The sequence below is a fragment of the Meishania litoralis genome (genome assembly GCF_042611095.1).
Taxonomy (GTDB): domain Bacteria; phylum Bacteroidota; class Bacteroidia; order Flavobacteriales; family Flavobacteriaceae; genus Meishania; species Meishania litoralis.
This window is the reverse complement of record NZ_JBHFPV010000002.1, coordinates 630,943-744,919: the sequence shown is the minus strand read 5'-3', so window position 1 is coordinate 744,919 and position 113,977 is coordinate 630,943. Positions and strand designations below refer to the sequence as shown.

General features: G+C 42.9%; 114 protein-coding genes and 1 riboswitch (2 of these 115 running past the window's edge). Of the genes, 60 read left to right on the top strand and 54 right to left on the bottom strand.

The window, feature by feature from the left end; all coding sequences use genetic code 11:
- The 5 genes in view from ACEZ3G_RS12460 to ACEZ3G_RS12440 are tightly spaced (at most 19 nt apart) and all read right to left on the bottom strand, a layout consistent with a single transcriptional unit that may run on beyond the window.
- Window positions 1-742 carry the 5' portion of a metal-dependent hydrolase family protein gene (locus ACEZ3G_RS12460; protein ID WP_432425823.1) on the bottom strand. The gene continues 506 nt to the left of window position 1, outside the view, so only the first 742 of its 1,248 coding nucleotides appear in the window; the start codon lies at window positions 740-742; the stop codon falls past the left edge of the window.
- 4 nt (window positions 743-746) lie between these two features.
- Window positions 747-2,123: an amidohydrolase family protein gene (locus ACEZ3G_RS12455; RefSeq protein WP_432425822.1), complete on the bottom strand. Its 1,377-nt coding sequence runs from the start codon at window positions 2,121-2,123 to the stop codon at window positions 747-749.
- Between the two features lie 17 nt (window positions 2,124-2,140).
- Window positions 2,141-3,400: a hypothetical protein gene (locus ACEZ3G_RS12450; RefSeq protein WP_432425821.1), complete on the bottom strand. Its 1,260-nt coding sequence runs from the start codon at window positions 3,398-3,400 to the stop codon at window positions 2,141-2,143.
- 19 nt (window positions 3,401-3,419) lie between these two features.
- The gene (locus tag ACEZ3G_RS12445; RefSeq protein WP_432425820.1) at window positions 3,420-3,839 is read right to left on the bottom strand and encodes a VOC family protein; all 420 of its coding nucleotides are present in this window, start codon (window positions 3,837-3,839) and stop codon (window positions 3,420-3,422) included.
- The gene (locus ACEZ3G_RS12440; RefSeq protein ID WP_432425819.1) at window positions 3,836-5,263 is read right to left on the bottom strand and encodes an amidohydrolase family protein; all 1,428 of its coding nucleotides are present in this window, start codon (window positions 5,261-5,263) and stop codon (window positions 3,836-3,838) included. The genes ACEZ3G_RS12445 and ACEZ3G_RS12440 overlap by 4 nt, the downstream gene beginning before the upstream one ends.
- Before the next feature lie 112 nt (window positions 5,264-5,375).
- On the opposite strand from ACEZ3G_RS12440, the gene ACEZ3G_RS12435 reads away from it, so the two are divergent.
- Window positions 5,376-6,626: an MFS transporter gene (locus ACEZ3G_RS12435; protein ID WP_432425818.1), complete on the top strand. Its 1,251-nt coding sequence runs from the start codon at window positions 5,376-5,378 to the stop codon at window positions 6,624-6,626.
- Window positions 6,627-6,631: 5 nt separating this feature from the next.
- Here ACEZ3G_RS12435 and ACEZ3G_RS12430 read toward each other — a convergent pair whose 3' ends face one another.
- Window positions 6,632-7,213, bottom strand: coding sequence for a YdeI/OmpD-associated family protein (locus ACEZ3G_RS12430; RefSeq protein ID WP_432425817.1), 582 nt, complete (start codon window positions 7,211-7,213; stop codon window positions 6,632-6,634).
- 4 nt (window positions 7,214-7,217) lie between these two features.
- A complete protein-coding gene (locus ACEZ3G_RS12425) occupies window positions 7,218-8,258 on the bottom strand; it encodes a zinc-dependent alcohol dehydrogenase family protein (protein WP_432425816.1) in 1,041 nt (346 codons plus the stop codon).
- Between the two features lie 141 nt (window positions 8,259-8,399).
- Here ACEZ3G_RS12425 and ACEZ3G_RS12420 point away from each other — a divergent pair, with 141 nt between their 5' ends.
- Window positions 8,400-11,822, top strand: coding sequence for a ThuA domain-containing protein (locus tag ACEZ3G_RS12420; RefSeq protein WP_432425815.1), 3,423 nt, complete (start codon window positions 8,400-8,402; stop codon window positions 11,820-11,822).
- Window positions 11,823-12,218: 396 nt separating this feature from the next.
- On the opposite strand, the gene ACEZ3G_RS12415 is transcribed toward ACEZ3G_RS12420, so the two are convergent.
- From ACEZ3G_RS12415 to ACEZ3G_RS12405, 3 genes are all read right to left on the bottom strand, one after another.
- Window positions 12,219-13,334 (bottom strand): FG-GAP repeat domain-containing protein, encoded by a 1,116-nt coding sequence (locus ACEZ3G_RS12415; RefSeq protein ID WP_432425814.1) that lies wholly within the window; start codon window positions 13,332-13,334, stop codon window positions 12,219-12,221.
- Between the two features lie 234 nt (window positions 13,335-13,568).
- Window positions 13,569-13,997: a DUF3995 domain-containing protein gene (locus tag ACEZ3G_RS12410; RefSeq protein WP_432425813.1), complete on the bottom strand. Its 429-nt coding sequence runs from the start codon at window positions 13,995-13,997 to the stop codon at window positions 13,569-13,571.
- On the bottom strand, window positions 13,994-15,124 hold the full coding sequence (locus ACEZ3G_RS12405; protein ID WP_432425812.1) for an FAD-dependent monooxygenase: 1,131 nt from the start codon (window positions 15,122-15,124) through the stop codon (window positions 13,994-13,996). The genes ACEZ3G_RS12410 and ACEZ3G_RS12405 overlap by 4 nt, the downstream gene beginning before the upstream one ends.
- 86 nt (window positions 15,125-15,210) lie before the next feature.
- Between ACEZ3G_RS12405 and ACEZ3G_RS12400 the strand changes: the two genes are divergently transcribed.
- Window positions 15,211-15,834: a TetR/AcrR family transcriptional regulator gene (locus ACEZ3G_RS12400; protein ID WP_432425811.1), complete on the top strand. Its 624-nt coding sequence runs from the start codon at window positions 15,211-15,213 to the stop codon at window positions 15,832-15,834.
- A gap of 352 nt (window positions 15,835-16,186) precedes the next feature.
- On the opposite strand, the gene ACEZ3G_RS12395 is transcribed toward ACEZ3G_RS12400, so the two are convergent.
- Window positions 16,187-16,750 (bottom strand): DUF2199 domain-containing protein, encoded by a 564-nt coding sequence (locus ACEZ3G_RS12395; protein ID WP_432425810.1) that lies wholly within the window; start codon window positions 16,748-16,750, stop codon window positions 16,187-16,189.
- 121 nt (window positions 16,751-16,871) lie between these two features.
- Window positions 16,872-18,281: an NADP-dependent phosphogluconate dehydrogenase gene (gene gndA / locus ACEZ3G_RS12390; protein ID WP_432425809.1), complete on the bottom strand. Its 1,410-nt coding sequence runs from the start codon at window positions 18,279-18,281 to the stop codon at window positions 16,872-16,874.
- Window positions 18,282-18,372: 91 nt separating this feature from the next.
- On the opposite strand from gndA, the gene ACEZ3G_RS12385 reads away from it, so the two are divergent.
- The 3 genes from ACEZ3G_RS12385 (at window position 18,373) to pgl (ending at window position 21,274) form a co-directional block, all read left to right on the top strand.
- The gene (locus ACEZ3G_RS12385) at window positions 18,373-18,927 is read left to right on the top strand and encodes a hypothetical protein (protein WP_432425808.1); all 555 of its coding nucleotides are present in this window, start codon (window positions 18,373-18,375) and stop codon (window positions 18,925-18,927) included.
- A gap of 8 nt (window positions 18,928-18,935) precedes the next feature.
- Complete coding sequence (gene zwf / locus ACEZ3G_RS12380) at window positions 18,936-20,468, top strand: glucose-6-phosphate dehydrogenase (RefSeq protein ID WP_432425807.1); 1,533 nt, start codon at window positions 18,936-18,938, stop codon at window positions 20,466-20,468.
- An 80-nt stretch (window positions 20,469-20,548) separates the two neighbouring features.
- A complete protein-coding gene (gene pgl, locus ACEZ3G_RS12375) occupies window positions 20,549-21,274 on the top strand; it encodes a 6-phosphogluconolactonase (protein ID WP_432425806.1) in 726 nt (241 codons plus the stop codon).
- A 35-nt stretch (window positions 21,275-21,309) separates the two neighbouring features.
- Here the strand turns inward: pgl and ACEZ3G_RS12370 are convergent, their stop codons facing one another.
- From ACEZ3G_RS12370 to ACEZ3G_RS12350, 5 genes are all read right to left on the bottom strand, one after another.
- Window positions 21,310-21,675 carry a 6-phosphogluconate dehydrogenase gene (locus tag ACEZ3G_RS12370; RefSeq protein ID WP_432425805.1) on the bottom strand — a complete coding sequence of 122 codons (366 nt, stop codon included), beginning with the start codon at window positions 21,673-21,675 and terminating at the stop codon, window positions 21,310-21,312.
- Between the two features lie 3 nt (window positions 21,676-21,678).
- A complete protein-coding gene (rmuC, locus tag ACEZ3G_RS12365; protein ID WP_432425804.1) occupies window positions 21,679-23,028 on the bottom strand; it encodes a DNA recombination protein RmuC in 1,350 nt (449 codons plus the stop codon).
- 71 nt (window positions 23,029-23,099) lie between these two features.
- Window positions 23,100-23,888: an ABC transporter ATP-binding protein gene (locus ACEZ3G_RS12360; protein ID WP_432425803.1), complete on the bottom strand. Its 789-nt coding sequence runs from the start codon at window positions 23,886-23,888 to the stop codon at window positions 23,100-23,102.
- A gap of 2 nt (window positions 23,889-23,890) precedes the next feature.
- Window positions 23,891-24,883, bottom strand: a complete 993-nt coding sequence (locus tag ACEZ3G_RS12355) for a FecCD family ABC transporter permease (RefSeq protein WP_432426068.1) — start codon at window positions 24,881-24,883, stop codon at window positions 23,891-23,893.
- A 38-nt stretch (window positions 24,884-24,921) separates the two neighbouring features.
- Window positions 24,922-26,076, bottom strand: coding sequence for an ABC transporter substrate-binding protein (locus tag ACEZ3G_RS12350; protein ID WP_432425802.1), 1,155 nt, complete (start codon window positions 26,074-26,076; stop codon window positions 24,922-24,924).
- Between the two features lie 149 nt (window positions 26,077-26,225).
- On the opposite strand from ACEZ3G_RS12350, the gene ACEZ3G_RS12345 reads away from it, so the two are divergent.
- Both ACEZ3G_RS12345 and ACEZ3G_RS12340 read left to right on the top strand, forming a co-directional pair.
- The gene (locus ACEZ3G_RS12345) at window positions 26,226-26,348 is read left to right on the top strand and encodes a hypothetical protein (RefSeq protein WP_432425801.1); all 123 of its coding nucleotides are present in this window, start codon (window positions 26,226-26,228) and stop codon (window positions 26,346-26,348) included.
- Between the two features lie 5 nt (window positions 26,349-26,353).
- Window positions 26,354-26,594: riboswitch (cobalamin riboswitch) on the top strand.
- Between the two features lie 90 nt (window positions 26,595-26,684).
- Window positions 26,685-28,553, top strand: coding sequence for a TonB-dependent receptor plug domain-containing protein (locus ACEZ3G_RS12340; protein WP_432425800.1), 1,869 nt, complete (start codon window positions 26,685-26,687; stop codon window positions 28,551-28,553).
- A gap of 43 nt (window positions 28,554-28,596) precedes the next feature.
- Here the strand turns inward: ACEZ3G_RS12340 and ACEZ3G_RS12335 are convergent, their stop codons facing one another.
- Both ACEZ3G_RS12335 and ACEZ3G_RS12330 read right to left on the bottom strand, forming a co-directional pair.
- Window positions 28,597-30,078, bottom strand: a complete 1,482-nt coding sequence (locus ACEZ3G_RS12335) for a S41 family peptidase (protein WP_432425799.1) — start codon at window positions 30,076-30,078, stop codon at window positions 28,597-28,599.
- Window positions 30,079-30,359: 281 nt separating this feature from the next.
- Window positions 30,360-31,919, bottom strand: a complete 1,560-nt coding sequence (locus tag ACEZ3G_RS12330) for a S41 family peptidase (protein WP_432425798.1) — start codon at window positions 31,917-31,919, stop codon at window positions 30,360-30,362.
- Between the two features lie 216 nt (window positions 31,920-32,135).
- Here ACEZ3G_RS12330 and ACEZ3G_RS12325 point away from each other — a divergent pair, with 216 nt between their 5' ends.
- The 6 genes from ACEZ3G_RS12325 to ACEZ3G_RS12300 all read left to right on the top strand — a co-directional run bounded on the left by ACEZ3G_RS12325 (window position 32,136) and on the right by ACEZ3G_RS12300 (window position 35,845).
- A complete protein-coding gene (locus tag ACEZ3G_RS12325; RefSeq protein WP_432425797.1) occupies window positions 32,136-32,645 on the top strand; it encodes an RNA polymerase sigma factor in 510 nt (169 codons plus the stop codon).
- Window positions 32,632-33,066, top strand: a complete 435-nt coding sequence (locus ACEZ3G_RS12320; RefSeq protein WP_432425796.1) for a hypothetical protein — start codon at window positions 32,632-32,634, stop codon at window positions 33,064-33,066. Before ACEZ3G_RS12325 ends, ACEZ3G_RS12320 begins: the two co-directional genes overlap by 14 nt.
- Before the next feature lie 11 nt (window positions 33,067-33,077).
- Window positions 33,078-33,623, top strand: coding sequence for a DUF4252 domain-containing protein (locus ACEZ3G_RS12315; RefSeq protein ID WP_432425795.1), 546 nt, complete (start codon window positions 33,078-33,080; stop codon window positions 33,621-33,623).
- Window positions 33,624-33,719: 96 nt separating this feature from the next.
- Window positions 33,720-34,265, top strand: a complete 546-nt coding sequence (locus ACEZ3G_RS12310; protein WP_432425794.1) for a DUF4252 domain-containing protein — start codon at window positions 33,720-33,722, stop codon at window positions 34,263-34,265.
- Window positions 34,266-34,328: 63 nt separating this feature from the next.
- Window positions 34,329-34,868 (top strand): DUF4252 domain-containing protein, encoded by a 540-nt coding sequence (locus ACEZ3G_RS12305; RefSeq protein ID WP_432425793.1) that lies wholly within the window; start codon window positions 34,329-34,331, stop codon window positions 34,866-34,868.
- Window positions 34,869-35,029: 161 nt separating this feature from the next.
- Complete coding sequence (locus ACEZ3G_RS12300) at window positions 35,030-35,845, top strand: mechanosensitive ion channel family protein (protein WP_432425792.1); 816 nt, start codon at window positions 35,030-35,032, stop codon at window positions 35,843-35,845.
- A gap of 64 nt (window positions 35,846-35,909) precedes the next feature.
- On the opposite strand, the gene purB is transcribed toward ACEZ3G_RS12300, so the two are convergent.
- The 3 genes from purB to ACEZ3G_RS12285 all read right to left on the bottom strand — a co-directional run bounded on the left by purB (window position 35,910) and on the right by ACEZ3G_RS12285 (window position 38,764).
- On the bottom strand, window positions 35,910-37,250 hold the full coding sequence (gene purB, locus ACEZ3G_RS12295; protein ID WP_432425791.1) for an adenylosuccinate lyase: 1,341 nt from the start codon (window positions 37,248-37,250) through the stop codon (window positions 35,910-35,912).
- A 109-nt stretch (window positions 37,251-37,359) separates the two neighbouring features.
- Window positions 37,360-37,920, bottom strand: coding sequence for an adenylosuccinate lyase (locus ACEZ3G_RS12290; protein ID WP_432425790.1), 561 nt, complete (start codon window positions 37,918-37,920; stop codon window positions 37,360-37,362).
- A gap of 148 nt (window positions 37,921-38,068) precedes the next feature.
- Window positions 38,069-38,764 carry an SIR2 family NAD-dependent protein deacylase gene (locus ACEZ3G_RS12285; RefSeq protein ID WP_432425789.1) on the bottom strand — a complete coding sequence of 232 codons (696 nt, stop codon included), beginning with the start codon at window positions 38,762-38,764 and terminating at the stop codon, window positions 38,069-38,071.
- 34 nt (window positions 38,765-38,798) lie between these two features.
- Between ACEZ3G_RS12285 and ACEZ3G_RS12280 the strand changes: the two genes are divergently transcribed.
- From ACEZ3G_RS12280 to ACEZ3G_RS12270, 3 genes are read left to right on the top strand one after another with little or no spacing between them, the layout of a single operon-like run.
- Entirely contained in the window at window positions 38,799-39,455 is a 657-nt protein-coding gene (locus tag ACEZ3G_RS12280) for a TrmH family RNA methyltransferase (protein ID WP_432425788.1), read from the top strand.
- Between the two features lie 42 nt (window positions 39,456-39,497).
- Entirely contained in the window at window positions 39,498-40,028 is a 531-nt protein-coding gene (locus ACEZ3G_RS12275) for an SRPBCC family protein (protein WP_432425787.1), read from the top strand.
- 2 nt (window positions 40,029-40,030) lie between these two features.
- The gene (locus ACEZ3G_RS12270; protein WP_432425786.1) at window positions 40,031-40,408 is read left to right on the top strand and encodes a VOC family protein; all 378 of its coding nucleotides are present in this window, start codon (window positions 40,031-40,033) and stop codon (window positions 40,406-40,408) included.
- 14 nt (window positions 40,409-40,422) lie between these two features.
- Here ACEZ3G_RS12270 and ACEZ3G_RS12265 read toward each other — a convergent pair whose 3' ends face one another.
- The 5 genes from ACEZ3G_RS12265 to ACEZ3G_RS12245 all read right to left on the bottom strand — a co-directional run bounded on the left by ACEZ3G_RS12265 (window position 40,423) and on the right by ACEZ3G_RS12245 (window position 46,235).
- Window positions 40,423-42,114, bottom strand: coding sequence for an alpha-amylase family glycosyl hydrolase (locus tag ACEZ3G_RS12265; protein WP_432425785.1), 1,692 nt, complete (start codon window positions 42,112-42,114; stop codon window positions 40,423-40,425).
- 50 nt (window positions 42,115-42,164) lie between these two features.
- Window positions 42,165-42,941 carry a carboxypeptidase-like regulatory domain-containing protein gene (locus tag ACEZ3G_RS12260; protein ID WP_432425784.1) on the bottom strand — a complete coding sequence of 259 codons (777 nt, stop codon included), beginning with the start codon at window positions 42,939-42,941 and terminating at the stop codon, window positions 42,165-42,167.
- Window positions 42,942-43,044: 103 nt separating this feature from the next.
- Window positions 43,045-44,820 (bottom strand): DEAD/DEAH box helicase, encoded by a 1,776-nt coding sequence (locus ACEZ3G_RS12255; RefSeq protein ID WP_432425783.1) that lies wholly within the window; start codon window positions 44,818-44,820, stop codon window positions 43,045-43,047.
- Window positions 44,821-44,997: 177 nt separating this feature from the next.
- A complete protein-coding gene (locus ACEZ3G_RS12250; RefSeq protein WP_432425782.1) occupies window positions 44,998-45,660 on the bottom strand; it encodes a DUF4337 domain-containing protein in 663 nt (220 codons plus the stop codon).
- Window positions 45,657-46,235 carry a non-canonical purine NTP diphosphatase gene (locus ACEZ3G_RS12245; protein ID WP_432425781.1) on the bottom strand — a complete coding sequence of 193 codons (579 nt, stop codon included), beginning with the start codon at window positions 46,233-46,235 and terminating at the stop codon, window positions 45,657-45,659. Before ACEZ3G_RS12245 ends, ACEZ3G_RS12250 begins: the two co-directional genes overlap by 4 nt.
- Before the next feature lie 52 nt (window positions 46,236-46,287).
- On the opposite strand from ACEZ3G_RS12245, the gene ACEZ3G_RS12240 reads away from it, so the two are divergent.
- The 4 genes from ACEZ3G_RS12240 (at window position 46,288) to ACEZ3G_RS12225 (ending at window position 50,575) form a co-directional block, all read left to right on the top strand.
- Window positions 46,288-46,740 (top strand): methyltransferase family protein, encoded by a 453-nt coding sequence (locus ACEZ3G_RS12240; RefSeq protein WP_432425780.1) that lies wholly within the window; start codon window positions 46,288-46,290, stop codon window positions 46,738-46,740.
- Between the two features lie 36 nt (window positions 46,741-46,776).
- On the top strand, window positions 46,777-47,934 hold the full coding sequence (locus ACEZ3G_RS12235) for a cellulase family glycosylhydrolase (protein WP_432425779.1): 1,158 nt from the start codon (window positions 46,777-46,779) through the stop codon (window positions 47,932-47,934).
- Between the two features lie 109 nt (window positions 47,935-48,043).
- Window positions 48,044-49,936, top strand: a complete 1,893-nt coding sequence (gene serA / locus ACEZ3G_RS12230; protein ID WP_432425778.1) for a phosphoglycerate dehydrogenase — start codon at window positions 48,044-48,046, stop codon at window positions 49,934-49,936.
- Window positions 49,937-49,957: 21 nt separating this feature from the next.
- Window positions 49,958-50,575: a hypothetical protein gene (locus tag ACEZ3G_RS12225; protein WP_432425777.1), complete on the top strand. Its 618-nt coding sequence runs from the start codon at window positions 49,958-49,960 to the stop codon at window positions 50,573-50,575.
- Window positions 50,576-50,689: 114 nt separating this feature from the next.
- On the opposite strand, the gene ACEZ3G_RS12220 is transcribed toward ACEZ3G_RS12225, so the two are convergent.
- Together ACEZ3G_RS12220 and rlmH are read right to left on the bottom strand one after the other, a co-directional pair.
- Window positions 50,690-51,148 (bottom strand): hypothetical protein, encoded by a 459-nt coding sequence (locus tag ACEZ3G_RS12220; protein ID WP_432425776.1) that lies wholly within the window; start codon window positions 51,146-51,148, stop codon window positions 50,690-50,692.
- Window positions 51,145-51,618 (bottom strand): 23S rRNA (pseudouridine(1915)-N(3))-methyltransferase RlmH, encoded by a 474-nt coding sequence (gene rlmH, locus ACEZ3G_RS12215; protein WP_432425775.1) that lies wholly within the window; start codon window positions 51,616-51,618, stop codon window positions 51,145-51,147. Before rlmH ends, ACEZ3G_RS12220 begins: the two co-directional genes overlap by 4 nt.
- A gap of 84 nt (window positions 51,619-51,702) precedes the next feature.
- Between rlmH and nadC the strand changes: the two genes are divergently transcribed.
- The 4 genes from nadC (at window position 51,703) to priA (ending at window position 56,579) form a co-directional block, all read left to right on the top strand.
- On the top strand, window positions 51,703-52,560 hold the full coding sequence (gene nadC / locus ACEZ3G_RS12210) for a carboxylating nicotinate-nucleotide diphosphorylase (RefSeq protein WP_432425774.1): 858 nt from the start codon (window positions 51,703-51,705) through the stop codon (window positions 52,558-52,560).
- Window positions 52,561-53,526 carry a YihY/virulence factor BrkB family protein gene (locus tag ACEZ3G_RS12205; RefSeq protein ID WP_432425773.1) on the top strand — a complete coding sequence of 322 codons (966 nt, stop codon included), beginning with the start codon at window positions 52,561-52,563 and terminating at the stop codon, window positions 53,524-53,526. It abuts the gene before it with no gap.
- A 1-nt stretch (window position 53,527) separates the two neighbouring features.
- A complete protein-coding gene (locus ACEZ3G_RS12200) occupies window positions 53,528-53,959 on the top strand; it encodes a DUF2147 domain-containing protein (RefSeq protein ID WP_432425772.1) in 432 nt (143 codons plus the stop codon).
- A gap of 163 nt (window positions 53,960-54,122) precedes the next feature.
- Window positions 54,123-56,579 (top strand): replication restart helicase PriA, encoded by a 2,457-nt coding sequence (priA, locus tag ACEZ3G_RS12195; RefSeq protein WP_432425771.1) that lies wholly within the window; start codon window positions 54,123-54,125, stop codon window positions 56,577-56,579.
- A gap of 66 nt (window positions 56,580-56,645) precedes the next feature.
- On the opposite strand, the gene ACEZ3G_RS12190 is transcribed toward priA, so the two are convergent.
- Window positions 56,646-57,338 carry a LytR/AlgR family response regulator transcription factor gene (locus ACEZ3G_RS12190; protein WP_432425770.1) on the bottom strand — a complete coding sequence of 231 codons (693 nt, stop codon included), beginning with the start codon at window positions 57,336-57,338 and terminating at the stop codon, window positions 56,646-56,648.
- A 234-nt stretch (window positions 57,339-57,572) separates the two neighbouring features.
- Here ACEZ3G_RS12190 and rpsF point away from each other — a divergent pair, with 234 nt between their 5' ends.
- The 5 genes from rpsF (at window position 57,573) to hisS (ending at window position 60,841) form a co-directional block, all read left to right on the top strand.
- Complete coding sequence (gene rpsF / locus ACEZ3G_RS12185) at window positions 57,573-57,914, top strand: 30S ribosomal protein S6 (RefSeq protein ID WP_432425769.1); 342 nt, start codon at window positions 57,573-57,575, stop codon at window positions 57,912-57,914.
- Between the two features lie 5 nt (window positions 57,915-57,919).
- Window positions 57,920-58,216, top strand: a complete 297-nt coding sequence (rpsR, locus tag ACEZ3G_RS12180) for a 30S ribosomal protein S18 (protein WP_432425768.1) — start codon at window positions 57,920-57,922, stop codon at window positions 58,214-58,216.
- A gap of 12 nt (window positions 58,217-58,228) precedes the next feature.
- Window positions 58,229-58,681, top strand: a complete 453-nt coding sequence (gene rplI, locus ACEZ3G_RS12175; RefSeq protein ID WP_432425767.1) for a 50S ribosomal protein L9 — start codon at window positions 58,229-58,231, stop codon at window positions 58,679-58,681.
- A gap of 173 nt (window positions 58,682-58,854) precedes the next feature.
- Window positions 58,855-59,331, top strand: a complete 477-nt coding sequence (locus tag ACEZ3G_RS12170) for a DUF6495 family protein (protein WP_432425766.1) — start codon at window positions 58,855-58,857, stop codon at window positions 59,329-59,331.
- Window positions 59,332-59,464: 133 nt separating this feature from the next.
- Window positions 59,465-60,841, top strand: a complete 1,377-nt coding sequence (hisS, locus tag ACEZ3G_RS12165) for a histidine--tRNA ligase (protein WP_432425765.1) — start codon at window positions 59,465-59,467, stop codon at window positions 60,839-60,841.
- On the opposite strand, the gene ACEZ3G_RS12160 is transcribed toward hisS, so the two are convergent.
- Window positions 60,836-61,384 (bottom strand): NUDIX hydrolase, encoded by a 549-nt coding sequence (locus ACEZ3G_RS12160; protein WP_432425764.1) that lies wholly within the window; start codon window positions 61,382-61,384, stop codon window positions 60,836-60,838. The genes hisS and ACEZ3G_RS12160 overlap by 6 nt on opposite strands.
- 43 nt (window positions 61,385-61,427) lie before the next feature.
- On the bottom strand, window positions 61,428-62,516 hold the full coding sequence (locus ACEZ3G_RS12155; RefSeq protein ID WP_432425763.1) for a M42 family metallopeptidase: 1,089 nt from the start codon (window positions 62,514-62,516) through the stop codon (window positions 61,428-61,430).
- Between the two features lie 140 nt (window positions 62,517-62,656).
- Between ACEZ3G_RS12155 and ACEZ3G_RS12150 the strand changes: the two genes are divergently transcribed.
- Entirely contained in the window at window positions 62,657-63,307 is a 651-nt protein-coding gene (locus tag ACEZ3G_RS12150; RefSeq protein ID WP_432425762.1) for a DUF4294 domain-containing protein, read from the top strand.
- Between the two features lie 16 nt (window positions 63,308-63,323).
- On the opposite strand, the gene ACEZ3G_RS12145 is transcribed toward ACEZ3G_RS12150, so the two are convergent.
- Window positions 63,324-63,575: a DUF6095 family protein gene (locus ACEZ3G_RS12145; protein ID WP_432425761.1), complete on the bottom strand. Its 252-nt coding sequence runs from the start codon at window positions 63,573-63,575 to the stop codon at window positions 63,324-63,326.
- Window positions 63,576-63,614: 39 nt separating this feature from the next.
- On the opposite strand from ACEZ3G_RS12145, the gene ACEZ3G_RS12140 reads away from it, so the two are divergent.
- A complete protein-coding gene (locus tag ACEZ3G_RS12140) occupies window positions 63,615-64,757 on the top strand; it encodes a glycerate kinase (RefSeq protein WP_432425760.1) in 1,143 nt (380 codons plus the stop codon).
- On the opposite strand, the gene ACEZ3G_RS12135 is transcribed toward ACEZ3G_RS12140, so the two are convergent.
- The 9 genes from ACEZ3G_RS12135 to ACEZ3G_RS12095 form a co-directional block, all read right to left on the bottom strand.
- Window positions 64,754-65,569 (bottom strand): DUF4249 family protein, encoded by an 816-nt coding sequence (locus tag ACEZ3G_RS12135; protein WP_432425759.1) that lies wholly within the window; start codon window positions 65,567-65,569, stop codon window positions 64,754-64,756. The genes ACEZ3G_RS12140 and ACEZ3G_RS12135 overlap by 4 nt on opposite strands.
- Before the next feature lie 3 nt (window positions 65,570-65,572).
- Window positions 65,573-67,948, bottom strand: coding sequence for a TonB-dependent receptor (locus ACEZ3G_RS12130; protein ID WP_432425758.1), 2,376 nt, complete (start codon window positions 67,946-67,948; stop codon window positions 65,573-65,575).
- 127 nt (window positions 67,949-68,075) lie between these two features.
- Window positions 68,076-70,295 carry an NADP-dependent isocitrate dehydrogenase gene (locus ACEZ3G_RS12125; RefSeq protein ID WP_432425757.1) on the bottom strand — a complete coding sequence of 740 codons (2,220 nt, stop codon included), beginning with the start codon at window positions 70,293-70,295 and terminating at the stop codon, window positions 68,076-68,078.
- A 681-nt stretch (window positions 70,296-70,976) separates the two neighbouring features.
- Entirely contained in the window at window positions 70,977-71,327 is a 351-nt protein-coding gene (gene rplS / locus ACEZ3G_RS12120; RefSeq protein ID WP_432425756.1) for a 50S ribosomal protein L19, read from the bottom strand.
- Between the two features lie 142 nt (window positions 71,328-71,469).
- Window positions 71,470-72,144, bottom strand: coding sequence for a tRNA (guanosine(37)-N1)-methyltransferase TrmD (gene trmD, locus ACEZ3G_RS12115; RefSeq protein ID WP_432425755.1), 675 nt, complete (start codon window positions 72,142-72,144; stop codon window positions 71,470-71,472).
- 9 nt (window positions 72,145-72,153) lie between these two features.
- Complete coding sequence (locus ACEZ3G_RS12110; RefSeq protein ID WP_432425754.1) at window positions 72,154-72,606, bottom strand: GNAT family N-acetyltransferase; 453 nt, start codon at window positions 72,604-72,606, stop codon at window positions 72,154-72,156.
- 37 nt (window positions 72,607-72,643) lie between these two features.
- Window positions 72,644-73,264 carry a tRNA (guanine-N1)-methyltransferase gene (locus tag ACEZ3G_RS12105; RefSeq protein WP_432425753.1) on the bottom strand — a complete coding sequence of 207 codons (621 nt, stop codon included), beginning with the start codon at window positions 73,262-73,264 and terminating at the stop codon, window positions 72,644-72,646.
- Window positions 73,265-73,403: 139 nt separating this feature from the next.
- Entirely contained in the window at window positions 73,404-74,852 is a 1,449-nt protein-coding gene (locus ACEZ3G_RS12100) for a glyceraldehyde-3-phosphate dehydrogenase (RefSeq protein ID WP_432425752.1), read from the bottom strand.
- 121 nt (window positions 74,853-74,973) lie between these two features.
- Complete coding sequence (locus tag ACEZ3G_RS12095; RefSeq protein WP_432425751.1) at window positions 74,974-76,374, bottom strand: S1C family serine protease; 1,401 nt, start codon at window positions 76,372-76,374, stop codon at window positions 74,974-74,976.
- Window positions 76,375-76,511: 137 nt separating this feature from the next.
- On the opposite strand from ACEZ3G_RS12095, the gene dapF reads away from it, so the two are divergent.
- The 4 genes from dapF to ACEZ3G_RS12075 all read left to right on the top strand — a co-directional run bounded on the left by dapF (window position 76,512) and on the right by ACEZ3G_RS12075 (window position 79,621).
- Window positions 76,512-77,288: a diaminopimelate epimerase gene (gene dapF, locus ACEZ3G_RS12090; RefSeq protein WP_432425750.1), complete on the top strand. Its 777-nt coding sequence runs from the start codon at window positions 76,512-76,514 to the stop codon at window positions 77,286-77,288.
- A complete protein-coding gene (locus tag ACEZ3G_RS12085) occupies window positions 77,282-77,806 on the top strand; it encodes a GNAT family N-acetyltransferase (RefSeq protein WP_432425749.1) in 525 nt (174 codons plus the stop codon). Before dapF ends, ACEZ3G_RS12085 begins: the two co-directional genes overlap by 7 nt.
- Window positions 77,806-78,849, top strand: coding sequence for an endolytic transglycosylase MltG (gene mltG, locus ACEZ3G_RS12080; protein WP_432425748.1), 1,044 nt, complete (start codon window positions 77,806-77,808; stop codon window positions 78,847-78,849). The genes ACEZ3G_RS12085 and mltG overlap by 1 nt, the downstream gene beginning before the upstream one ends.
- 145 nt (window positions 78,850-78,994) lie before the next feature.
- Window positions 78,995-79,621 (top strand): hypothetical protein, encoded by a 627-nt coding sequence (locus ACEZ3G_RS12075; protein WP_432425747.1) that lies wholly within the window; start codon window positions 78,995-78,997, stop codon window positions 79,619-79,621.
- A gap of 57 nt (window positions 79,622-79,678) precedes the next feature.
- On the opposite strand, the gene ACEZ3G_RS12070 is transcribed toward ACEZ3G_RS12075, so the two are convergent.
- From ACEZ3G_RS12070 to dnaA, 3 genes are read right to left on the bottom strand one after another with little or no spacing between them, the layout of a single operon-like run.
- Window positions 79,679-80,401 carry an SAM-dependent methyltransferase gene (locus ACEZ3G_RS12070; RefSeq protein ID WP_432425746.1) on the bottom strand — a complete coding sequence of 241 codons (723 nt, stop codon included), beginning with the start codon at window positions 80,399-80,401 and terminating at the stop codon, window positions 79,679-79,681.
- Window positions 80,402-80,403: 2 nt separating this feature from the next.
- A complete protein-coding gene (locus ACEZ3G_RS12065; protein WP_432425745.1) occupies window positions 80,404-80,871 on the bottom strand; it encodes a low molecular weight protein-tyrosine-phosphatase in 468 nt (155 codons plus the stop codon).
- 5 nt (window positions 80,872-80,876) lie between these two features.
- Complete coding sequence (dnaA, locus tag ACEZ3G_RS12060; RefSeq protein WP_432425744.1) at window positions 80,877-82,301, bottom strand: chromosomal replication initiator protein DnaA; 1,425 nt, start codon at window positions 82,299-82,301, stop codon at window positions 80,877-80,879.
- Window positions 82,302-82,508: 207 nt separating this feature from the next.
- On the opposite strand from dnaA, the gene ACEZ3G_RS12055 reads away from it, so the two are divergent.
- A complete protein-coding gene (locus ACEZ3G_RS12055) occupies window positions 82,509-82,907 on the top strand; it encodes an acyl-CoA thioesterase (protein ID WP_432425743.1) in 399 nt (132 codons plus the stop codon).
- Here ACEZ3G_RS12055 and ACEZ3G_RS12050 read toward each other — a convergent pair.
- Genes ACEZ3G_RS12050 through ribD form a run of 4 tightly spaced genes read right to left on the bottom strand, consistent with a single transcriptional unit; the run spans window position 82,904 to window position 86,031 of the window.
- Window positions 82,904-83,518, bottom strand: coding sequence for an IMPACT family protein (locus ACEZ3G_RS12050; RefSeq protein ID WP_432425742.1), 615 nt, complete (start codon window positions 83,516-83,518; stop codon window positions 82,904-82,906). The genes ACEZ3G_RS12055 and ACEZ3G_RS12050 overlap by 4 nt on opposite strands.
- Window positions 83,519-84,382 carry an EamA family transporter gene (locus ACEZ3G_RS12045; protein WP_432425741.1) on the bottom strand — a complete coding sequence of 288 codons (864 nt, stop codon included), beginning with the start codon at window positions 84,380-84,382 and terminating at the stop codon, window positions 83,519-83,521.
- Complete coding sequence (locus ACEZ3G_RS12040) at window positions 84,375-84,989, bottom strand: HAD family hydrolase (protein WP_432425740.1); 615 nt, start codon at window positions 84,987-84,989, stop codon at window positions 84,375-84,377. Before ACEZ3G_RS12040 ends, ACEZ3G_RS12045 begins: the two co-directional genes overlap by 8 nt.
- Window positions 84,979-86,031, bottom strand: a complete 1,053-nt coding sequence (gene ribD, locus ACEZ3G_RS12035; protein ID WP_432425739.1) for a bifunctional diaminohydroxyphosphoribosylaminopyrimidine deaminase/5-amino-6-(5-phosphoribosylamino)uracil reductase RibD — start codon at window positions 86,029-86,031, stop codon at window positions 84,979-84,981. Before ribD ends, ACEZ3G_RS12040 begins: the two co-directional genes overlap by 11 nt.
- 48 nt (window positions 86,032-86,079) lie before the next feature.
- Between ribD and prmC the strand changes: the two genes are divergently transcribed.
- From prmC to ACEZ3G_RS12015, 4 genes are all read left to right on the top strand, one after another.
- A complete protein-coding gene (gene prmC, locus ACEZ3G_RS12030) occupies window positions 86,080-86,940 on the top strand; it encodes a peptide chain release factor N(5)-glutamine methyltransferase (protein ID WP_432425738.1) in 861 nt (286 codons plus the stop codon).
- A 49-nt stretch (window positions 86,941-86,989) separates the two neighbouring features.
- Window positions 86,990-87,580 (top strand): LOG family protein, encoded by a 591-nt coding sequence (locus ACEZ3G_RS12025; RefSeq protein ID WP_432425737.1) that lies wholly within the window; start codon window positions 86,990-86,992, stop codon window positions 87,578-87,580.
- A gap of 147 nt (window positions 87,581-87,727) precedes the next feature.
- Window positions 87,728-89,722 carry an NAD-dependent DNA ligase LigA gene (gene ligA, locus ACEZ3G_RS12020; protein WP_432425736.1) on the top strand — a complete coding sequence of 665 codons (1,995 nt, stop codon included), beginning with the start codon at window positions 87,728-87,730 and terminating at the stop codon, window positions 89,720-89,722.
- Between the two features lie 68 nt (window positions 89,723-89,790).
- Window positions 89,791-90,375, top strand: a complete 585-nt coding sequence (locus ACEZ3G_RS12015) for a M23 family metallopeptidase (RefSeq protein ID WP_432425735.1) — start codon at window positions 89,791-89,793, stop codon at window positions 90,373-90,375.
- 101 nt (window positions 90,376-90,476) lie between these two features.
- Here the strand turns inward: ACEZ3G_RS12015 and ACEZ3G_RS12010 are convergent, their stop codons facing one another.
- Together ACEZ3G_RS12010 and ACEZ3G_RS12005 are read right to left on the bottom strand one after the other, a co-directional pair.
- Window positions 90,477-91,565 carry an adenylate/guanylate cyclase domain-containing protein gene (locus ACEZ3G_RS12010; protein WP_432425734.1) on the bottom strand — a complete coding sequence of 363 codons (1,089 nt, stop codon included), beginning with the start codon at window positions 91,563-91,565 and terminating at the stop codon, window positions 90,477-90,479.
- A gap of 32 nt (window positions 91,566-91,597) precedes the next feature.
- On the bottom strand, window positions 91,598-92,365 hold the full coding sequence (locus ACEZ3G_RS12005) for a DUF6090 family protein (RefSeq protein WP_432425733.1): 768 nt from the start codon (window positions 92,363-92,365) through the stop codon (window positions 91,598-91,600).
- 226 nt (window positions 92,366-92,591) lie between these two features.
- On the opposite strand from ACEZ3G_RS12005, the gene eat reads away from it, so the two are divergent.
- From eat to ACEZ3G_RS11970, 7 genes are all read left to right on the top strand, one after another.
- Window positions 92,592-93,905, top strand: coding sequence for an ethanolamine permease (gene eat, locus ACEZ3G_RS12000; protein ID WP_432425732.1), 1,314 nt, complete (start codon window positions 92,592-92,594; stop codon window positions 93,903-93,905).
- An 8-nt stretch (window positions 93,906-93,913) separates the two neighbouring features.
- Window positions 93,914-95,272: a glutamine synthetase family protein gene (locus tag ACEZ3G_RS11995; RefSeq protein WP_432425731.1), complete on the top strand. Its 1,359-nt coding sequence runs from the start codon at window positions 93,914-93,916 to the stop codon at window positions 95,270-95,272.
- A gap of 239 nt (window positions 95,273-95,511) precedes the next feature.
- On the top strand, window positions 95,512-96,660 hold the full coding sequence (locus ACEZ3G_RS11990) for an iron-containing alcohol dehydrogenase (protein ID WP_432425730.1): 1,149 nt from the start codon (window positions 95,512-95,514) through the stop codon (window positions 96,658-96,660).
- Complete coding sequence (locus ACEZ3G_RS11985; RefSeq protein ID WP_432425729.1) at window positions 96,657-97,400, top strand: gamma-glutamyl-gamma-aminobutyrate hydrolase family protein; 744 nt, start codon at window positions 96,657-96,659, stop codon at window positions 97,398-97,400. The genes ACEZ3G_RS11990 and ACEZ3G_RS11985 overlap by 4 nt, the downstream gene beginning before the upstream one ends.
- 183 nt (window positions 97,401-97,583) lie before the next feature.
- Window positions 97,584-97,781: a GIY-YIG nuclease family protein gene (locus tag ACEZ3G_RS11980; protein WP_432425728.1), complete on the top strand. Its 198-nt coding sequence runs from the start codon at window positions 97,584-97,586 to the stop codon at window positions 97,779-97,781.
- Window positions 97,782-98,216: 435 nt separating this feature from the next.
- Window positions 98,217-99,581: an aldehyde dehydrogenase family protein gene (locus ACEZ3G_RS11975; protein WP_432425727.1), complete on the top strand. Its 1,365-nt coding sequence runs from the start codon at window positions 98,217-98,219 to the stop codon at window positions 99,579-99,581.
- 3 nt (window positions 99,582-99,584) lie between these two features.
- Window positions 99,585-99,887, top strand: coding sequence for a hypothetical protein (locus ACEZ3G_RS11970; RefSeq protein WP_432425726.1), 303 nt, complete (start codon window positions 99,585-99,587; stop codon window positions 99,885-99,887).
- On the opposite strand, the gene ACEZ3G_RS11965 is transcribed toward ACEZ3G_RS11970, so the two are convergent.
- The 3 genes from ACEZ3G_RS11965 to ACEZ3G_RS11955 are packed head-to-tail and all read right to left on the bottom strand — an operon-like array spanning window position 99,881 to window position 102,342.
- Window positions 99,881-100,660, bottom strand: a complete 780-nt coding sequence (locus ACEZ3G_RS11965) for an NIPSNAP family protein (RefSeq protein WP_432425725.1) — start codon at window positions 100,658-100,660, stop codon at window positions 99,881-99,883. The genes ACEZ3G_RS11970 and ACEZ3G_RS11965 overlap by 7 nt on opposite strands.
- 14 nt (window positions 100,661-100,674) lie before the next feature.
- Window positions 100,675-101,586: a metallophosphatase gene (locus tag ACEZ3G_RS11960; protein ID WP_432425724.1), complete on the bottom strand. Its 912-nt coding sequence runs from the start codon at window positions 101,584-101,586 to the stop codon at window positions 100,675-100,677.
- On the bottom strand, window positions 101,587-102,342 hold the full coding sequence (locus ACEZ3G_RS11955) for a 5'-nucleotidase C-terminal domain-containing protein (RefSeq protein ID WP_432425723.1): 756 nt from the start codon (window positions 102,340-102,342) through the stop codon (window positions 101,587-101,589).
- A gap of 89 nt (window positions 102,343-102,431) precedes the next feature.
- Here ACEZ3G_RS11955 and ACEZ3G_RS11950 point away from each other — a divergent pair, with 89 nt between their 5' ends.
- The 12 genes from ACEZ3G_RS11950 to ACEZ3G_RS11895 all read left to right on the top strand — a co-directional run.
- On the top strand, window positions 102,432-102,968 hold the full coding sequence (locus tag ACEZ3G_RS11950) for a DUF6913 domain-containing protein (RefSeq protein ID WP_432425722.1): 537 nt from the start codon (window positions 102,432-102,434) through the stop codon (window positions 102,966-102,968).
- A 4-nt stretch (window positions 102,969-102,972) separates the two neighbouring features.
- Window positions 102,973-103,863 carry a 4-hydroxy-tetrahydrodipicolinate synthase gene (gene dapA, locus ACEZ3G_RS11945; RefSeq protein ID WP_432425721.1) on the top strand — a complete coding sequence of 297 codons (891 nt, stop codon included), beginning with the start codon at window positions 102,973-102,975 and terminating at the stop codon, window positions 103,861-103,863.
- 190 nt (window positions 103,864-104,053) lie between these two features.
- On the top strand, window positions 104,054-104,872 hold the full coding sequence (locus ACEZ3G_RS11940) for an outer membrane protein assembly factor BamD (RefSeq protein WP_432425720.1): 819 nt from the start codon (window positions 104,054-104,056) through the stop codon (window positions 104,870-104,872).
- 17 nt (window positions 104,873-104,889) lie between these two features.
- Window positions 104,890-105,216 (top strand): DNA-directed RNA polymerase subunit omega, encoded by a 327-nt coding sequence (locus ACEZ3G_RS11935; protein ID WP_432425719.1) that lies wholly within the window; start codon window positions 104,890-104,892, stop codon window positions 105,214-105,216.
- Between the two features lie 5 nt (window positions 105,217-105,221).
- Entirely contained in the window at window positions 105,222-106,427 is a 1,206-nt protein-coding gene (gene coaBC, locus ACEZ3G_RS11930) for a bifunctional phosphopantothenoylcysteine decarboxylase/phosphopantothenate--cysteine ligase CoaBC (RefSeq protein ID WP_432425718.1), read from the top strand.
- Complete coding sequence (gene porD, locus ACEZ3G_RS11925) at window positions 106,420-107,313, top strand: type IX secretion system protein PorD (protein WP_432426067.1); 894 nt, start codon at window positions 106,420-106,422, stop codon at window positions 107,311-107,313. The genes coaBC and porD overlap by 8 nt, the downstream gene beginning before the upstream one ends.
- A 47-nt stretch (window positions 107,314-107,360) precedes the next feature.
- Window positions 107,361-109,013, top strand: a complete 1,653-nt coding sequence (gene recN, locus ACEZ3G_RS11920; RefSeq protein WP_432425717.1) for a DNA repair protein RecN — start codon at window positions 107,361-107,363, stop codon at window positions 109,011-109,013.
- A gap of 118 nt (window positions 109,014-109,131) precedes the next feature.
- A complete protein-coding gene (locus ACEZ3G_RS11915) occupies window positions 109,132-109,944 on the top strand; it encodes an enoyl-ACP reductase FabI (protein WP_432425716.1) in 813 nt (270 codons plus the stop codon).
- Window positions 109,945-110,020: 76 nt separating this feature from the next.
- Entirely contained in the window at window positions 110,021-111,019 is a 999-nt protein-coding gene (locus ACEZ3G_RS11910; protein WP_432425715.1) for a glycosyltransferase, read from the top strand.
- Between the two features lie 118 nt (window positions 111,020-111,137).
- Window positions 111,138-111,992: a CdaR family protein gene (locus ACEZ3G_RS11905; RefSeq protein WP_432425714.1), complete on the top strand. Its 855-nt coding sequence runs from the start codon at window positions 111,138-111,140 to the stop codon at window positions 111,990-111,992.
- Entirely contained in the window at window positions 111,989-112,570 is a 582-nt protein-coding gene (gene coaE / locus ACEZ3G_RS11900; RefSeq protein WP_432425713.1) for a dephospho-CoA kinase, read from the top strand. Before ACEZ3G_RS11905 ends, coaE begins: the two co-directional genes overlap by 4 nt.
- Before the next feature lie 82 nt (window positions 112,571-112,652).
- On the top strand, window positions 112,653-113,977 hold the 5' portion of the coding sequence (locus tag ACEZ3G_RS11895) for a sensor histidine kinase (protein ID WP_432425712.1). It continues 256 nt past the right edge of the window; the window shows 1,325 of its 1,581 coding nt (coding positions 1-1,325); it begins with the start codon at window positions 112,653-112,655; its stop codon lies beyond the right edge, outside the window.

The window sequence follows — 113,977 nt, the reverse complement described above, 5'->3', positions numbered from 1 at the left end:
CCGGCGTACTCGCATGGGCCACGACGTACTTGCCGGCCGTCGTTGCAGCGGCGACCATGGCATCGATTTCTTCCTGTAAAAAGGTCGGTTGGCTGGGTGCCCCTTTTTTCCACCGATAGTCTGCATAGATTTTGATGAGATCGGCCCCGTTGCCCATTTGTCGGCGTACAGTTTTTACCGCTTCGTCAATACCGCTAACAGGTTCGGCCCCTAAAGGAACGGTGACCCCGTCATGGAATCCTTTTGGCCCATAGGCTCCGGTTGCCACGATTGCCGGGCCCGCCACCAACAATCTCGGCCCGGGAACAATACCTTCTTCGATGGTCTTTTTGAGATACACATCAGTATAACCTGCACCTTCGGCACCAAGGTCGCGCATAGTGGTAACGCCGGCCATCAATGATTTTTTGGCATGAACGCTTCCGCGGATGGCCCGTTCGACAGGGGATTCCTTCAATACCTGATCGTTCCATTCCGTTTCATTATAGGGATGTAGCAATAAGTGTGAGTGCCCTTCGATGATGCCCGGCATCAGCGTGGTTCCCTTTAAATCAATTGTCTTCGTGTTTTTGGGGAGTTTTACTTCTGAAATGTTACCTGCATAAACGATGGTATTCCCTTCGACGAGAACGCCCCAATTCTCATGGATTTCATGGCCATCGAAAACACGATCGGCCTTTAGGAAGGTTTGCGATTGGAGGCAGGCGTGGCAAATGATGAGTAATAGCAAGAATCTATACATAAGGCTAGTTTTGGGCCGCGTTTTTTGCGATTTCGTTCAGACGTTTTTCGATTTCCGATTTTGATAGCCATTTTCCCTGCCGAAAGACTCCGGCAAGGTCTTGCAAGGCATCCAGATTTTCAAGCGGGTTGCCGTTGACCAAGATCAAATCGGCTTCCAAGCCCGGTTTTACCTCACCGAAAACATCCTCCATGTCAAAATATTTAGCAGGATTTATTGTTCCCGATTGAATAATTTGCAATGGCGACAACCCTGAACCCGACATGCCATCGATTTCATGGTGGATCGAGAAACCGGGAACGTTGAATAGTTGTGGCGCATCAGAGCCCAAAAGCATACCGTGACCGCCTTCCTGCAATTTCTTTAACAACTGTTTTCGGATCGAATCGAATCGTTGCCATTGCATTTCCGAGAATCCTGCTGAGGTAGTCGTGGATTCTTCTTTGCGCCGTTGCCAATTCTCTAGGGTAGTGGTGGGCATGTATTTCATTTCGGGCTGTTGCAACAGTTCGTCGGCCGAAATAGGGGCGAACCAGCGCTCAAAAAGACTTTGGGTCGGTACGATCCAGACGTTGTTTTCTTTTGCCATGGCAACCAATTCATCGATTTTAGTGGTATCGGCCAAAGGTGTAAAATTGTAACCAAAGAAACCATTTTCATCGGGCCTTACATTGGCCGATTCGGGTACAAGACCCTCTAAAAAGCCATCGATATGGTCTATGGACGCGTATTTGCTTTCAAGGGCATGGCGGATACCGACATCGACGGGTACGTGCCCCGCAAAAGGTATTCCGACCTCATTGGCCGTTGCCACCATTTGATCAAAGGCCGCCAACGGCACGCCGGGATGGATCTTTAAAAAGTCGTAGCCATCTTTGGCGTATTGCCTCACCTTGGCCTCTGCTTCTTCGGGGGTGGGAATCGTATTGCCGTTCAATGACGGACTCGAAGTGTAGATTCTTGGACTTATAATTTCTCCGTTCGATGCCTTTTGTCGTAGCCCTAAATGTATCGGGTCGCCCAACATTCCCCGAATCGTGGTGATACCGTTCGACAGGTAAAGAAACAATACTTCTTCAATACGTTTTGCATCGGTCGATGGGGGAGGAATGTGGGCATGCATCTCGGCAAGACCGGGCATAAGGTATTTTCCGGAACCATCGATGGTATTTGCATAGGATTTCGGATTTTCAACCGTCTGTTCGATACGCCTGATTTTGCCGGAATCGATGACCACCTGTCTGTTTTCCAATATACTTCCGGTTCTGACATCGACAACGTTGACGTTCGATACCAACGTGGCCGTCTTACTTGCTTTTTCTTGGGCCTGATTGCAGGAAAAGCACAATAAAATAATCGCAACGAACAATGTTTTTTTCATGATTTAGTCAATTAAGATTATCTATTATAAGGGTATTCGTTTATCCAATGGAAACCACGGTTCATTAAAAGGAAATTTTTCTTGGTAAGAATCCGTGATTCATAATGAAGGGTGTCATTTTCCACGACACCAAAAAAGGTCAGGGTCGAATCGGTTTTTATATAATTGAAAGTAAATACATCAGTCGAATCCCGAAAACTTTTCATCATAAATTTCCCATTGATACTATCGACCTCGAATTCATACCCGTTTCTTTTCATATCTGTTTGTACAACTTGAGCGTATTTATCAGATTCAACGATGAGGTATCTCCATGACCCGGCAAATTTGTTCCGAGGTGTCAGGGTATCTTTGTTTATTACAGAATTTTTGATCTCATAGAGCCCATAAAGCGGGATTTTGACCTTATTTTCTGTTCTTGCGGTATAGGACTTTACGGCCGCGCTCAATGAAGTGAAGAATAACAGAATAATGAATCCCCATTTCAATATTCGACTAAAAGCTACCCATTTTCCGGTATTGAAAAACAATGGCTCCGTTTTCCTTTTTTCCAAACCTTGATCTGCGAGAATTGCTTTGGTAAGCCTACCAATATAAGGGGTAGTCAAAAGCACTGCAATAATCAATAATTGCAGGGAAAATAGCTTAACCGGAATGTCATAGAAAAAATTGATTGCGACCACGTTGATAAGCACACCAATGGCAATCAAACAACCCAGTAGTTTCGTTTTTCGATGAATCAAAAGAATTCCGGAAAAAAATTCCAGCAATCCTGCAAATAAGGCATACCCCTTAGATACACCCATCATAGTCCAATAAATGCCCATAAGTGATCCCTGACCATAAGGTTGCAGCAACTTATAATAGTAAGGTTCAAAAAATTGAACGGGAATAATCTTGAACAAACCATAATGTATCATTTGGTATGCCAAAAAATAGCGAAGAATGATTTCTAGAATGTAATTAAGCCTATCATAAGTACGTGGACCATTACCAACGAAATGCCATAACAAAGTGCCGATCAGAGAGATGATGGCGAAAAGCAACAACAAAAGGTAATCGTAAATCTTGTCTCCACTTCCGGTAGCCGCACTGCTGATCTTTGATTCAATGCCCAATAGATCGTACCCGAACCAGGAAATTAGGTGTTCAAAAATATTGGAATGATGTTCAGTTAATAACGAAAGACCAGGAAGCTTGCTAAAAGGCCAGGGAAAAATGAGTAGACAGAAAAGAATAAATATAAATTTGAAAAGTATTTTGTTCTTGATAAGCATTGCTTCTTTTTTAAGATATTCAAACTTGCCCTAACAAACCTTTATTCTTTTCATTCGGTTGTAACAGGTCCCATAGGTTTCCGTACAGGTCTTTGAATACCGCCACGGTACCATACGCTTCTTCCTTTGGCGAACGTACGAATTCGACATTTCGATTTACCATTTTGTGGTAATCCCTCCAAAAATCATCGGTGTACAAAAATAGAAAAACCCTTCCACCGGCTTGATTGCCGATACTTGCAGCTTGTTCTTTATTGGCCGCCTTTGCCAATAAAAGTGCGCAGTCATTTGCACCCGGAGGCGCGACCAAGACCCAACGCTTGTCTTCGCTCAACTTGGTGTCTTCAATCAATGTAAAATCCAATATTTGGGTGTAGAACGCAATGGCCTCGTCATAATCATCGACTACCAGGGCTATATGCGCTATGTGCTGCCTCATTTGACTATGGTCGAATCCAACAATTCTTGAAGCTTGTTTTTGTCGAATACCGATTTTTCTTTGATTACCATGTATATACTTTCGGTATTCTTGATATTTTCCAAGGGATTTGCATCCAGCAGCACTAGATCCGCAATTTTGCCTGCTTCAATATGGCCATACGCCGCATCTTGCTTAAGGAATTTTGCCCCATTATAGGCCGATGTTCTTAGAGCGTTCAAAGGTGAAATACCGTTCACGACCATTTCTTGAAGCTCTTTGTGCAATGACATCCCGGGATAGGTGTACGAGTTATAGGCCCCACTATCGGAACCGGCCAAAAGGGCTACTCCGGCATCGTTGAGCGACTTCGCCAAGGTGCCGAAAAAGGTATCGAGTTCCTTACGGTCTTGAAGGGTCTTGGACGTAGCATTCTTCACCCTGTTGATTCGGCCTTTATAGGTTTTGATGATACCCTTGCCCATATAATCCAAATAGGGGTCGTTACTATGATCTACTTCATCCAAATAGCTTAGGGTCTTGCCAATATGCAACGTGGGGGTTACGAACACGCCATTGTTCTTAAGGTATTGAAAAGTTTTTGATGCCGTGCTATCCGAATAGCTTTTGCGCAGCAATGGCATGGCGTCCCAAAAACCGATTTCGCCGTCTACAAGTTTTTGGGTAATCTCCCTTTCGTCTGCGGAACAGCCTTTCATAATATAGTAGAGATGTTCGATGCCATCGATTCCCGCCGCGATGGTTTCCTCTAAGGTCACGCTGAAGGGCATGTGTCCGGAAGTAATCAGTCCTCTTTTTTCGGCCTCGGCGATTGTGTTCAGATAATTTTTGCCAGAAATTCGGCTGTCATACAGCTTTACGTAATCAACCGGAATTCTTTGTAATACGTCCAACGCATTATTGATATCGATGTCGTTTTCGACTTCAAGCGAGCCGGCCCAAGTGGCATTGGGGCCATCGATCTTTGGTCCTGAGGTAAAAATCGTAGGCCCGATCAGATGTCCGTTTTCAATTTCAGACTTCCATTGCGTTACAGGCCCTGTCAGATCGCCCCCGGCGTCGCGAACCGTGGTTATTCCGTTGGCGATGAAAAGTTTGAGAAAGTTTTTGTTCGATTTGACCAGTGAATCCCCACCTCGAAAATGAACATGGTTGTCCCAAAAGCCTGGAAGAAGAAATTTTCCCGAGGCGTCGATGGTCTGTTTTGACTCGAATTTTCCTACCGAGTCGGCATTTCCTATTTTTGTGATGCTTCCTTCAAAAATAAAAATATCCTTTTCTTCGACTTTACCACTTTCCAAGTCAATAACCTGTCCGTTTAAGATGGCAATGTCATAGCTTTCCTTTTCTTCCGATTGGCATCCCATTAAAATAAAAAGAACCAAAAGGAAAGTGAAAATTGTAAAAATTCGGGTCGTCATCATTCAGTTTATATCATGCTGAAAGATAGAAAAGAAATACCGATCCCTTAATTTGAAAGACAGAATTGGTACTTGTTTTTCGCAATTTCTTAGTTTCTTGGTACCTTTCTAGCCTATGGGGCAACGATCGGCACCTTGGTACTATCTTGTTTTGTTGATTTTGGCGGGTGAAGCGGTATTCATATTGCCCTTTGTATTGCCAAGGGTGTTCCGCCCTACTGTTTTAGATGTCTTTCAATTGGATAATTTACAATTGGGACTTTGTTTTTCGGTTTACGGAATCATCGCCCTTCTGTCATATCTTGTCGGGGGGCCGTTGGCGGATAAATATCCTCCTCGAAAATTAATGGCCATAGCATTATGGATGACCGCTTTGGGAGGGTTGTTGTTTGCGACTTTCCCAAGTTTTGAGATCCTTCGGGGTTTATACGGTTATTGGGGTTTTACCACAATTTTCTTGTTCTGGGCACCGATGATCAAAGCCGCCAGGGTATGGGGCGGTGACCGGTCACAGGGCAAGGCTTTCGGATTTTTGGACGGGGGCCGTGGTCTTACCGGGGCCTTGTTCGCCTTGATGGGCGTCTTTATATTTTCTTTGTTTGTTTCGGATCAAGTGGATACCGTGCCGCTTGTTGATAGAAGGGAGGCCTTTAGATATGTCATTTACTGTTCGGCCGTGATCATTACCGTAATTGGGATATTGGTATGGGTTTTCATGAAAACCGATATCGAAGATGGGAAAATACAACTGCAACAAATTTCGGGCAAGCAAATCGGACAGGTCTTGAGATTGCCGGCCGTTCAACTGTTGATGGTCATTATATTGTGCGCGTATGTCGGTTATAAAATTACCGATGTACTCTCATTGTATGCCCGTGAGGTAATGCTGTACGATGAGGTGAGATCAGCGCAGATCGGTACTTTTTTACAATTTTTGCGTCCAACCATTGGTATTTTGGTCGGTTTGATCGTCGACCGTTATCGAATTTCGCTTTGGTTGCTGCTGAGTTTTGTCGTCTCCATAATAGGTGGCCTTTTATTCGCCACGGGAATCATAGGCCCTTCTAAAACCATGCTTTTCTTCATCTCCGTGGCAATTGTTGCGGCCGGGGTCTACGCCGCTAGGTCGCTTTATTTTGCCGTTATGGATGAAGGCCGTATTCCTTTGGTATTGACCGGTACCGCTGTTGGACTTATTTCTATCGTTGGCTATACGCCCGATATCTTTGCGGGCCCCGCTTACGGTTATTTTTTGGATACCTATCCCGGGGAAGAGGGCCACCGATATGTCTTTTGGATGTTGACCGCGTTTGCCCTTATAGGCGGAGCGGCAGCTTTGATCTACCACAGACTTTTTCGCAAGTAGGGCTTTCAACGCCCCCCATCGGTGCGTGACTTGATATTTGCTGCACAGAGACGTACGATTTCCGTAATTCTCTTTTGTCTTGTTTCCTCGCGTTTGGCCTGGTTCAACCAATACAGGTAACTTTTTCGTTGTCCTCTGGTAAAGCGCTGATAATTCGTAAAGGCTTTTTGGTTTTTATCAAAAGCTTTTTGCAGATCCTCAGGTATGATTCCATTTTCAACATCGTCGAGTTGCGTCCAAGAACCATTTTTCTTTGCGATTTCAATGGCTTTCAATCCGCTTTTGTGCATCAGTCCATCGGCCTTGAGTTCTTTGATGTGGCCTTTGTTGACCTTGCTCCAGACACTTTTGGGTTTTCTGGGACAAAAGTATTGGCGCCGCTTGCCAGGGCCGATATTTTTGACCGTGCTATCGATCCAACCGTAGCATAGCGCGACGCGCACGGCCTCTTCCCATCGCATACTGTCGTTCTCATGGGCCACGGCATAAAAAATCAGGTAGGCCCCCTCATGGCAATCATGATTTTCGTGCAGCCATTTCCGAAATTCAGAATCGTTCTTGAAATAAAGTTCAGGTCTCTTATGCATGTTTTTAAAAGGAATCGATCAGGGTGACCCCTGCGGTTGTAAAAGTATTCATAGTTGGAAGTGCGGTTGCCGCCTCTTCCAATGATATTGTTTTTGTAATCATTTTTTTGGGATGCAGTTTTCCGTCACTTATCATCTTAAGAAGTTCGGGATATTTGAAAGCTTGCATGCCATGGCTTCCGATTATTTCCAATTCTTCAGCGATTACTTTATCCATCGGGATTTTAGGATGCGCATGGTCTTCCGTCATTAGGCCTACTTGAATATGTTTGCCCCGTTTTCTAAGGTTGGCGATCGAATTGAAGCAGGTTTGTGCGCTTCCGAGCGCATCTAGAGATACATGGGCGCCACCATGGGTAATATCCTTGACTTCATCTATAATATTCTTGGTGCCCGAGGCATTTATTACGGCCATCGCACCAAAAGATTTGGCCAAGGCCAATTGCCCTGGATTGATGTCAACGGCAAGTACTTTTGCGCCAAGGGCACTGGCGATTATTACTGCCGAAAGACCTACGCCGCCACACCCGTGAACAACAACATATTGACCTTCCATTACCTTTGCTTGATGTACAATGGCCCGAAACGAAGTCACGAATCGGCACCCCAAAGTGGCTGCGGTCAAGTCGTCGATTTCTTGAGGAAGGGTCACCAGATTGGTGTCGGCATAATCGAGCGCCACATATTCGGCAAAAGACCCCCAATGCGTAAAACCGGGCTGTGATTGGCGGTCGCAGACCTGATGGTTGCCCGAGGTACATTGCCGGCAAATACCGCAACCACATACAAAAGGTACGGTCACACGGTCACCGATTTTAAATTTCGTGACATTTTTTCCAATGGTTGCGACCGTACCCGCCAATTCATGCCCCGGAACATGGGGCAATAGAATATCGGGGTCATGGCCCATCCATCCGTGCCAATCACTACGGCAAAGTCCGGTAGCGGCTACTTTTACGACCACTCCATCAGGTTTTGGAATCGGATCCGAAACTTCCTGCACTGCAAGCGTCCCCTGAAATTTTTCATAGACCAATGCTCTCATAAACTATATGTGTTGTTTCGCTTAACTACCGAAAAATACCCTTTTCGTTAAAAATAACACTTTCGGCAATATCACTTTGGTATTTCAATTTGGGAATCACTACTTTAGGCAATTGATTGATGCAACAAAACAAATAACAACATGAAAAAAGTAGTTCTATTATTGGCAATGGTATGCGCATTGCTTATCGCTTCTTGTAGTAATAAACGTGAGGGAGACCCCAAGGTACTGGTATTTTCAAAGACCATGGGCTTCAAGCATGCCTCTATTCCGGCGGGGATAGCCGCGATCCAAAAACTGGGTTCCGAAAATGGTTTTGCGGTCGATACGACCAAGAATGCAGAATTGTTCAATGATGATAATCTCAAACAATATTCCACAATCATCTTTTTGAGCACCACCGGAAATGTTTTGGATGCCAAGCAAGAGGCCGCTTTTGAACGGTACATTCAAGCTGGCGGGGGGTATGTCGGAATCCATGCCGCGGCTGATACCGAATACGATTGGGGGTGGTACAACAAATTGGCCGGCGCCCAGTTTTTGAGCCACCCAAGTGGTACGCCCGAAGCAGATTTTATTATCAAGGACAATAGCCATATATCGACCAAAATGTTTGCCGATTCGGTCTGGCATCGTACCGATGAACTGTATAATTATAAAAGGATCAATCCTGATGTCAATGTTTTGATGACGTTGGACGAATCTAGCTACGAAGGAGGCGCCAACGGTGATTTTCACCCCATTGCGTGGTATCACGATTTCGACGGAGGCCGTGCTTTCTACACGGGAGGGGGGCATACCGATGAGAGCTTTTCCGAAGATCTGTTCTTGCAACATCTTTTGGGCGGTATTCAATATGCTATCGGAGATAACGAAAACTTGAATTACAACAAAGCGCTGAGTCAAATACCGCCCGATGTCAATCGTTTTTCAAAAGTACCATTGGTGGGCGGCGATTTTTTCGAACCTACCGAAATGACCATATTGCCGAACAATGATGTGCTGATCGCACAACGTCGCGGCGAGATAATGCTATACAGTGCCGAAAAGGACACCATGACGCAAGTCGCTTTTTTAGATGTTTACCATAAAACCTTGAATACACCCGGAGTAAATGCCGAGGAAGGACTCATGGGACTTCAAAAAGACCCGAACTATGCCACTAATAATTGGATCTATGCCTATTACGCGCCTACTGGGGATGAGTCCGTTAATCGGCTCTCGCGTTTTAAATATAAAGACGGTGTTTTCGATTTGGCTTCGGAACAGAAGATTTTGGATGTCGGTTCTGATCGTGAAATCTGCTGCCATACGGGTGGATCTATTGCCTTTGGCGGAGACGGACTTTTATATCTTTCAACAGGTGATAACTCGACCCCTTTTAACGAAAGAGATCAAAAATATGTCAACAATGGCTTTGCACCATTGAACGATAGCCCAGGGCATGAGCAATACGATGCCCGGCGCTCTTCTGGCAACACGAACGACTTGAGGGGTAAAATTCTGCGCATTAAGGTGAACGATGATGGTAGCTATGATATTCCTGAAGGGAATTTATTCCCTGTCGGCACCGAAAAAACACGACCTGAAATCTATACCATGGGGCATCGAAATCCGTATCGCATTTCCGTGGACCCTAAAAAAGGACATTTATTTTGGGGCGAAGTGGGTCCGGATGCCCGTGCAGATTCTATGGCAACGCGCGGCCCGAGAGGCTATGATGAAATGAATTTGGCCTTGAAAGCGGGCAACTATGGTTGGCCTTTGTTCATCGGCAACAACTATGCCTATAATGCCTATAATTATGAGACGGGTGAATCGGGCGAAGCGTTCGACCCCCTAAAACCCATAAACAATTCTAGGAACAATACCGGTCTGCAAGAATTGCCACCGACCGTTCCCGCATATATCTATTATCCATATGCCGAGACACCTGAATTTCCGCAGGTGGGTACCGGTAGTAGAAATGCGATGGCGGGCCCTACTTATTATTCAGACATGTATCCCGATGGGGGCGGGCTTCCTTCCTATTACGACGGTAAGACCATTATTTACGAATGGATGCGCGGATGGATGATGGCGGTCACCCTGTTTGAAGATGGCACCTTCAATAAAATGGAACCCTTTGCTTCCGATATCAAAGTCCAGAACTTGATCGATATGGAATTGGGTCCCGATGGAAGGGTGTATCTATTGGAATATGGTAGTGGCTGGTTTTCCAAAAATGATGACTCTGGCTTGAGCTATATCGAATACAACGGCGGCAACAGGCCCCCGGTAATCGACCATCTTATTGTTGATGCCGATACGGGAAAAATTCCTTTGACCGTAAATGCAAAAGTACAGGCCGAAGACCTTGAAGGAGATGCAATATCCTATATCTGGGATTTGGGCAACGGTGAGACCAAGGAAACCAGTGAACCCGAATTATCATATACCTACACGACTGCCGGGGAATATAAGTTATCAGTTGAGGCAAAGGATGCGCATGGTGCCGGTGCCAAAAGTGATGCATCGAGTATTGTGGCCGGAAATTCGCGACCTGAGATCGCGATCGACCTCGCGGGCGGTAATTCAACCTTTTTCATTGCGGGTACCCCGATCAATTATAAAGTAATGGTGACCGACCCCGATGGTAACGATGATATCGATTTGGACAACGTTTTTGTCTCTGTGGATTATATGGAGGGAATGGACCAAGCGAACCAATCTTTAGGGCACCAACAAGTATCGGCCGCGGTAACAGGTAAAGCGTTGACCGAGGGTATGGACTGTAAGGCATGTCATAAGGAAGCCGAAAAGTCCATTGGGCCCAGCTATAAGGATATTGCCGAGAAATACAAGAACGATAGACGGGCGACGAGCTATTTGCAAAAGAAGATCGTTGCTGGAGGTTCAGGCGTTTGGGGCGAAGTCGCCATGGCGGCCCACCCCAATATTTCAGAAGATGAAACAAGACAGATCGTATTGTACATTCGGTCATTGGCCGATACGGGGGCTAAACAAAAATCGCTTCCATTGGAAGGAAATATCGTTCCCAAGCCTTCGCCGACCGATAATGTGATGATTTTGACGGCAAGCTATACCGATAAGGGCGTAAACGGCATTCGACCCTTGACGGGCGTAGAATCGGTTGCTTTGCAAGGTAGCACCGTTTCTTTCTCGCCCACCACCAAGGTCGATAATTTTTCACTGGTTTCGTTCGGGGGAATGGATTTGTTGATAGCCCCGGCCGATGAAGGTTGGTTCGCGCTTGAGGAAATCGATTTGAAAGGAGTGAAAAAAGCCACTTTGATAGTAGGTTTTCAAGAGAAACCCGATTTTCCGGTCAATTTTGAATTGAGGCTTGATGCCCCCGATGGCAAGGTAATCGGTAAGGGCGGCCTGCTGCCAGAGACGAGAACCGCACCCGGAGGTTTCATGTCGGGAATGATCCCTATTATTTTCGATGAACCCATGGATGACGTAAAGGCCAAAGCACTCTATTTTGTGCATAAACCCGATACTTCGAAACCTCGTGGAGAGGGAATGGTCGCCGTGACCAATGTAAATTTCGGCAATTGATATTTTTTGATCAGGGCCCGGTTCATGAACCGGGCCTTTCAAATACATGCTAATATTCCCAGTTTTGTATGCCCACTTTTATTTAAGCGGATACAGATACATCGGCAGACTTTCGTCAACTATATCAATGTCTTCAAAAAGACGTAACCCATAAAACTTTTACCGAATTGAATGCCGTCAAGGATAGAATCCGTTGCAATCTTCCAATTCGGCTTTTAGATTTGGAAATCGGTTGTCAAAGGTCGTAAAATTTGTTTCGGGCCAACTTTAGATTTGATACGGTAATACTTCGACTGAAGACTTACCCGTTTCGAAGGCTTCCCTGTTTCTGGCAACCATGTTTCGAAATTGAACTAAAAGAACTTGTTTATTGACCTGGTTCTTTGTTGAAGACGGTTATTTTTTCTGTGTTCTATAAAATAGATTCCACGTTCCAGAATTCGATTCTACAATATCTGGTAAATCATCACCATTCAGATCTCCTATTTCTATATTATAGGTATCGTCCTTTAAATCATCTCTCAACCCCATTTCTTTAAATTCTCCGTTTTTTTGTCCCAAATGAACATAATTTCGTTGTTCTGAGTTACCTTCAATGATGTCTAGATAACCATCCTGATTTAAATCCGATATTTTAATGGATGAAGTGTTGCGTTCTGTTTTAAAATCAAAAATTCGATTAAAAGCCAAATTTGTATCGCCGAAGTAAATACTGTTTTTAGAACCTAAATTACCAGTTGCAATATCCAAGAATCCGTCTTTGTCAACATCGCCAATATCGATTGAACGGGTTTCATCCGCTGTATTGCCAAACGCTATGATTTTTATAAAATTCTGCTTTCCGTCATTAAGATAAATTTTATTTTTTGTTTGCCTTTCTGCCGTAATTAAGTCTAAATGACTGTCTTTGTTTATGTCTACTACCTTAGTTTGTATAGTCTGGTCAGATTCGTTGCCAAAAGTGATAGTGTTTTCAAAATTTCCTTGTCCATCGTTAAGGCAAATTTCGTTTTTAGCTTTTCTATTTGATAGAATTAGGTCAAAGTCTCCGTCATTATCAATATCTGCTATTTCCAGATTTCTTGAAGGCGAAATTGAACCAAAAGTTTTTTCATTGCCAAAGCTCTGGTCTGATGAACCAAAATATATTTTATTGGGAATGTTGTCATTGGCAACAGCAATGTCCATAAATCCATCATTATTGAAGTCGGCACTTTTCATTGCATAGGAGGCATCGAGGAATTTTCCGATAGGTTGGGCCACTTTAAAACCACCTTTTCCGTCATTATAGTAAACATAATTCTGTTCTGCCCAATGTCTTCCATTAGCTACCAGTGCATCCAAATCTCCATCTTCGTCAATATCAAACAAGGTTATTGATGCGGTTCGATTTGATTGCGTTCCGATTGAAAAGAATCCATCTGCGTTGAAAAATGTTATTTCTTGGGCCAATGCGTTTAAGGTTACTGTCAATAGAATTAGAAATGTTAGCTGTACTCGTGTTTTTTTCATAATCATGGAGAAAGGTTCGGCTACGATCTGTGGCAGAATTTCAGCCGAGCGCCTTGCATTTAGGTAAGCCAGTCTTTGACAGGCAAAAAATTCGTTTGGAAAAAAGCGCGACAGCCGGCAGTCGTGTTTTTCGTTTTGTTGTTCGGATTAAAAGTAAGAAATAATCTTCTTCTGAACCATTGGCAGCAACAAACTTTACAAGGCTTGTGGGCAGTATGTTCTTAAATCTGTTCTTTATTTCATAAGTTCTATCAATATCCCTAATGTCCCGATTGTCGAACACAAAGGGGTAAACCATTTTGAATCGGCTATCGCAAATTCAGTACTCTTGATTTTTTTGAAAAATCCGACATATTTAAAATCTCCAATTGCCCTCAAAATAAAAATAGAAGGAATTATCCAATACCCGTATTTAGTCACCAAATTTGGAAGTTGAAGATCCATAAGGCCAGATTTTGGCAGATAAATCATACCGAATAGAAGTAAAACCAAAGCTACTATTAGCGTTGCGAATTTAGGAATTGAAAGCGTACTCTTGTGATTCTCTTTTGTTGGAATTACCTTTTTAAAGCCCCATTTCCCACCGAAAAGCCAGTAAAAATGTATTAAACCTAGTGCGGTGAAAATGGTAAATAAAACAATTGATAATATTGTTGCTATCATATTTCTGCAAGTTGAAAGATTTGTTCGTTCTGTTTTCTATTAACAGAAGAAGGTGTTGATCTCAACATTTGATTACGTAGACCAATTAATATTGGATTTGAGATATGCGCCATTTTGCCAACTAGCCAGCTTGCTTTTACTACTTGATGAGCTTTTGGCAATCTTAATTTTTGATATTGCGAAAATGCCTTGGTAATTTCATATTTGTGCAAGCATTCTGAAAGCACAAAAGCATCTTCGATGGCCTGACAGGCACCTTGTCCCATATTTGGGGTTGTTGCGTGTGCTGAATCTCCAATTAAACATATATTACCTTTAAACCATGTATCTGTTGGTTTTAAATCTGAAATTTCGGCGGTATTTATGTGTTCCCTTTTGGTTGAATTTATGATGTCTTTAATGACTGAATTATAACCGCCGAAATATTGCTGCAAACTATTGATAGAGAATTCATCCTTATTTTTTTTGAATGATTTTAAGGCATACCAATACACTTTGTTTTCTGCGATTTGAACAAAACCAAAACGTTCGGATCCTCCCCAAGCTTCGTTCAATTCATTTCTAAATTTAATCGGCAATATAGATCGAGCAATTCCTCTCCAGCATATTTGATTTGCATTTCTTATGCTATTTTTTGGGAGTATGGTTTGTCGAACAATAGAGTTAAGTCCATCGGCCCCTAAAACCGTTGTAGATTGAACTTGTTTTCCATTTTCAAAGTTCAAATCGTATCCATTTTCGTTTTTAACTATCGAAGCAAGTTTATGGTCGAGATTGATTTCAGTTGATTTTAACTCGTCGATCAATATCTGTTGTAATTTTCCTCTATGAATCGCGATGTTTTTTGTACCGTGTTTCTTCTCAAAATAGGATAAGTCAATTTTGGATAGTGGTGTCAGATTTGGTTTGGTAATATTCATTGAAGAGATTGCATTTCCATTTTCTTCAATTATTTTTCGCAAGCCTAACTTTTCATAAACTTGCATTGCATTGCTGGCTAATATAATTCCTGCGCCAACTGGTTTTATCTGTTCCGCCTGTTCAAAAATTCTTGTTTTAATTCCTTTTTGCCCAAGTGCGATCGCAGTGGTTAATCCTCCTATTCCTGCTCCAATAATATCTATCATATTTTTATGCACTATATTTAGTACAAAGGTACTAAAACAAAAATACAATAGTACAATTGTACTATTGTATTTAATTTTGCCAGTATATGAGTGAGACCAAACAAAAGATATTGTTGCAGTCATTAAAACTTTTTAATGCACGTGGTGTTTCAAAAGTGTCTTTAAGAACTATTTCAGATGCGTTAAATATTAGTGTTGGTAATTTGCAGTATCATTTTAAGAAGCGTGAAGATATAATAGAAGAGCTCTATTTTCAATTGGTAAAAAAAATTGATGATATTCTAGTTGTAAATGAAGGTGATTTATTGAATTCATTCTTTAGCACATCCAAGCAAATGATTTCCATGCTTTATGAGTATCATTTTTTTCTACTAGATTTTGTGACGATTGTAAGGAACAATCAAAAGATAAAACACCACTACGCTAAACTTTCCAAGCAAAGAGAAGAACAGTTTTTAATGCTTGTAGAATTAATGATTAAAAGGAGAGTTTTACGTGAGGAGTTGTTGAAAAATGAATATAAGATGCTATTTAAGAGAATAGAGGTAATTAGTAATTTTTGGTTCTCTTCAGTATATATTCAATCTTCAACTTTATCTGAAAGAGTATTAGAGGATTATTCACTTATTGTTGGTCAAAGTATTTTTCCTTATTTAACAGAAGAAGGAAATAAACAATTTGCTCTTATATTTCCGAATGAGATAGTTTAATTGGCAGGGCCGAGTTGTTTTTAACTGGCGATGTGTTGTAGTTTGGGCTTGATGCCCGTCGATGGCGAGGATTCTTGGAAGGTTGTTATTTGGCAATTTGGTCTGGCCTTTCAGGTGTGTTGCATTTACTTTGATGCATTGCCGGCGACTTTGTTCAACGGAGCTTTAGCGAAGTTGAAAGCTGCGCAGGATAACAATTTGATAAATCAACTTGTTTCCTGAAATTTTAAGGAAAAAGCTTGTTTTTATACGCAGTACCTATGAGTATTTACGTGGTTTAGCACTTAACTTTGCAAGTACACACCAAACTGAAAATCCGCGAGGATTTTCAGAAGTAGGCGATAACGAGCAATTACTTATAGCCATCTTTGTTGTGCAACGTTTTTTTCATTTGTTCTACTCGTTTTTCTGCTTCCGCAATTGTGATTCCATTCTCCCAATCCGAAATCAATTTATGTTCGTTTTGGTGCGGAATAATTTCTGGTCTAATTCCGCCTTTTCTTGTATTTACGTTTACGTGTAATCCCAAAGTACTTTTCTCATAATCTGGAATATCATTACTAATCATTCCGAAATATGTTTTTTCTTCAGCATTATTTTTAAAGTCAGCCTCATATTCATTAAAACTCTTTTCGCTTAAAGACACCCAAACTCCATAATCCAAATTTTCACAAGCATCATTAATTTGAATTGTCAATACAGTTCTTATAAATCTGTCAGTTTGGTCTTCGTGAGTAATTATGCAAAAATCACTTGAAATATCTGCAATTTCTTTTCTGTCCTTTTCATTCAGAGTTTCATAGTAGAATGGCGTTGTAAATCCGAGAGCAGGTAATTCATCGTGTATTTCTCCACAAGTCGAACATCTATATTCACTAGATTTTTGTTTTTTCTTAAAAATGTCAAAAATTCCCATATTTTAATTCAGTTCGATAGTTTTTCAAATGGTGCACAACTCGTTATATCCGTACCAAAATTACCATTTATCATTTCATATTTTCGGATAACAGTACCTTTTGGTTGGGTTTATCCAATACCTACTTTTCCCATTCTGTATGAAAAATACCTTCGCGGTCCAAACGTTCATACGTGTGCGACCCAAAATAATCGCGCTGTGCTTGGATCAGGTTCAAGGGCAGTCGGGTAGCGGTATAGGCATCGAAATAGGTCAATGAATTGGTGATTCCGGGTAGGGGTACTCCATTCGTGGCTGCCAAACTTGCCAATTTACGTGCCGAGCCGACCGTGCCCTGTACTTTTTCTACAAAAGTGGGCGATAACAAGAGATTGGGCAGTGATCGGTCTTTTTGAAAGGCCTCGGTAATATCGGCCAATAGGGCCGCCCGAATGATACAGCCCGCGCGCCAAATTTTTGCGATAATGGCAATATCTAGTTCATAGCCATATTCGTTTGACGCATCGGCCAACTGATGCAGCCCTTGGGCATAGGTGATGATAAACGAGAAATACAAGGCTTCTTCGGCCCATTTTTCAAGCTCGACCTTATCCTGCTTTTTCGTTTCGGGGCGGTCATACAGCATATCGGCCCGAACGCGTTCTGCTTTCAAGGCCGAAATTTCGCGCATGCTCACGGCAATATCGATTGAAGGTACGGGTATGCCCAGATCCATGGCGTTTTGGCTGGTCCATTTTCCGGTGCCTTTTTGTTTGGCTTTGTCAAGGATCTGATCGACCAGATGGCCTTCGGTAAGGTCATCTTTTTGGGTCAATATTTTTGACGTGATCTCCACTAGAAATGATTGCAGCCGCCCTTCGTTCCATTTCGAAAACAGGGCACTCAGTTCCTCGTTCGAGAAATCCCCTGCTTTTTTGAGCAGGTCATAGATTTCAGAGGTCAATTGCATCAATCCGTATTCGATGCCGTTATGCACCATTTTCACGTAGTTTCCGGCGGATTTCGGACCTAGATAGGCCACACAGGGTTCCCCCCTGTATTTGGCGGAAACGGCCTCGAAAATCGGTTTTACGTGCTGATAGGCTTCGCGGTTGCCACCGGGCATGATGCTCGGCCCGAGACGGGCGCCCTTGGCACCGCCCGAGACTCCCGCCCCGAAGAAATGGATGCCTTTTTCCTGCAGATAGGCTTCCCGGAGGTCGGTATCGGTAAAAAAGGAATTTCCCCCATCGATGATGATATCGTCCTTGTCCAAAAGGGGCAACAAGCTTTCAATAACGGCGTCCACGATCTTGCCGGCAGGTACCAACAGCATTATTTTTCGGGGAGCCGAAAGTGCATCGACAAAGACCTTGGCATCCGTCGAGGCGTTGACCTTGTTTGTATCGCCGCCTTCGGCGATAAGGGCGTCGACCTTTTCGGTATCAAGGTCGTTGCCAAAGGCCGTAAACCCGTTATCGGCCACATTGAGTATAAAATTGCGCCCCATAACGCCAAGGCCTACCAGTCCGAAATCGTATTTTCCTTCCATAATTCTTTATGCTGTTTAGTGGGAATGCCCATCAAATCAAAAATAAATGAAAATATCCGGTTTTGGTTCGATACCCCTTGTAAACCCATAAATGATGGTTATATTTAAAATCGCCTATGTTCCGAAAATGAAAAAATCGATTTTCGTATTTCTTATCTTTTTTACAATTGTTTTGGGTGCACAACAAAAATCTTTAAAGCAGACGGAAGCGGTCAAGTCCATCGATGCCATTGTCAACGAAGTATTGCAAATTGTTTCGGGGGAAAAAGGAAAAGCACGCGATTGGGATGCGTATCGGAACCTTTTTTTACCGACCGCTCGCTTTACCATACTGAATCAAGGCGATTCGATTACTACTCCCTACGATTCGTTTTCGTTGGATGAATTTATCGCGTCGTTTCAAGAGAGTTACCGAGACAAGAATTTCCTGGAGTATGAAACCGGAAAGGTAGTGGATGAATACAATGGCCTCGCCCAGGTCTTTCAGAGCTTTCATGCCGAAGATTCCGAGAATCTGAACGTTCGTGGTATTTCAAGCTACCAACTGGTTTTTTACGACGACCGTTGGTGGATCGCCAACATGGTCTGGACATTGGATTCGAATGGGGTAAAAGTGCCTGAAAAGTATTTGGAGAACAAAAATTAGCATGTCACATGAACAAGACCGATAATCAAATGCTCGTCATTTTCGGGGCCTCCGGCGACTTGACGGCGCGCAAATTGGTCCCTGCGCTTTTTAACCTGTACCAAGGCCGTCACCTGCCTGAAAACTTTACGGTATTGGGAGTAAGCCGCAGCGACCTTACCGACGATGATTTTCGAAAAAAGGTCGTCGGACAAAGCAAATATCTCGAAGAAAATATCAAGGAATCAGATGCCGCGTTCATTGACCGCTTTGCCGAAAAACTCTTCTACGAAGACTTGGGGAAGGAGTATGATACCTCGTATGAAAACCTTCGCAAACGTATCTTTGATTTGGACAAGGCGCACGGTACCGGTGGGAATGTCATTTTCTACCTCTCGACACCGCCCAGTCTGTACGAGATCATTGCAAAAAACCTTGCGGACCAAGGACTGAACGAGGAAAAACGAGGTTGGAAGCGTTTGATCGTCGAAAAACCGTTTGGCTATAGTCTGGCTAGTGCGAAAGCGCTGAACGAAGGCCTGCATCGCTATTTCAAGGAATCACAGATTTACCGCATCGACCATTATTTGGGCAAGGAGACCGTTCAGAACCTTTTGGTCACACGTTTTGCCAATAGCATTTTTGAACCGCTTTGGAACCGCAACTATATTCACCACGTTGAGATTACCAACGCCGAGAGTGGTGGGGTGGAGAAGCGTGGGGGGTATTATGACAAGTCGGGCGCGCTGCGCGATATGTTTCAAAATCATCTGTTACAGATCGTTTCGTTGGTCATCATGGAGCCTCCCATAGGGGCAGGGCCCGATGAGATCCGTAACGAAAAGGTCAAGGCCTTGAAATCGTTGCGCATTATGAGAGATGATGAGACCTTGCACAACAATACCATAAAGGCCCAATATATAGCCTCGGTCATCAATGGGGAAAAAATCAAGGGATACCGCGATGAAGAAGGTGTCGACCCCGAATCGAATACCGAAACCTATGCCGCCATCAAGTTTTTTGTCGATAATTGGCGTTGGGCCGATGTACCTTTTTATGTTCGAACCGCCAAGCGTATGCCGACCAAGGTCACCGAAGTGGTCATTCACTTCAAGTCGCCCCACCATCAGATTTTCAAAGATTCGGGCATGAACAATAAGGATAATAAATTGATCATCAGGATCCAGCCCGATGAAGGAATTTTAATCAAGTTCGGCGTAAAAGTTCCCGGGCAGGGATTTAAGGTAGAGCGGGCAAACCTTGATTTTTATTACTCCAGTTTGGTGGAGAACCATGTCATGGAAGCCTATGAACGCCTGTTGTTGGATGCCATGCAGGGCGATGCCACACTTTATGCGCGTGCCGATGAGGTCGAGGCGGCCTGGGAGTTTGTAGATCCCATTTTGGACTATTGGAAAAATAACAAGGATGTCAAAACGTACGGCTATTCCGCGGGAGTTTGGGGGCCGACCAATGCCGATGAATTGATCGAGGGCTTGGGCATGTGGCGCAACCCCAGTGAAAACTTGGCCGATGACCCGGGCTTTTGCGTGATTTGCTAGAAGCTAGAAGCTAGAAGCTGGAAGCTGAATGCAAGAAGCCAATAACCAAAGGCAATATCAATAGGCCGTAAAAGTACAATATGGATTTAAAGATCAACCGTACCAAACAAGAAGTCGCCGATGCGTTCTCAAAATACCTGATCGCTTTCGTTGAGAATCGCAAAGAGGTACACATCGCACTTTCCGGAGGCAGTACCCCCAAAATCGTTTTTGACACCTTGGCCAAGCATTATACCGATCAGACCGATTGGGCCAAAGTTTACCTGTATTGGGGCGATGAACGCTGTGTGACGCCGGAAGATGACGCGAGTAATTTTAAAATGACCAAGGAACATCTCTTGTCGAAATTGAATATCCCGAAAGGGAACATTTATCGGATCAAGGGGGAGAACAGACCCGAATACGAGGCCCGGCGTTATTCGAAGGTCTTGAGCAACGCTCTGCCAAAACGTCGAGAAGTTCCACGTTTCGATTTGGTTATTTTAGGAATGGGTGATGACGGACATACGGCCTCGATATTTCCGTATGAGATCGATCTATGGTATTCCAAAAAATATTGTGAAGTGGCAACGCATCCCGATTCGGGACAAAAACGGATAACGATTACCGGTCAGGTCATCAACAATGCGCAAGAAGTGGCGTTCTTGGTCACTGGTGAAAACAAAGCGGTCAAGCTTGGGGAAATAATCGACAAGAAAGGCAGATTTAAAGACTATCCCGCCAGTTTGGTGAATCCGAGATCAGGAAAATTGATTTGGTTCATGGATCAAGCCGCCGCCGCCAACATTACCTCACCACATTTTTAATACTCTTCACTTGGTTCGGGTTCTGATCGGTTTCATCAGTTGCGAAAATGAGGCGAACGTTCTTTTTCCACTTCGGTGATGAAGTATTTGGTGTCGCCCAACCAGAAAAAAGTGGCGTAACGCTCGGTATAGCTGACTTTTACATATTCGCCCTGATATTCTTTTAGCTTTTCGATGACATCCTGGTCCTTGTCCAGAACCGAGAATGAAAATATCTGGGCCCCGGAGATACCTTGGCTAATTTCACCTTCCCAAGTTTTGGCGATAACGCCCTTACGGCTGATCTTGATCAATTCGCCCGATCGTACCCCTTCACTGTAAGGAACAAAATAGATAAAGGCATAATACAAGGCCAATAGGGCCAAAAGGCCACCGATTACAAGAAATAGTATTTTTTTCATGGTTTAAAGCTTAAGTTTTGGTTCTTCCTCGAAATCGTCTTCCTGGGCGCGTTTTAATAGGGGTTCGGAAATGGATTTTTTAGCCTTGGCCCCCATTTTTTTCAGTCTCTCGATACTCGTTATGATATTGCCCCGGCCTTCTATCAGCTTGTTCATGGCACCCTTGTATTCACTTTTCGCATCGTCCATCTTTTTGCCGACCTTGGTCAGATCACTTACAAAGCCTTCGAACTTGTCATAAAGCGCCCCCGCCTGTCGGGCAATTTCGATGGCGTTGCGCTGCTGTTTTTCGTTGTTCCACATACTGTCTATGGTGCGCAAGGTAGCCAGTAGGGTAGATGGAGTAACGATTACGATATTCTGTTCGAATGCCTTGTTGTACAGCGAGTTGTCATTGTTTATGGCAATCGCAAAAGCAGGTTCGATGGGTACGAACATCAAAACAAAATCCGGACTTTCCATTTCGTAGAGGTCTTCATACTTTTTTGCGGAAAGTTGATCTACGTGCTTGCGGATGGAGGTTATGTGGTCTTTCAGGAATTTGTCTTTTAGGTCATCTTCTTCGGCATTGATGAACCGTTCGTAGTCCGTTAGGGAAACCTTTGAATCCACGATCATCTTTTTTCCGTCGGGCAGGTTGATAATTACATCGGGCAGTACCCTTGTGCCGTCCTCCAACGTAAAACTTTGCTGCACAGTGTATTCCCGGTCTTTTTCAAGCCCTGATTTTTCCAAGACGCGTTCAAGCACCAGTTCGCCCCAATTGCCCTGCATTTTACTATCGCCCTTTAGGGCTTTCGTCAAGTTTTCGGCCTCTTGGGTAATCTTGAGGTTTTGGGTCTGTAAATTCAATAATTGTTCCTTTAGGGCCGAATGGATACTGATATTTTCCTTTTGGCTTTCCTCTACCTTTTTTTCGAACAATTGTATCTTTTCGTTCAACGGGGTTAGGATATCCTTGATATTCTTTTCGTTTCGTTCGGTGAATTTTAGGCTTTTTTCTTCCAAGATTTTGTTGGCGAGGTTTTCGAATTCCTTGGTGAATTTTTCCTGAAGTTTTTCGACTTCCCCCTTTTGTTCTTGGTTCTTGAGTTCGAGGTTTTCCAAATCGGCCTGATAACGAACGATTTGGTTGCCCATCTGCTCTTTTTCGCTTTGTAATTGGGTTTTATATTCCTCGGCGTCCGTTAATTTATGCTCCAAGGAAATGAGATTGGCCTTTAACTGCTGTTCCCGCTCCTGAAGGGCGCTTTGGCTCGATTTTGTTTTAAGTCCGCTTATGTAATTGCCTAAAAAATAGCCGATTGCCAAGCAAATCGCCCCGATTATAACATATGGCAAAAATTCGTTCATTCCCTTTTATGGTGTTTGAAGTAAAGATACATGATCGCCTTTAAAATAGAAGTGTACGCCTGTGCTAACTTTTAAATACGAAAAGATCCTGTGTCGGGATCGAAGGTAATCGTATCTGATGGAAAAATGCGCTCAAATGCCTTTTTTTCAATCAGTTCGTTAGGTTTACCAAAAGGATTGGTATGGCCGTCCAATAACAATATTTCATCACATAACCGAATGGCCATTTCTATTTCATGGGTGGTGAAAATGATGATTTTATCGGTCTCTTTTGCAATGTGTTTTAAAAGTTTCAAGATCCGTACTTTATGGTACAGGTCCAAATGTGTGGTGGGTTCGTCCAATAAAATTACGGGAGTATCCTGCGCCAGGGCGCGGGCTATCATGGCGCGTTGTAACTGGCCGTCACTCAATTCATGGCACTTTTTATGTTGAAGTGAACCCAACTCCATTTGTGTGATGCCTTCTTTTACCTTGGCGAGATCTTGCTCCGATAAGGTACCTAACCAGTTGGTATAGGGCTGTCTTCCCAAGGCCACCAATTCTATGACCGTAAGGTTTTTCGATGCGATGGGCTCAGTAAGCACTACACTGATCTCGGAGGCCAAATCGAACGATTTCATATTATTTAGATCCGTTTCACCGATTTTGATGGTTCCCGCTAATTTGGGCTGTACTTGGGCCAAGGTTCTTAGCAAGGTCGATTTTCCGATACCGTTGATACCGATTATAGCCACCAATTCGCCAAGTTGTGCGTTAAGATCAATGTTCTTGGCAACAAGTATTTCACTGTTCTTTGACGTATATCCGATGGATAGATTTTCTGTCTTTAGTGTAATATGTTGTTCCTTGGAATCCATGGTCAAAAAATCATTTTTCGTTTACGTACCAACAGCCAGATAACGACCGGGGCACCGATTATGCTTGTTATTGCATTGATCGGTAAGACATGGGCCGATGTCGGCAATTGCGCAAGGGTATCGCAAAGCAACATTAAGACCGCGCCATAGATCATTACGGCCGGAAGCAATATTTTGTGATCCATGGCATTGAACAACTGTCGTGTCAAATGGGGTACGGCAAGGCCAATAAAGGCAATCGGTCCGGCAAAAGCCGTAATTCCGCCAGCTAGCAATCCGGTCGCGATGATTATGATATAGCGCGACTTTTTCAAGTCGATTCCAAGGCTACGGGCATAATTTTCGCCCAATAACAGGGCATTCAATGATTTTATCGACAGAACACTGAGCAATACCCCAACAAGGACCAATACCGATAGCAATAACAATTGCGGCCAAGTAAGGTTTCCTATACTGCCGAATGACCAATAAATATAGCGCTGCAATTTTTCGGCATTGGTAAAATAGGAAAGTACGCTGACGATAGCGGCCGTGATACTACCGAACATCAAACCGATGATGAGCAGTGCCATGGTATCTTTGACCCGTGTCGCAACGATTACCACTACTAGAAGTACCATAAAACTTCCCAGACTTGCGGCAATCGCCAGTGAAACGTCATTTACGAACTCAAAGGTCAATAGGCCCGAAATGGCCGTTGAGCCCATAATCAACAGTGCCGCACCGAGACTGGCACCCGAACTTATGCCCAATACGAAAGGGCCGGCCAACGGATTTCTGAACAGGGTCTGCATCAACAATCCGCTTAGCGAAAGTCCGCTACCGACCAATATCGCGGTAAAGGCTTTTGGAATTCGGTAGTTCCAGATGATGTAGTCCCATGATTCGTTCCCAACAGAGTTCCCAAATAGCGAATTCAGCAGTTCATCAAAGGGAATGGATACGGAGCCGAGGCCAATATTGATCGTGAAACTGATCACGAGCATTATCAGCATCGCAATAAAAGGCCAACGATATGTCTTGTTTTTTACAATCAATCCAAAGGTTTAAAAAAGAATAATCGATGTTCGGGCAAGAGTTCGGGATGGAAAATATAAATTAAGTCTTTAAGTACCAGATCCGGCCTTTGAGGGGCCAGTTCATAGTACAACAAACCTCCCGTTTCACCCTTTGTCTTTGAAAAAGTATATACGTTTCTGTTCTTAAAGGCAGTGAAATGCAAATAGTGTTCGTTGGCCTTTTTCATTTCCCCGTATTTTGTGAATTGAGATGGGGAAATCCAGAAATCGGCATTTTGGCCCTTGGTCAGTACACTTTCTAGACCTAGGGAGAGACTCCCCGTCTCTTGGGTATCGGCCCATAAATATTGGGCATTGGCATCTGAAATGAATTGGGCTGCCCAGCTATCGCCACCGGGCAGGTACCATACATCTTTGTAAAGGGCGCCACTTAGAACGGTCGGTCGTTTTTGCGCATTTGCCGCTAATTCTTTGGCCTGTTCATAAGCCTTTTTCGTTTTGTTGAAAATACTGTCGGCAGCTGCTTCCTTTTGAAAGAACGGGGCGAAGAATTTTATCCATTCCGCTTTCCCTAACGGTGTTTTTTCCGTCCAATCGCCATTATAGACAACAGGAATATTGGAACGCTGTAACGTTTCGTATGCCCTGTTCCGGTTATCGATTCCGAAACCGACCACTACATCGGGGTTCAATTCGATGGTCATCTCGGTGTTTATCGACTCATTGTTTCCCAGTTCCTTTATTAGGCCATTATCGATGCGGTTTCTAACACTTTTTGACGAGATATAATCGGTATCGGGAAAGCCGACCAGCTTATTCAATTCGCCCAAAGCCTCCAAAGCGGGAATATGTGTGGTAGAGGTAACCACCAAACGCGATACGGGCACGGCTACAATGGCATCGTATTCATCTTTGTTCAAGGTCATTGAAGCCATTTTATCCTTGTGGACCAGGGCATACTTGAATGCTACCTCGGCATCGGGCCAAGGGGAGGTAATTTTTATGACAGTCAGATTCTCGCCAAATTTTTCAATTGAAAATCCCTTCGCATAATCGATAAGAGTGACTTCGTTCGATTTACCGATATGGCCATTTTGATTTTTATCCGTTTTACATCCCAGAAAAAATAGAAGGCAGAAAAAAAAGAGGATATATTTTGTGGGCTTCAAAGGTGTTCGAAATTTTAGTTTAAAGGGAAAAAAGGATATCAGGGTCTTCTCAGGGATTGTTTATTACCGGTATTCTTTTTCCCTCGCAAGGTAACAAAAGTCACATTTTATTTTGGTGGCAGTCATTAGTTTTGATAAAAATTCACAATATGAGGGGTGATTCGAACACCATTGTCTACATCGTGGCCGGTATCGTACTTCTCCATTTTGTGGTCGGTTTTATCTGGTTGGCCATTAAAATGACAAAGAAGGATAAGATTGACGAAAAATAGTTCTATTTTCGTTTTGAATTTGGTTCCCGACATGTTTTAGGATGTTGGGATTAAAAGGGAATCCGGTGAGAATCCGGAGCTGTTCCCGCAACTGTAAGTTTATGCCAAAAATTTTCTTGGCACCTCTTTAACAGAGGGGGCTATTTTCTTCAAAACCACTGTCGACACTGATTGAAGTCCAGTAAAGATGGGAAGGTAGGATAGCTTTGAACAAGTCAGGAGACCTGCCATTAATTCGGCTGCCGATGGCAGCGAACAATCATTGTTAAACTTTCGGGACAAAAGTTTACGTATGGGTACAGACATACTATGCTCCCGTTTATTGAATTAAACGAAATGAACAAAAAGTTTTTTGGCTTTTGTGCTGCCGCTTTGGTATGCACGAACATGGCCGCCCAGGTCGCCGAGAATGATTCCATTAAAATTCAAAATTTGGATGAAGTGGTGGTAAGTGATTCACGTTTTGCGCTCGAACGACAAAATTCGGGCAAGACGGTGATCAAGATCGGCAACGATGAATTGCAGCGAAATCAAGGTAAATCGGTGGCCGAGATCATTAATGTGAAAAGCGGAATCGAGATTGCCGGTAGCCGGGGTAGGGAAGGGGCGGTTCTCGGTGTTTTCGCACGTGGAGGCCGCGGACGCCAGGTATTGGTGTTGATCGATGGGGTTCGTGTGAGCGATCCCTCCTCATTTTCACAGGAATACGATTTAAGGTTGCTTACCGCCGCGAATATCGAGAACATTGAAATTATAAAGGGGGCGGCAAGTACCTTATATGGCGCAAATGCGGCCACGGCTGTCATCAACATCACCACAAAGAAGGCTTCGCCAAGAAAAATGGAACTGAACGTTCAAACCAGTCGTGGCACCAATCAGACCACTTCTGGTCAAAACTACAACCTTTCAAGCGCTTATAACGGGGTCGACTTGAGCGGTACCTTTGACAAGTTTACCTATAATGTGACATTCTCCAACCGATTTTCAGAAGGACTTTCGGCACTGATTACCCCAGAAAATGAAGAAGATGTTTTTTCTACCTATAGTACCGATGTACGTGTCGGCTACCAATTCTCCGATAAATTCAAAGTGGGTATTTATGGTAACCTTACCGGATTAAAGACCGAGTACGACGAATTTTCGGGCCCAATGGATGCCCCGTACCTTTTTAAAGGGAAGCAAAAACGCATCGGCGCGACTTCTGAATATGCCTATAAAAAAGGATCTTTGCACTTGAACACGGGCTATGCGGATTATGCTTCCGAGAATTTTAGTGCCTATCCGAATTCTTTTAAAGGTGATAATTATGTTCTTGATCTTTATAACAAGCTTAATATCCAAGACAAGCTGTATACCATAATCGGCTTGAACTACGTATTGGATAGAACGGAATTTGAAACCCGAAAAGATTTTACCCTTGTCGACCCCTATATCAATTTGGTATACGTTTCTGAAAACGGATTCAATTTGAATTTGGGCGGTAGGTTGAACAATCATTCAGAATACGGTGGTCACTTGGTTTATAATGTGAATCCGTCTTACGCCCTGAAAACTTCGAAGGGTTATGTTAAATTGCTCGGTTCGTATGCCACTTCCTATATTACTCCTTCCCTGAACCAACTTTTTGGGAATTTTGGGGCGAATCCTGATTTGGGCCCTGAAGAGAATAGAACCCTTGAAGGGGGATTTGAATATGTCGTAAATCAAGATTTACGCTTTTCAAGTGTCTATTTCAATAGGAAGGAAGAAAATGCCGTAGTGTACGATAATCAAACGGGTCTTTTTTCAAATGCCGTGTCAACGATAGATGCCCAAGGTGTTGAATTTGAATTGCATTGGAAACCATTTGTACGTTTTGAATTTTCGGGCAATTACACCTTCACGGAGCGAAAGGGCGATGCCGCCATACGCATACCCAAACATAAAATAAATATTTCTGCCGGATACCGGTTTTCGAATAGAACGTTCGCTTCTCTCGACTATTCGCTAACAGGAAGTCGATTCGATACCGATTTCATGACTTTTGCAAATGTCGAGCTGCCCAGTTATTCCTTGCTCGATTTTTATATTGGGCATGATCTATTGCCGGGAAAGTTGAAAGTTTTTACGGCAATATCCAATCTTTTGAACGAAGAATTCACTGAAATAATAGGGTCGACGACGAGAGGTAGAAATGTAAGGGCCGGTATGAAACTCACGCTGTAAAAGAGAGAGCCCCAACAATCATTGTTTGTTGGGGCTCTTTTTTTTATTGGAATTTAAGGTCCAAAGGTTTGTCCAAGACCATATTGTCTTTTATCGGACCGAACATTTTAGAACTGGTCATTACTTCGGCCGGCACACGTACCGAGAAATCCCTTTTACCAGAGGCTCCCGTTATTTCTTGAATGGCCCTTGCAAGAAAGGGTTCGTTTTGATCGCCCAAGATGCCAAGATCGGCCAAATCTTCCTGTAATTCAATATCAGGTACCAGACCTTCGGTATAATCGGAAAAACCATCGGCATTTTCATTTCTTCCTACCAAGGGCTGAATGGCCCATTGGTTGTTGGAATTTATCTCGTTCTCCCTATCCGGATTGAATATAAAACTGCCTTCGGGGTCGTCTACCATGGTAATCGAAAATTCATTTTTGCCCCGTGTCGCCTCCCCGATATGAACAACATCCATGTAAGGGGTTAGTCCGTTGATGACCAATTCGCTTGCCGAAGCGGTACTGCCTGTTGCCAAAATATAGACTTTATCGAGATTAAGGGTGTTTATGGTCGAGCCATCACCTGTCTTATCACTGAAATAATCTTCCAATTGTTCTTTGTTCAATTGTGACTGCACCTTGGCGTTCCAACGTTGTCTCAAGAAAAGGTTACTGGTATTCGTACCATAGATCATACTGGCCAATAATCTGGCGGTATTTACCGAACCCCCAGGGTTATATCGCAGGTCGAGCACCAAATGGTTTACCCCGGCGGCTTTCAGGTCACCGAACGCATTGTTCAGATCTTCGTCATATTCGTTGGTAAAACCATTGTACACCAGATAGCCGATTTTTTCACCATTGATATCAAAGGACTTTGAAAGAAAAACAGGATTTTCAGCTAGGTTCGGTTGTTTGGTGAGCGTCACCTCCTCGTCATTGGGCGTAACAGTATTATTTGCAATATCGGCCATATTGAGGGTGTAGGTGTCGGCATCACCGAACAATAGATCCGTATAGTTATCAATGTTCAAAGTTTGACCGTTGACCCCCGTAAAAAGATCGCCACGTGCTATATTCTTGGTCGCCGCATCTGAACCGGGTACAATATAGCGAACATAGCCAAAAATGTCATCGCTTCCTTGAAAACGCACCAGACCGAATTCGAGACCATTGCTTTTTGAGATTCCTGAGAGGGCCTGTGTAAGCTCTTTGTAGTCTTCGGAATAAAAACTGAAACGATCCTCATTGAACAACAATTGGTTGTCAAAGAATTCTCCCGGGTCGTTTTCGGTAGCCAAGAATTCCTCATATGAAGAAGCGTTGGTTTTCACCGAGTCGTCCAAATTTTCAACATCGGCCTGCCAAAAGTACCACAGGTTCATCGCCCGCCACATGAAATCTTGTACAGTGAGATTGGCGTTCGGCCCATCGGGAATATTGTCATCATCCTTTTTACATGCGGTAAGTATGATTCCCGAGGCGAGGAACAGAAAGAAAAACTTTCTCAAATTCAAAATCTTTAGATGTTTTTTCATAGCTGTCTTTTAAACTTTCTTTTTTAGGAAACACGTAATCAATTATCATTCCAACGTAAGAAAGATAAAGATTTGGGGTGTCATCATTTAAAATATATAAACGTACTTACGTAAATATTTATTCTATGGTTGTTCAAAATTTACCTTACGTAAAAAAAAGATATTGTTCGAATGCCCGTGTATCTAAGCATTGATTTCGGTCAAATAGTCGTTACGTTATCACAAGACATTACAAATGACAACAAAGAAAGGTCATATGGAGTAACACTAGTCTTTGCCGATTATTCTTTTATTCCCGATTTAATACTTTCTTTTAGGGCTTCAGGAGTCTTGTTGATAACGAGTTTGCTGGCCAAGGGGTTCGAAAGTTTGGAACCCGAAACCAGGTTTACCGGCATAAGTACCTCAAATTCTCTTTTGGTACTTGAACCATTGATTTCGGCCAACGCTCTTGCCAACATAGGTTCATTGGGGTCTCCCAACACGCCAAGGTTCGTTATATCTTCTTGAAATTCTATATCAGGTATTAGTCCGTTGGAGTAATCTGAAAATCCATCGGCATTTTCAGCGGTCACGATAATGGGTTGTATTGCCCATTGGTTATCAGGATTGATTTCACTTTCGCGATCAGGGGAATAAAAATTGCCATTTTCAGGGTCATCGACAAAGGTGTTAGATCCTTGGTTCTTACCTACCGTGGTGGTACCTATATGTACCACATCGATATAGGGTTCTAAACCGACCATGACCAATTCGCTTGCCGATGCGGTATTGTCGGTCGCCAAAACATAAACCTTGTTTAGGTTAAGATTGTTTAGCGGCATGCTTGAATTGCCATGGACGGTTCCGGTTGTCGACAGAAAATAATTCAAGAAATCGTCAGGCTCCAATTGTGCCTCGATCTTGGCGTTGTACTTATCCTTATAGAAAATTTTAGTCTCGTCGGCGTCATAAACGAGACTGGCCAATAATGCGGCGGTATAGCCAGAACCACCTAGATTATAGCGTAAATCCAATATTAAATCAGTGATGTTCTGTGCTTTGAATTCGGCAAAGACGTCGTTGAGTTGCTCACCTGACCCCCCGACAAATTGATTGTACATGACGTAACCTATTTTTTGGGCACCCTGTTCAATGATATTCGTTACCAGTATCGGATTTTCGACCAGCCCTTCTTCTTTGGTCAGGGTAACCTCTTTTCCGTTTGGCACAAGTGTATTATCGACTATATCGACCATATTGAGCGTATAGGTGTCCGAATCGCCGAAAAGTAGGTCGCGATAATTGTTCAAGTTCAAGGAGGTACCGTTCACTCCAACAAAAATGTCACCTCTTTTAATGTCTTTTGTTGAAGCATCGGATCCTTCGACAATGTAGTATACAAAGCCCAGCACGTCCTCTCCAGAGCCATATAAAGAAAGCCCGAACTCGAGTCCGTTGCTTTTGGAAACACCTGCAAGAAAATTGGTCAAATCCTTATAGTTTTCGCTATAACCGCTAAACCTGTCCTCACTGAAAAGTAGTTTGTTCTCAAAAAAGGCGCCGGGATTTGGCTCAGAGGACAAAAACTCCACATAGGCCGCTTCTTCGGCATCTGAAGTCGGAAATACAGAATCTGCCAAATTTGGCACCTCGGCCTGCCATAGGTAGTACAGGTTCATCGTTTGCCACATGAAGTTCTGTACGACCACGTTGACCTCTTCCTGTGGTTCTTCTACCTGTTCTTCTTCTTTCGGAGTTTCAACGGCTTCCCCTTCTTTCGTAGGTACTACGTCATCGTTTTTCTTGCACCCGGTTTGAACAATACCGAGTGCCAGCATTAATAGTATCAACTTTTTCATAATTCATTTTTATTATCGTAGAACGTTACTTGACGAAAAAGCAAAACTTAAAATAAAAGATCACTTTTCCTTGTTATCCATAGCGTTCTCTTTAATTTATGGTCGAACAATTTACTTACATATCTACGATAAAAAAATTTTTTGTAACAAAATTCGTCGTATATCGTCTTCCTTATGTAAACGACCAATAATGGTTTACGAACAACCCGACCAAAAATGAATCAGACTGATTTTTTAAACGTGGTAATGCCTTTTAAGGATAAGCTGTACAGATTGGCCAAACGTCTTTTGGTTTCAACGGAAGAAGCTGAAGATGCCACACAGGAAATTCTGCTCAAACTATGGTCGAAGAACAAGGCGATGGAAGGTTATAATAACGTTGAGGCCTTTGCCATGACCATGACAAAGAATTTTTGCCTCGACAGGTTAAAATCGAAACAGGCAGGAAACCTGACATTGGTGCACAGTAATTATGGTGATGGCAATAGTTCGTTGCAGCAACAGGTAGAGGCAAAGGATAGTATCGGTTGGGTAGAGAAAATAATGGAGGAGTTGCCCGAGCAACAGAAAATGGTACTGCAATTGAGAGATGTCGAGGAATATGATTTTGACGAGATCGGCGCACTTTTAGATATGAAACCTACAGCAATACGTGTCGCACTTTCCCGGGCACGGAAAACAGTACGGGAAAAATTAATGCAAAAACATAGTTATGGAATCGGATAACATTGAAAAATTGTTGGAAAAGTATTTTGAGGCTACCGCAACGGTCGCCGAGGAAGAAACCTTACGGGCTTACTTTGCGCAAGAAAGTGTAGCAACACATCTAGAGCAGTACGCCCCTATGTTTCAGTATTTTTCGAACGCTAAAAAAGAACGGTACACAAAGCAGGTTGCACTAAAACCTAGAAGAAATTATACGAAGTGGCTTTCCGTTGCGGCAGTGGCAGTTCTTATGGTAGGCATTTACTTTGGCAATGATTACCGACAACAACAACTTGAGGAACGAGAAAAGGCTCTTTTGGCCTACAATGAAACTAAAAAGGCATTGAGCCTTTTGGCCGAAAATTTTGAACGAGGCACTGAAAAAGTGGCTTATTTGAACCAATTTGAAGAAACAAAGCAAAAAATTTACAGTAACGATTAAAATCAAAAACAATGAAAAAGATACTTATCATAACAGTAATGGCAATCTTGCCACTGACAGGGTTTTCACAATCTTTATTCGATAAATATGAAGATTTGGACAATGTAAGCGCCGTAGTGGTAAATAAAAGTATGTTCAACCTATTGAGCAAGATCGATGTAGAGGTCGATGACCCCGAGGCCAAAGATTTTATGGATATCGCCCAAAGCCTGAACAACTTAAAGGTATTCATCACAGAAGATAAGGCGATATCGGCCGATATGAAATCTTCGGTCGACAGTTACCTAAGATCGGCCAAGCTTGAAGAACTGATGCGTGTCAAGGACAAAGACACCAATGTGAAGTTCTATATTCGAGAGGGCAAAGATTCTGACCACGTGAGCGAACTCTTGATGTTCGTTACCGGGTTAAAAGATTCAGGTGTCGATGTCGATGTAAACGGCAGAAAATTTGAGACCGTACTGCTCTCTTTGACCGGTAATATCGATTTGAACAAAATAAGCTCGTTGACGAAGAAAATGAACCTTCCCGAAGAGTTGAACAAAGCCGGAAATTAAAATTGAACACACAAATGCTTTCGCAGTAGGTATTCGGTGAAGAAGACCGAATACCTATTGCAACTATCAAAATTCATCAATCAAAAAATGACAATCATGAAAAAATTAGTAGTAATTCTTGCCCTAGTACCGATATTCGGTTTTTCGCAATCTATCTTCGATAAGTTTGCAGACATGAACGATGTTGCCTCGGTGACCATCAATTCGAGCATGATCAGACTGGCCGGTAGTTTGGCCGCTCTTGATGACGATGACCAAGACGCACAAGATTTTAAGGATATTGCCCACAGTTTGAATGGAATCAAAGTTTTCATAACTCAAAATGAGGATGTTTCACAAGATATGGGCGCCACGGTAAAGAAATATCTCAGATCCTCCTCAATGGAAGAATTGATGCGCGTAAAAGACAAAGATGCCAATATCAAATTCTATATCAAGTCGGGTAGCGATGAAGACCATGTCAGCGAGTTGCTGATGTTCGTGTCAGGAATAAAAGACAACGATATTGGTATCAATGGCAGAAAGTTCGAAAGTGTATTGGTATCATTGACCGGTGACATTGATTTGAACAAAATAGGGTCATTGACCAAAAAAATGGATTTACCCCATGAATTGAACCGTGCCGGCAAAAAGGGGGACTAATAAATTGATTAACTTCATGTTCAAAACGGATTTTTCGTTTTGATGGAATTAAAAAAGCGTATCATGAGAACGATTAAATCATTTCTATATGTGGGCATTTTAGTAATGTTCGCAGCCTGTTCATCGACCCAGAGTCTGCAGGAGTACTATATCGATAACACCGAAAATCCGAATTTCTTGATGTTCGATGTGCCAACCAGCGTGTTGAATCTAGAAAATGCCGATTTGACCGAGACGCAAAGAGAAGCGCTCGGATCGTTGAAGAAACTCAACATCTTGGCGTTCAAAAAGACCGCTGATAACGGCGCGGACTATAAAACCGAGAAGGCAAATGTAAAGGCAATACTTTCAGATAACAAGTTTATCGAGTTGATGAAGATGAACACCAGTTACGGCAAAGCCACTATCAAATACTTGGGCAGCGAAGATGCCATTGACGAGGTCATTATTTATGGTGACAGTGATGAAAAAGGTTTTGCATTGATCAGGGTGCTTGGTAACGACATGAATCCTGCGCATATGGTGCAGTTGCTGCAGGCCATTGAAAAATCGGATTATGATGGAGAAGGCCTAAAAAATCTTGGAAAGCTCTTCCAAAGTTAGAATTCAAGTATCAAAAGCTATTCTAGATCCTGCTCCGAATATTACGGAGCAGGATTTTTTTTGTGCAAAAACGGACGTAATATTCCTCTTTAATTTTTGAACAGCAATCATTATATTCGCCCAACTATAAACATTTACACTAAATCAAAAACATGACAATTATGGAAGATGCACAATTATGGATGGACAAGGGAATTGACTTTGTAGCTGAATATGGCCCCAAGGTCTTGGGCGCCATTCTGATTTATATTATCGGTTCTTGGGTTATTGGGAAGATCATCGGTGCGGCAAGAAAAATGATGGCCAAGGGAACCTATGAAGAATCACTTCAAAAGTTTCTGTTGAATCTGGCCTCATGGGCCTTGAAGGTTCTTTTGATAATTATCGTTATTTCTACCTTAGGTGTAGATGTAACGACTTTTGCAGCTGTAATCGCTGCCGCTGGTTTGGCCATTGGCCTAGCCTTGCAAGGCTCACTCGCCAATTTTGCCGGCGGTGTTTTGATTATGATTTTCAAGCCCTACAAAATTGGCGACCTTATAGAGGCGCAAGGTGTTCTGGGTGTCGTTAAGGAAATCGAGATATTTACCACGAAACTGGTTACGCCCGAGAATAAGCTGGCCATTGTGCCGAACGGCGCCATGGGAAATGGTAATATCATCAATTATACGGCGGAAGGAAAAATCAGGGTCGATACGACCATTGGCATCGGTTATGACGAGGATATCAAAAAAGCGAAAGAGGTATTGCTTGAAGTTTTGACTTCGAATCCTCAAGTTTTGAAAGATCCTGCTCCTTCGGTAAATGTTTCCGAACTTGCGGATAGTTCGGTGAATTTTGCCGTTCGACCGTTTTGCAGGCCTGAAGATTACTGGGATGTATATTTTGCGACATACGAAGGGTGCAAACTGGCATTGGATAAGGCCGGAATCGAAATTCCTTACCCACATGCCGTCGAAATTCAAAAGAAAGGATAGTTTACGTTATGTGTACAAACAAAAAAGACCGTTTTTAACGGTCTTTTTTTTGTTGTTTACAAGGTCATATTCCGGTATAATTGGCCGGGGTAATGGTTTTTAGTTCAGTTTTGATCGCTTCTGAAATCTCTAAGGTATCTATGAACTTGGCAATGGATTCTTGATCGATTTTTTCATTGGTACGCGTAAGCCCTTTTAGGGCCTCGTAGGGATTGGGATACCCTTCACGGCGTAAAATTGTCTGGATCGCTTCTGCGACCACGGCCCAATTATTCTCCAAATCCTGCTCGAATTTTGCGGTGTTGATCAAAAGTTTGTTCAATCCTTTCAATGTCGATTGAAAGGCCAAGATGGTATGTGCGAAGGGTACGCCGACATTTCGCAACACTGTACTGTCGGTAAGGTCGCGCTGTAATCTTGAAACGGGCAGTTTGGCCGATAAATGTTCAAAAAGGGCGTTTGCAATACCAAGGTTACCCTCCGAATTTTCAAAATCTATCGGGTTCACTTTGTGGGGCATTGCCGAAGACCCTACCTCGCCCGCCTTGATTTTCTGTTTGAAGTAATCCATCGAAACATAGGTCCAAAAATCCCGGTCCAAATCCAAGATTATGGTATTGATACGTTTCAGGGTATCAAAAAGAGCGGCCATGTGGTCATAATGCTCGATTTGCGTGGTGGGGAACGAGTGGTAAAGACCTAGTTTTTGCACGAAATTTTGGCCGAAGGCTTTCCAATCGATGTCGGGGTACGCGACTTTATGCGCGTTGTAATTTCCTGTGGCGCCTCCGAATTTGGCAGCACTCGGTATGTCGTTCAAAAGATTGAACTGTTCTTTTAGCCGATGCACGAAAACATCGATTTCTTTTCCTAAACGGGTGGGTGATGCCGGCTGTCCGTGCGTTCTTGCCAACATCGAAACGTCTGACCACTCTGTGACCAATGCCTCCAATTTTTCAAGTATCTCAAAATATTGGGGCACATAAACATCGTTCATGGCTTCCTTTATCGAGAGCGGAACGGCCGTATTGTTGATATCTTGTGAAGTCAATCCGAAATGGATAAATTCTTTAAAAGCACTAAGTCCCGTTGCATCGAATTTATCCTTGATAAAATATTCGACAGCCTTGACGTCGTGATTGGTGACCTTTTCGATATCCTTTATTTTTTGGGCATCCTCAGAACTAAAATCAACATATATTTTTCTGAGTGTTTCGAATTTTGAAGCATCGAAACCTTCAAGCTGGGGTAAGGGAATTTCACACAGGGCAATGAAATACTCGATTTCTATGCGAACACGATATTTGATAAGGGCCTCTTCAGAAAAAAAACGGGCCAATGCATCCGTTTTACCTCTGTATCGCCCATCAATCGGAGAAATTGCGCTTAAGGAATTTATAGACATTCGCTTTTGGGTTGATTATTTTTGAAGCTACAAAGATACCTATTAACGCGGTAGATTAAAAGGGAGGTAGGGTATTAGTTTATGAGATTACATTTCGGCCGCCACTACATTACTTAATTTTGGCCAGGGTCATTCTGGCCCTCGCCTTGTAAGCCGCGCTGCCTTCGGCGTAATTTTGTTCAAGGACCATTTTAAGTTCGGGAAGGATCCAATTGAATTTTCGCCCCAAAAGCAAAAGACTGGTCATCGAGTAGGCTTTGGCGGCTACCTTATGGTCTCCGATCAACCAATCAAAACAGGCCGTGGCTATTCGTTCTAGATGTTCTTCGGTCATTTCGATCTGTACATTGGAAGACTTTTTTGAAAAATAAGCTTTCGTCAAGAACTCACAGATCTTGGCTATGGGCCTGACTGATGAGTCCAATTGTATCTTGCCAAGATTGGCTGTAAAATCATCGAGATAGGGTAGTAGATACGATAAATTCTCCTTGGCCGTGAATTCCATCACCCAACAGGCCCGGCTTGAGATTGGGTCATCATCCACAAAGGCGATTTCCAGCAATGGGGCAATGACTTGCGGGTCGTTCAAAACCAACATGGCCATTTGCATTCGTTTTTCACGTGAATGGTCGACGTAGTTGAGCGAATCGTATAGTTCCGTTTTTTTCAAGATACATGGTTTAGACTTGCCTCAAAAATGAATTAATGAAAATAGTAAAAAAAGTAGGGCAAGACTCAGCAAGGTCATTCTCGTACTTAAAGTATACCCTTCGTGCCGAAAAGGGGTTTTTGTAAGGTAATAGCTGGGCCGGGGGAAACTAAAATGTTTTGCCGATTAGGTCTGAGACCAATGATGGCAATCCATTTACCGCAGTTTTTGGTATTATCGTAAGATTCTCAAAATCATATTTCGAAATGCTCGGCCGGGGATCGATAAAATATATCGGAACACCTGAATGTACGTAATTCACAAGACCAGCGGCCGGATAGACCTGCATTGACGTGCCGATAATGATCAGAATGCTTGCCATCGATGTAATTTCGGCCGCTTTTGGCAACAGGGGCACCTGTTCACCGAACCATACAATGTGGGGACGCAATTGATGGCCATGTTCGCTTACATCTCCTAGATAAAGATCTTTCTTCCAATCAATAACCGTATTTTCGTTCTGTGTACACCTGACCTTGAACAGTTCGCCGTGCAAGTGAAGCACCTCAGAGCTTCCCGCGCGTTCGTGAAGGTCATCAACGTTCTGGGTTATTATCGAGACTTTGAATTTTTCCTCAAGTTTGACCAGGGCATGGTGCGCTTCGTTGGGATCGACCTGTAAAAGCTGTTTTCTACGTTGGTTGTAAAAATCCAATACAAGGGCCGGATTGCTTTTGAATCCCGTAGGGGAGGCTACTTCCATTACATTATGGCCTTCCCAGAGTCCGTTGGCATCGCGAAAGGTCTTAAGGCCGCTCTCCGCGCTCATACCGGCCCCGGTCAAAACTACAATTCGTTGTTTCATGTTCTAAAAATAGACTTTTTATTATATTCGATTTATGGACGATCAACGGCTTCTTGCTTATTTGGAGGAATTCATTAGCCCTGCGCGTATCGACAGGTTTTCAGAGGTGCTCAAGGAGAGAACAAAATATATTACCGTGGCCTTGGAAGACGTTTTTCAATTGCACAATACCAGTGCGGTCATACGAAGTTGTGAGGTTTTTGGCATTCAAGAGGCCCATGTAATCGAAGCAAGGTTCGGGAAACGATTGGACAAAAACATCGCAATGGGCGCCCAACAGTGGGTAGACGTACATCGTTATAAGAATACGAAAACATGTATTCAAGAATTAAGGGATAGTGGATATCAAATAATGGCCACTGTGCCTTCAATAAGCGCGACCCCATTGGATGATTTTGAAATCGACAGGAAAACCGCTTTGTTTTTTGGTACGGAAAAGGAGGGATTGAGCGATGAGGTGCTGCGATCATCCGACGGCTTGCTTCGCATACCCATGTTCGGTTTTACGGAAAGCCTGAATATCTCGGTATCAGCGGCGATCTTGTTGCACCAACTGAGTACAAAGCTTCGAAAAACGAATCTTCCGTGGCAGTTAAGCGAAAGCGAAAAACTAAAAATACGTCTCGATTGGACCAAGAAGTCGATCAAAAGCATCGATGACATTTTGAACAGGTACCGGTCTGTGCATTGAATTTTTCAGTATATTTAATTCAACCAACTAATTGATAAACAAATGGCTACACTACTTTATATTCTGTTGGCGGTCGTTGCTTTGGTGGTTTTCTTAGCACTCATCGCACCAAAAACCTATGATGTTTCACGTTCTATCGAAATCGAGAGTCCGAAGAACGAAGTTTTCGATTACCTAAAGTATTTAAAGAATATGGATGAATGGTCGCCTTGGGCCCAAAAAGATCCGAATATGAAAAAGAAGTTCACCGGAACCGATGGCGAAGTCGGGGCCATAAGTTATTGGAACGGCAACAAGGATGTCGGAGAAGGGGAACAGGAAATAACGAAAATAGTCAACGGTGACCGTATCGAATCGGAGCTTCGCTTTTTAAAGCCATGGAAATCGACATCGGATTGTTATACCAAGGTCGAGAATTCAGGTGTTAGCGCTACTAAAGTGACATGGGGTTTTACCGGAAAGAATAAATTTCCGATGAATATTATGGCCCTTTTTATGAGTATGGACAAAATGGTGGGCAAGGATTTTGAAGAAGGTTTGGCCACCTTAAAGGCAACTCTGGAAAAAAAGTAATTATGGATCATAACATGGTGGGTTGGTTCGAAATTCCTGTAACGGATATGGATCGGGCCAAGAAATTCTATGAATCGGTTTTTGAAATAGAAATTGGCATCCATGACCTTGGAGGATTTCAAATGGGATGGTTTCCGAGCAATCATGAAAAATCGGGAGCGAGCGGATCTTTGGTCAAGCACGAGATGTACAAACCCAGTTCTACCGATGGCACTTTGATTTACTTTTCGTGCAAAGACGTTGCCAATCAGCTTGGCAGGGTAGAGGCTGCCGGGGGCGAAATAATGCAACCCAAAAAGGAAATCGGGGGAGGCCATGGTTTTATGGCCTTGATAAAGGATACCGAAGGCAACCGGATTGCCTTGCATTCACAGCAGTAAATGATTCTTGAAAACTATTGTGCCAGTTCGATAAGTGCAATGTCGAAATCGTTTTCCAGGGTCACTTTTCCATTCTTGACCTCTACCTCGGTTCGCGAATAGGTATCGAACAGTTTGGTTCCGTCACCAAAGAAACCTTTTACCCAAAGTGATTTCTTGCCTTTGGGCAAATCAAGCCCCACTACGACCTTATCCCTAAAATCGCCATCGACATATGTTCTACTGAATACATAGGGCTTTTTGCCCAATCTTTTATGTTTTCCCGCACCTATCGCAGGATGGTCGCGCCTGAATTTTCCAAGTTTTTGCCAGTGCTCAAGAATTTGTTGCGTTTCAGCATTGTTCGCGATTTCCTCCCAATTCATAAAAGAACGCAATGTGGCATCGCCCTCTGTTCCCTCAATTATTAAAGGCCTTGCCGATTCGTCGCCATAGTAGATCTGGGAAGCCCCGGGCGTGAGCAACAAAACGTTGCCGGCCCGAATGGAATCTTTGCGCTCGATGTCATAGGGCTGCATGTCGTCATGTGAAGTCAGGTAATTGAGAATACTTTTGTCTTTTAGTTTGGTGCCAAGCAGCGAACTATACTTATTGAAAATCGTTTCATAGTCGTTCAGTGCATCGTCTTTAAGCTCAAAATTGATAAGGCTCTTGAAGCCATGGTCAAAGTAGTCCACTTTTTTGTCCCCGAAATCATATTCCCTTCCCCCTGAAATTCCATATCCATATACCTCTCCGACCATGTAAAACGGATTGTCGTCCAATATCTCTTCGGGATGCTTTTTTTTCCAAGTGTCGAAAGCATGTGAAGCTTCTTTATACAATTCTGACCATGCGTTTTCATCGGCGTGTTTAACGGTATCGACCCGAAACCCGTCGATTCCGAAATCATTGACGTAATCGGTCAACCACTTGATAATATAGAATCGTGGGGCCCTTGGGTATCCTGTACGTTCAAAGAACAATTGGAGTTCATCAAGTTCATTGCTCAACCTGCCTTCTTCTTTCCATTTGGCCAAGAGCTGGTCGGGCAATTCGACCGGTTCGTTCGATTCGGTAAGAATATCAGGCAAATTATCTACCAAGGTACAACTCGTTGTATTCTCATAATTGGTAAATTCACAAGTCGGATCGGTTCGTACCCAATCTTCTGGCCAGACAGGATCTTTCCCGGTCACCGGACCGGTATGGTTCAAGACGACATCCATTAAAATACGGATGCCCTTTTTGTGCGCTGTTTTGACCAAAATCTCAAGATCTTTTTTTGTTCCGAAATTTGGATCTAGTGCCGTCCAATCCTTCGCCCAATAACCATGGTATCCATAGGTGTTTCCAGTACTTTCATCGGTTGAACCATGGATTTGCTCTACAACGGGCGTGAACCAAATAGCGTTTATACCCAGTTCGGAAAAATAGCCTTCGTCTATTTTTTGGGTTATTCCTTCGAGATCACCACCCATAAAGCCTCGTAGAATGCCCGTAGTGTCAGTTCTATCGAAATTGACATCATTTGCAGTATTCCCGTTGTTAAAACGATCGGTAAGTAAGAAGTAGATGTTGGCGCCCTCCCAAACAAACGGAATTTTTTTTTCGGGTGCTGAGATTGGCTCCTGCATCTGTACTGTCGGCTTCACGGGCTCTTTTTTTTCTTCCTTACAGGCAAAAAAAGATAAGGAAATTATAACACCGATCAGCAGTTTTTTCATCTTAAGCTATTTTGGCTAAAGCTATAAAATGCAGTTGGAAATAGAAAATTTTATTTTTCGCGGTTAAGCACTTTGAATTCTTCGTAACAGCTGCTTATCGCATCGAGAATTTGAAGGTCGTTGGCGGTCGTAATAAATGACTTCGAGTAGTTGCAATTGCTTAATATGTCTTCGATATCGACTTTTTCGAGCTGAAGCAATTCGACCAGGGTCTCGCGGTCGAATTTCGAGGCCAAAAGATCTCGAATTTGGTCGTCTTCTTTCATTTTGCGCAATTTTCGCATCTGGTTCGGCTGCCTTCCGAAGAGATTGCGCAACAGATCCGCCGGATTCAAAATCGCCCCCAACACTTTAGTAACCGCACTAGGTGTTTTGTTACCCGCTTCATAACCGACATTCAGACCTGAAATACTGTATTGATACCCATTGTTTACGACCATATTCTTTACATCGATTTCAAGAAATCCGGTCAATTGATAGGGCCTGACGATTACCTCTTCGAGGGCATAGGCGAGTTCGGTCAAGGCTATCTTGGTATCCTCGAACTTGAACATATCGTTCGTGACCCTGATTTTTTGGGGTTTGAAGCCTAGAAAGGTCAGGTAAAGCGTATCGTTGACCGCGGCGGTAATGGCGAACTCGCCTTTTTCATTGGTAATGGTGCCGATAACCTGATTAAGGTTCAAAACATGCACACTTTCCATGGGGTCATCGGTCTGTGCATTGATTACGGTAGCCCTGATTTTTCTATCGATAGTATCACCGTCTTCTTGCGAAAATGCGGTAAAACACAATAAGGTAAGAAATAGCGTAAAATAATTCTTCATTGAACCTTAGTCAGCTTTAAAGGTACTAAACAAAGCAAAAAAAATACGCCGTAGCGTATTTTTAATATAGAATTAACCAAAAAAGTGGTTATGTGCTTACGCGTCAAAAGAAATCGCTTTTTCGTTTACTTCTTCTTTTTCCGGAATAATTCGCGCTGCCTTTTGAAGAATTTTTATCCGTGCGTTTTCCTCGACCCCGATCTTTTCCGCCACGGCCGCGATCCTTTTTTTTGGGACGGCTTCCACGTTTTCCGCCCCCAGAACCGCCGGGAATTGTGGAAACCTCGACATTCACAAACCTTCCATCAACTTTGAAATCCGTAAAATGGGCCAGTACTTTTTCGGTGTCGCTGGCATCGGTGTTGAAGAACGAAAAACTATCCTTGACATCGACTTTGTAAATCGAATCACGGCCGAGGTCCAAAGTGTCTTTGAGAAAATCTTTTAACGACATCCAATCGTACCCATCTTTTTCGCCTACATTGATAAAGTAGCGAACCGAACCATCGGAAGAAGAATTGTCCTTGCGGCCCGATTTCTCACCACGCCCCTGATCTGGAGTGTTCAGATCGTGGGCCTTACTGTAATAATTGTAGAATCGCGTGAACTCGACCGAAACTATTTTTTTGATCAGTTCGTCGCGGTCCATGCCCTGCAGTACATCGTTTATGGCCGGCAGGTAATTTTCTACCTCCTTGTTGATTTTGGTGTCCTTTATCTTGTTGGCCAGATGGTACAGTTGTATTTCGCAAATTTCCATTCCGGTGGGAATCTTTTTTGAAATAAACTGCTGCTTGATCTTGTTTTCGATGGTCTTGATCTTTCGCAACTCGCTTCGCGTAACGATGACCATTGAGATACCTGATTTTCCGGCACGGCCTGTTCTTCCACTACGGTGGGTATAGGTTTCGATTTCATCGGGCAATTGATAATTGATCACATGGGTAATATCGTCAACATCGATTCCCCGAGCGGCTACATCGGTGGCCACAAGCATTTGGATCTGTTTTTTCCGGAAGGCGTTCATGACCAGATCACGCTGGTTTTGACTAAGGTCTCCATGAAGTGCCCCGGCATTATAACCGTCTTCGATCAATTTTTCGGCCACTTTTTGAGTGTCGCGCTTCGTTCTACAGAATACGACCGAAAAAATATCGGGATTCGTATCGGCAAGTCGCTTCAGGGCAGGGTAACGATCTCTTCCCCCGACAACGTAGTATTCATGTTGTACCGTCGATGTTCCTGCATTTTTGGTTCCCACCGTGATTTCTTGTGGGGCGTGCATGAATTTTTTCGCAATTACAGATACCTCTTTTGGCATGGTGGCCGAAAAAAGCCAAGTCGATTTTTCCTGTGGCGTATTCGAAAGAATGTCCTTGATATCTTCAAAAAAGCCCATGTTGAGCATTTCATCGGCCTCGTCCAAGACACAATAATCGATTTTGGAGATGTCGACGAGTTTGCGGCCGATCATATCCTTCATTCTTCCCGGTGTCGCAACGATAATCTGCGCCCCGCGTTTGATCTGTCTTGCCTGTTCGGTAATACTCGCCCCACCATAAATGGCCACGACGTTTATGTTTTTCTCATATTTGCTATAGAGCTGCAATTCGCTGGTGATCTGTAAACAGAGCTCACGGGTAGGCGATAGGATCAACCCTTGGGTAGTGCGGCTATCACCATCGATTTTTTGAATCAGCGGAAAACCAAATGCAGCGGTCTTTCCGGTACCTGTTTGGGCCAGTGCGACGAGGTCGGTCTCACTTTCCAATAAAATGGGGATTGCTTTTTCCTGTACTTCCGAGGGGTTTTCAAAACCCATGTCGGCAACAGCATTCAAGAGGGACTTTTGCAGCCCTAATGCTTCAAACTTTGTCATACTAATGATTATTTAATCGCTAAATAGGCCTGTTGCATTAAGCGATTATCGTATAACCCAGTGGACTCCGCTTCTCGCAACTCCTTCGACCCAAATCTGTTATCGGGTCGGCGTTGTTAATAAAGCGGCAAATGTACTCTTTAAAATCGACTTGGCGGCCAAAAGGAAGTTTTATCGTCAAGGCGCAAGCATATACCCGTAAATTGACATGACTATGCCGACAATTCCAAAAACGATCATTAAGGTTATAAACGACTTCTGCAATTTAGGGTTGTCATAGATGATGATACATACCGCACCCAAAACGATGCTTATTTGAAAGAACAACATGCCCAGGTCGAACCTTTTGGTGGCATTATCGTAGTCATCGGCGAGCTGCTCCCATTCCTTAACACCGACTATCTTGCCGAGTTCCCCGTCTAAATCTTGTACCCATTGTGTTTTCGGAATATTTGCCGAACCCTCTAGAATCTCGAATTTTTCGGCACCATACTTTTGGATCAAGCCTTTGGTCTCTTCGACCTGTTCAAGAATCGACGCTTGCTTGTCTTCGACCACCATGCCTGTATTCAACAAGGCCTGCAAATAATCCAATTCACTTTCTTTCAAACTTTCCTTGATACTTTTTGACTGGTACCAGCTCGAATAGTTTACAACCTTGTTGTGTGCGATCATCATCTCTTCCTCAAGTTCGCCATTGACCATTTGCGAGATGGCCATCAAGGCCGCGAAGAATGCGATCAAGACCCCACCTACCGCCTCGGCACGTTCTGAAGCGACCGAAACCTCGACCATTTCGTTTTTAGGCAATTCGGATTTTTGCTTATGTTCTGATGTCATAATATTGTCTTTAAATAAGCTATTAATTTTTCCATGGCCTTACCACGATGGCTTATCGCGTTCTTGACGGATAACGGAAGTTCGGCAAAAGTCTTGTCATATCCCTCGGGCTGAAAAATGGGGTCGTAACCGAAGCCTTTGGCCCCCGACTTTTTACTTGTTATCTGGCCTTCGACAACACCTTTAAAGTACTGTTGTTCACCCTTTAAGTTTAAGGCGATGACCGTAACGAATTTAGCGGAACGGTCGTTTAGGCCTTCAAGTTCGGTCAATAGCTTGTACATATTGTCACCTGAATTCCTTTGTTCCCCCGCGTAGCGGGCGGAATAAACCCCCGGAGCTCCGTTGAGGGCATTAACAAGTAATCCCGTATCATCCGCAAAACAGTCGAAACCATAGTTTTTGGTTACGAAATCGGCCTTTATTTTCGCATTTTCATACAAAGTTTTACCCGTTTCGGGTATTTCATCGTGACAACCGATATCGTTTAACGATAAGAGTTCGATATTTTTGGGAACCAAAGATTGTACTTCGGTAAGTTTATTTTGATTATGGGTGGCAAAAACCAATTTCATTGAAAGTAAAAAAATGCAAGTAGTAATGTTTCAAAAATAGTAATTTTATAACATGGAGTTAAAAATACCGCCTGCCGTAATCTTTATTATTTTTGCGTTTGGAATGTATCTATTGGATAAATTTTTTCCCTTGGGTGATTTTCATTTTTTCGGAAGAATATATTTGGGGTCTTTTTTATTTTTTTCAGGTATTTTGGTCGGGGTTGTTTCCTTGATCCAGTTTTTCGCTTCAAAAACCACGGCCGACCCGACAAGACCTGAAAAGGCCGCGAAACTGGTGACCAGAGGTGTTTATACTTACACGCGAAACCCTATGTATCTTGCTATGTTATTGGTATTACTGGGCTTAGGCATTCACTTGGGCAATGCTTTTAACGTACTTTTGGCTGCGAGTTTTGTGAGTTATATGAACCGCTTTCAAATACAACCTGAAGAACGGGCCCTGAGTAAAAAATTTGGAAAGGATTATCAACAGTATTGTACACAGGTCAGGAGATGGTTTTAAAACGATTCTTCCATACAATTAAAAATTCAAAACATTATGAGAAAGGTTATTTCAGTAATCTTAATGGTGGTCATAATCGCCTGTGGTGAAGAAAAAAAAGAACAAAGACCATCGTCAGAACAGCTTTCTGTTTCAGTACGTTGGACAAAGGAAAAAGCTTGGGAATGGTATGAAAAACAACCTTGGTTGGTCGGAGCAAATTTCAACCCGAGCAGTTCTATCAACCAATTGGAATTTTGGCAGGCCGATACCTTCGACCCTGAGACCATTGATCGAGAATTAAAATGGTCCGCCGATCTGGGTATGAACCTGCATAGGGTTTATCTCCACAATCTCTTATGGCAGCAAGATTCGGTTGGATTTTTAGATCGGTTGGATCAATATTTGACCATGGCCGACAGGCATGGTATTAAAACCATGTTCGTTTTGTTGGACGACGTTTGGCACCCGATCCCAAAGTTGGGCAAGCAACCCGAACCCACACCCCATGTACACAATTCGGGTTGGGTACAGGCACCTGGTGCCGAGATATTGGGAGATTCCACGCGACATGATGAATTGAAAGGCTATATAAAGGGAGTGGTCAATAAGTTCGCCAATGATGACCGGGTACTTGTTTGGGACATTTATAACGAGCCTGACAACGTTGCGGGACAACCGGGAAGAAAAGAGTTGGAGGTTAAGAACAAGCATATTTATTCGCTGGCACTGTTGAAGAAAGTGTTCAAATGGTCTAGGGAAGCGATGCCTACCCAACCGCTGACAACCGGAATCTGGCGCGGAGACATAGCGCATTGGGGCAACCCCGACAGCCTCCCCGCCTTGGATAGATATATGGTCGAACATTCCGATGTTATCTCGTTTCACGCCTATGATGGCAATATGGACGATGTAAGGCGCAAGATCGAGGAACTCAAGAATTATGAGCGGCCCCTGTTGTGCACTGAATATGTGGCGCGTGGATCGGGCAATACTTTTGAAACGGTAATGCCTATTTTAAAAGAAGATAAGATTGCCGCCATCAATTGGGGTTTTGTGGCCGGAAAAAGCAACACCATCTACCCTTGGGTAAGCTGGGATTCTACATTTACCGCCGAACCCGAAATCTGGCATCACGATATTCTGCGCCAAGACGGTACGCCGTATTCTCAAAAAGAATTTGATTTTATAAGGGAAATTACCGATTCACAATAGAATTTTGTACCAAAACAAGACCTATTGGTTATAGGGGTAACTTTTGATAACATTACCCTGTGGCCAATGGTATTAATCTTTATTTTTACGGCTTAATTTCAATAAAAAAATGGTAGAGGTGGGCAGAAAGTATGTTTTTGACTTTGATAGTACCTTGACAAGGGTCGAGGCCCTTGATGTATTGGCCGAAATGACCTTGCAGGGCAAATCGAACAAAGATGAGGTCATTAATGAAATACAGAAAATCACCAATTTAGGGATCGATGGCGATATTTCGTTCACCGAGTCTTTGGAGCGGCGCATCAGATTGTTGAATGCCAACAGGTCAGATTTGGATGGTCTGGTAAAAGAATTGCGCCAAAAAATCTCTAAATCAATTGAATCGAACAAAGAGTTCTTTGAAAAGTTTTCTCAGGATATTTATGTGATTTCCTGCGGCTTCAAAGAGTTTATCGACCCTATCGTCGAAGAATACAACATTCCTTCTGAACGGGTATATGCGAATACCTTCAAATTCGATAATGAAGGAAACATTATCGGTTTCGATGAAGCGAATCCGTTATCAAGGCACAACGGAAAAATCGATTGCCTTAGACAGATGGATCTTGAAGGAGAAGTGCAGGTTATCGGTGATGGCTATAGCGACTATGTAATGCGCGAGGCCGGTATTGCCGATAAATTTTTCGCCTATACCGAAAATGTGCATCGAGACAAGGCGGCCAATAATGCGGATCACGTAGCCCCTAATTTGGATGAATTTTTATTTGTGAACGACCTGCCGCGAAATATTTCCTATCCCAAGAATAGAATAAAAATTTTGTTGCTTGAAAATGTGCATCCTGCCGCATTCGAAAACCTTTCCGAAGATGGGTTTTCCGTAGAACTGGTAGACAAGGCCTTGCCTGAAGAAGAACTTATTGAAAAAATCAAAGGGGTACACGTTTTGGGAATCCGGTCAAAAACACAGGTGACACAGAATGTCTTAAATGCCGCGAATAAATTATTGGTAGTGGGCGCCTTTTGTATCGGTACCACCCAGATCGATCTCGAAACCTGCAAGAAAAAGGGCGTGGTGGTCTTTAACGCACCTTACAGCAATACGCGATCGGTAGTCGAACTGGCCATCGGGCAGATAATCATGCTAATGCGCAGCATCTTTCCAAGAAGTACCGAGATCCATAATGGCCAATGGAACAAGACCGCGGCCAATTCGCGCGAGGTGCGAGGCAAGAATATAGGGATCGTAGGCTATGGCAACATCGGAAAACAATTGTCCGTTTTGGCGGAGGCCCTTGGTATGCGGGTTTATTATTATGACATTGATGATAAACTGGCATTGGGCAATGCGGTCAAATGTAATACGCTCGAAGACTTATTGAACGTCTCGGATGTTGTAACGTTGCATATCGACGACAATAAGGCGAACAAGAACTTCATTGGTGAGCGCGAGATCGGGCAGATGAAAAAGGGGGCGATCCTAATCAATCTCTCCAGAGGATTCGTAGTGGATATCGAAGCTCTTGTCAATGCACTTAAATCAGGTAAGTTAAGTGGCGCTGCCGTCGATGTTTATCCTGAAGAGCCTAGAAGCAATGGAAAGTTCGAAACCGAACTGCAAGGTTTGGACAACGTGATATTGACGCCGCATATCGGTGGAAGCACGGAAGAGGCGCAACGCAATATCGCCGATTTCGTTCCCAACAAAATAATGGATTATATCAATTCGGGCAATACCGTTGATGCCGTTAACTTTCCGAATATCAGGTTGCCGAAACAACAGAATGCGCATCGTTTCTTGCATATTCACAAAAATGTTCCCGGTATTATGGCCCGTATCAACGAGGTTCTGGCCAAGTATGAAATGAATATTATCGGACAATACTTATCCACAGATAACGAGGTAGGCTACGTTATTACCGATCTTGACAAAGAGTATAACAAAGAGGTGGTCAAAGCACTTAAAAAGGTGGATCACACCATTAAGTTCAGGGTGCTTTATTAAAGCAAGTTACTTTAAGCTTATATGAAGAAACTCCTAGCAATTTCCGTTACTTTTTTGCTTTCTTGTCAAACAGAGAACATAGAAGGAGTTTGGATTGGACAATATAACTCTCTCAATATAAATGGGACCAAGTCATACCATAGCTTAAATACCTTAATCGTTTTTGACAAAAAAGAATTTACTAACTATGTACTAGGTCAAAAACATAAAAAACAATCGTTCGAATTTATTCGAAAAGGAAATAAAATTGTTCCACTTTCACCATCGCATCCCGGATTTAATATTGAATCGTTCTCAGAAGACAGTTTGGTTTTATCGAATCCGCAAATGGAGGAGTTTAACCTTGTCTATAGGAGGTACAATGGAAATTTTGAAAACAAGAGTATAAACATTTCTGGAAAAAGATATGAAAATAAAGCTTTGCAGAACACTTATGTTTTCGAAGCAGACTCTACTCTTTTGGTTAATTCCAAAATGGGGGGATATTGGAAACTAAAATCTATACATTCTATTGATGTATTAGAATTGATTTTTAGCGACAGTACGGAATTTATGATTATCGACTCTGTGAAGAGCAAAAAAATATTCTTGACTAAATATTCACGGAAATTAAATAAAATGATTTTGACAGAATATTAACCGCAACTGGTATTCGTCCAAAACTCTCATATAAGTAGGAGATTTGTCAAGAAGTATTTTCCATAGGCGTTGTGCCCGTCCTGACCGAGTGTTAGTTGGTATTAGTAGGTAGCACTATTTTTTAACGATACCTATCTTGCTAAACATGGGAAATGTTATTGTTTTAGCGGAACTTTGGTTGCCCCAGTATTTTTTGAGCTCCTTAATCAAATCACCCACGGAATTTTCTCGATTTTTCTTTTTATAGTTCTGAACACTTGACCAAGTGTTGAAATACCCTTCGAGTTGCGACAGGTTCATTAGGGCCTCAATGTGATACGGTTTTGATAGTTCGATTTCATCAAAAGGAAAATCGATCGTTTCATATTTTGAGTCAATGTGCCTGCGTTGTTCGTTCCAATAGGGTCCTATGGTTTCGCGATAAAAATGTCCGTTGCCCGTTCCACAATCCCAACAACCAGAACGATTTTTGACAAGACCGAGAATCTCATTAAAAAATTCCTCGGGGTAGTGTGGGCGGTACTTTTTGTATAGTTTCGCCTGTGCCGAGAAAAGGTCGATCGTCTTTTTCATCGATGGTGGTACGGTTCGTTCTTCAGGATCGTAAAGGCACGATAAATCTGCTCGACGGCAAAAAGCCGTACCATCTGGTGTGAAAAGGTCATTTTTGATAAACCGACTTTCCCCTGTGCTTTTTTGTGGACGGCATCACTGAAGCCATAAGGCCCACCAATGGCGAAGACAAACTGTTTGATGCCAGAGTTCATCTTCTTTTGCAGGTATTGCGAGAAATCGACTGAAGAATAATGCTTTCCCTTTTCGTCCAAAAGAACAAGTATATCGGTGGTGTTTATTTTTTTCAATAGCATTTCCCCCTCGAGTTCTTTCTGCCTGTTTTCCGAAAGGTTTTTGGCATTTTTCAGGTCGGGTACGATTTCGAGTTCGAATTTCACATAGTGCTTCAAACGATCTTCATATGCCGAGATCAGTTCCTGCAAAGGTTTGCTATCCGTTTTGCCAATGGCGAGAAGGCGTATCATCATAATCCAAAAATAGAATTTTCAGATTATCCCAAATGAGTTTTGGGTTTTGTTTTTAGTATTTTAGCACGGATCAATGCAGTATCTATGATTTCAGCAACGAAGTTTCAAGAAGAGATAGAAGGTATCATCAAGAATGCCATTCGAGAGGATGTAGGTGATGGCGACCACAGCTCCTTGGCCTGTATACCCTCAAATGCCACCGGTAAGGCAAAATTGTTGGTCAAGGCCGATGGTATTTTGGCGGGTGTGGATTTTGCTCGTCAGGTGTTCGAATATGTGGATCCAGAACTGGAGTTAAATGTTCAAATCAAGGATGGAACACCGGTAAAATACGGTGATATCGCCTTCTATGTAGAGGGCAGTTCACAAAGTATTTTAAAGGCCGAGCGTCTTGTCTTGAACGCGATGCAACGTATGAGTGCCATTGCGACCAAAACGAATTCTTTTGTTAAGCTTTTGGAAGGCACGAATACGAAAATCTTGGATACCCGCAAGACTACACCGGGTATACGTGCCTTAGAAAAATGGGCGGTAAAGATAGGAGGTGGAGAAAACCACAGATTTGCATTGTACGATATGATCATGCTCAAGGACAATCATATCGATTTTGCAGGGGGGATTACGAAGGCAATCGCGAAGACCAAACAATACTTGAAAGATACCGAAAGGGACTTAAAAATAATCGTAGAGGCCCGTAATTTGAATGAAATCAGGGAAATTCTAGAGTCTGATGGTATTTACCGCATCTTGATCGATAATTTCAATTTCGAGGATACGCGAAAGGCCGTCGAACTCATCGGGGACAAATGCCTGACCGAATCTTCTGGCGGAATCAATGAAAGAACCATTCGCAAGTATGCCGAATGCGGGGTCGATTATATCTCATCGGGCGCGTTGACACATTCGGTCTATAATATGGACCTGAGCCTAAAAGCGGTATAGATGTCGATAGAGATTGAAGAGAAGCTTGACAAGATTCCCGTTATTAATTGGGCGGTTCGGCTCTTGAAAAAAATAAAACTTCGCGCTTTTGAAGGACTTTCTTTTTATGATCTTATCGAAATGTACTTTTTGGGTATTGTACAAGGGGCGTTGTCGACACGTGCGAGTGCCATAGCGTTCAGTCTTTTTATGGCGTTGTTTCCGTTGTTGATCTTTCTTATCACCTTGGTCCCGTATTTGGTGCCTTACATAAATCTTGAAAACTTCGATACCCGTTTCCCTGAATTTTTAGAATCGTTTTTGCCTTCGGCGACCAACGACTATTTTGGCGGAATTTATGAGCAGATCAAAGAGCAAAAGAGTGGGGGGCTTTTGTCTTCTTCCTTTCTTATCTCGATTTTACTTATGGCGAACGGGGTAAACGCCATTTTCGGCGGATTCGAACATTCATACCATGTGAACCTAACGCGTAATTTTTTCCGGCAATACCTATACGCCTTAGGAATTGGCCTTATGCTTTCCATTCTATTGATTATCGGGGCGGCCGTCTTTCTTTATTTCGAGTTCTACACGGCACAGTTTTATAGGGAGTTTATGGAAAATGTGTATGGCGTCGTTCTTGACAACGATGATATTTTTCTATTGAAGATCGTCCAGTTTTTGTTTTTTGTGCTCTTGGCGTATCTGACCACGGCGATACTCTATTATTTTGGTACCCGTGAAGGCAAGGAAGCCAAGTTTTTTTCAATCGGGGCATTGATGACGACCATTCTGTTCACCATAACCTCGTACTTATTTGGAATATATGTTGAAAAATTTGCGCGCTATAACGAGTTGTACGGAGCCTTGGGCGGTTTATTGATACTCATGGTATTTATTTGGTTAAATTCGAATATATTGCTACTCGGATTCGAATTGAACGCTTCTTTGAATTCGTTGCGCAAGACTTTTAAACAAGATAAATAGCATGAACAGGGCCATTTTGATAATAATGTTGATGAGTACCAGTTTTTGGGTATCATCGCAAAGCGTGTTCGGAAAATGGAAGACCATTGACGACCGTACCGGAAATCCCAAGGCGATAATATCGATTTACGAAAAAAATGGCCTTATGTACGGTGATGTTGTCAAAATAGTTGAAAAAGGAAAAGAGTATGCCCTTTGCGTAAAATGCGATGGGGATAGAAAGGACAAACCCGTGGTAGGTATGACCATTATAGAAGGACTTGAAGAGAACGAGGACGGCGAGTGGAAGGGAAAGACCCTTTTCGACCCCGAGCAGGCAATGACCTTTCGCTGCAAGATATGGTTGAATCCTGACAATGCGAACGAACTTAAGGTCAGGGGCTATTTGGCTTTCATCTACCGCACCCAAACCTGGATACGCGTCGAAGGATAATGATAATTGAGGATTGAAGATTTTTGGATTGACGAACGGAGAATTGATGATCAACGAATATGGAATTATGGATTAAGGAACGTAGAACGTGGAATTCGGTTCAGAACTCTAAAATCACCATTCGTTGTTCCGCGATTAACTTGTAATCAAGTATCCCTAAATCATGCAGCACTTTATCGACGTAATCTTACCCATTCCATTAGAAAAATGTTTTACCTATAGTGTTACCCCATCGGAGGCCGATTTTTTGAGTCCGGGAATGCGCGTGGCCGTTCCCTTTGGCAAATCGAAAATATACACGGGTCTCGTTTCCGAAATCCACTCAAAGGCACCTACGGTGTACGAGGCAAAGGAAATCCATCAGATTCTTGATGAGACACCCATAGTGAACACCGTACAATTACATCACTGGCAGTGGATTTGCGATTATTATATGTGCACGATCGGTGAAGTACTGCGAAGTGCGTTGCCAAGTGCCTTTCTTTTGGAAAGTGAAACGCTGATCTTAAAAAAACCGCATACAGAAGTTGATGAATCTGATTTAAAAGATGACGAGTTCTTGGTCTATGAAGCACTACAGCACCAATCATCGCTTAAGGTACATGAGGTAAGTGCAATAATCGAACGAAAGAACGTACTGCCCGTGTTGAACAGATTGCTCGCCAAAAATGCCATTGTTCTAAAGGAAGAAATATACGAGCAATATAGGCCCAAATTGGTGCGCTATGTGAAAATGGGCCGGGAATTTCTTTCCGAAGATAAGTTGGAAGCCCTTTTACAAAGCCTGTCGCGGGCACCGAAACAGAGCCAGGTCGTTCTTGCACTTTTTCAATTGCAGGCCAGCAGTAAAAAGCCGATTTCCGTCAATGACCTGGAAAAGACGAGTGGTGGTTCCAAAGCGGTGATCAAGTCATTGGTCGATAAAGAAATATTGGAAGAATACTACGTACGACAGGATCGTATCTCATATGAGGGCGAAGGGGAGAACGCCGAATTCAAACAGCTTAACGAGATCCAAAAAAATGCTTTAGAAACTATAGTTCAAAACTTTGAAAAACAAAAAGTTACTTTGTTGCACGGGGTTACTTCTTCCGGAAAGACGGAGGTCTATGTCGAATTGATCGAAAAATGTATTCAAACGGGTAAGCAAGCCCTATATCTGCTTCCTGAAATTGCACTTACCACCCAACTGATCGCAAGATTGCAACAGTATTTTGGCGATAAGGTATCCGTTTACCATTCCAAATACAGTAGCAATGAAAGGGTAGAGGTATGGAACAACGTACTCCATAAAAACCCAAAGGCACAAATTGTAATCGGGGCACGGTCCGCACTCTTTTTGCCCTTTTCCGATTTGGGACTGATCATCGTTGATGAAGAACACGAGGGATCTTTCAAGCAGTTTGATCCTGCGCCGCGTTACCACGCCCGAGATGCCGCCATAGTGCTTTCTAGATTACATACATGTAATATACTTTTAGGCTCAGCAACGCCGAGCATCGAGACTTTTCACAATGCCCGCACCGGAAAATATGGTTACGCGCGCATCGATAGAAGGTTCGGCAACGTTTTGATGCCTGAAATGGAATTGGTAGACTTAAAGGAGCAGACCAGAAAGCGAAGGATGAAAGGCCATTTTTCGGAGCGACTTTTGGAAGAAATCAATGAAAGCCTAATTGAAGGTGAACAGATCATCCTGTTCCAAAATCGCAGAGGATATGCCCCGATCGTTGAATGCACTACTTGCGGACATGCACCGCAATGTCCGAATTGCGATGTCAGCCTGACCTATCACCAATATCGAAAACAGTTGCGCTGCCATTATTGCGGTCATCATATGGCATTGCAAGAAAGCTGTTTGGCCTGTGGATCTGCGACGCTCGACACCAAGGGTTTCGGTACCGAACAAGTAGAGCAAGAGCTTCATGAATTGTTTCCTAAAGTAAAGGTCGGTAGAATGGATTTGGATACGACCAGGGGCAAACATGCCTATGAAAAGATAATAACGGCCTTCGAACAGCAACAATTCGATGTTTTGGTCGGTACGCAAATGTTGACCAAAGGTCTTGATTTCAGAAATGTAGGCCTCGTAGGCATCATGAACGCGGATTCCCTTTTGAATTTCCCCGATTTTCGTGCCCATGAACGCAGTTTTCAATTATTGACCCAAGTGGCCGGTAGGGCGGGCCGTACGAAAAAACGAGGCAGGGTAATCATCCAATCGTATAATCCATATCACCAAATATTGAAACAGGTAACTACGGGAGATTACGCAGGCATGTACAAAGAGCAGATTTATGAACGGGAGCAATTTATATACCCCCCGACCAATAGGATCATCAAAATAACCTTTAAGCACAAAGAATACAACAGGTTGAACGAAGCGGCCGAATGGTTCGCCAAATCATTGCGCAACACGCTCATGAGTACAATACTAGGCCCTGAATACCCACCGGTTGCCCGTATTCGTAATCAATTCTTAAAAAATGTCATTGTAAAAATGTCGCTCGAAGAATCGATTTCAAAAACAAAAAACAGTATTAAGAGAGTCGAGAAATCATTCAATGCGATTTCGCAGTACAGAAGTGTCCGGGTCATTTATAATGTGGACCACATATAAAATATGCATAAAAAAAATCGCCGCTTCCTTTTCGAAAACGGCGATTTAATATTTTGAAAGACAGTGTTAAACGTTGCTCAGCGCTTCGGCCAATTCTGTCTTTTTATTTCTGCTCAAAGGAATAGACCTTCCACTTACTTCAACATTTTTACTGTTGAATTTTTCTACTTTTTCCAAATTGATGATATACGATTTGTGGATACGTAAGAATTTCTCTTGCGGCAATTGCTTTTCAAACGATTTCATCGTCGATAAGATTACGATATTGGCCTCATCGGTCACCAACTTGATGTAATCGCCCAATGCTTCTATCCATTTGATATCGTTAAGGATAACCTTACGCTTTTTAAGGTTGCTCTTGACGAAGATATGCTCTTCATCTTCATTGACCTTATGCATTTGCTCATACTTGGCAACGGCACGTTTAACGGAAGCATCGAAACGCGCCATGGTGATGGGCTTGTGAAGATAATCCGTAACATCGTAATCAAAAGCTTTTAAGGCATAATCAGGCTTACCGGTGATCAAAATGACCTGTGGACTGTTTTCCAGTGATTCGAGTAGGTCGAACCCGTTGATAATCGGCATTTCTACATCTAAAAAGATAAGATCGATCTCATTGTTCTTAATGCCGTTCTTCGCTTCGATCGCATTGCTGTACTCGGCCACCATAGCAAGATTTGGGTGGTTGTTGACCAGTTTCGCGACCGCCATCCGCTGCATGGACGAATCGTCAACAATAATGCTTCTTAATTTCATAAATGGGTTGATTTGTGGGGTTAAATCATCGACAAAGTACCGAAAAAACCCACGTATCTACAACAAAAGTTGTAAACATTGCGCGGTTTCCTGTGTAAATGGCGGATGACCATAGGTTAAGATTTGGTTAAGTTCAATTTTTATGATTGTTCCTAGCTATAACGAAGAATTTTCCGTTTTCTTGTGAAGTGTGGTAAATATTCTTATTTTTGCGCTCCAAAAAATATAATATTTATGAACCATTACGAAACTGTTTTCATTTTGAATCCCGTGCTTTCTGATGATCAGATAGCGGAAACAGTTAAGAAATTTGAGGATTTCTTAATTAAGAATGGAGCCAAAATGGTCTCCAAAGAGAATTGGGGCCTAAAGAAATTGGCTTATCCCATCCAACACAAAAAAAGTGGTTTTTACCACTTGTTCGAGTTTACCGCACCTGGTGAGGTAATCACCACCTATGAACAAGAGTTCAGAAGAGATGAGCGTGTAATGCGCTTTTTGACCGTAAGGTTGGACAAACATGCCATAGAATGGGCAGAGAAAAGAAGAACAAGGTTAAAAACAGCTAAAGCATAAGTACTATGGCATCTATAGAACAACAGGCTAAAGGAAAAAAGGATGGGGATATCAGATATCTGACTCCTTTGAACATCGAGACCAATACCAAGAAAAAGTATTGTCGTTTCAAAAAATCGGGTATTAAGTATATCGATTATAAAGACGCTGACTTTCTAATGAAATTGGTCAACGAGCAAGGAAAATTATTGCCGCGAAGACTTACCGGAACCTCGTTGAAGTATCAACGAAAAGTGGCCCAAGCGGTCAAAAGGGCACGTCATTTGGCCTTAATGCCTTATGTAGGCGATTTATTAAAATAAAAGAAACGCACCATGGAACTTATATTGAAAGAAGACGTTCAAGACCTAGGGTTTAAAGACGATTTGGTCAGCGTAAAAAATGGTTACGGCAGAAATTTTCTTATTCCAAAGGGTTTGGCCACATTGGCCACCCCTTCGGCGAAAAAAGTCTTGGCCGAAAATCTAAAGCAACGTGCCCATAAAGAGAAGAAAATTGTTGACGCGGCCAATAAGACTGCCGAAGCTTTGAAAAACCTTGATTTGAAGATACCTGCAAAGACAGGAGCCGGGGACAAATTATTCGGTTCGGTCACTACAATAGATTTGGTGTCGGCCTTAGAGAAAGTCGGTCACGAAATCGACAGGAAGTTTATCAATATTCAAGGAGGAACGGTTAAAAGAACCGGACCCTATAATGCAAAGATTCGTTTACATAGGGATGTTATCGTAGATTTTCCCTTTGAAGTTGTGGCCGAGGCCAAATAAACGATTTTGAATTCAAAAGACCGCACATCTCCAATTTTTGTAGATTGTGCGGTTTTTTATTGCTTTTATTTTGCAATAGATCAAAGCAAGACCAAATCATCGAGATCGATCGTTCACTTAACCTTAATGTAATGTTAAGTATTTGTTTTTCAAAATGTTAATAACTTTTTGTATTGAAGTATAGAAGACTCACAAAGCAACAATTGGAAGAACTCCATCCCGAGTTCATAAATTTTTTGGCGACCCAGTCCATCACGGCAGAGGAGTGGCAAAGGTTGAAAACCGAAAAGCCCCAGGTTGCCGAGGAAGAACTTGATGTCTTTAGCGAGCTGATCTGGGAGGGTGTCCTGAAAAACGTTGTGTATTTGGAAAATGTTTCCGCATCTCACATGCATCTTTTTCATTGTGGGGAAAAGGAAATCAAATTGATCTCGACCAAGATTTTGAATCCCGATATCGATTTGACGACCGATATCGGTTTTGAATGGTTCAAGAAAAACTGGCAATCCGATTTTGTGGAATACCTTACGGCTTCAAAAGCATATTCCGAGGATCATAACCTCGACAAATTTAATTTGATAGAGCAGGGGGCGGTCATTACCAAGGGCGACCTCTACCGATGGTTCGATGAAATCATAGACCAGGTTTAGCCTTCTTGATAGGGCAGTATTCTATATGTAAAAGGTAATATTTCCTAAATCGCACATTATTCGCCTAAATGATGTTTCCGCTCCTTTGGAATGGATTGAAGTGAGGCATATATTTGTATCTTGATTCAAGATTATGGCACAAAAACCTAGTATACCAAAAGGCACAAGGGATTTCTCACCAAATGAAGTAATAAAACGGAATTATATTACGGGGATTATCCAGAAGCATTTTCAGGTTTTTGGTTTTCAGCCCATTGAGACGCCTTCTTTTGAGAATTCAGAAACCTTGCTGGGAAAATATGGGGACGAGGGCGACCGACTGATTTTTAAGATTTTGAACTCGGGAGATTTTATCAGTAAGGTCGATGACTATACGTACAGTTCAAAGGACAGTACTTCGTTAGGACCTAAAATAACCGAGAAGGCCTTGCGCTATGATCTTACGGTTCCTTTTGCGCGTTATGTCGTAATGCACCGCAACGAAATCGAATTCCCTTTCAAGCGTTATCAGATCCAACCGGTATGGCGCGCTGACCGCCCACAGAAAGGACGTTTTCGCGAATTTTACCAATGCGATGCCGATGTGGTGGGTGCCAATTCCCTTTTGCAGGAAGTGGAATTCATTCAGCTGTACGATGCGGTTTTTTCGGACCTAAAATTGCAAGGGGTTACCATAAAATTGAACAATAGAAAGATTCTTTCGGGCATTTCCGAGGTAATTGGTGCAAAACATCTTTTGGTCGATTTTACGGTCGCCTTGGATAAATTGGATAAGATAGGGAGGGAAGGTGTTGAAAAAGAGATGCTCAACAAAGGCATTTCCGAAGCGGCCATTGAAAAAGTCGCACCACTTTTTTCACTATCGGGCACAAATCTTGAACAATTGGATGCGCTTGGCCTGATGCTCAAAACTTCGGAAGAAGGAAGTGCCGGCGTAGAGGACTTGCGATTTATCGTACAAACCGTTGAGCAATTGGGGCTTGAAGTAGCTAAATTGGAGATCGATGTTACCCTTGCCCGTGGGCTCAACTATTATACAGGGGCGATTTTCGAGGTTTCCGCACCTAAAAATATCAACATGGGTTCGATTGGAGGTGGAGGCCGTTATGATGACCTTACCGGAATCTTCGGACTTAACGATGTCAGTGGGGTTGGCATATCTTTTGGTCTTGACCGAATATATTTGGTGCTCGAAGAACTGGAACTTTTTCCGGAAAGCATTGAGCAATCCTTAGAGGTGCTCTGCCTCAATTTTGGCGAAAAAGAAGCCTTGGCTTCCTTGAAGTTGATTTCAACGCTGCGAAAGGCAGGTGTCAAGGCAGATTTATATCCATCGGATGCTAAAATCCAAAAACAATTCAAATACGCCAATAACAGAAAAGTACCTTATGTTATCTTGATCGGGGCCGAAGAATTGGCCAAAAACACCTTTGTGGTAAAGAATATGATGGATGGCGGTCAAAAAAGTTTTGATCTTGAAAGGCCCGAAGAGTTTGTTCAAGATCTATAACCGGGACTGTATTTCGCCAATGATTCTTTTATAATATTCCACGTCATGGGGCACGTATTCATGAAGTTTTGCCATACCCCAGGTCTCTTCTGAAAATTGTGTTAAGGGAATAAGCCGCAAAGCCTGCACTTCGTTTACTTGTCTTTTTAAACTTTTCAAAGGTACTTTCAATTCGCTCAAAAAGATATGATGGAACTCGCAATCTGTAAAATCTTCGGCGATTTTATGTACTTCTTTCACGGTGCCAATGAAGTCAAGACCGTTTATTGATACGGCAAGCCCTATTTCCTCTTGAATCTCCCTAATGGCCGAAAGCTCGATATCTTCACCCGCACCAACATGTCCGGCCACTGAAACGTCCCATAGCAGGGGGTGGGTATCCTTTGTTTTTGCACGTTGTTGAATCAATAATTGACCATTTTTGGTATAAAACCAAATATGAACGGTGGGGTGAAACAATCCTTGGCGATGCGCCTCCGATTTAAGGGCAGTCTTTCCCGTGTATTTCCCTTCCGAATCGAGAATGTCAACAAGTTCATCCATAGAAATCAGAAAACTTCCTCCCCAAAAAAGGATCTATACGGCATCATTCAAAATAACTGAACGTTTCGCCCGATTTGATGGTCAGCAAGGTCTCATACATCAAACGGATTACATTCTCCACATCGTCTCGATGTACCGTTTCCACGGTGGTATGCATATAACGAAGCGGCAGCGATATCAATGCCGATGCAACGCCACCATTACTGTAGGCAAATGCGTCGGTGTCGGTTCCCGTGGATCTTGAGGCCGCCAATCGTTGAAAGGGTATCTTTTTGGCCTCGGCCGTTTCGATGATGCGCTCGCGCAACTTGTTCTGAACCGCCGGTGCGTAAGAAATTACGGGTCCTGCGCCGATTTCGGTATGCCCCTGGGTCTTTTTCTCGATCATCGGGGTCGTGGTATCATGACAGACATCGGTGATGATCGCTACATCGGGCTTGATCCTGTTGGTAATCATCTCGGCTCCGCGTAACCCGATTTCTTCTTGGACCGAATTGGTGATATAGAGTCCGAACGGGAGTTTTTTCTTGTTTTCATGAATTAATCGTGCCACTTCGGCAATCATAAACCCACCAGCTCGATTATCGATGGCCCTGCAAACGAACTTGTCTTTGTTCAACACTTTGAACCCATCTGGGTATGTAATAACACAACCTACATGAACGCCCAATTTTTCGACCTCTTCTTTATTCTTGGCACCTACATCGATCGTAATGTTATCAAGCTTCGGGGGCTCCTCTTTTGTCCTGCTTCGGGTATGGATCGCAGGCCACCCGAAAATACCTTCGACAATACCTTTTTTGGTATGGATGTTCACCCACTTAGAGGGAGCTATTTGGTGGTCGCTGCCTCCATTACGGATTACGTAAATAAGCCCATTGTCGGTAATATAGTTTACGTACCACGAAATCTCGTCGGAGTGCCCTTCAATGACGACTTTATATTTGGCATCTGGATTGATAACACCAACCGCCGTACCATAAGTATCTGTTATAAAGGTATCCACGTAGGGTTTCAGGTAGTCCATCCAAAGTTTTTGCCCTTCCCATTCATAACCGGTAGGCGATGCGTTGTTCAGGTATTTTTCGAAGAAATCGAGAGATTTTTTGGTAAGTATTTTCTTATTGGCCATTTTCGAGTTTATTTGTTTACAAACTTAGCAATATTCACTTTTAATTAATAATAACCGCAGTTTATTATCGTAATTTTGGCAGGGCTTTTGTTGTCGTTTTGAAGATGAAAAAACACCTTTTCATATATATATTGGGTTTTATGGTTTTTCTTGGGATGGCCCAGATTCCTGAAGAACCCTTGGATTCCGTTCAAGAGAAAATGATCATCATGGAGGGTGATTCGATCTTCCGTACTGCGATCGATCTTGATGAGGTTTATGTTTTCAATAAGCTTTCCTTTCCAAATTATGAGGAAAAGCTACGTTACTATATACTTCGTAGAAAGACCATCAAGGTTTTTCCGTATGCCAAATTGGCCGCCGAACGTTTGGTAGAACTCAATGATAGTCTTTCGAAGATTACGAAGAAACGTAATCGGAAAAAATATACCAAAAAAATACAACGGTACATCGAAGGGGAATTTTCTGAAGAATTGAAAAAATTGACACGAACGGAAGGTCAGATTTTGGTAAAACTCGTCCATCGGCAGACCGGAATCACCGCCTTCGATCTTGTAAAAGAACTGAGAAACGGTTGGCGGGCGTTTTGGTACAACACTACGGCCAGTTTATTCAACATAAGCCTAAAAGAAGAATATCGCCCCGATCAAGTGGAAGAAGACTATCTTATCGAGGATATATTGCTCAGGGCGTTTGCCGCGGGCCGTCTAAAAAGACAGAATTCTGCTTTGGAATATGATTATTTCGAATTGACGAATAAGTGGAAAGGGAAATCCAAGACCAAAAAATAGAAATACCCTAGATCATTTACTTTTTTTTGAATAGCGCATCAAGTATTAATTTGATACTGTAAAAACCGAGGGCAATGGCGGCAATGGCCAGTATTCCGCCCAAGATGGCAACCGGCCAGAACCAAGGATGCCCTTCATTTTTAAAGGCTTGGTACATTACCACTGGCGCGAGAAACATCAAGAAAACGGTATAGGCAATATGTTTGATTCCTTTGACGAGTAAGGTCTTGTCGGTATGCATATTTTTTGGTTTCCCAAATGTACCCATAAAGGATTATATTTAAAGAGTTCAAAACCCACTTATTTAATGAGAATACTTCTTATACCCGATAAATTCAAGGGGTCTCTTACGGCCCAGGGTGTTATAGATGCCTTAAAGTGTGGTGTTAAAAAGGCATGCCCCAAGGCAGACTTCGTTTCAGTTTTGGCATCGGATGGAGGTGATGGTTTTCTCAAGGCGATTTCCCAGAATATCGTATGCACTGAAATCCATTTGAACACTTTGGATCCGCTGGGAAGAAAAATAAAATCCAACTACCTATTAGATGAAAAAGGCGGAAGGGCATTTATCGAATTGGCAAAAGCCTCGGGACTTGAATTGTTATCGCCAAAAGAAAGAAGTGCCATGGATACTACGACCTATGGTACCGGTCTTGAAATCAAGGATGCCCTGGACCAAGGTATAACGGAAATTTATATTGGGCTAGGGGGAAGTGCTACCAATGACGCGGGTATGGGTATGGCCGCTGCATTTGGCTACCGGTTTTTGGATAGCTACGGTAATGAGCTAGAGCCCATAGGCAAGAATCTTTCCAGAGTAGCGTCCATTGAGAGTACTGATGTAAGTTTACCTTCGGATTTTTCCGTTTTTGCCGTGAACGACGTTGACAATCCGTTGTTTGGCAAAAACGGTGCGGCCCATACCTATGCGAAGCAAAAAGGGGCCACCGATAAACAAATAGAGAAACTGGACAGCGGACTGAAACATTTTTCCGAAGTGGTAAAAAAAGAGATGGCCGTCGATGCCGCTTTCGACACTGGGTCTGGTGCCGCCGGGGGAACGGCTTATGGGTTAAGGACATTTTTGGCGGCGGAATTTATTTCGGGAATCGATTTCGTTATGAATGTGGCCGGAGTTACAAAATTGCTTGAAGAAAAAAAGTTTGATTATATCATTACCGGGGAAGGAAAGTTCGATGATCAGACTTTGAACGGAAAGTTGGTGCAGGGGGTGGTCAAAATGGGCTCACATTACAATATTCCTGTCCTCGCTGTATGCGGACAACTTGAAATCGACCATGAAAACCTACAAGCCATGGGCATTGAAGCGGCCTTGGAGGTAAGCGATACCGATAAATCACTGGCCTATAATATGGCACATGCACGTAGGTTGATCGAAAAAAAGATTTATGATCATTTTATGAAGATCCAACACTTTGGAACGACCTAGTTTTCGGCAACTTCAAGAGAAGCGGTGAATGCTTGACTGATGGCAAAATATCCAAGGGCAAAGTTGTCAGGGTTCGTGATATTGACGATGTTGCCCTTAACCGTGGCCGCAGGAGTCTGAAAGGGACCCTGTTCGCCACCACTTTGCAGAATTATCTGATTCATGTAATTGTAGAATTGTTCGTCAACGCCCAAAATCGAAATATCCAAAATGGTCTGGGGCGCAAGCTCGCTATCGTAGAAATATGAGAATTGAAAAGGTTGACCGGGGTAAAATGTATCCTCGGAAACCAAATATTCATTAAAATCAAAGTCGAAAAGGTAAAAATCGACACGATCCGGCGCATCGGTAAAAGTCAAAACAATCTCCGTTTCCTCACCGGTAAAAAGAGTGGATGTGCCTTGACGCAATTCATCAATAGGCGCCGAAGGCACAAAAATGGCTTCGGCCTCATATAGTTCATCACGATAGTTTATAGAAAGTCTTGAAGTGCCTTCGACCAATCTGTTCGTTGGTATGTCGGCACGGTAAATACCTGATCCGGGTGTTTGTTCGGTCAAGTTTACCACAGTGTTCGATTCTAAGTTTGTAATCGAAATCGAATTTAAGACAGCGGGGTTGATTTCATCAAAAAATGAACTGGTAACGCTTGCCCTTATTTGAACCACGGTATTGGGTTGATCAATATTGTCCATTCGCAATACTGCATCGATAACAAGCCGAGGCGAATCTACAGGTACATCGACTTCAATTACATCTTGGCATCCTGAAAGGGCAAGAAAAATAGCTAAGGCCAAAGTCAATTTCTTCATGGTTCAGAACTTAAAATTATAGGTTACCGCCGGTACGATGCCGAAAATTGAAGTGCGCACCGCTTCGTTTACACCGGTATCTTGGTTACGACTGAAATTAATGGAAGCCGCATTTCGTCTGTTGTAAACATTATAAATACTGAAAACCCACTCGGCCTGCCATTTTCGGTTTCTGTTCTTGCGGGGCTTCATTGTTGCGGAAACATCGAGTCGGTGATAGGCAGGCAGGCGTTCGGTATTTCTAGGGCCGTAGTACGGAATGGTCACCCCTTGAAACTCGAATTGCCCGATCGGATAGTTTGTGGGTTGCCCGGTCTGAAATACGAAATTGGCGTTGAAGTTCCATTTTTCGTTTAGGTCGTAACTTCCGTAAAAAGAAACATCATGGGTTTTGTCATAGGGTGTATTATACCAAGCCCCATTATTGATTCCGATTTCCTCAGGGGTTCTTCCCGGTGTTTTTTGCTCCGATTTTGAAAGGGTGTACGCCAACCATCCTTGAAAGTCGCCTTCGTTTTTTCGCAGAAGTAATTCGAGGCCATAGGCCCGTGCCTTACCGTTCAAGATCACCTGCTCTATGGCATCGTTGGCGATCAGGTTGGCACCGTCGATATAATCGATTCGGTTTTGTACATCTTTGTAAAAGACTTCCGACTCTAAGCTATAATCCCCATTTTGTAGATTTTTAAAGTAACCTAAGGCATATTGATCCAATAACTGCGGTTTAGTAAAAGGTCCGCTTGGGGTCCAAACATCCAGTGGAGTGGGCGAGCTGGTATTTGACATCAAATGAAGGTATTGTGCCAAACGCGTATAACTGGCCTTGAATGAAGCATCGTCATTGAAGGTATAGGCCAGTGAAAATCTCGGTTCGAAATTATTGAAAGTGGCCAAGCTGCCTTTTCGTCCAGGGTCTATGGTCTCCAATGGGTCTTGTTCTTGGTATATTTTGAGCTCACTGTTATAAAACACCGGATTATCGTTTGCGTAAACATTCAGTTCGTTTTGGCCCAACCGAATAAAATTACTGAACCGAAGTCCGTAACCGACGCTTAATTTATCGGTAAGACTGTGTTCTACATCAATGTAGGCCGCAAACTCATTCGCATATTTTTGTACCAGTTGCTCTTCGATGATTCCTGAATTTGGGTTGCTGGGCTCTATTTTTCCAGGGTTGAACCGATAGTAGATATTGTTGAGTCCATAGTTGATCTGTAATTTGTCACTGACATAATTCTTAAGATCATACTTTAGGTTGAAGTTCTGAATTCCAGAGTTCCAGTTAAATCCGACGAAATCCAATTTCAGGCCATAGTAATAATCGGAATAGATCAAGGAAAGGTTGGAAAACAATTTATCGGAAAACAGATGGTTCCACCTGAAGTTTACCAGGGCGTTTCCGTAGGTATTGACAAAACTTTCGCTGATCCCGAAAACATCCCTGCCAAAGTATCCTGATAAAAAAATACTGTTTCGGTCGTTAATATTGTAGTTGATCTTGGTATTCAGGTCATAAAAATAGGCCGTATTGTCAATATCGAACAATGGAAGGAAAAGGTGCGCATACGAGCCTCTTCCACCAATTAAAAAGGCAGATTTATCCTTTATAATAGGGCCTTCCAACAACAATCGGCTGGCCACGGCCCCAATGCCGCCATTGGCATGAAAAGCCTTGCTATTGCCTTCTTTCTGAAATATGTCGAGCACCGAGGAGACCCGTCCGCCATATCTTGCGGGAATTCCGCCTTTATAAAGTTTTATATCTTTTATCGCATCGGGATTGAATACCGAGAAGAACCCGAAAAGGTGCGATGAATTGAAAATGGTTGCCTCATCGAGAAGGATCAGGTTTTGGTCGACTGCCCCTCCACGTACATTGAAACCTGAAGCACCCTCGCCTGCATTCGTTACCCCGGGAAGCAAAATAATGGACTTGATCACATCGGCTTCACCCAGTATAACGGGAATCTTTTTTATTGTCGCCGCGGTCATGGTATTCACGCTCATTTGTGGTTTTCGAATGTCAAGTTGCTCTATATTTTCGGTTACCACCACTTCTTCAAGCTGCTCTGCCTCCTCTAACAACTGAAAATTGATCTTACGGTCTTCGGTGAGCACAATTTGCTCAACAATGTCTTGGAAACCCAAATAGCTCACCTGAACTTGATATTCGCCCTCGGGCAAGGTTATGGAGTAAAAGCCGTATTCGTTGGTCGTTACCCCTGTTCTAAGTTCTGGGATCGCGATGGTAACGCCGATCAAGGTTTCATTGCTTGTAGCTTCTGATATGGTGCCGCTAATGGTAAAGCGATTTTGTGCGAATGAAAGGCAAACGGAAAAAGAGAGAAGCAAGAAGGCAATAATCTTGTCTTTGGTCATTAAGAGCAATTTTTTATAAATGTATTGAGAAAAATAAACCGAATAAAATAGTTAACATTTATTTAAACGGATCTAAAATAAAAGAGCCTTTGCTATTGCAAAGGCTCCTCAGTTATTTTTTATACTTCTATATACTTTCTAAAATATCGTTAAAGGTCTTGCTAGGCCGCATTGCCCTCGAAGCGAGATCAGGATCGGGCAGATAATATCCCCCAATGTTTTGTGCCATGCCTTGAGCCGATCTCAATTCATCGATGATAGCCGTTTCCTGATTTTTCAAAGCACTGTGAACGCGTTCAAAAATGCCTTTTAGTTCAAGGTCTTCGTTTTGTGCCGCAAGAGCTTCGGCCCAATACATAGAGAGATAAAAATGGCTGCCTCGGGTGTCAAGTTCCATCACCTTTCGCGAGGGTGATTTGTCGTTGTCCAAAAACTTTTCGGTGGCACTGTCCAAGGCATCGCCCAATACTTTCGCCTTTTGATTGTTATTCTGTTCCCCAAAGAATTCAAGTGAAACGCCGAGAGCCAAAAATTCACCTAACGAGTCCCATCTTAGGTGTCCTTCTTCCAAAAACTGTTCGACATGTTTGGGTGCCGAACCTCCAGCCCCGGTCTCGAAAAGTCCACCACCGTTCATCAAGGGTACTATCGATAACATTTTTGCGCTGGTTCCCACTTCTAAAATCGGGAAAAGGTCGGTCAAATAATCGCGAAGCACATTTCCAGAGACCGAAATGGTATCCAACCCATCTTTTAGCCTTTGCAATGTATATTCAGTTGCCTTGATCGGGGAGAGAATCTTAATATCCAACCCCGATGTATCGTGATCTTTGAGATATACGGTTACTTTTTTAATAAGTTCAGCGTCGTGTGCACGATTTTCATCCAACCAAAAAACCGTAGGCACTTGGGTAGCTTTTGCCCTGGAAACGGCCAACTTGACCCAATCGCGTATCGGGCCATCCTTGACCTGGCACATGCGCCAGATATCACCTTGATTTACCTTATGCTCGATCAACTTTTCTCCCGAATTGATATCCACTACTTGAACGATCCCCGAATCGGTAATTTCGAAAGTCTTATCGTGGGATCCGTACTCCTCTGCTTTTTGCGCCATAAGACCTACGTTGGGTACGGTACCCATTGTTTTTGGATCGAACGCACCGTTCTTTTTACAGAATTCGATAGTGGCCGTATAAATTCCTGCATAACTGCTATCAGGTATTATCGCCTTTGTGTCTTGGGCCTTTCCTTCGGCGTTCCACATTTGACCTGAGTTTCTGATCATGGCCGGCATTGAGGCGTCGATTATGATATCACTTGGTACGTGCAAATTGGTAATGCCCTTATTGGAATTGACCATGGCCAAGTCGGGGCCATCTTGTATCGCTTTGTCAATATCGGACAATATTTCAGATTTTTTATCATCTGGAAGCACCTCTAATCGATTGATCAAACTTTCAAGTCCGTTGTTGGCATCGACCCCGATAGACTCAAAAGTATCTTTGTGCTTTTCGAAGACATCGGCAAAGAAGGCTTTCATGGCATGACCAAAGATTATTGGGTCGGAGACCTTCATCATTGTGGCCTTCAAATGAACTGAGAACAATACCTGTTTGGCCTTGGCATCGGCAACCTGTTCTTTTAGAAAGGCGACCAAGGCATTTTTGTCCATGACCGTCGCATCAATGATTTCACCGTCTAGCAACGAAATCCTTTCTTTAAGAACTTCTATGGTTCCATCAGTTTTTGCCAACTCTATTTTTACATCCGTCGCCCTTTCAAGAGTAATCGATTTTTCGTTCGATCGGAAATCACCGGAGGACATGGTCGCTACGTGGGTCTTTGAATCGGGACGCCAAGCACCCATTGAATGCGGATTCTTTTTGGCATAGTTCTTTACGGCCCTGGGCGCCCTGCGATCTGAATTGCCTTCCCTTAGAACGGGATTGACCGCACTGCCTTTGATTTTATCGTATCTGGACTTGATTTCCTTTTCTGCCTCATTGGATGGCTCATCGGGATAATCGGGTAATGCATACCCTTTTTTCTGTAATTCTTCGATAGCTTCCTTCAATTGAGGTATCGAAGCACTGATATTGGGCAATTTGATAATATTCGCTTCAGGGTTTTTGGCCATTTTGCCCAATTCTTCCAAAGCATTCGATGTTTGTTGAGTATCGTTCAAAAAGTCTGGAAAGGCGGCCACAATTCTTCCGGCCAGTGAAATGTCCTCGGTTTCGATATCGATACCGGATGTTTTTATGAAAGCTTGAACAATGGGCAAAAATGATTGTGTTGCCAAGGCTGGGGCCTCGTCGGTCTTGGTATAATAAATCTTAGGCATGTATTGAATCTTGTTTTGTCATAAAGCGCTGCAAATATACAATTTTATACACCTGAAAAGACACGAAAACAATGATCGGTGGAGCTTATTGATTTGCGCCCCCAATTCTTTAAATAACAAAAGCCATATCATTGTACAAGTACATTGATATGGCTTTTTAGAAATAGTTTACAAACTTATTGTCTTGCATTTTCAGCAAAACGGCAACCATTGATTGCATTTGCATCACTATTTCAACGTTTGAAATACGTTCGTTCTTAATTATTAAACCAAGCAACTATTTGTATCTCTTCTCACTGTCTTAATGTACTTTTTCCAAACATCGAACCGAAGCCCTGTTTTTGAAAAATGTAACACCCATATGGAGCACACAAAGAGCGACAGCCCTTTGATTCCATACTCGCTATTTTGAAAAACTGGAAGCAATGTAATCGCAACTCAAAATTTCATTCAGCTAAACAACGATATAAAGAACGTAAACTCTATAATCAATTGAATTTATATCCTGCGATATGTCCTTCAAATGATACTTCAATATAGGAAATAATATAGTATCACCAATGTTTTTTAACAAATTAATAATCAACACCTTATGAACCGAACTTTTCAACAATTGTTCATAACAAAAGCCCTTGACTATATAAAATGGCCAAGGGCTTTGTACGTATTTGTTTTGGATGTTTAAGACCGAACTTCCTTGATTCGGGCCTTTTTTCCTGTCAATCCCCTAAAATAGAAGATTCGGGCTCTACGAACCTTACCTTTTTTGTTGACTTCGATTTTCTGAAGGGCGGGCATATTAATAGGAAAAATACGCTCTACACCAACGGTGCCCGACATTTTTCGAATTGTAAAGGTCTCGGTCGCCCCCGTTCCCCGACGTTGAATGACCACACCTTTAAAGAACTGGGTACGTGTTTTTTCACCTTCCTTGATCTCATAGTAAACGGTAATGGTATCGCCTGAAGAGAATTCGGGAAAATCTTTTTTTGGAACAAATTCGTTTTCAACGAAATTAATTAGTGATTCCATGTCTTAATTTTATTGTTGTGCATGAACCAACGTTCACGATTTTCGTCAGAGGTTGATTTAACAGTTTGCAAAAATAGGCTATAAATTAATACCTACAAGGTTTTCAACATGATTTTTATTCTAAATGATCCAATGCGATTGTCTATTTCAAAAGATCGGGACGTAATTTTTCCGTACGCTCAACTGCTTGGTCTTCGCGCCATTTTTCAATTTTGGGGAAATTACCGCTTAACAGTACCTCGGGAACTTTCATACCCTTGTATTCGGCAGGGCGTGTATAGACCGGTGGGGCCAAAAGATTATCTTGAAAAGTATCGGTCAAGGCCGAAGTCTCATTGTTCAGTACACCGGGAATCAAACGTATTGTGGCGTCACAGAGAATTGCGGCAGCAAGTTCTCCCCCCGACAAGACGTAATCACCGACAGAGATTTCACGTGTTATGAAAGTTTCCCTAACGCGATGATCGACTCCTTTATAGTGGCCGCATAGAATGATTATGTTTTTTGATAGTGAAATACCATTGGCCATTTTTTGATCAAGTGTTTCTCCATCGGGGGTCATATATATAATTTCGTCATATGAGCGTTCTTTGGTCAGGGCGCTGATGCATTTGTCGATCGGTTCTATCATCAGAACCATTCCCGCACCACCACCAAATTGATAGTCATCCACTTGGTTATAGCTATTGTCGGCATAATCACGAAGATTGTGAAAATTGACCTCGACCAATCCTTTTTCTATCGCTCTTTTTAATATGGAAGCCTCGAACGGACTTTTCAGAAGTTCCGGTAATACGGTAATGATATCGATTCGCATTGCGGGTGTCTAATTTGAAGGTTCCAAAGTCCAAAAGTAATGAAAACAATGGGTGTCCTTTTTCCACCCTAAACGTTCGTATAGGCCTTGCGCGGGATTATCAATGGCGGTTTCAAGTGCCAGGCCCTTATAACCTTTTGCCCTGCATAACTCTTTTGCATTTTCGAGAAGTGCTTCGCCGATCCCATTTTGCCGATATTCGGGTACTACATATAAATCATTTAGTATATAAACAGGCTGAAGTGTCACCGACGAAAATGTGGTATAGAGCTGCGTAAAACCGGCCGGCTGACCATCATAGTATGCCAATAATATATGGGATTCATTTTTTCGCATGCGTTCAAGCAAGAAATCCATTGCCGATGCCACATCGGATTTTTGTTGGTAGAAAACGCGGTACCCATCAAACAATGGAACTAGATGGTCTAAATTATCAGGGCCGGCTTGAACAATTGTAGTCATATCTAAAACCCAAAAAAAACTCCCGTAGGAGCTTTTTCTATTTTGCTTTTTTGTATTTGTTTATCTCATCTTGAAGCTGTCGGCTGATTTTTTGTTCCCTCTCCAGCGCCCGACGTCTATGGTCTTCATACTCCGACTCAAGTTCAGAGAGATTTGTTTTAGCTTCTTGGGTCAATACATTACTGCGCCTGAACTTGAACATAAAGAACAATGTAAGGGCCAAAAGCCCTGCAATAATGGACCATAAAATGGTATTATAAGTGATTTTTGAGACCAGCATGCCCAGAAACGACATGCTATCTTTTTCCTCGGTCACAGCGGCCAGGTTATTGGTAGTCTCTGCCAATTTTTTATTCAGCCCGGTAATGGTCGTTTCATGTCCCGAAATTGTCGCATTCAGTTCATCGATCTTCTTGTTGAAAACGTTCAAGGTGTCGATAACATTCGATTTCAGCTTATCCAATGAAATTGTTCTGACGACCTCATATCGCTTACCGTCGGCCCTATAGTTCCCTGATTTAGTATATATAAACTCAAACTGACTATCTATGGTTCCGGCATCGAGTGACAATGCATCTTGCGTGTCTTCTTCCTGAGCAAATTGTAGGTTAAAAGCCAATAGGGATAATGCTATGCATAGTATTCTTAAAATTTTCATCTATGTAAGTCTTATCGTTAAAAAATGATTTAGAGAGAACTAAAGTAATCCAATATTATCAATTAAGAAAAAAAAACGATAAATAGGGTACTTATAGGCCAACGGTAATTCAAGCTAACGCTTTTGTACCGATAAAGGTTTAGTAGTAGGTGAATCTTCTAACTTTTGCAATATACTTGGCCAATCGGATCACTTGGTGCGAATACCCATATTCATTGTCGTACCAAATATATAATATGAGGTTTTTGCCATTGTCGGAAACAATGGTCGCCTTACTATCATATATGGAAGGTGCTGAGGTGCCCACGATATCCGATGACACCATTTCTTTACTGAGCGAGTATTTGATCTGTTCGACCAAATCGCCTTCAAGGGCATATTTTTTCAGCATAGTATTAACTCCTTCCAAAGAAGTCTTGTTTTTTACCTCAAGGTTCAAAATGGCCAATGACCCATTTGGCACAGGTACCCTTATGGCATTTGATGTGAGTTTGCCTTTTAATGATGGCAATGCCTTGCTTACCGCTTCACCGGCACCGGTTTCGGTGATGACCATATTGAGCGCCGCAGCGCGACCACGACGATACTTTCCGTGCATATTATCGACTAAATTTTGGTCATTGGTATAAGCGTGAATCGTCTCGATGTGCCCCTTCTTTATACCAAGGGAATCTTCAACTACCTTTAAAATAGGCGTTATGGCATTGGTCGTGCATGAGGCGGCCGAAAATATCCGGGTCTTGTCAGGGTCATATTCCATGTGGTTTACACCATGCACGATGTTCGGTACTTCTTTTCCAGGGGCAGTCAGCAATACTTGGCTAGCACCGTTGGCCTTCAGGTGTCGCCCTAATTGTTCCTTGTTTCTGAAAGCACCGGTGTTATCGATTATCAGGGCATCTTGTATTCCGTATTTCGTGTAATCGATTTCTTCGGGCTTGTCGGCATTGATAATATGAACGGTGGTACCGTTTATCAACAATGCGTTTTTTTTTGGGTCGGTATCGACGGTGCCCATAAATTGTCCATGCACAGAGTCAATACGCAATAGATTGGCGCGTTTTTCGAGTATTTCGTTATCCTTGCCCCCTCGAGTAACAATGGCCCTAAGCCTTAATTGATTGCCTTTTCCGGTCTTCGCCATAAGTTCTCGGGCAAGAAGTCTACCTATTCGACCGAATCCATACAAAACCACATCTTTTGGCTTTATTTCTTGCGCGTCGTTCGCCCCTCGTAGCTTGTTTATCACAAAGGCTTTGACATCGTTGAAGTTGTTGTCATCGGAATGGTATTCATAGGTCAATTTGCCAATGTCTAGCTTAGAGGGAGGCAGCTTTATATCGTTGATGGCGCGAAGTAGCTCTACCGAATCGAATATAGAAATAGGCTTTTGAACAAATTCTCCGGCATATTCATGCAGGTTGATTATATCACTGACATTTTTATCGATCACCTGATTTTTGAATAGTACCACCTCTATCGATTTGTCGTACCATAGATCGCTGATAATCTTTATGAATTCTGTCGTTGCCTTTCTTCTATCTGCTTGAAAAGCAAGTTCTTTTTCGTATGATTTAGTTGTTGCCATTAAAGTTGCGATTTGAGTTTTTAATCATGCAAAAGTATATATTTCAAACGTTTTCGTACAATTATTTGCAACATAAAAGCCCCGGAAATTTCCAGGGCTTTTATAGCTTAATGTGATAGTTTTATTGAAAGATTATCCTTTCGCGCTCGCCTTTGTCATTGACCATGGTAATAACGGTCTTGCCATATCTTGATATGCCGCCAAAGGCATCTCGGGCCTCTTGTATATTGCTAATCTCAGTATCGTCAACAGAAAGTATTACTTTTCCCGCTAGGTCATGATTTCGATATGCTTCAGGTATACCTACTATCTTTACACCTTTTTTGGTCTTGAATTTCTGTTGATCTTTTTTGGTCAGATTTTTGACCTCGACACTAAATGGCTCAGGCAATGTCAAAGTTTGACGTTCTTTTAAAGTAACGGGAAGTACCAAGCTTTCACCATCACGGTCGAGGGTAACTTCTATTTGGTCACCAGGTCTTTTAGTACTGAGATATCCGGTTAGGTCTGGAAATTTTCTGATTTCAATGTGATCCACTTTTTTGATGATATCCCCGACTTCAATACCTGCATCATGGGCCCCTGATTCTTCTTCGATCCGTTCGATATACACACCCTCTGTTTCGTTGATTCCTCTTTCCAGGGCATCTTTTGTATTTAGAAGTGCCGTGTGAATGCCTAGCATTCCCTGTTGTACGTTGCCATATTCCATAATGTCATCGACGACTTTTTTGGCAATATTGCTGGGTACGGCAAACGAGTATCCTACATATGAGCCGGTCTGTGATGTAATCGCGGTATTGATCCCTACCAAATCACCATTGGTATTGACCAAGGCGCCACCACTGTTTCCTGGGTTGACCGCCGCATCCGTTTGTATAAAAGACTGATTTCTTCTCGGGTCAAGATTCCTGGCCTTGGCACTGACAATACCTGCCGTTACCGTCGAAGTAAGGTTGAAAGGATTTCCTACGGCCAAGACCCATTCTCCGATTTTGGTATTGTCAGAATCGCCAAAAGCCAGATAGGGTAGCCTATCCTCGGCATCGATTTTTAACAGGGCAATATCGGAATTTGGGTCGGCCCCCACGAATTCGGCCTCATAGGTTTTATTGTTGTTCAAAGTGACCTGCAATTGATCGGCATTTGCCACCACATGATTGTTGGTTACGATATAGCCATCGGAAGTAATGATCACGCCAGAACCTGTGCCGACTTGGGGCCGGGCACTTTGGCCAGATCCAAAAAAGAACTCGAAAGGACTGCCAGACCCCCTACTTACCGTGACATTTTTTACGTGAACCACGGCGTTTACCGTATTTTCGGCAGCAATGGTAAAATCTACTTCATTGATGCCGGCACCTTTTGACGAAGTAGGTGTCATGCTTGTGGTAAAGGTCGAAGCCATGCCGTCGTCCGAAACAATGGCATAGTGGGTGTTTTCGAAGAAAAGCTTATAGGCCCCCAGGGTTATCGCTCCCGCAAATAGGGCGATCAGTAGCGAACTTCCTATCTTTTTCATAATTTATATGTTTTGATTTTTGAATTTCACAACGTAAAATTAACAGTTTTAGCTTCATACAATTTTCAGTTTAACGACTTTTTAACTGCTAAAGATTCCTTAAATAAAGTCCTATCTTTGTCACGCGATTTTTGCAAATGAAACTCACTTTTTTTAAATATCAAGGTACGGGCAACGACTTTATAATGATCGATGACCGTTCCTGTCTCTTTCCCAAAAATGATACCAATTTGGTTTCTTTTTTGTGCGACAGAAAATTTGGCATAGGTGCCGACGGACTTATTCTTTTACAAAACGACGAAATGTCAGACTTTAGCATGGTTTACTTCAATGCAGATGGAAAGGAAGGATCCTTATGCGGCAATGGCGGAAGATGTGCGGTGGCCTTTGCCAAGTATTTGGGTATTATCGATACTCAAACTACTTTCAAGGCCGTGGATGGTCTACATCAGGCCCTTATTGAAGAAACTACCGTTAGCCTGCAAATGCAAGATGTAGAGGAAATCAAAGCCAAGCCGAATTACTTTTTTTTGGACACTGGCTCACCGCACCACGTTCAAATGGTTGAAAGTCTAGAAGGATTGAAAGTCTTTGAAGAAGGAAAGAAACTACGCTATGGTCTTTATGGCAAAAAGGGAAGCAATATAAATTTTGTCAGCCAAAAAAATGAGGGCACTTTCTCGATAAGAACCTATGAGAGGGGCGTAGAAAATGAAACTTTGTCTTGTGGTACCGGGGTGACCGCTGTGGCCTTGGCAATGCATCGGGCAAAAAACACGACGATGAACTCCATACGGGTGAACACCCTTGGTGGAGAACTGAAGGTGACCTTTGAAATAGATGGTCGTGCATATCGAAACATTAATTTGATAGGGCCGGCCCAACAGGTTTTTAAAGGAGAGATCGAATGTTGAAATTAACGGGCGATACGATTTATTTAAGGGCATTGGAACCTGAAGACTTGGAATTTTTGTATCAGCTTGAGAACAATACCGATATTTGGGAAATAAGCAACACCGTAACCCCCTATTCCAAACATGTTCTTAAATTGTATCTCGAGAATGCCCATCGAGATATTTATGATGTAAAACAATTACGGCTTTGTATCTGCAATAAACAGCATAGGGCGATCGGCCTTATCGATCTTTTTGATTTTGACCCCAAGAACCGACGTGCGGGACTTGGCATTGTCGTACTCGATGAAATAGAACGTAATAAGGGGGTAGGGGCCCAGGCTATCGGTATGGTAATGGAATATGCTTTTGCAACGTTGGGGCTAAGACAACTGTTCGCCAATGTCATCGAAGACAATGAGGCAAGTATACGTTTGTTCGAAAAGATGGGCTTTCAAAGGGTAGGTGTCAAAAAAGATTGGATTTTTAGCGACAAGGGCTATAAAAACGAAATATTGTTTCAAAAAATACATGCGTAATGTATATCAAGAAGATACTGTTGGTAATCGCGTTGTTGGGAGTCGTTGTCGGCGGATATTTTGCCTACACGATATATGACGCCATATTTTCGCCGAATACGAAATTCAACAATGAAGAGGCATTCATATATGTGCCATCTGATGCAAGTTTCGATGAGGTCAAAAAGTCGCTGGAACCTTTGGTGAACAATATCGCTTCTTTTCAGCAGGTGGCCATAAGAAAAGGGTATTCGGCCAATATCAAGGGTGGAAAGTATGCCATAAAAAAAGGAATGAGCAACAACGATATGATCAATACGCTCCGTTCAAGCAATATCCCGGTAAAGGTGGCTTTCAACAATCAAGAAACCCTTGCTAACCTTGCCGGCCGTGTAGCAGGCCAGATCGAGGCAGACAGCATAAGTTTATTGACTGCTTTTGACGATATAGGGTTTGTGGAATCGAATGGATTTGACGATGCCAATAAATTGGGAATGTACCTTCCCAACAGTTACGAATTTTTCTGGAATACTTCCGCCGAACAGTTCAGGGATCGAATGTTGAAGGAATATAAACGTTTTTGGAACGAAGACCGACTCAAAAGTGCCGAAGAAGTCGGTCTATCACCACAAGAAGTGACCACCTTGGCATCGATCGTTCATAAAGAAACTGCCAAAGTGGAAGAAAGGCCCCGCGTCGCCGGCCTCTATCTGAATAGATTGAAAAGTGGAATGCTATTGCAGGCAGATCCGACCGTGATATATGCCCTGAAGAAACATACGGGCAATTTTGACACGGTAATCAAAAGAGTACTTTATAAAGACCTTGAATTAGATTCGCCCTATAATACCTATAAATATGCGGGCCTTCCACCTGGGCCTGTCATGATGCCTGATATATCGGCAATAGATGCGGTGCTCAAACCCGAAAAACATGAATATTATTATATGGTCGCCAATGTCGAGAACTTTGGTTTCCACAAATTCGCTAAGTCCTTGGAGCAGCACAACCGAAATAAAGTGCAATATATCCGTTGGATAAACTCGCAAAATATCAACAGATAGGCTACTTATCCCCATTTTAAGACTTGTTAACTAATTTTTGGTTTTTTTAACGCGGAGATCAAATCCGAAGCCTTCATTCAAACGTATCTTTGTTGAGTGAAATTTTAAGCAGGTCTTGACTGTAAGTCTTAATAAAAACAGAGATATGAGAAGATGTGTCTTTTTTTTCAGTTCTCTTATCATGCTCCTTATCTTAATGAGTTTTAGGTACGAAACCAAAGTGAAGGTACCTAAGAACCTTAAGGTAACTGAACCTACTGAAGTCTTGCACCCCAAAAACAAGACTTATATTGCTACAACGATGATCGCACCTCCCTTTTTGGGAAGTTCGTATATCGGTTTTAAGGAGGCTTTGGCTTTTAAAGAGTCGCAGGGCGATTACTTTTCGGTCAATGCTTTAGGATATTTGGGCAAATATCAATTCGGAATAGGCACCCTTCAACTAATGGGGGTGTATAACGCGACCCATTTCTTGAACAATCCTGAATTACAGGAAAAGGCATTCCGTACGAACATTGCCCGTAACAAATGGATTTTACGAAGAGATATCGATCGTTTCGTAGGAAAGCATATACAAGGTATCGAGATTACCGAATCGGGAATGTTGGCGGCCGCACATTTGGCAGGTGCCGGCAATGTAAAAAAGTACCTGAGGTCTTATGGACAGGTTGACGTTACGGATGAATATGGCAGTACGATAGCCAAATATCTCAGAAGATTTTCGGGCTATGACATATCGCATGTTCCTCCAAAGCGCAACCCAAAGGTTTAACAGCACTATGTATATATGAAAATGGGTAGGCCCTGTCGGTATCGTCAGGGTTTATTTTTATCCCTGTAATATAAAAATCGTGGGTCTTTTGTGCAGATCCGGAGTATCTTTTATCCATTCAGAAACGGCCATGGTCTTTATGTACTCAGAGGCAAGGGTAATATCGGCAGCTACGCATAACAAAGTGTCAGGCCTTAAGGTTCTGAGCAATTCGGTCAACAACTTGTCGTTTCTATAGGGAGTTTCTATGAACAACTGCGAACGTTGCTCATTTTTCGATGTTTTCTCCATCAATTTTATTGCTTTTTTCCGCTCAACGCTATCTATGGGAAGATAGCCATTAAAGGTAAAATTCTGGCCGTTTAGACCACTTGCCATCAATGCTAAAAAAATCGATGAGGGACCGACCAGAGGTATGACTTGAATTCCCTTTTCATGGGCCAATTTCACTATCTCCCCTCCCGGGTCGGCAATTCCAGGGCAACCGGCTTCCGATAACACACCGATGTCATGACCTTGTAGGCAAGGTTCTAAAAAAACAGGAAGGCTTTCGGCTTCCGTATACTTGTTCAGCACCTCCATTACGAGAGAAGGCTGTGATTTTCTCGGACTTATTTTCTTAATGAACCTTCGTGCCGTTTTTTCATTTTCGACAATATAATGATCCGTACCTTCGATTACCCGTTTAATGGAGATTGGCAATACTTCAAGTGGTTCATTTTCTCCCAGTGTCGTTGGAATAAGGTATAGCTTTCCAAAAGCTTCTTTTCTTTGGCCCATTGTCAAGCGTTATTTCCGGTTTTTAAGTTTTTTGCAATGGCATCACACGCGAGGTCCAACATTTGGTAGACCTCTTCGAAACCATTTTCGCCACCGTAATATGGATCGGGAACCTCGTTAACATCGATTGCAATTTCATCGAGAATAAGCTTTACTTTCATTTCTTTTTCCTTGGTATCCGCCAAGGTTAGTACACGGGAATAATTGCTCTTGTCCATTGTATAAATAAAGTCGAACCTGTCGAAATCAACCTTTGTAAATTGTCTGCATCGTTGGTACCTTATGTCGATTCCGTGTTTAAGGCCAACAGCAATACTTCGTTCATCGGGCCGATTTCCTATGTGCCAACTTCCTGTTCCTGCCGACTCGACGATTACTTTTTTTGGATCGACCTTACTTTGTAAAATGCCTTCTGCCAATGGCGACCTACAAATATTTCCTAGGCACACCATCAAGATTTTAACCGGCATATAATTTAAGAGAATTTTTTGGTCAGATCATCTATATACTTGCGGAATTGTTTGTCGGTTTCAGCAAGATTGTCAACCGTTTTGCATGCGTGAAGTACTGTGGCATGGTCTCTTTTTCCGATTTGCGAACCGATACTCGCCAAGGAAGCCTTTGTAAACTTTTTGGCGAAGAACATGGCCAATTGACGGGCCTGGACAATATGTCTCTTGCGTGTCTTTGATTGCAGGGTGGCAACATCCATCTCGAAATAGTCGGAGACCACTTTTTGAATATAGTCTATTGAAACCTCGCGTTTGGTGTTCTTCACGAACTTTTCGACGACATGTTGCGCGAGTTCCAACGTCACTTCTTTTTTGTTGAAAGAAGATTGGGCAATGAGCGATATTATGGCACCTTCCAACTCGCGGATATTGGTTTTTATATGTTTGGCCACATATTCGACGATTTCATTCGGCATTTCTACACCGTCACGATACAACTTGTTCTTAAGGATGGAAATTCGCGTTTCATAATCAGGGTTCTGCAACTCGGCCGAGAGTCCCCACTTAAACCGCGATAGTAGCCTTTGCTCGATATCCTGCATATCGACAGGTGCTTTGTCAGATGTTAGTACCACTTGTTTTCCATTTTGGTGCAAATGGTTGAATATGTGGAAGAAAACATCTTGTGTGCCCGATTTGCCCGACAAAAATTGCACATCGTCAATTATCAGAACATCGATCAACTGATAAAAATGGATGAAATCGTTGCGGGTATTCTTTTTTACGGATTCAATGTATTGTTGGGTAAACTTCTCGGCCGAAATGTACAACACGGTACGTTCAGGATATTTGTCCTTTATCTCGACCCCGATGGCGTGCGCCAGATGGGTCTTGCCGAGTCCAACGCCCCCAAAGACCAAAAGCGGATTGAAAGAAGTACCCCCCGGTTTGTTGGCTACCGCCATACCTGCCGAACGGGCCAAACGATTCGAATCGCCCTCTAAAAAGTTGTCGAAATTATAATTGGGGTTTAATTGCGACTCTATCTTGATGTTTCGGATTCCAGGAATTACAAACGGATTGCGAAGCTCGGGGTTTTTCGATTTAATAGGTACGTCCATTTCTTGAGGGTCGACACCGCTGCGATTCGCACTAGGTATTTTTTCGGTAAAAGGTTCGCGATTGCCATAGGTGTTCTCCATTCTGATGACATACACCAATTTGGCCGATTCGCCCAATTCGCGCGTAAGTGCCACTTTCAGAATTTTAACGTAATGTTCTTCGAGCCACTCATAGAAAAATTTACTGGGTACCTGAATACTCAGGGCATTGTCCGCAAGTTTAACGGGCTTAATTGGCTCGAACCACGTTTTGAATGCCTGCGGTTGGATATTATCTTGGATAAAGGCCAAACAATTGTTCCATACGGAATTAGCAGTAACACTCATTTAAAAAAGTCTCTTATTTTGTTGGTTAGTGGTCTTGTCAGTTGGTCGAAATTCGGTCGGAGCTTACCTTGTTTCTTAGTTGAGCAAATATGTGAACAAAAAAGCTAAAAAAAAAATCAAATCCTATTGAATTTGCCCTTTTTTTTTCGCATGTTCAGCCGCTTCAAATCGAAATCTTTTAAATATATCGTTTTTACCTGAAATTCAATGGATTTTAACAGAATATCTTTCCGTGTGCGTTATGCCGAAACGGATCAAATGGGAGTCGTGTATCACGGCAACTATGCGCAATATCTAGAGATGGGAAGAATAGAATGGCTCAGAGATATGGGAATTTCCTACAAAAAAATGGAAGAATCCGGCATTATGCTGCCAGTGGTGTCATTGAGCCTAAATTTTAAAAAATCGGCGACCTACGACGACCTGATCACTGTCGAGACGCGCCTAAAAAAAATGCCGCTTGTAAAGATCGAATTTGATTATATGATCTATAACGATTTGAACGAAATTCTGGCTGAGGCAAATACCGTTTTGGCCTTTATCGATATGAAGAAAAACAAACCCGTTCGATGTCCCGATTATATTCTTGAAAAGTTAAAGACCTAGTTCAATTTGGTAACCTTTACCTTATGTAAAGACAAGAATGAATCTAACATTTTAGATTCGTTCTTTTTGGCTACCGATAGAATGATACTACAAGCGGCTCCCATTTCCTGAGAAGATATTTCGAGCCTTGACCTTTTAATATTGGCCATGACCACATTCATTTCGGCATATTCAAAATCGAGCCTGTAATGCAAGCGTGTGGTTCTTTTTACGATTTTTGAAGCTTCCAGGGCCATTTTTGCCGATTCACGATATGCACTTATCAATCCGCCGACGCCCAGTTTGGTGCCACCGAATATTCGGGCCACGGCAACAAGAACATTCGTTAGTTCGTAAGACTGTATCTGGCCATAAATGGGCATTCCTGCGGAATTGTTCGGTTCGCCGTCGTCGTTGGCGCGATAGCGAATTTCGCCAATACCTATCTGCCAGGCGTAGCAAACATGATTGGCCGTATGGTGTTTCTTTTTTAACCTGTCCAAAATGGGTTTTACTTCTTCTTCCGACCTAACCGGAAAGGCATAACCATAGAATTTGCTTTTCTTTTCCTTGAAGAGTGTTTCAGGTGATGGTTTAAGAAGGGTTTTATATGTATCGGGTATTTTTGTCATTCAAGTCAGTGCGACCAATAAGATACTAGTAACGGCCAAGGCAATGCCGGCCCAGTTTTTCAAACTTACTTTTTCCTTGAACAACATGACCCCCAATAAGGTAGAGAACATCACTATAGCGACATTGTTTACGGTGAAGATCGAAGCACTGTTCAAAGTACCGTTCTGCAAGGCGCGCATCAAGAAAAAAACGGAGAAATAATTGGGCACGCCCAATATTATTCCGCCCAAAATATTTTTAAGATTGGGCCTCAAGGGATTTTTAATGGATTTTATCAGGATGAAAAGCAATCCGGTAATCGCAGCGGCCCCGAAAACGGTCGCAGAGAAGAGGGGGAATTCGGCCTCTTTTATGTGTATTTCCTGCATATACTTGATCGCTGTATCGATTATGCCCGATCCCAAAAAAACGAGCAATGGCAATAGCAATGACGATTTTTGAATAGTGACCGATTTACCTTTATGGGAAGCAAAATAGACCGCGACCAATGCCAATACAATGCCCAATATTTTTAGGGCTCCCAGCTGTTCACTATACATTATGACACCAAAAACGACCGGAATGACCAACGACATCTTTGTCGCCACCGATGCCACCGATACACCTAATTTTTGCGAGGTAGCCGCCATAATGTTAAATATCGTAATGAACAGGATGCCCAAGGCAAAGGTGCCCCAGAACCAGTTTTTTTCGGGAATTTCAATAACCGGAATATTGCCATGATAAAAAAGAAAACCACAACAAGAGGCGACGATATAATTCGTAATGATCGCATAAAGCGTCTCTATTTTATAAACCGAGAAAAGTTTGAAAATGACAAAGATCAAACTAGAGCAGAGTATGCTCAGACCGAGATCAAACATGTGGCAATCTTGATTTTAAATCGACAATATCCTCTTCGCCCACTTGCAGGTTCCAGCAGCGGATTCCCAACTTTTCGGCTGCATCGGTATTTTCTTTTGAGTCGTCGATGAAAAATGTTTCATCAGTCTTTAGGCCGTTTTCATCGAGTACAAATTCAAAGATGTCGGCATTGGGTTTTCTCAGACCGATCTCTTGCGATAAATAGAACTTTTCAAAGCAGTTCTTGAAGCGGTCGAATCTCTCGGCCCCCCATTTTTTTTCCAAATATGGAATATGTAGCGCATTCGTATTGCTTAGCAAAAACAAACGGTATTTGTTTTCCTTGGCCAGATCGGTAATGAAATCCAATCGATAATCGGGAAAATCCAATAACATACCGTTCCATATATTTTCGATTTGCCGCGTTGTTGCCTTGGGATAGACTTCTTGCAGTGCCGAAATGAACATGTCGGGAGAAATTTCCCCAATTTCAAAATCATCAAGAATCTTCTGTATTTCAGGGGTCAGGTGCAATGCGCCTCCAAATTTTTCTGCTTCTCGGAAAATGATTTGCTTGTCAAGATTGATGAAAATGTCACCAAAGTCAAAGATGATGTTATTGATCATTTCGGTATGTGGTTAGGGTGTCGTTCAATATTTTTTGTTCGCCAACAAGTTTTCCCGAAAAAATCGGTGCTTTCAGTCCTTTTTTAAAGTTTGTCATACTTCTAAAAACGCGGGCTTCATCCCAAAGGTTCGCATCGATAAAAGTCTGTAGGGTCTTTGCGCCACCTTCTACGATCAGGCTAACAATGTTTTTTTTGAAAAGCACCTCATTGATTTGGGGGGCAATGCCCTTCCCAAAATCAATTTCGATATACTCGATGTTTTGTGAATTTCCCATATCTTTTTTAGCGGTCAATACCAATGTAGTGATGCTTCCGTCAAGTACATGGGCTTCCTTCGGAATTTTTCCGTCTCTGTCAAGAACGATACGTATTGGGGATTTTCCTTCCCACTCGCGAACATTTAACTTCGGATTGTCTTCCATTACGGTATGCGTTCCTACCAAAATGGCCTGTTCTTCGCTTCGCCATTTGTGCACCAATTGCCTTGATTTCGAATTGGTGATCCAATGGGGCTCAGGGTTGTCTTTCCTTAAACTTTTATCCGGGGCGATAAATCCATCGGCAGATACGGCCCATTTCAAAATAATGAAGGGTCGCTTCTTTTCATGAAAGGTCAAGAACCGTTTGTGGTGCTTGCGACATTCATCCTCCAAAATTCCGACCTGCACCTCACAACCGGCATCCTTCAATCTCTGAATGCCTTTACCGGCCACTTTTTCGTGCGGGTCCTTGATCCCGATAACCACTCTGGGAATATGGTGTTCGATGATCAGATCGGCGCAGGGCGGCGTTTTTCCAAAATGGGAACAGGGCTCTAAACTTACATACAAGGTCGCTTTCGAAAGTAATGACCTGTCTGTTACGGAATTAATGGCGTTGACCTCGGCATGTGGCCCGCCATAGGCACTGGTAAAGCCCTCACCAATAATACGCTCGTTATGAACGACTACGGCGCCGACCGTTGGGTTCGGCCAAGTCGTGCCGATACCGTTTTTGCCCAATTGAATGCAACGCCGAATATATTTTGTGTGTATATTCACCTCGCAAAAATAGGACTTTAAACCGCACGGATTTTATAATACGCAAAGATGCTGTTAAGGGAGATAAAAAACATTTTCCATCGCGAATTGAATACGATTTACCCGCAAGGTGAAGTCGATAGTTTTTTCTACCTCTTGATCGAGCACTACCTGAAGTTGGAGCGTTTTGTTTTGGCGCTGCGCCCTGATTTGATTGTTTCGAAAGAACAGGAACAACCTTTGTTCGAAGCGCTTGCCCAATTAAAGTTACATCGCCCGGTTCAATATATAATCGGGAAAACCGTATTCATGGATTTAGAATTGCGGGTAAATGAAAATGTACTCATACCTAGGCCGGAAACGGAAGATCTTGTAAGGTGGATCATTGAGGACTGTCGGATCGACCGCGGTCGAGACCTAAGAATTTTGGACATCGGCACCGGTAGTGGGTGCATCGCCATTGCTTTGGCAAAGAACCTTCCGGGGGCAAAAGTCGTGGCCCTGGACGTTTCGCAAAAGGCCCTGGAGCTCGCGAAAAAGAATGCGGAAAAGAACGGGATTGAAATCGAATTTATCAAAGCTGATATTTTGAACTTCAATGTTGAATTTGAGATAGAACTTGATGTTGTCGTATCTAACCCACCTTATGTCAGGGAGTTGGATAAAAAGGAAATGTCGGAAAACGTATTGTGCCATGAGCCCGAACTGGCACTGTTCGTTCCCGATGAGGACCCGTTGCGATTTTATACGAAAATTGCCGACTTTGCCAAAGCAAACCTTAAAGGAAATGGGAAGCTTTATCTGGAGATCAATCAATATTTGGCGGAAGATTCGCAGGCACTTTTAGAAGCGAAAAATTTTCAGGATATTGAACTGCGAAAAGATCTTTTTGGAAATAATAGAATGTTGAAAGCAAGTACATCCTTTTAGCAAGGGGGGTAAAGGGCATGAAGGATCCCTCCGCACACGAATGACAAGTATGAAAAAGTTAGCGAACATCGTAGTATTTTGTGGAAGTAGCGAAGGCAACGATCCTGCCATTCTGCGAGGGGCTTCAGAATTGGGCAAGGTGCTGGCCGAAAGAAAGATTGTTCTCGTCTATGGTGCTGCGAAGATCGGGGTTATGGGCAAGGTTGCGCAGTCCGTACTCGATGCGGATGGGAAGGTAATCGGGGTCATACCAGATTTTTTAATGTTGCGCGAAGTCTACCATGACGGACTCACCGAATTGATCATTACCAAAAATATGCACGAGCGAAAGCTGAAGATGCACGAATTGTCAGATGGTATAATCACGCTGCCCGGCGGATACGGAACGTTGGAAGAATTTTTTGAAATGATTACTTGGGCACAGCTCGGTCTGCATCAAAAACCGATCGGCATTTTGAACACCAACGGTTTTTATGATGACCTATTGAAAATGTTGCAAAAAATGGTCGCCCAAGGTTTTTTGAAGAAGGAAAACTACAAGATGATCTTGGTCGATGACGAAGTTGAGGGACTGCTGCAAAAAATGGAAGATTACAAACCGCTTCCCTTGCCCAAATGGATTAAAAAGGAACAGGTCTGAAAATAGGATTCCTATTGTGTATAAATAGTAAAACAGGGTCTTTTGTCATTCCGAAGTGGAGTGCAACAAAACGAGGAATCCCTCGATTGAGCAAAGACATTAAAAAATAACTCTTAAACGGATTCCTGCCTGCCAGGAATGACATGCATGGAAGCAAAACAAAAAATAGCATCGCTGCGCGAAGTATTGCGGGAACACAATTACAATTACTACGTACTTGACAAACCCACAATATCGGATTATGAATTCGATATGAAATTAAAGGAACTTCAGGCCTTGGAAGAAAAGCACCCTGAGTTTTACGATGCTTCATCGCCGACCTTAAGGGTCGGGGGCGCAGTGACCAAAAATTTCGAAACCGTAGTACATGCGCATCGCATGCATTCTTTGGACAACTCTTATTCGAAGGAAGACCTCGAAGATTGGGAAAAACGCGTTCAGCGGATTCTGGGAGACGTTGAAGTCGAATTTACCTGTGAACTGAAGTATGACGGGGCAAGTATCAGCCTGACCTATGAAGATGGTAGCCTTGTACGTGCCGTAACCCGGGGAGACGGTTTTCAGGGAGACGATGTGACCACCAATATAAAGACGATCCGTTCGGTTCCCCTACGATTGAAAGGCGATTATCCTGCTAAATTCGATATCCGTGGCGAGATTGTATTGCCTTTCGAAGGGTTTGCGAAAATGAACCAAGAACGTATCGAGAACGGGGAAGAACCCTATATGAATCCGCGCAATACCGCATCGGGAAGTTTAAAATTACAAGACAGTGCCCTGGTCGCCCAACGTCCCTTGGAATGTCTTCTTTATCAAGTAACGGGTAATGATTTGGGCATTGAATCGCAGTGGCAAATGCTGGAAAAGGCCCGTGAGTGGGGATTTAAGGTTCCTTCGGTCGCCAGGTTGTGCAAATCGACCCATGAGGTTTTGGCCTTTGTCGAACAATGGGACACCGAACGACACGAACTCCCCTATGAAACCGACGGTGTGGTGGTCAAGGTGAATAACCTGCAACAGCAAGAAGAATTGGGCTATACGGCAAAAGCCCCGCGATGGGCATTGGCCTATAAGTTCAAGGCCGAACAGGTTTCCACGGTTTTGAACGAAATCTCGTACCAAGTGGGGCGAACAGGGGCCATCACCCCCGTCGCCAATTTACGGCCCGTATTGTTGGCCGGTACTACGGTCAAAAGGGCCTCATTGCACAACGCCGACCAGATTGCCAAGTTGGATATCCGCGAGGGCGACACCGTTTTTGTGGAAAAAGGGGGCGAAATCATTCCTAAAATAATCGGGGTCGATTTTACAAAGCGCAGCACCGATTCCAATTCGACTATTTATATTTCGAACTGTCCGGAATGTGGCACTGAATTGGTCCGTCAAGAAGGCGAGGCACAACACTTTTGTCCGAACGACATGGGCTGCCCGCCACAAATTACGGGACGGATACAGCACTTCATTTCACGAAAGGCGATGGATATCGAAGGTCTGGGCAGTGAAACCGTTGAACTACTCTTTAAGGAAGGTCTGATTAAGAATTATGCCGACCTATACATTTTGACCAAAGAGCAGGTCATGCCTTTGGAGCGCATGGCCGAAAAATCGGCGGAAAACTTGGTGGCCGGAGTAGAGGCCTCGAAGAGCATTCCCTTTGAACGGGTATTGTTCGCGCTGGGCATACGGTATGTCGGTGAAACGGTGGCAAAAAAATTGGCCAAGGCCTACAAGAATATCGATGCGCTGATGATGGCCAATATGCTCGACTTGGTCGCCGTTGATGAAATCGGCGAGCGCATTGCGCAAAGTGTGGTCGCTTTTTTCGACAACCCCGAAAATGTTGAAATCGTCAACCGATTGAAATCATACGGATTGCAATTTTCGCTTTCCGAAGCACAGTTGCAGAATCAGACCGATACTTTGAAAGGCAAATCTTTTGTGGTTTCGGGAGTTTTTGAAAAACTTGGGCGCAATGAATTAAAAAAATTGATCGAGGACAATGGGGGCAAAGTTTCCTCGTCAATTTCGTCAAAAACTTCGTATGTGATCGCGGGCGACAACATGGGGCCGAGCAAAAAGACAAAAGCCGAAAACCTCGGTGTGCCGATTATTTCAGAAGATGATTTTTTAGGGATGCTATGAATTTCGTTGATAGTTTTTAGTTGACAGTTTGGGACAATCTATCAACCAAGAACGAACTACCACGAATTATGATTACCAACACCACAAATAGATTTTGGTTCGTGCTCTTATCGACCATCGCACTGCTTGTACGGGATCGTCGCATGCGCAAATGGTTTTGGATGCCCTTTGTAATTATTGCTGTTGGATTTTTATTGCCCCAGAACATGATAATACCCGTAAAGGGCGCCACGACCGAAAGCTGGGCCGATGACTCGTTTTGGGCCTACCCGTGGGGAAACTCGATAACGCATAAAGGCATCGATATTTTTGCGGAAAGGGGCACCGATGTCATAGCTTCTACCCACGGTATCGTAGTTTACACCCATGAAGGCGGAAAAGGCGGGAAGTCCGTAATGGTGCTTGGCCCCAAATGGCGATTCCATTATTATGCCCATTTGGATGAAATTAAGACGTTTCCGTTTAAACCTTTAAAAAGAGGCTCCGTTTTGGGTGCGGTCGGCGATACCGGGAACGCCAAGGGCAAACCGCCCCATTTGCATTATGCGATTACGACGCCGTTTCCTTATTTTCATCTAAGGGATACCGTAGCCGTTCAGGGTTGGAAAAAGATGTTTTATTTGGATCCTGACGTTTGGTTGCGAAAAAAGTGATTTGCAACCTAATGATTTAATCTTTGATTTCCGAAGGGGAGACTTCTTGTAATATCCGACAAGTGCAATGCTATAGCGTTCTGTTTCTTGTATTAAAAAAACTAAAGTTCGGTGGTGAACAATTCCATTTTTTGCTCTTTGCCTTTCAATTCTGTTGTTCCCATTGAAACAACCTTGAACGGGTTAGTAGGGGGCAATACCTTTACCAAATCTTCCGAAACCAAAATGTCTACATTTAATTGGTTACAAAGCCCTTGAATACGTGCTGTGGTGTTCAAGACATCGCCTGTAAAAATAATCTCTTTTTTGAGGGCACCTATTTCACCTGTCGTTACCTTGCCTAAATGTAGTCCGGCTTTAAAAGTCGGCGCCACACCGTAATTTGACCGGTATCGGTCCGCATTTTTTTTGAGGTCTTCCTTCATGGCATAAAAGCAGCTGATACAATTGTTGTTTTTGATTCCGTCTTCCGATTTCCAAGAAATTACAATTTCATCCCCAATATATTGATATATTTCCCCTGAATGACGAATTATTGAATCTGAGAAGTCGGAATAGTACTTCCGCAATAATTCAAAATATTTGACATGGCCCAAGCGTTCGGCAATAGTAGTGGAGTGTTTCATATCGCAGAACAGGAATATCCGGTCTTCCTCGGTCGGTCTGTGGTATTTTCCGGTGAAGAAATTCATGAGTACTCCGTGCCCAAGATTATCGCTGATTCCGGCGAAAAAAAAGCATAGAAAAAGGCTGAAGCACATTGAAGCCAATGTACTTAAAAAATCGAGGGTCGATAGATAATCTGAAAATCTTTGCCAAACGCTTTTGTCGAAAGGAGACACGCTCATTTCAAGACCTGCCGCTATGGGGTAGGTGATACCAATGACAATAAGCATAAAAACGGTGTAAAAACCAGTTTTATAGAGAATTTTTTTCGAAAGGCTTTTTTGGCCAAAAAGACTTTCCAACCAAAGCACTTCAATGCTGCCGACCAAGAGACCAACGAAAAATACCGCTATGCTCGCGAAGACAAATACCTCGATCGTAAGCGCGATTACGCCAGAAGTAATGACGCTTTGGTTTTCAATGGCGGCCTCTTGAATAAACAAAACGAACCAGCCTACAAGAAGCCAGATTATGCCAAAGGGAATTATTCTGGCAATGTTTCTTTTTGTTTTTGGCGATAGCATTCAGTATTAATTTATATCGAAACCGTCATGTGTTATTCTTCTATTTCCGTTTCGATCAATTCCAAAATCACATTTAAATCGTCCATCAATGGATTATAATGTGATGTTTCGGTGGAGTAGCTTGTTAGATAAAACATGAATATATTATTCTCAAATGCCACCGAACGCAATAATTTCAAATTGCTTATGCCATCTTCCCTTTTCGGAAAACTGATTTGCTGGTCGGGGTTTGCGTGCTCAAATATGGTGCGTATACTATTTTCATCGCTCCTGAACATGTCGAGTACTTTTTTCCTTTGATTGTCAAGATCTTCTTCCTGTCCTGAGATATCGTCGAGTGTGGAAATCCAATTGGTCAATTGTATTCTTAATTCTGTATTTGATATGTCCTTTAGGCTTCCGGAGTTTATCATTTCGTTCAAAAGAGAGTTGTTCGGGTTAAAGGCGATATCATAGGAGAAAGATTTGAAAAGCAGGTTCGAAAATATTGCTTCGGTCGGTAATTGATTTTGATCCGCTGTGTAGTCCAATATCTGTTTCGCTCCCAAGTAGTTTCTTTTGTTTACTTCGACCAATCTGGTCAATTTTACTCTGCTGATCTCAAATTCATTTTTTAATCCCTTTAAATAAGTTTGCTCCTTTTTTGCCAAGGTCTTTTTCTGTTGGCTATTGTTGATGGCAAGTGCAATAAGAATTCCAATAACGACCAAAACAATTTCTCCGAGGGCGTATGCAAGATATTGCCCCAGCTTATTTTCGGTCAGTAGTTTTTGACGAATTTTCCTAAAGAATTTTATCATTGGTTATTTTTAACGAGAGCTAAAGTAGTTATAGTGATAGATACTCTACGGGCACAATAAAACTAAGCAATTATATGTATTCGGTCGGTGAGAAGGTAAAACCATATAATACAACTCTTAATATGGCTAAATTCCCATTTGACGCTAAGATTACAAAACTAATTTCCCCTATTTTTGAAAGAAGAAATCAATCTAAATTAACTCGACCGACCAAAAACCAAAGCCCATGAGCGAAATCGGATTAAAAAAAGCTTTAAGTCCTTTAATGCTATGGGGCCTCGGTGTGGGGTACGTGATTTCGGGTATGTATTTCGGTTGGAACCTTGGCCTGGCCGAGGGTGGCACCTATGGTTTGGCCATCGCGACCGTCTTTATCATTGTCATGTATGTCACTTTTACCTTTAGCTATACCGAGATGGCCTGTGCCATTCCGAAAGCGGGAGGTGCCTTTGAATATGCCAATAGGGGGCTGGGCAAACATTTGGGCTTTGTCGCTGGAATCGCCCAGAACATTGAGTTCATTTTTGCCCCGCCGGCCATAGCCGCGGCCATCGGGGCCTATCTGAACCTCGTATACCCGGCAATCGATTTGATGGTTTTTGCCATCGGGGCCTATTTGATCTTCACGGTGATAAACATTCTCGGGGTCAAACTTGCGGCCTCTTTTGAATTGGTCGTTACTGTTTTGGCGGTCATCGAACTCTTGATTTTTGCCGGGGTCACTTTGCCCGAATTCGAAATGTCGAATTTAGAGATGAACCCTTTACCGAATGGTTTTCAGGGGGTATTTGCGGCGATTCCTTTTGCCATTTGGTTCTTTTTGGCCATAGAAGGGGTGGCGAATGTCGCCGAGGAAGCCATTGATCCGCAACGAAGTATTTTGATCGGTTTCGGATCGGCCATTGTGACCTTGGTCATTTTATGCATTTTGACATTCACAGCTGCCGTAGGGGTTGCAGGCTGGGAAGCGGTCGTTTACCCCGAAGGTAGTGATGTGGCTTCCGATTCGCCGTTACCTTTGGCATTGTCTCAAGTGGTCGATAGCGGACATTTTTTATATAAATTATTGGTCGGCATCGGACTTTTAGGCTTGATAGCTTCATTTCACGGAATCATTCTTGCCGGTGGTCGGGCCACTTTCGAGTTTGGTCGAAGGGGTTATGCCCCCAATTATTTGGGAAAGGTACAGCCCAAGTTCAGAACGCCTACGAATGCATTGATCTTCAATACCTTGATAGGTATAGTTGCCATGTTCACGGGGGCTACCGGTGAGATTATAACCATCGCGTGTTTCGGGGCATTGGCCTTGTACATTGTTTCGATGTTCTCTTTCTTCGCCTTGCGAAAGAAAGAACCCGCGATGGAGCGACCTTTTAAAGTGCCGATGTTTCCGGTATTTCCGATGACGGCATTGATCATCGCTTCTATCGCCCTTATCGCGATGGCGTATTACAATCCGATGTTGGCGGCCATATTCTTTGGTATCGTGGCGCTTTCCTATTTGTATTTCCTCCTGTTTTTAAATAAAAAAATGCAGTAACTTTCGGTATGGATAAGAACGAGATCATCAAAAAGGTAAAGGAAAGCAAACATTCGAAAGTAAAGGTCGCCATTGTCGATATCGATGGTGTGTTGCGCGGTAAGTTCATGCATCGCGACAAGTTGCTATCGGCCTTGGAGAACGGATTTGGATTTTGCTCAGTGGTCTTCGGATGGGATATGGCCGATGTTTCCTATACGAATAATGTAAAGGTAACGGGTTGGCATACTGGCTATGATGATTTTGAGGCGCGAATCGATTTGAATACATTTCGAACCGTTCCCTGGGATGATAACGTGCCTTTTTTTCTGGTGGATTTTGGCAGTGACAAGTCCGACGATCTGGCCGTATGCCCGCGAAGTTTACTTAAAAAAATCATTGCGGAGGCCGAACAGATGGGATTTGCCCCGATGTTCTCACAAGAATTCGAATGGTTCAATTACCGTGAGACTTCCGATTCTTTAAAGGAAAAGAATTATCTAGACCCACAACCTTTGACACCCGGAATGTTCGGCTACTCGATTTTGAGGATGTCGGAGAACGCTGAATATTTCAATGACCTCTTCAATTTGTTGCAAGCTTTTGATGTGCCCTTGGAGGGCCTGCATACCGAAACGGGACCGGGGGTTACCGAAGCCGCCATTCAGTACAGCGGTATTCTCGAAGCCGCTGACCGCGCCGTTCTCTTTAAAACGGCCGTTAAGGAAATTGCCTATCGCCACGGTATCATCGCCAGTTTTATGGCCAAACAGAAGAGTGTGCTTCCGGGTTGTGGCGGACACATACATCAAAGTCTTTGGGATCCAAAAAAGAAAGAAAACCTTTTTTATGATGACAGTTCGGAAGACCATATGAGCGAGGCCATGAAACACTTTTTGGCCGGGCAATTGAAATGTCTGCCCGAGATATTACCAATGTTCGCGCCGACCGTGAATAGTTATAAAAGACTTGTAGTCGGCGCCTGGGCACCGATAAACCAGACCTGGGGCCATGATAATAGAACGTGTTCGCTACGCGTATTGGCACCCGGAAAAAAATCGACCCGGATCGAACATCGCGTTGTGGGATCTGATGTGAATCCGTATTTGGCAATGGCGGCCTGTCTGGCGAGTGGACTTTACGGCATCAAGAACAAATTGAAGTTGGATGTTGCCGAGACCAAGGCCAATGGTTATGAAGTCAAAAAAGGAATATTGCCTTCGAATCTGTGGGAAGCTTCCCAAAAGATGAAAAATTCTAAAATCGCCAAGCAACTTTTCGGTATCGAGTTTGTCGATCATTATACAAAAACAAGGGAGTGGGAGTGGAAACGATTTTCAACGGAAGTGACGGATTGGGAGACGAAACGCTATTTTGAAATTATTTAAACGCATTGTCATGCTGGGCTTGTCGGAAGCGCACATTGTGAAAAGGTCCTCGACGGGCTCGCACTAAAATTGTTCCGTTTAGTAAGTTGCGCAACGCACAGAAACTCCGGCGTTGTTGAAAGTACGAAGCGCTTTAATTCAAGTTGTAAAAATAACAAATGAAAACTGAAAGGTCATGCTGAGCTTGTCGAAGCGCAATACAAAAGGTATTATTAAATATTATTAGAAGATAAATTTGAATGGACGTATCTAAAATTCACGGTTTCAATTTCCCTTGCCCGATTCGATTTGGGGCAGGAGCGAGTAAGGAGCTGACCGATTATTTAAAGGCCAACAAACTTTCTAGACCGCTTTTGGTTACCGACGGCACGGTGGCCGAGTTGTCTTTTTTTAAGGAAATAAAGAACGATTTACAACAAAAAGGATTCAGCGTTGAGGTCTTTAGCGAAATGCACAAAAACCCTATAAAGTCCGATGTATTAAAGGGCGGGGACGCCTTTCACGAAACGGGTCGCGATTGTATCATAGGCATCGGTGGCGGGGTGGCCCTTGACGTGGCCCGCGCCATCGTTCTTCGCGTCAATCACAAAAGGGATCTGTTCGATTACGACGATCTGATCGGGGGCGATAAATATGTCACCGAAGACGTTCCCCATTTTGTGACAATCCCCACAACAGCGGGAACGGGGAGCGAGGTTGGTCGAAGCGCCATAATTTCCGAGGATGAGTCAAAGAAGAAACGCATACTTTTCAGTCCGAAATTGATGGCGAGAATGGTGTTCGCCGATCCTTTATTGACCATGGAATTGCCTCCTTTTATTACCGCGGCCACTGGAATGGATGCCTTGACACACAATATGGAAGCCTATTTGGCCAAGAATTTTCATCCTATGTGCGATGGAATCGCTTTAGAGGGAATTGCTTTGATCGCCAATTCCCTGGAGACTGCCACGCACCGCCCCGATGTGGAATCGCGGGCAAAAATGTTGCTGGCTTCGCTGATGGGGGCCGTTGCCTTTCAAAAGGGATTGGGCGTGGTGCACAGTTTGGCGCATCCGTTGTCGAGTTTGTTGGATACCCACCACGGATTGGCCAATGCGGTCAACCTGCCCTATGGCATGCAATTCAATTACGAAGGCTTTGAGGCCCGATTCGATAAAATGGCCGATGCTTTCGGACTGTCAAAAAATAACGGCAATAGGGTAGTGGACCACCTTTTTGAAATGAACGACCGGCTTGGGCTACCGACCAAACTTTCCGCAATCGGTGTGGAAGCCAAGCATATTGAAGAACTTTCAGAACTGGCCGAAGCCGATTTTTGCCATCCCAATAATCCGAAACCGGTTACAAGAGCCGACTTTAAAAATCTTTATGAAAAAGCCCTATGATCAAAATCGGAATTTCCGCTTGCTTTTTATATCCAGATAAAGAGCGGATCGTCTTCGGCCCGAAATCGTTGACCTATATCGAGAGCGATATGGCAAATTACTTGACCAAAAAAGGAGTGTTGCCCGTATTGATTCCAGATGTAAAAGACGAATTACTGGTCGATATTCTTTCCGAAATGGATGGGTTCGTTTTTCAGGGCGGGGTCGATTTGGCCCCCGAAACCTATGGAGAGCAACCCATAGGAAGATGGAAAGGCGATGTGTACCGAGATCGGTACGAAATGAAAATTTTGGATTTCGCCATTAAAAACTCAAAACCGGTACTGGGCATTTGTCGCGGATTGCAATTGATGAACGTATATTTTGGCGGCACTTTGTATCAAGATACGGCCACACAAAATCCGGTTGCCGATGAGCATCGTTCGGCGGAGTTGTACGATACCATCAAGCACCCCATAACATTTGTCAAAGGCACTTTTTTGGCACATTTGTATTCGGAAGAAATAAATCCCTATGTGAATACTGTACATCATCAAGCGGTCAAAGATCTAGGCAATGATTTGGAGGTCTATGCAAATGCACCCGATGGGATCATCGAAGCTTTCGGGTACTCAAAGGAGCCTGACGGCAAGGTGATGGGCGTACAATGGCACCCCGAATTTTCACCTACTTTGGGTACCGAAGTCATCGATGCCGATAGACTTTATGAAGCTTTTTTGAAACATTGTAAATCGAAATGATATTGTCACGCTGAGCTTGTCGAAGCGCATCGCCAATGAAATACGAAAAGGTCCTCGACAGGCTCGGACTGACATTATTCCATTGATTTGGCCGTTTGACAAATCGAAACTATGCTGTCACGCTGAGCTTGTCGAAGCGCAATTCATGTCGAGGCGCATTAGCAGTACATTTTTTATATTTAAATGATGAAATTCTACTTCGTCTACATCCTTTTTTGTTCCGATGGCACCTTTTACACAGGAATGACCAATGGCCTGGAAAGAAGGTTGGCACAACACAAATCGGGTCATAGAAAAGATAGTTATACCTATTCGAGAAGACCGGTGATTTTAAAATGGCATCTTCAGTGTACCAATCCATCAGAAGCGATAAAGATTTAAAAACAGATAAAAGGATGGTCCCATAAAAAGAAAGAGGCCCTGATTAACGAAAATTGGAATGACCTTATCGAGTTTTCAAAGAACTATACGGAATATGGTCGCCCGGGAAATAGAAAAAGGTCCTCGACAGGTTCGGACTGACATTGTTCTGTTGATCTGGCCGTACAACGAACCGAAACTCTAGCGTCATGTTGAAGGTCCGATGCACTAGAATTCAAGTAATGATAATAGCAAATGAAGAATGTATTGTCACGCCGAGCCTGTCGAGGCGCAATTTATGTCGAAGCGCATCCGAAGCACGATATTAGTTTAGCGGAAATTTTGTTTAGTGAAAAAAATAAGCAGATTATGAAGCGTCCGTTAACCGATTTATCAAAGCAACCGATTATGTTTGTATAATATTTCCTTGACCATTAAAACAGTTAAAAAGAACAGATGCAAATAATAAGTCCGGCTACCGAGGAAGTCATAGCAGAATTAAAGGAAACATCAAAGGACGAATTGTCCAAAGTCATGGAATCGTTGCGTAAAGGCCAACGCCCATGGGGCCTTAAACCTGTACAAGAGCGTCTTGGATGCATCGTTCGGTTTGGGGAACTGATTCAAGAAAACGTAAACGAATTTGCCGAAATTATGACTTCAGAGACGGGTAAACCGTTGCAGCAATCACTCAATGAGATCAAGGGTGCCCAAAATCGGATCGAACATTTACGACAAAATGCGGAAAAATGGCTGGCCTCCGAAACCTTGGTCGATTCGGGAAGTACCCATGAAAAGATTGTTTACGAACCATTGGGCGTAATTGCCAATATTTCGGCCTGGAACTTTCCGTACAATGTTGGGTACAATGTGTTTCTGTATGCTTTGATGGCAGGAAATTCAGTTGTATACAAACCTTCCGAATTTGCTTCCTTGACGGGAAAGCAGTTCGAAAAATATTTATGGCAAGCTGGAATTCCGGAAAATGTATTTCAATGTGTTGTCGGCGATGGAAGTTTGGGCCAGCAGATCCTTGAAGCCGATTTGGACGGTTATTTCTTTACGGGATCCCATGCCACAGGTTTGCATATTGCCAAGACGGTGGCACACAAATTGGTTCCGGTGCAACTTGAACTGGGCGGTAAAGACCCGCTTTACGTTATGGAAGACGTAGCCGACGTAGAACAGGCCGCCATGAATGCGGCGGAAGGTGCTTTTTATAACAATGGACAAAGTTGTTGTGCCGTGGAACGTATTTATGTTTCGGATAAAATTTATGACAAATTTGTCGATGCTTTTGTCAAGGAAGTGAAATCGTATAAAATCGGAAACCCGATGGATTTGGGGACTTTTATAGGACCGTTGACCCGGAAACAACAAATTCAGGTTTTAAGGGAACAAGTCGCCGATGCAAGGGGTAAGGGGGCAACGCTATTGGTAGGAGGAAAGGAAATGGACGGCAAAGGATATTATTTTGAACCTACGGTATTATGCGATTGCACGCATGAAATGGAAGTCATGAAAGCGGAATCTTTCGGACCGATCATTGGAATCCAAAAGGTTGCTTCGGATGAGGAAGCCTTGCAATTGATGGCCGATACTGATTATGGGTTGACGGCCGCCGTATTCTCAAATGACGAACAGCGGGCGTTAAGGTTGTTGAGCGAATTGAATGTCGGTACGGCGTACTGGAATTGCTGCGACCGTGTAAGCCCTAATGTACCGTGGTCGGGCAGAAAAAATTCCGGTTTGGGGTCGACACTTTCGTCCCAGGGCATCCGTGCTTTTGTACAGCCAAAATCATTTCATTTAAGACCTTGATTTATGGAGCTGCCCGAGAATTATTCCGAGTTTCAAGATTCGTTATCCGAGCAAAACCCTTCCAATAACTGGCCCGAAGGCCTAAAAGCCCTATGGCATGAAGCCAAAGGCGATTGGGAAGCCTCACATGATATTGCCCAAGAAATGCAAAGTACTCTCGGCAGTTGGATCCATGCCTATCTGCACCGAAAGGAAGGCGATGAATGGAACGCCGGCTATTGGTACCGCAGGGCCGGAAGGCCTTTTCCGAAAATTACTTTGGAACAAGAACTTCAAACGTTGGTCGAATTTGTTCTATATCAATAATCGGAATACTCGGTAGGGTAAAGAAAGGTCTGTTCGTTGCGCGAAACGGTATTCTGGTATTTGGGCATTACCTTCAATTTGCCCCATTCTGGCGAGTCTACGAAATTTTTCCAATTGGTATCTCGTATTTCTTGGTTTTCGTGGGTCGTCATGTACATCAAATTGGGCATTCGACTTCCGGACAATACTTCGGCATAAAAAACCGCATTGAAACCCAACCGATCGAACAGTTTTACTTCCCCACCGGCATTGAACATATCCACTTTTTTACGATAGAGGTCCTCAGTGGCCCCTTCGTAACTCCTTAGCTCATAAATACGGTCTTTTCGAGGCCCGTCGAGTTTCGAAGGTTCCATGATCGGCATTTCTACAAATGCCCGCATCAGTATGGATTGAATTCGGTTGTAGGGCGCCTTATCGTGGGCTGCAGTCAGATAAGCACTTCCATCCTTTTGAAACTTTTCGTCGTCCATGATGGCATCTTCGTAAAGACCGAATTGCACCAATGAGTTGAAGGGAATCAGAACATAGGTTTTTTTAGGGGTGACCGAATCGGTAGCCCTGGGTTTAAAAACGCCGATCGGGCCAATGTCCAATTTCTTGAGTGCGGGCATAAAGGCATCTTTTAAAAAGGCATCGGTTCTTTTCATTTGCTCATCGGTATCGAATGAATACACTTTGAGCTGATAGTACTGTCGATTTGCATTCTGGTGCTGTGCGAAGCTAAAAAAACAGGTTGCGGTAATGATTGCGAGTAATGCTTTGGTTTTCATAATACGGGTTTGTTTTAAACTATTATTCGGGTTCCGTTAGCGGATATGTTCTTTGCTGCATCGAAATAAAAATCGACCCGGCCTAAATTAATTCCAAAACAGCCAACTTGGTTGACGAGTACATCATTTCCGATCTGATTTTTTACCACGGTCGGCCTTTCCAAAAAAGTATGGGTATGGCCACCGATGATCAGGTCGGTATATTTCGTCTTGGTCGCCAATTTAATGTCGCTGGGCCTATCTTCGTTTTTGTATTCGTAGCCGATATGCGAAAGACAGATGATGAGGTCACATTTTTCTTCGGTTTTTAAAATGCGCTCCATATCCTGCGCTACGGGGTAGGGATGAACATATTTGGTTTCTTTGAAAAGAGACTCCGATACCAAGCCTTTTAACTGAATGCCTAGCCCGTAAACTCCCACTTTAATACCATCTGCGAAATAGGTTTCCCATGGTTTTACATGTCCTGCCATCAAGGTATTGGTGAAATCGTAGTTGGCAGAGAGCAATTTGAATTTGGCATGCGGTAATTGCGCCGCCAATCCTTCAACCCCGTTGTCAAAATCATGGTTTCCGATGGTGGCCGCATCGTATTTAAGTTTGCTCATTAACTTGAACTCGAGCTCGCCGCCATAAAAATTAAAATAGGGTGTACCTTGAAAAATATCCCCGGCATCGAAAAGCAAGGTATTCGGATTTTCTTGGCGTATACTTTCTACCAAACTGGCCCTGCGTGCCAGTCCACCTAGGTTGGCGAATTGTGAGTGGTCCTTGGGGAAGGGGTCGATATGGCTGTGCACGTCGTTCGTGTGCAGAATCGTGATTTTTTTGACAGTTTCCTGATTACAGGAAGCAACTGATAATCCTCCCAAACCGATAAATAAGGAAGCTGTCGAGGTGCGATCTAAAAAAGTCCTTCTATCCATTTATATGCCGAGTTTATAGAAACGGTCGTCAATCTTGGGCGCGATCGTATCAACCTTTTTAAAATGATCGATCATGGCATTTCGTATCAAGTAGTCGGTATCCGTAATGCGGACGGCTTCTTTAAAGAAACCCATATTATCGCCGCCGGTAACAAGGTAGTTGGAAGTCGCTATATGATAGGTGCGTTCCGTATCCAAAGGTTTGCCCTGTATTTTGAACGATTTCAGCGCACCACTTTTGTTCAGTACGACCTGAATACCCGAAATCGGATGCGCCCTTTTTGAGTTCATTAGATATTTTACGAGTTTTTCGACCGATTTCCCGGTTAGGTCCACAACAACGATCGTGTTTTCGAAAGGCATTACCTCAAAAGCCGTCCTGGCCGAAACCTTTCCTTTCGAAATGATCGAACGAATGCCACCATGGTTCAATAGTACAAAATCCAATTCATTACCGGTTCTTGCTTTGTAAATGGGGTTGGCCGCTTCAAAGACAATATCGGCCATTAAATTGCCGGCCGTTGTATTGTACTTACCATCATCTTTGGTAATCATTGTTGGTGCGTAAGCAAGGGTGCTGTCCAAGACTTCATTGATTCGATTGTGATAAGGTAGTATGAAACCTTCGATCGAATCATTTGCGACCAAGGTACTGTCGACACTTAATTGATGGGCCTCGATTTCGGTCAAGGCATATGGACTTTGTTTGCAGGAACACAACCCAATAAATGTTATGATTATAACAAAATGTTTCATTTTTAAAATCAATCTCCTTTTTATCTTAGCCGCAGATTGCAGAGGGATATTCTTTACATTTGTAAGTGAGCTTATAAACGTAAAAATACATGTTTAAGGGAATAAAAGATAAGTTAAAGTACAAATCTGGACTTAAATTCTTAAAACAGGAACTTAGCAAACCGATAGGGGCGGTTGATCGTAGTCATGGTATTAAATCCGTTGGTTGCATTGTAGATATGGACAAGTTCGAAGACACCGACCTTTTTTATCAGTTTCAGGAAGAATATTCGCTGAGGCCCAACGCCGTCAAGATTATTGGCTATAAAAGTTATTACGATAAGAATTCACCGTATTCGACCCCTGTTTTTTCAGATAAGGACCTTGGGTGGAACGGAGCCATAGAGAACAGTTATGCGCTTGAGTTTTTAAGTAGGGAATATGATTTGTTGGTAAATTATTATACCGGGGAAAATTTGTTGATCCAATTGATGAGTATACAGACCAAGGCACGCTTCAGGGTTGGTTTCAAAGATGTTGACCAGCATTATAACGATTTGATCCTTAACGTTCCGATAAACGATTTTAAAACATTCAAGTCTGAATTGAAAAAGTATTTATACGTACTTGACGAAATAAAGAATTAAAGGTATGGAACAGCTTGTGGGTACCGGTGTTGCTTTGATTACCCCGTTCAAAGAAGATTTTTCGGTAGATACCGATGCACTCGTACGCATTGTGGAATATTGTATCGATGGTAGCGTTGATTATTTGGTCGTTTTGGGTACGACCGGCGAATCGGTCACCCTTACTAAAACGGAAAAACAATTGGTCATCGATACCGTTATCGCCGCAAATGCAGGTCGTTTGCCCTTGGTATTAGGTGTTGGGGGTAATAATACAATGGCCATTATAGACGAATTGCAGACATTGGATCTAGACGCGTTCAATGCCATATTGTCGGTTAGTCCCTACTACAACAAGCCTACACAAGAGGGTATTTACCAGCACTTCAGGGCTATTTCCGCCGCTTCGCCGATACCGATAATTTTGTATAATGTTCCTGGTCGAACCGGCAGTAATATGTCACCGGAGACCACCTTGCGTTTGGCCAATGATTTTGCCAATATCGTGGCCATAAAGGAAGCTTCGGGCGATATGGATCAGATTGCCGAAATAATTGGAAGGAAACCGAGTAGTTTCCATGTAATTTCCGGAGATGACTCCACAGCATTGCCCACGGTTTTAAGTGGTGGTTCTGGCGTAATCTCAGTTTTGGGGCAGGGACTGCCGATAGAACTAAGTACGATGATACGTTTGGGTCTAGCCGGTGAAGTTGATGCCGCCCAAAAATTGCAATCCGACATTAAAGAAGGTATGAGCTTGATTTTTGAGGAAGGAAACCCGGCAGGTATAAAAGCGATATTTGAATTGCTCGGCCTTTCGCGGGCCACGGTTCGACTACCTTTGGTCGAGGCCACTGCGCATTTGAAACAAAAAATCGAAACTTTCGTTAAACCGTTTGTCAAAGTACACTCTTAGTGGCCGTGCCGGCCAATCGAGAATTAAACCGTTCGAAGGCACATTTTCACTGACTTTTATTGAGATAGTGCGCCTAACGTTAAATCTTAGCCAAAAGCGTTGTTCTGTATTCATTAAGACTTATTTTAGTGGATTGATTTTGTTTTTTTAATCGGCTGATTATCCGTAATTTTGCAAAATGTTTTTTAAAATGAAGCCACTCTTTCTTTTTTTATCCCTAATCCTGTTTTTGGGCTCTTGCAGCGAATATCAGAAAGTGCTCAAAAATGAAGATATTAAAGCGAAATATGAACTTGCCCAAAGTTTGTACGAAGAAGAAGACTTTAAACGTTCGAATCGTTTGTTCGAACAGATCGCTCCAAAATACATAGGCAAACCCCAGGGTGAGCGGGTGATGTTTTTTTTGGCCGAAACTTATTTTCAGCGAAAGGACTATAACATGGCAGGGTATCAGTTCGAGCGTTTTATCAAGTCGTATCCTAAAAGTGAAAAAGTACTCGAAGCCGCTTTCTATGGAGCTTCAAGTTACTATGAGCTTTCGCCCGAATACTCATTGGACCAAACAGATACCGATAAGGCGTTGACCAAACTTCAAACCTTTATCAATACCTATCCGGATTCCGAGTTTTTCGAAGAGGCGAATTTAATGGCAAAGGAGTTGACCATTAAGAAGGAGAAAAAAGCATTTGAGATAGCAAGACAGTTCAATAAGATAGGTGAATTCGATTATACCTTCTTGACACCCGCGGTGACGGCATTCGACAATTTTGTATCCGACAACCCAGGTTCCATTTATCAAGAGGCGGCACTTTTCTACAAATTGGAAGCCGCTTCGAGACTGGCCCTGAATAGTTCTGAGCGCTTAAAACAAGAAAGGCTGGAGCATGCAAAGACCGCCTATTTGAAGCTAAAAAAACAATATCCAGAAACCGCTTATGGAAAGCAGGCCGATAAATGGCTTGAAAGAATAGAGCGCGATTCGCAAGGTTATACCGAAGTATCAAAATAAAAACAATCACAACAATAATGAACGATCTAAAAAATTCAAAAGCACCTGTTTCTACCGTGACGGTAAATAGAAACGAGTTTGATCAAAAGACCGAGAATATTTACGAGGCGATTTCGATAACCGCAAAAAGGGCGGTGCAAATAAATTCCGAGATCAAAAAAGAACTTTTGGAAAAACTTGAAGAGTTTGCGACTTATAGTGACAGTCTTGAAGAAGTGTTCGAGAACAAAGAACAAATCGAGGTTTCAAAGTTTTACGAAAAATTGCCCAAACCACATGCAATGGCGGTAGAAGAGTGGTTAAACGATAAAATCTACCACAGGAATACCGAGAAAGACGCTTAGAATTTATGTTGGGCGGAAAGAACATCCTTTTAGGAATTACCGGGGGGATTGCCGCCTATAAAACAACGTTTCTCGTTCGTTTACTGATAAAAGCTGGTGCGAATGTCAAGGTAATCTTGACAGAGAGTGCCAGCTCTTTTGTTTCGCCATTGACCTTGGCCACATTATCCAAGAACCCTGTGCTTACCTCTTTTGTAAAAGAGGAAGATAACAGCATCGATTGGAACAATCATGTGGAACTCGGTCTTTGGGCGGATCTGATGCTCATTGCCCCGGCCACCGCCAATACACTTTCTAAAATGGCCAATGGTACTTGTGATAACCTTTTACTTGCCGTTTATCTTTCTGCAAAATGTCCCGTATTTTTTGCCCCTGCGATGGATCTCGACATGTACAAACACAAGTCTACCAAAGTTTCATTCGAAAAATTGCAATCCTATGGAAACACCATGATTGCCGCTACTTCCGGTGAACTGGCTAGCGGGTTGATTGGCGAAGGGCGAATGGCCGAACCCGAGGATATCGTAAGTTTTCTGCAGGATTATCTTTCAAAAGGACTTCCTTTAAAGGGAAAGCAGGTAATGATCACCGCCGGACCGACGTATGAGCCGATAGACCCGGTTCGCTTTATAGGAAACCACTCTTCGGGTAAAATGGGATACGAATTGGCCAAAGTCTCAGCGAATCTTGGTGCCAAGGTCGTATTGATTTCCGGGCCTTCAAATTTATCCATCGAAAACGATGACGTCACATTGATCAATGTGATATCGGGGGAAGAAATGTTTCAGGCCGCACATGATCATTTTAATGATTCAGACATTGTAATATGTGCCGCTGCCGTGGCCGATTACCGTCCGAAAGAGGTAGCGGGCCAGAAAATAAAGAAAAAGGAGGACCGATTTTCCATTGAATTGGTCAAGAACAAGGACATCTTATTATCCTTAGGAGAGATAAAGAAAAAACAATTTTTGGTCGGATTCGCCCTAGAGACCGAAAATGAAATTGAAAATGCCAAGGGCAAGCTAAAAAGAAAGAACCTCGATGCCATCGTTTTGAACTCAATGAACGACTCTGGTGCCGGTTTTGGTGGCGACACCAATAAAATTACCTTTATAGACAAGAATTTGCAGATAAAACCGTTTGATTTAAAAACCAAGGAGGCGGTTGCCTTTGACATTTTAAATGAAATTCTCGAAAGACTCAATGCGTAGCTTGTTTTCAGCACTTTTTTGCTTCCTATGCGTACTTGGCCTTAGTGCCCAAGAGCTGAATTGTGTGGTCACTGTTAATTCGGACCAGGTTTCGCAGACCAACCAACAGATTTTCAAAACCCTTGAGCGCTCATTGAACGATCTTGTCAACAAGAATAAATGGACCAATCGCGTCTATAAGGAAAACGAACGGGTCAACGCACAAATGTTCATCACGATTACGGAATTTGAATCGAACCGCTTTAGGGGAACGTTACAGATACAATCTTCGCGGCCTGTTTATAATACTTCATATGAATCGCCTGTTTTCAACTATAAGGACAACAAACTGAGCTTTGAGTACATTGAATTCCAGCCTTTGGTCTTTAACGAAAATGTTTATGAATCGAATTTAGTGAGCGTCATCGCCTATTATGTTTATGTGATTTTAGGCTTGGATGCCGATACTTTTGCTTTGGAAGGAGGAACAGAGTACTTTCGAACCGCACAGAAAATCGTAACCCAGGCTCAGGGAAACAATGCCGTTGGATGGAGCCATACGGCTGATAATGACCGTAGTCGATTCGATTTGATAGACAATCTGATGTCGAATACCTATCGCGAATATCGGGTCGCCATGTACAATTATCACAGAAAGGGACTCGATATCTTGGGTGACAACAACAGTACCGGAAAACAAGTTGTGGCCGGTACGATGAGGCTTTTTGAAACGATGATCAAGAGAAGGCCCAATGCATTTTTGATTTCCACGTTCTTTGATGCCAAATCGGATGAAATACGTAATATATTTTCCGACGGCCCAAAGGTGGATATCGTGCAGCTCAAGGAAACCCTGAACAATGTCGCTCCCTTATATTCCACCACTTGGAACGAAATAAAATATTGACCCGATTTTACATTACTTCATTATCTTTACGGCACTAATTTTTATTCGTGCTTGCAAACCTTTCCATTAAGAATTATGCCTTGATCGACCACCTGAATGTTCGGTTCGATAAAGGCTTTACGGTAATTACCGGAGAGACGGGTGCGGGAAAATCCGTTCTCTTGGGAGGGCTATCCTTGGTGCTCGGTAACCGGGCCGATCTTTCCACTTTGCGCGATACATCACAAAAGTGTATTGTCGAGGCAGAGTTCGATATTCAAAATTATGTGCTAAAACCGTTTTTTGAGGAAAACGATCTAGACTATGAAGGCCGAACGATCATTCGGCGCGAGATTCTCGGTAGCGGAAAATCAAGGGCCTTTATCAACGATACTCCGGTTACATTGGATATTCTCTCGAGGCTGGGCGATCGGTTGATCGATGTACACTCGCAACACCAAACCCTTCAATTGGCCGAAAACGACTTTCAATTAAGACTGATCGATGCCTTGGCGAACAATAAAGACCTGTTAAAAGAGTGTTCCGTTTCGCTGCGGGCCTATAACGAAACATCAAGAAAACTGAATCAACTTATTGAATATCAGTCAAATGCAATAAAAGAACTGGACTATAATAGTTTTCTCTTGGATGAACTTGAAAAAGCCCCGCTTAAAGCAGGAATTCTAGAAGAGTTGGAGGATCAGTATGAGCAGTTGAGCAATGTGGAGACCATCATGGAGCAGCTTTCAAAAGGGTATCGGTTGTTGAACGATGAGCAGATGGGGGTATTGAGTGCCCTATCTGAACTAAAACAGGTTTCCGCTAAACTTTCGGGTTTTGGTTCGCGCTATGGCCAGTTGAATGAGAGAATTCAATCCATTTTCATAGAGGTTGACGATTTGGCCGAAGGATTTTCAACCCTTGAAGATGGAGTCGAGGCCAACCCCATCTTGATGGAAGAGGTAAATTCAAAGTTGCAGTTGCTTCATGATCTGTTCAAGAAACACGGGGTCGCCACAATTGAAGAACTTTTGACGATCAAGCAAGACCTACAAGAAAAAGTTGGTGCCACGGTAGATCTTGAATCAAGAATAGAGACTTTGCAAGACGAGTTGAAATCCTTTGAGAAAAAGCTCGAAGGGGTATCCCTTCTATTGAGAGAGAAAAGAAACAAGGTAATTCCCGAGCTTAAGAGACAGCTTGAAGTTGATTTGAAGCAATTGGGTATGCCCAATGCTCAATTTAAGATTGAGATCAGTCCTTCAAAACATTTTAAGGCCAATGGTAAAGATGATCTGTCTTTCCTGTTTTCCGCCAACAAGGGCACAGCATTTGGCGAATTGAAAAAAGTGGCATCAGGGGGTGAGCTTTCGCGTATCATGCTCGTTATCAAATCGATTCTTTCCAAATATGAGAATTTGCCCACCATGATGTTCGACGAGATCGACACGGGCGTTTCGGGTGAGATTTCCAATCGTATGGGCGAGATTATGGCCGAGATGAGCAAGACTATGCAAGTGTTCAGCATAACACATCTGCCCCAGGTCGCTTCGAAGGGCCATTATCATTTCAAGGTGTATAAAGATGATGATTCCGATAAGACCAATACCAAAGTGAAGCGATTGAACGATGACGAAAGAGTGGTTGAATTGGCCGAAATGTTGGGAGGAAAGAATCTTTCCGATTCGGCCCTGGCCCATGCTAGGCAGTTATTGAACTAGTTCTGACCGTATTGAATTTTGAGGTCGATGTTTGAGCTATTTCTAATCTTGGCATGGCTGGAACACCTAATTAATTTTAATATCTTTGAGGCTATCTAAACCATAACAGACCTATAACATGGCATACGACTTACTTAAAGGAAAAAGAGGGATTATTTTTGGAGCACTTGACTCGAACTCCATTGCATGGAAAACTGCCGAGCGCGTTCACGAAGAAGGGGGCAAGTTCGTGTTGACGAATGCTCCTATCGCCATGCGCATGGGGCAGATAAAGGAATTGGCCCAAAAAACCGGTTCCGAGATAATTCCAGCTGATGCCACTAGCGAAGATGATTTGGGCAACTTGGTAAACGAATCGGTTAAAATATTGGGCGGAAAACTTGATTTTGTGCTGCATTCGATCGGTATGTCGGTCAACGTTAGAAAAGGTAGGGCCTATACGGATCAGAACTATGATTTTTCACATAAGGGATGGGATATCTCGGCACTTTCGTTTCACCGGGTCATGCAGACATTGTTCAAGGCCGATGCGATGAACGAGTGGGGCAGTATCGTGGCCTTGACCTATATGGCCGCACAAAGAACTTTTCCAGATTATAATGATATGGCCGACAATAAGGCCTATTTGGAATCTGTGGCCCGAAGTTTTGGCTATTTTTTCGGCAAGGAGAAAAAAGTCAGGGTCAATACCATATCACAGTCACCAACGCCGACCACTGCCGGTCAGGGCGTCAAAGGTTTCGATGGGTTCATTACCTATGCCGATAAAATGTCTCCTTTGGGCAATGCCACTGCCTTGGAATGTGCCGATTACACCGTTACGTTGTTTTCAGATCTGACCAAAAAGGTTACCATGCAGAACTTGTTTCATGATGGTGGTTTTTCCAATACCGGGGTCAGTAAGGAGGTCATGGATAATTTTACGGAGTAATTTTGACCAGGTCTTCCGTAGCCTACGGATTTATTTTACGAAGTTAAAATAGTGCCAGCACATACCCAGTTGTTTTATGGAACTATCCTTTTCCTTTATCATTCCCGTTTACAATAGACCTGAGGAAATCAGGGAGTTATTGGATAGTCTTGTCGATCAAAGCTATGAAAAACACTTTGAAGTCGTAATTGTTGAGGATGGATCTACCGTTGATTCCCATGATGTGGTCAAGTCGTTCGGTGATAGGCTGAATATTTCCTATTACCAAAAACCGAATTCGGGTCCGGGAGATTCCAGAAACTACGGCATGCAGCGGGCAAAAGGCAATTATTTTGTCGTGCTCGATTCCGACTGTATTTTACCGCCCCAATATTTAGTGGAAGCCGAGAGGTCGCTCTTAAAAGAATTTGTTCATTGCTATGGCGGGCCAGATGCGGCCCATTGCACTTTTACCAATGTGCAGAAAGCCATCAATTACGCCATGACATCTGTCTTGACTACCGGGGGTATACGGGGTAATAAGAATTCCGTCGGTAAGTTTCAACCTAGAAGCTTCAATATGGGTATTTCAAAAACGGCCTTTGAGCATGTCGGTGGTTACGGAAACATTCATCCTGGTGAGGATCCTGATCTGACCATACGTATTTGGAACAAGGGCTATGACACCAAATTGATACCCGAAGCTTTTGTTTATCATAAACGTCGTATTGATTGGAACAAATTCTTTATCCAAGTAAATAAATTCGGAATGGTAAGGCCAATTTTGAACAAATGGCACCCGGGTACCGCAAAAATCACTTATTGGTTTCCGACCTTGTTCTCTGCCGGGTCGTTGTTGGCACTCTTATTGATTTTCTTTCTTATTTATTGGCCGATCTATGTTTACCTTGCTTTCTATTTATTGATTTTTTTAGATGCCCTGCATAAGAACAAAAACCTTTGGGTAGCGTTATTATCGATAATTGCGGTTAGCATACAGTTTTTTGGTTACGGTTATGGCTTTATTAAGTCAACTATAAGGCTTAACTTTAGTAGAAGAACTCCCGAAGAATTGTTTCCAAAACTATTCTTCTAAAGATTGTGGAAACTTGATACGCAAAGTTGAAAAAGTACTGAAAAGGCGAAGGGTCAAATTATTTTTGATATTCCTAATATGTTCAAGTCTTGCTTGGTTCATCAGTCAACTTTCAGAAATGTACACTAGTTCGTCGGTTTTTAGGTTGAATTTTGTAAATACGCCCAAGGATTTTTTATTGGTCGACGCCACGAAGAACAGGGTCGATGTTAGATTAAGGGCCAGTGGTTTTCAGTTGCTCGGGTTCAATGTCAAGAGCAAAAAAGTCGATATCGATATTTCGAATTTACAGCGATCAGACAATAGGTCCTTTATTCCTGCAGAGGTGTACCGTCGGCAAATTGAAAAACAGTTATCCAATTCAATGACCTTGTTGGAAATGGATGATAGCCCGATTTATTTCGACCTTAGGAAACTGAAAAGCAAGAAGGTATTGGTTAAACCAACGATAAAAATGAATTTGCCACAAAATTACCTTTTGGACGGCGAGCTATCGATAACGCCCGAATCCATTACCCTAAAAGGCCCTGCGAACGAAATCGATACCATCGAGGCAGCTCGTACCGGCACTTTGGATTTAGGCAATTTGAGGACCGATTTTTCCAAGGAAGTTATGGTCAAAAAGTCTGACAAGTTGGTCAATACGACCTATTCTGCGACCAAAGTATTGATCAAGGGCAAGGTCGCCCGATTTTCGGAAAAGATCATAAAAGTACCTATCAAGGTGGTCAATCTACCAAGTAGAACCGAGATTAGAACGTTTCCTGATCAGGTGTCGGTTTTGTTGAAAGGTAAGATTGAACTTTTAAAAAGTATAGAGAGTGCTGATTTTCAGGTTGTTGGCGACTTTGAAGAAATAGGTGGTCGCTCATCGAATGTACTTCCGATCAGGATCGTCGAGAGTCCAAAGAACCTTTACAGTGCAAGATTAAGTGAATCACATGTCGAATTCATACTAAACCGTATACCATGATAGTCGGTCTGACCGGGGGAATAGGCAGTGGTAAATCGACGGTGGCAGAGCAGTTCGAGGCATTGGGCATTCCTGTTTACGAGTCTGACCGTATGGCCAAAAAGCTTATGAAATCCTCAAAAAAATTGAGAAGAGCGATTATAGAAATCATTGGCCAAAAAGCTTATGATGATAAAAAACTGAATACGGCCTATATAGCACAAAAAGTGTTCAATGACCCTGAACTGCTCGCAAAACTCAATGCAATAGTACATCCTGCGGTACGCAGACATTTTTTAAAATGGCGTGAGAAGCAACATTCTCCTTATGTAATCCAAGAGAATGCCATTATCTTTGAGACCGGTTCCCAAGATTTTTACGACAAGATAGTTTTGGTCACCGCACCGCTCGATCTTCGAATCAGTAGAGTATTGAGCAGGGATAATATTTCTAAAGAAGACCTGCTAGCAAGAATCAACAATCAGTTGAACGACTCTGAAAAAATTTCCTTGGCCGATTATGTAATCGAGAATATCGACCTCAATAAAACCAAGGATAAAACTGAAGAGATACATAGGCTTCTGCTTGAATATATCTAGGTTTTTGAGATTTTAACATTTTTGTTAAGGTTAGGTTAAACGTACGATTTGCTATATGCGAAATCTTTAATTTTACTTGAAGATGAATAAGAGGTTGTTTATTCTGTTGGTAATATTGATGAGCCTCTCACTTATCGGCATAATTTTCGTACAAGGATTCTGGATAAAGCAATCCGTCGAGGATAAGGAAGAAAGTTTCTCAAGAACGGTATCAGAAGTACTCATAACGGTAACCGATAAGATCGCGAAAAGGGAAACAAGGGATTATGTCGATAGGTATCTCAGTGTAAAAGACAGTATCGGAGAGCCGACATCGGGTAAGATAAGTACGTTCATGTACGTGGAGCAAGATCTCAATTCGAATGAGATCGAGCTGTATCAGCATGGTATTTTAGAAGAAGATTATAATATAACCTCAACGTTCTTTGATAACGGTAGTGGTTTTGATACCACTACGATTAAGAATTATTCCAGCAAGCGCACTAAGGTTACGCTCAAAGAAGATTATGGCTTGGACGGCCGATCGTACAAGTTGACACCATTGCAGAAGATTGAAAAGATAGGGGGGTGGTCAAAATTGGAAAAAGCCCAGTTCGAAGATGTTTTTAGTGAACATGCGAAGAAAGTGCCTATCCATAAACGGGTTTCCAAGCAAGAAATCGATTTGTTGCTCGCCAACGAACTTACAAATAGAAATCTGAAGCTAGATTTCGAATACGGAGTTTACAGCAATGGTCTGCCGACCAAAGTCAAATCGCCAAAATTCAAGCCGACGATATCGACCATATACAAGGCACCGCTTTTCAGGGACAGTGAAGGAGCCTCAAATTTTGATTTGCTGATTTCTTTCCCGAAAAAGAAAAAGTTCTTGCTGCGGTCCATTCTGAGAATGGCTTTGTTGTCGCTGTTGTTTACCCTGATTATCGTGGTAGCCTATTCAGGCGCCATCTATCAGCTCATCCGGCAGAAGCAGATTTCAGAGATAAAGTCCGATTTTATCAATAACATGACCCATGAGTTCAAAACCCCCATTGCGACCATTAACCTAGCGGTAGAAGCGATTCGAAACCCTAAGATAATCGAGGACAAAGATAAAGTGATACGTTATTTGCAGATGATAAGGGACGAGAACAAACGTATGCATGCCCAGGTGGAAAATGTTTTGAGAATATCGAAGTTGGAAAAGAACCAGCTTGATATAAGTAAGGACAGGGTCGATGTGCACGACATCATACATGATGCCATAACCCATGTAGAACTTATCGTAGCCGATAGGGGCGGGTATGTTGAAACACATCTAGAAGCAGAAAGAACAGAGGTTCTGGCCAATGATATGCATTTTACGAACGTACTGGTGAACATACTTGACAATGCGGTAAAATACTCAGAACAAGCACCTAAAATCGA

Excerpts from the sequence above, each read along its gene's own strand:
- ACEZ3G_RS12305 (WP_432425793.1), top strand. The coding sequence starts at position 34,329 with ATGAGAACGATTAAATCATTTCTATATGTGGGCATTTTAGTAATGTTC.
- ACEZ3G_RS12085 (WP_432425749.1), top strand. The coding sequence starts at position 77,282 with ATGTTGAAATTAACGGGCGATACGATTTATTTAAGGGCATTGGAACCT.
- ACEZ3G_RS12050 (WP_432425742.1), bottom strand. The coding sequence starts at position 83,518 with ATGACAAAAATACCCGATACATATAAAACCCTTCTTAAACCATCACCT.
- ACEZ3G_RS12400 (WP_432425811.1), top strand. The coding sequence starts at position 15,211 with ATGAGTGAGACCAAACAAAAGATATTGTTGCAGTCATTAAAACTTTTT.
- ACEZ3G_RS11965 (WP_432425725.1), bottom strand. The coding sequence starts at position 100,660 with ATGAAAACCAAAGCATTACTCGCAATCATTACCGCAACCTGTTTTTTT.
- purB (WP_432425791.1), bottom strand. The coding sequence starts at position 37,250 with ATGTCTATAAATTCCTTAAGCGCAATTTCTCCGATTGATGGGCGATAC.
- ACEZ3G_RS12010 (WP_432425734.1), bottom strand. The coding sequence starts at position 91,565 with ATGCTATCGCCAAAAACAAAAAGAAACATTGCCAGAATAATTCCCTTT.
- dapA (WP_432425721.1), top strand. The coding sequence starts at position 102,973 with ATGGAACAGCTTGTGGGTACCGGTGTTGCTTTGATTACCCCGTTCAAA.
- ACEZ3G_RS12415 (WP_432425814.1), bottom strand. The coding sequence starts at position 13,334 with ATGAAAAAAACACGAGTACAGCTAACATTTCTAATTCTATTGACAGTA.
- ACEZ3G_RS12310 (WP_432425794.1), top strand. The coding sequence starts at position 33,720 with ATGAAAAAATTAGTAGTAATTCTTGCCCTAGTACCGATATTCGGTTTT.
- ACEZ3G_RS12250 (WP_432425782.1), bottom strand. The coding sequence starts at position 45,660 with ATGACATCAGAACATAAGCAAAAATCCGAATTGCCTAAAAACGAAATG.
- ACEZ3G_RS12255 (WP_432425783.1), bottom strand. The coding sequence starts at position 44,820 with ATGACAAAGTTTGAAGCATTAGGGCTGCAAAAGTCCCTCTTGAATGCT.
- ACEZ3G_RS11910 (WP_432425715.1), top strand. The coding sequence starts at position 110,021 with ATGGAACTATCCTTTTCCTTTATCATTCCCGTTTACAATAGACCTGAG.
- dnaA (WP_432425744.1), bottom strand. The coding sequence starts at position 82,301 with ATGAGTGTTACTGCTAATTCCGTATGGAACAATTGTTTGGCCTTTATC.
- pgl (WP_432425806.1), top strand. The coding sequence starts at position 20,549 with ATGGATTTAAAGATCAACCGTACCAAACAAGAAGTCGCCGATGCGTTC.
- ACEZ3G_RS12190 (WP_432425770.1), bottom strand. The coding sequence starts at position 57,338 with ATGAAATTAAGAAGCATTATTGTTGACGATTCGTCCATGCAGCGGATG.
- ACEZ3G_RS12130 (WP_432425758.1), bottom strand. The coding sequence starts at position 67,948 with ATGACCAAAGACAAGATTATTGCCTTCTTGCTTCTCTCTTTTTCCGTT.
- ACEZ3G_RS12125 (WP_432425757.1), bottom strand. The coding sequence starts at position 70,295 with ATGCCTAAGATTTATTATACCAAGACCGACGAGGCCCCAGCCTTGGCA.
- ACEZ3G_RS12320 (WP_432425796.1), top strand. The coding sequence starts at position 32,632 with ATGGAATCGGATAACATTGAAAAATTGTTGGAAAAGTATTTTGAGGCT.
- ACEZ3G_RS12140 (WP_432425760.1), top strand. The coding sequence starts at position 63,615 with ATGAGAATACTTCTTATACCCGATAAATTCAAGGGGTCTCTTACGGCC.
- ACEZ3G_RS12325 (WP_432425797.1), top strand. The coding sequence starts at position 32,136 with ATGAATCAGACTGATTTTTTAAACGTGGTAATGCCTTTTAAGGATAAG.
- ACEZ3G_RS12405 (WP_432425812.1), bottom strand. The coding sequence starts at position 15,124 with ATGATAGATATTATTGGAGCAGGAATAGGAGGATTAACCACTGCGATC.
- ACEZ3G_RS12240 (WP_432425780.1), top strand. The coding sequence starts at position 46,288 with ATGGAGTTAAAAATACCGCCTGCCGTAATCTTTATTATTTTTGCGTTT.
- ACEZ3G_RS12220 (WP_432425776.1), bottom strand. The coding sequence starts at position 51,148 with ATGAAAAAGACGATCGACCTTTTCTCGGCACAGGCGAAACTATACAAA.
- nadC (WP_432425774.1), top strand. The coding sequence starts at position 51,703 with ATGATTTCAGCAACGAAGTTTCAAGAAGAGATAGAAGGTATCATCAAG.
- ACEZ3G_RS12225 (WP_432425777.1), top strand. The coding sequence starts at position 49,958 with ATGAAGAAACTCCTAGCAATTTCCGTTACTTTTTTGCTTTCTTGTCAA.
- dapF (WP_432425750.1), top strand. The coding sequence starts at position 76,512 with ATGAAACTCACTTTTTTTAAATATCAAGGTACGGGCAACGACTTTATA.
- ACEZ3G_RS12005 (WP_432425733.1), bottom strand. The coding sequence starts at position 92,365 with ATGATAAAATTCTTTAGGAAAATTCGTCAAAAACTACTGACCGAAAAT.
- ACEZ3G_RS12055 (WP_432425743.1), top strand. The coding sequence starts at position 82,509 with ATGGATTTTAACAGAATATCTTTCCGTGTGCGTTATGCCGAAACGGAT.
- ACEZ3G_RS12105 (WP_432425753.1), bottom strand. The coding sequence starts at position 73,264 with ATGAAAATTTTAAGAATACTATGCATAGCATTATCCCTATTGGCTTTT.
- ACEZ3G_RS11995 (WP_432425731.1), top strand. The coding sequence starts at position 93,914 with ATGGATAAGAACGAGATCATCAAAAAGGTAAAGGAAAGCAAACATTCG.
- ACEZ3G_RS12385 (WP_432425808.1), top strand. The coding sequence starts at position 18,373 with ATGATGGTTATATTTAAAATCGCCTATGTTCCGAAAATGAAAAAATCG.
- ACEZ3G_RS12100 (WP_432425752.1), bottom strand. The coding sequence starts at position 74,852 with ATGGCAACAACTAAATCATACGAAAAAGAACTTGCTTTTCAAGCAGAT.
- ACEZ3G_RS12095 (WP_432425751.1), bottom strand. The coding sequence starts at position 76,374 with ATGAAAAAGATAGGAAGTTCGCTACTGATCGCCCTATTTGCGGGAGCG.
- ACEZ3G_RS12300 (WP_432425792.1), top strand. The coding sequence starts at position 35,030 with ATGGAAGATGCACAATTATGGATGGACAAGGGAATTGACTTTGTAGCT.
- ligA (WP_432425736.1), top strand. The coding sequence starts at position 87,728 with ATGGAAGCAAAACAAAAAATAGCATCGCTGCGCGAAGTATTGCGGGAA.
- ACEZ3G_RS12395 (WP_432425810.1), bottom strand. The coding sequence starts at position 16,750 with ATGGGAATTTTTGACATTTTTAAGAAAAAACAAAAATCTAGTGAATAT.
- ACEZ3G_RS12260 (WP_432425784.1), bottom strand. The coding sequence starts at position 42,941 with ATGAAGAATTATTTTACGCTATTTCTTACCTTATTGTGTTTTACCGCA.
- trmD (WP_432425755.1), bottom strand. The coding sequence starts at position 72,144 with ATGCGAATCGATATCATTACCGTATTACCGGAACTTCTGAAAAGTCCG.
- ACEZ3G_RS12150 (WP_432425762.1), top strand. The coding sequence starts at position 62,657 with ATGGTTTTTCTTGGGATGGCCCAGATTCCTGAAGAACCCTTGGATTCC.
- ACEZ3G_RS11905 (WP_432425714.1), top strand. The coding sequence starts at position 111,138 with ATGTACACTAGTTCGTCGGTTTTTAGGTTGAATTTTGTAAATACGCCC.
- ACEZ3G_RS12275 (WP_432425787.1), top strand. The coding sequence starts at position 39,498 with ATGGCTACACTACTTTATATTCTGTTGGCGGTCGTTGCTTTGGTGGTT.
- ACEZ3G_RS12335 (WP_432425799.1), bottom strand. The coding sequence starts at position 30,078 with ATGAAAAAACATCTAAAGATTTTGAATTTGAGAAAGTTTTTCTTTCTG.
- ACEZ3G_RS12205 (WP_432425773.1), top strand. The coding sequence starts at position 52,561 with ATGTCGATAGAGATTGAAGAGAAGCTTGACAAGATTCCCGTTATTAAT.
- ACEZ3G_RS12430 (WP_432425817.1), bottom strand. The coding sequence starts at position 7,213 with ATGCATAAGAGACCTGAACTTTATTTCAAGAACGATTCTGAATTTCGG.
- ACEZ3G_RS12410 (WP_432425813.1), bottom strand. The coding sequence starts at position 13,997 with ATGATAGCAACAATATTATCAATTGTTTTATTTACCATTTTCACCGCA.
- ACEZ3G_RS11940 (WP_432425720.1), top strand. The coding sequence starts at position 104,054 with ATGAAGCCACTCTTTCTTTTTTTATCCCTAATCCTGTTTTTGGGCTCT.
- priA (WP_432425771.1), top strand. The coding sequence starts at position 54,123 with ATGCAGCACTTTATCGACGTAATCTTACCCATTCCATTAGAAAAATGT.
- prmC (WP_432425738.1), top strand. The coding sequence starts at position 86,080 with ATGCTGTTAAGGGAGATAAAAAACATTTTCCATCGCGAATTGAATACG.
- ACEZ3G_RS12440 (WP_432425819.1), bottom strand. The coding sequence starts at position 5,263 with ATGATGACGACCCGAATTTTTACAATTTTCACTTTCCTTTTGGTTCTT.
- ACEZ3G_RS11970 (WP_432425726.1), top strand. The coding sequence starts at position 99,585 with ATGGAGCTGCCCGAGAATTATTCCGAGTTTCAAGATTCGTTATCCGAG.
- rplI (WP_432425767.1), top strand. The coding sequence starts at position 58,229 with ATGGAACTTATATTGAAAGAAGACGTTCAAGACCTAGGGTTTAAAGAC.
- hisS (WP_432425765.1), top strand. The coding sequence starts at position 59,465 with ATGGCACAAAAACCTAGTATACCAAAAGGCACAAGGGATTTCTCACCA.
- coaBC (WP_432425718.1), top strand. The coding sequence starts at position 105,222 with ATGTTGGGCGGAAAGAACATCCTTTTAGGAATTACCGGGGGGATTGCC.
- coaE (WP_432425713.1), top strand. The coding sequence starts at position 111,989 with ATGATAGTCGGTCTGACCGGGGGAATAGGCAGTGGTAAATCGACGGTG.
- ACEZ3G_RS12265 (WP_432425785.1), bottom strand. The coding sequence starts at position 42,114 with ATGAAAAAACTGCTGATCGGTGTTATAATTTCCTTATCTTTTTTTGCC.
- ACEZ3G_RS12110 (WP_432425754.1), bottom strand. The coding sequence starts at position 72,606 with ATGACTACAATTGTTCAAGCCGGCCCTGATAATTTAGACCATCTAGTT.
- porD (WP_432426067.1), top strand. The coding sequence starts at position 106,420 with ATGCGTAGCTTGTTTTCAGCACTTTTTTGCTTCCTATGCGTACTTGGC.
- ACEZ3G_RS12340 (WP_432425800.1), top strand. The coding sequence starts at position 26,685 with ATGAACAAAAAGTTTTTTGGCTTTTGTGCTGCCGCTTTGGTATGCACG.
- ACEZ3G_RS12435 (WP_432425818.1), top strand. The coding sequence starts at position 5,376 with ATGGGGCAACGATCGGCACCTTGGTACTATCTTGTTTTGTTGATTTTG.
- ACEZ3G_RS12280 (WP_432425788.1), top strand. The coding sequence starts at position 38,799 with ATGGACGATCAACGGCTTCTTGCTTATTTGGAGGAATTCATTAGCCCT.
- ACEZ3G_RS12025 (WP_432425737.1), top strand. The coding sequence starts at position 86,990 with ATGAAAAAGTTAGCGAACATCGTAGTATTTTGTGGAAGTAGCGAAGGC.
- ACEZ3G_RS11960 (WP_432425724.1), bottom strand. The coding sequence starts at position 101,586 with ATGGATAGAAGGACTTTTTTAGATCGCACCTCGACAGCTTCCTTATTT.
- ACEZ3G_RS12160 (WP_432425764.1), bottom strand. The coding sequence starts at position 61,384 with ATGGATGAACTTGTTGACATTCTCGATTCGGAAGGGAAATACACGGGA.
- ACEZ3G_RS12445 (WP_432425820.1), bottom strand. The coding sequence starts at position 3,839 with ATGAGGCAGCACATAGCGCATATAGCCCTGGTAGTCGATGATTATGAC.
- ACEZ3G_RS12345 (WP_432425801.1), top strand. The coding sequence starts at position 26,226 with ATGAGGGGTGATTCGAACACCATTGTCTACATCGTGGCCGGTATCGTA.
- ACEZ3G_RS12200 (WP_432425772.1), top strand. The coding sequence starts at position 53,528 with ATGAACAGGGCCATTTTGATAATAATGTTGATGAGTACCAGTTTTTGG.
- ACEZ3G_RS12040 (WP_432425740.1), bottom strand. The coding sequence starts at position 84,989 with ATGATCAATAACATCATCTTTGACTTTGGTGACATTTTCATCAATCTT.
- ACEZ3G_RS12355 (WP_432426068.1), bottom strand. The coding sequence starts at position 24,883 with ATGCTGATAATGCTCGTGATCAGTTTCACGATCAATATTGGCCTCGGC.
- ACEZ3G_RS11955 (WP_432425723.1), bottom strand. The coding sequence starts at position 102,342 with ATGAAACATTTTGTTATAATCATAACATTTATTGGGTTGTGTTCCTGC.
- ACEZ3G_RS11980 (WP_432425728.1), top strand. The coding sequence starts at position 97,584 with ATGATGAAATTCTACTTCGTCTACATCCTTTTTTGTTCCGATGGCACC.
- ACEZ3G_RS12425 (WP_432425816.1), bottom strand. The coding sequence starts at position 8,258 with ATGAGAGCATTGGTCTATGAAAAATTTCAGGGGACGCTTGCAGTGCAG.
- rplS (WP_432425756.1), bottom strand. The coding sequence starts at position 71,327 with ATGGAATCACTAATTAATTTCGTTGAAAACGAATTTGTTCCAAAAAAA.
- ACEZ3G_RS12455 (WP_432425822.1), bottom strand. The coding sequence starts at position 2,123 with ATGAAAAAAACATTGTTCGTTGCGATTATTTTATTGTGCTTTTCCTGC.
- ACEZ3G_RS12420 (WP_432425815.1), top strand. The coding sequence starts at position 8,400 with ATGAAAAAAGTAGTTCTATTATTGGCAATGGTATGCGCATTGCTTATC.
- ACEZ3G_RS12145 (WP_432425761.1), bottom strand. The coding sequence starts at position 63,575 with ATGGGTACATTTGGGAAACCAAAAAATATGCATACCGACAAGACCTTA.
- zwf (WP_432425807.1), top strand. The coding sequence starts at position 18,936 with ATGAACAAGACCGATAATCAAATGCTCGTCATTTTCGGGGCCTCCGGC.
- ACEZ3G_RS11915 (WP_432425716.1), top strand. The coding sequence starts at position 109,132 with ATGGCATACGACTTACTTAAAGGAAAAAGAGGGATTATTTTTGGAGCA.
- ACEZ3G_RS12315 (WP_432425795.1), top strand. The coding sequence starts at position 33,078 with ATGAAAAAGATACTTATCATAACAGTAATGGCAATCTTGCCACTGACA.
- ACEZ3G_RS11935 (WP_432425719.1), top strand. The coding sequence starts at position 104,890 with ATGAACGATCTAAAAAATTCAAAAGCACCTGTTTCTACCGTGACGGTA.
- mltG (WP_432425748.1), top strand. The coding sequence starts at position 77,806 with ATGTATATCAAGAAGATACTGTTGGTAATCGCGTTGTTGGGAGTCGTT.
- rlmH (WP_432425775.1), bottom strand. The coding sequence starts at position 51,618 with ATGATGATACGCCTTCTCGCCATTGGCAAAACGGATAGCAAACCTTTG.
- ACEZ3G_RS12270 (WP_432425786.1), top strand. The coding sequence starts at position 40,031 with ATGGATCATAACATGGTGGGTTGGTTCGAAATTCCTGTAACGGATATG.
- ACEZ3G_RS12360 (WP_432425803.1), bottom strand. The coding sequence starts at position 23,888 with ATGGATTCCAAGGAACAACATATTACACTAAAGACAGAAAATCTATCC.
- ACEZ3G_RS11950 (WP_432425722.1), top strand. The coding sequence starts at position 102,432 with ATGTTTAAGGGAATAAAAGATAAGTTAAAGTACAAATCTGGACTTAAA.
- ACEZ3G_RS12045 (WP_432425741.1), bottom strand. The coding sequence starts at position 84,382 with ATGTTTGATCTCGGTCTGAGCATACTCTGCTCTAGTTTGATCTTTGTC.
- ACEZ3G_RS12245 (WP_432425781.1), bottom strand. The coding sequence starts at position 46,235 with ATGAAATTGGTTTTTGCCACCCATAATCAAAATAAACTTACCGAAGTA.
- ACEZ3G_RS12285 (WP_432425789.1), bottom strand. The coding sequence starts at position 38,764 with ATGAAACAACGAATTGTAGTTTTGACCGGGGCCGGTATGAGCGCGGAG.
- ACEZ3G_RS12235 (WP_432425779.1), top strand. The coding sequence starts at position 46,777 with ATGAGAAAGGTTATTTCAGTAATCTTAATGGTGGTCATAATCGCCTGT.
- ACEZ3G_RS12015 (WP_432425735.1), top strand. The coding sequence starts at position 89,791 with ATGATTACCAACACCACAAATAGATTTTGGTTCGTGCTCTTATCGACC.
- ACEZ3G_RS11985 (WP_432425729.1), top strand. The coding sequence starts at position 96,657 with ATGATCAAAATCGGAATTTCCGCTTGCTTTTTATATCCAGATAAAGAG.
- ACEZ3G_RS11975 (WP_432425727.1), top strand. The coding sequence starts at position 98,217 with ATGCAAATAATAAGTCCGGCTACCGAGGAAGTCATAGCAGAATTAAAG.
- ACEZ3G_RS12370 (WP_432425805.1), bottom strand. The coding sequence starts at position 21,675 with ATGAAAAAAATACTATTTCTTGTAATCGGTGGCCTTTTGGCCCTATTG.
- ACEZ3G_RS12135 (WP_432425759.1), bottom strand. The coding sequence starts at position 65,569 with ATGAAGAAATTGACTTTGGCCTTAGCTATTTTTCTTGCCCTTTCAGGA.
- rpsR (WP_432425768.1), top strand. The coding sequence starts at position 57,920 with ATGGCATCTATAGAACAACAGGCTAAAGGAAAAAAGGATGGGGATATC.
- ACEZ3G_RS12155 (WP_432425763.1), bottom strand. The coding sequence starts at position 62,516 with ATGGCCAATAAGAAAATACTTACCAAAAAATCTCTCGATTTCTTCGAA.
- ACEZ3G_RS12330 (WP_432425798.1), bottom strand. The coding sequence starts at position 31,919 with ATGAAAAAGTTGATACTATTAATGCTGGCACTCGGTATTGTTCAAACC.
- ACEZ3G_RS11990 (WP_432425730.1), top strand. The coding sequence starts at position 95,512 with ATGGACGTATCTAAAATTCACGGTTTCAATTTCCCTTGCCCGATTCGA.
- ACEZ3G_RS12450 (WP_432425821.1), bottom strand. The coding sequence starts at position 3,400 with ATGCTTATCAAGAACAAAATACTTTTCAAATTTATATTTATTCTTTTC.
- rmuC (WP_432425804.1), bottom strand. The coding sequence starts at position 23,028 with ATGAACGAATTTTTGCCATATGTTATAATCGGGGCGATTTGCTTGGCA.
- eat (WP_432425732.1), top strand. The coding sequence starts at position 92,592 with ATGAGCGAAATCGGATTAAAAAAAGCTTTAAGTCCTTTAATGCTATGG.
- ACEZ3G_RS12070 (WP_432425746.1), bottom strand. The coding sequence starts at position 80,401 with ATGGGCCAAAGAAAAGAAGCTTTTGGAAAGCTATACCTTATTCCAACG.
- serA (WP_432425778.1), top strand. The coding sequence starts at position 48,044 with ATGGTAGAGGTGGGCAGAAAGTATGTTTTTGACTTTGATAGTACCTTG.
- rpsF (WP_432425769.1), top strand. The coding sequence starts at position 57,573 with ATGAACCATTACGAAACTGTTTTCATTTTGAATCCCGTGCTTTCTGAT.
- ACEZ3G_RS12065 (WP_432425745.1), bottom strand. The coding sequence starts at position 80,871 with ATGCCGGTTAAAATCTTGATGGTGTGCCTAGGAAATATTTGTAGGTCG.
- gndA (WP_432425809.1), bottom strand. The coding sequence starts at position 18,281 with ATGGAAGGAAAATACGATTTCGGACTGGTAGGCCTTGGCGTTATGGGG.
- ACEZ3G_RS12075 (WP_432425747.1), top strand. The coding sequence starts at position 78,995 with ATGAGAAGATGTGTCTTTTTTTTCAGTTCTCTTATCATGCTCCTTATC.